The 112,890-nt window shown below is 72.6% G+C and carries 102 protein-coding genes and 2 tRNA genes (2 of these 104 cut by a window edge); 57 read left to right on the forward strand and 47 right to left on the reverse strand.

The features are described 5' to 3' along the window. From C4U44_RS04980 to moeZ, 5 genes are all read left to right on the forward strand, one after another. Window positions 1-740: the final stretch of a DUF3492 domain-containing protein gene (locus C4U44_RS04980; protein WP_103884376.1), read on the forward strand. It extends 913 nt beyond the left edge of the window; only the last 740 of its 1,653 coding nucleotides appear in the window; the start codon falls outside the window, past its left edge; its stop codon occupies window positions 738-740. 8 nt (window positions 741-748) lie between these two features. Continuing rightward, a complete protein-coding gene (locus tag C4U44_RS04985; protein WP_103884377.1) occupies window positions 749-1,930 on the forward strand; it encodes a hypothetical protein in 1,182 nt (393 codons plus the stop codon). 298 nt (window positions 1,931-2,228) lie between these two features. Beyond that, on the forward strand, window positions 2,229-3,131 hold the full coding sequence (locus tag C4U44_RS04990; protein WP_103884378.1) for an NAD-dependent epimerase/dehydratase family protein: 903 nt from the start codon (window positions 2,229-2,231) through the stop codon (window positions 3,129-3,131). Then, window positions 3,119-4,024 (forward strand): spherulation-specific family 4 protein, encoded by a 906-nt coding sequence (locus C4U44_RS04995; RefSeq protein ID WP_235031810.1) that lies wholly within the window; start codon window positions 3,119-3,121, stop codon window positions 4,022-4,024. Before C4U44_RS04990 ends, C4U44_RS04995 begins: the two co-directional genes overlap by 13 nt. A gap of 136 nt (window positions 4,025-4,160) precedes the next feature. After that, a complete protein-coding gene (moeZ, locus tag C4U44_RS05000; protein ID WP_103884379.1) occupies window positions 4,161-5,339 on the forward strand; it encodes an adenylyltransferase/sulfurtransferase MoeZ in 1,179 nt (392 codons plus the stop codon). A 117-nt stretch (window positions 5,340-5,456) separates the two neighbouring features. Here the strand turns inward: moeZ and C4U44_RS05005 are convergent, their stop codons facing one another. Both C4U44_RS05005 and C4U44_RS05010 read right to left on the reverse strand, forming a co-directional pair. Further along, window positions 5,457-6,482 (reverse strand): hypothetical protein, encoded by a 1,026-nt coding sequence (locus C4U44_RS05005; RefSeq protein WP_146088194.1) that lies wholly within the window; start codon window positions 6,480-6,482, stop codon window positions 5,457-5,459. Between the two features lie 47 nt (window positions 6,483-6,529). Then, a complete protein-coding gene (locus tag C4U44_RS05010; protein WP_146088195.1) occupies window positions 6,530-7,195 on the reverse strand; it encodes a hypothetical protein in 666 nt (221 codons plus the stop codon). Between the two features lie 324 nt (window positions 7,196-7,519). Here C4U44_RS05010 and C4U44_RS05015 point away from each other — a divergent pair, with 324 nt between their 5' ends. Beyond that, entirely contained in the window at window positions 7,520-8,095 is a 576-nt protein-coding gene (locus C4U44_RS05015; RefSeq protein ID WP_235031811.1) for a hypothetical protein, read from the forward strand. Between the two features lie 57 nt (window positions 8,096-8,152). Here the strand turns inward: C4U44_RS05015 and C4U44_RS05020 are convergent, their stop codons facing one another. Continuing rightward, on the reverse strand, window positions 8,153-11,167 hold the full coding sequence (locus C4U44_RS05020) for a lysylphosphatidylglycerol synthase domain-containing protein (protein ID WP_407642781.1): 3,015 nt from the start codon (window positions 11,165-11,167) through the stop codon (window positions 8,153-8,155). A gap of 80 nt (window positions 11,168-11,247) precedes the next feature. Between C4U44_RS05020 and C4U44_RS05025 the strand changes: the two genes are divergently transcribed. The 6 genes from C4U44_RS05025 to nudC all read left to right on the forward strand — a co-directional run bounded on the left by C4U44_RS05025 (window position 11,248) and on the right by nudC (window position 22,270). Then, window positions 11,248-11,682, forward strand: coding sequence for an MGMT family protein (locus C4U44_RS05025; RefSeq protein ID WP_235031812.1), 435 nt, complete (start codon window positions 11,248-11,250; stop codon window positions 11,680-11,682). Between the two features lie 226 nt (window positions 11,683-11,908). Next, the gene (locus C4U44_RS05030) at window positions 11,909-15,331 is read left to right on the forward strand and encodes an ATP-dependent helicase (RefSeq protein WP_407642782.1); all 3,423 of its coding nucleotides are present in this window, start codon (window positions 11,909-11,911) and stop codon (window positions 15,329-15,331) included. A 180-nt stretch (window positions 15,332-15,511) separates the two neighbouring features. Further along, window positions 15,512-16,291 carry a hypothetical protein gene (locus tag C4U44_RS05035; RefSeq protein ID WP_103884384.1) on the forward strand — a complete coding sequence of 260 codons (780 nt, stop codon included), beginning with the start codon at window positions 15,512-15,514 and terminating at the stop codon, window positions 16,289-16,291. A 71-nt stretch (window positions 16,292-16,362) separates the two neighbouring features. Beyond that, complete coding sequence (locus C4U44_RS05040; protein WP_103884385.1) at window positions 16,363-19,791, forward strand: ATP-dependent DNA helicase; 3,429 nt, start codon at window positions 16,363-16,365, stop codon at window positions 19,789-19,791. A gap of 5 nt (window positions 19,792-19,796) precedes the next feature. Then, entirely contained in the window at window positions 19,797-21,254 is a 1,458-nt protein-coding gene (locus tag C4U44_RS05045; protein ID WP_103884386.1) for a M20/M25/M40 family metallo-hydrolase, read from the forward strand. Between the two features lie 74 nt (window positions 21,255-21,328). Continuing rightward, a complete protein-coding gene (nudC, locus tag C4U44_RS05050) occupies window positions 21,329-22,270 on the forward strand; it encodes an NAD(+) diphosphatase (RefSeq protein WP_103884387.1) in 942 nt (313 codons plus the stop codon). A 51-nt stretch (window positions 22,271-22,321) separates the two neighbouring features. Here the strand turns inward: nudC and C4U44_RS05055 are convergent, their stop codons facing one another. The 4 genes from C4U44_RS05055 to C4U44_RS05070 form a co-directional block, all read right to left on the reverse strand. Continuing rightward, a complete protein-coding gene (locus C4U44_RS05055; RefSeq protein WP_103884753.1) occupies window positions 22,322-22,960 on the reverse strand; it encodes a GNAT family N-acetyltransferase in 639 nt (212 codons plus the stop codon). An 86-nt stretch (window positions 22,961-23,046) separates the two neighbouring features. Further along, window positions 23,047-23,271 carry a hypothetical protein gene (locus tag C4U44_RS05060; protein ID WP_146088196.1) on the reverse strand — a complete coding sequence of 75 codons (225 nt, stop codon included), beginning with the start codon at window positions 23,269-23,271 and terminating at the stop codon, window positions 23,047-23,049. A gap of 146 nt (window positions 23,272-23,417) precedes the next feature. After that, window positions 23,418-24,047: an RraA family protein gene (locus tag C4U44_RS05065; RefSeq protein ID WP_103884389.1), complete on the reverse strand. Its 630-nt coding sequence runs from the start codon at window positions 24,045-24,047 to the stop codon at window positions 23,418-23,420. Window positions 24,048-24,220: 173 nt separating this feature from the next. Then, window positions 24,221-24,475, reverse strand: coding sequence for a mycoredoxin (locus C4U44_RS05070; RefSeq protein WP_103884390.1), 255 nt, complete (start codon window positions 24,473-24,475; stop codon window positions 24,221-24,223). A 322-nt stretch (window positions 24,476-24,797) separates the two neighbouring features. On the opposite strand from C4U44_RS05070, the gene C4U44_RS05075 reads away from it, so the two are divergent. The 5 genes from C4U44_RS05075 to C4U44_RS41050 all read left to right on the forward strand — a co-directional run bounded on the left by C4U44_RS05075 (window position 24,798) and on the right by C4U44_RS41050 (window position 28,898). Further along, window positions 24,798-27,044: an ATP-dependent DNA helicase UvrD2 gene (locus C4U44_RS05075; RefSeq protein WP_407642783.1), complete on the forward strand. Its 2,247-nt coding sequence runs from the start codon at window positions 24,798-24,800 to the stop codon at window positions 27,042-27,044. Window positions 27,045-27,181: 137 nt separating this feature from the next. After that, window positions 27,182-27,565 (forward strand): hypothetical protein, encoded by a 384-nt coding sequence (locus tag C4U44_RS05080; protein ID WP_103884392.1) that lies wholly within the window; start codon window positions 27,182-27,184, stop codon window positions 27,563-27,565. 201 nt (window positions 27,566-27,766) lie between these two features. Then, window positions 27,767-28,138 carry a WhiB family transcriptional regulator gene (locus C4U44_RS05085; protein WP_407642792.1) on the forward strand — a complete coding sequence of 124 codons (372 nt, stop codon included), beginning with the start codon at window positions 27,767-27,769 and terminating at the stop codon, window positions 28,136-28,138. Next, window positions 28,135-28,476 (forward strand): hypothetical protein, encoded by a 342-nt coding sequence (locus C4U44_RS05090; RefSeq protein ID WP_235031813.1) that lies wholly within the window; start codon window positions 28,135-28,137, stop codon window positions 28,474-28,476. Before C4U44_RS05085 ends, C4U44_RS05090 begins: the two co-directional genes overlap by 4 nt. A gap of 170 nt (window positions 28,477-28,646) precedes the next feature. Next, on the forward strand, window positions 28,647-28,898 hold the full coding sequence (locus C4U44_RS41050; protein WP_146088197.1) for a hypothetical protein: 252 nt from the start codon (window positions 28,647-28,649) through the stop codon (window positions 28,896-28,898). Window position 28,899: 1 nt separating this feature from the next. On the opposite strand, the gene C4U44_RS05095 is transcribed toward C4U44_RS41050, so the two are convergent. Together C4U44_RS05095 and C4U44_RS05100 are read right to left on the reverse strand one after the other, a co-directional pair. Next, on the reverse strand, window positions 28,900-30,249 hold the full coding sequence (locus C4U44_RS05095; RefSeq protein WP_103884395.1) for an ABC1 kinase family protein: 1,350 nt from the start codon (window positions 30,247-30,249) through the stop codon (window positions 28,900-28,902). Window positions 30,250-30,458: 209 nt separating this feature from the next. Then, entirely contained in the window at window positions 30,459-31,802 is a 1,344-nt protein-coding gene (locus C4U44_RS05100; protein WP_103884396.1) for a ThiF family adenylyltransferase, read from the reverse strand. Between the two features lie 350 nt (window positions 31,803-32,152). On the opposite strand from C4U44_RS05100, the gene C4U44_RS05105 reads away from it, so the two are divergent. From C4U44_RS05105 to C4U44_RS05120, 4 genes are all read left to right on the forward strand, one after another. Further along, complete coding sequence (locus C4U44_RS05105; protein ID WP_103884397.1) at window positions 32,153-32,764, forward strand: M48 metallopeptidase family protein; 612 nt, start codon at window positions 32,153-32,155, stop codon at window positions 32,762-32,764. Window positions 32,765-32,970: 206 nt separating this feature from the next. Continuing rightward, entirely contained in the window at window positions 32,971-34,632 is a 1,662-nt protein-coding gene (locus C4U44_RS05110) for a TerD family protein (protein WP_103884398.1), read from the forward strand. A gap of 6 nt (window positions 34,633-34,638) precedes the next feature. Next, window positions 34,639-35,322 carry an AIM24 family protein gene (locus C4U44_RS05115; RefSeq protein WP_103884399.1) on the forward strand — a complete coding sequence of 228 codons (684 nt, stop codon included), beginning with the start codon at window positions 34,639-34,641 and terminating at the stop codon, window positions 35,320-35,322. Window positions 35,323-35,338: 16 nt separating this feature from the next. After that, entirely contained in the window at window positions 35,339-36,100 is a 762-nt protein-coding gene (locus C4U44_RS05120; RefSeq protein WP_103884400.1) for an AIM24 family protein, read from the forward strand. A 115-nt stretch (window positions 36,101-36,215) separates the two neighbouring features. Here C4U44_RS05120 and C4U44_RS05125 read toward each other — a convergent pair whose 3' ends face one another. Continuing rightward, on the reverse strand, window positions 36,216-36,749 hold the full coding sequence (locus C4U44_RS05125) for an NUDIX hydrolase (protein WP_103884401.1): 534 nt from the start codon (window positions 36,747-36,749) through the stop codon (window positions 36,216-36,218). Continuing rightward, complete coding sequence (locus C4U44_RS05130) at window positions 36,746-38,248, reverse strand: zinc-dependent metalloprotease (RefSeq protein WP_103884402.1); 1,503 nt, start codon at window positions 38,246-38,248, stop codon at window positions 36,746-36,748. Before C4U44_RS05130 ends, C4U44_RS05125 begins: the two co-directional genes overlap by 4 nt. A gap of 200 nt (window positions 38,249-38,448) precedes the next feature. Between C4U44_RS05130 and C4U44_RS05135 the strand changes: the two genes are divergently transcribed. The 4 genes from C4U44_RS05135 to C4U44_RS05150 all read left to right on the forward strand — a co-directional run bounded on the left by C4U44_RS05135 (window position 38,449) and on the right by C4U44_RS05150 (window position 41,612). After that, window positions 38,449-39,552 carry an SDR family oxidoreductase gene (locus C4U44_RS05135; protein ID WP_103884403.1) on the forward strand — a complete coding sequence of 368 codons (1,104 nt, stop codon included), beginning with the start codon at window positions 38,449-38,451 and terminating at the stop codon, window positions 39,550-39,552. 87 nt (window positions 39,553-39,639) lie between these two features. Next, complete coding sequence (locus C4U44_RS05140) at window positions 39,640-40,137, forward strand: molybdenum cofactor biosynthesis protein MoaE (RefSeq protein WP_103884754.1); 498 nt, start codon at window positions 39,640-39,642, stop codon at window positions 40,135-40,137. A 130-nt stretch (window positions 40,138-40,267) separates the two neighbouring features. Continuing rightward, window positions 40,268-40,528 (forward strand): hypothetical protein, encoded by a 261-nt coding sequence (locus C4U44_RS05145; RefSeq protein WP_103884404.1) that lies wholly within the window; start codon window positions 40,268-40,270, stop codon window positions 40,526-40,528. A 10-nt stretch (window positions 40,529-40,538) separates the two neighbouring features. Then, entirely contained in the window at window positions 40,539-41,612 is a 1,074-nt protein-coding gene (locus C4U44_RS05150; protein WP_103884405.1) for a YlbL family protein, read from the forward strand. Window positions 41,613-41,639: 27 nt separating this feature from the next. On the opposite strand, the gene C4U44_RS05155 is transcribed toward C4U44_RS05150, so the two are convergent. Beyond that, window positions 41,640-42,200, reverse strand: a complete 561-nt coding sequence (locus C4U44_RS05155) for a PPA1309 family protein (RefSeq protein ID WP_103884406.1) — start codon at window positions 42,198-42,200, stop codon at window positions 41,640-41,642. A 131-nt stretch (window positions 42,201-42,331) separates the two neighbouring features. On the opposite strand from C4U44_RS05155, the gene C4U44_RS05160 reads away from it, so the two are divergent. The 5 genes from C4U44_RS05160 (at window position 42,332) to C4U44_RS05180 (ending at window position 49,268) form a co-directional block, all read left to right on the forward strand. Continuing rightward, window positions 42,332-45,286: a UPF0182 family membrane protein gene (locus C4U44_RS05160; protein ID WP_103884755.1), complete on the forward strand. Its 2,955-nt coding sequence runs from the start codon at window positions 42,332-42,334 to the stop codon at window positions 45,284-45,286. A gap of 42 nt (window positions 45,287-45,328) precedes the next feature. Then, window positions 45,329-45,405, forward strand: a tRNA-Met gene (locus C4U44_RS05165). Between the two features lie 451 nt (window positions 45,406-45,856). After that, window positions 45,857-47,524 (forward strand): tetratricopeptide repeat protein, encoded by a 1,668-nt coding sequence (locus tag C4U44_RS05170; RefSeq protein WP_235031873.1) that lies wholly within the window; start codon window positions 45,857-45,859, stop codon window positions 47,522-47,524. A 190-nt stretch (window positions 47,525-47,714) separates the two neighbouring features. After that, window positions 47,715-47,791 (forward strand) — tRNA-Met (locus tag C4U44_RS05175). A gap of 169 nt (window positions 47,792-47,960) precedes the next feature. Continuing rightward, entirely contained in the window at window positions 47,961-49,268 is a 1,308-nt protein-coding gene (locus tag C4U44_RS05180) for a HEAT repeat domain-containing protein (protein ID WP_235031814.1), read from the forward strand. On the opposite strand, the gene C4U44_RS05185 is transcribed toward C4U44_RS05180, so the two are convergent. From C4U44_RS05185 to hisN, 3 genes are all read right to left on the reverse strand, one after another. After that, a complete protein-coding gene (locus tag C4U44_RS05185) occupies window positions 49,238-49,648 on the reverse strand; it encodes a Fur family transcriptional regulator (protein WP_103884408.1) in 411 nt (136 codons plus the stop codon). The two genes, C4U44_RS05180 and C4U44_RS05185, sit on opposite strands and share 31 nt — an antisense overlap. Before the next feature lie 223 nt (window positions 49,649-49,871). Then, a complete protein-coding gene (locus C4U44_RS05190; RefSeq protein ID WP_103884409.1) occupies window positions 49,872-50,264 on the reverse strand; it encodes a CBS domain-containing protein in 393 nt (130 codons plus the stop codon). Between the two features lie 137 nt (window positions 50,265-50,401). Beyond that, window positions 50,402-51,199, reverse strand: a complete 798-nt coding sequence (gene hisN, locus C4U44_RS05195) for a histidinol-phosphatase (RefSeq protein ID WP_103884410.1) — start codon at window positions 51,197-51,199, stop codon at window positions 50,402-50,404. A 180-nt stretch (window positions 51,200-51,379) separates the two neighbouring features. Here hisN and C4U44_RS05200 point away from each other — a divergent pair, with 180 nt between their 5' ends. Next, a complete protein-coding gene (locus C4U44_RS05200) occupies window positions 51,380-51,934 on the forward strand; it encodes a TetR/AcrR family transcriptional regulator (protein WP_103884411.1) in 555 nt (184 codons plus the stop codon). A gap of 12 nt (window positions 51,935-51,946) precedes the next feature. Here C4U44_RS05200 and C4U44_RS05205 read toward each other — a convergent pair whose 3' ends face one another. The 4 genes from C4U44_RS05205 to C4U44_RS05220 form a co-directional block, all read right to left on the reverse strand. Next, on the reverse strand, window positions 51,947-52,270 hold the full coding sequence (locus tag C4U44_RS05205; protein WP_103884412.1) for a DMT family transporter: 324 nt from the start codon (window positions 52,268-52,270) through the stop codon (window positions 51,947-51,949). 102 nt (window positions 52,271-52,372) lie between these two features. After that, window positions 52,373-53,374, reverse strand: a complete 1,002-nt coding sequence (rsgA, locus tag C4U44_RS05210; protein ID WP_103884413.1) for a ribosome small subunit-dependent GTPase A — start codon at window positions 53,372-53,374, stop codon at window positions 52,373-52,375. 10 nt (window positions 53,375-53,384) lie between these two features. After that, complete coding sequence (gene aroA / locus C4U44_RS05215; RefSeq protein ID WP_103884757.1) at window positions 53,385-54,743, reverse strand: 3-phosphoshikimate 1-carboxyvinyltransferase; 1,359 nt, start codon at window positions 54,741-54,743, stop codon at window positions 53,385-53,387. 207 nt (window positions 54,744-54,950) lie between these two features. Next, complete coding sequence (locus C4U44_RS05220) at window positions 54,951-55,664, reverse strand: M50 family metallopeptidase (RefSeq protein ID WP_103884414.1); 714 nt, start codon at window positions 55,662-55,664, stop codon at window positions 54,951-54,953. Window positions 55,665-55,746: 82 nt separating this feature from the next. On the opposite strand from C4U44_RS05220, the gene C4U44_RS05225 reads away from it, so the two are divergent. From C4U44_RS05225 to def, 7 genes are all read left to right on the forward strand, one after another. After that, complete coding sequence (locus C4U44_RS05225; protein ID WP_103884415.1) at window positions 55,747-56,562, forward strand: SOS response-associated peptidase; 816 nt, start codon at window positions 55,747-55,749, stop codon at window positions 56,560-56,562. Window positions 56,563-56,653: 91 nt separating this feature from the next. Beyond that, window positions 56,654-57,313 carry an alpha/beta hydrolase family protein gene (locus C4U44_RS05230; RefSeq protein ID WP_103884416.1) on the forward strand — a complete coding sequence of 220 codons (660 nt, stop codon included), beginning with the start codon at window positions 56,654-56,656 and terminating at the stop codon, window positions 57,311-57,313. Window positions 57,314-57,669: 356 nt separating this feature from the next. Next, a complete protein-coding gene (locus C4U44_RS05235) occupies window positions 57,670-58,365 on the forward strand; it encodes a sigma-70 family RNA polymerase sigma factor (protein WP_407642793.1) in 696 nt (231 codons plus the stop codon). Further along, entirely contained in the window at window positions 58,362-58,682 is a 321-nt protein-coding gene (gene rsrA, locus C4U44_RS05240; RefSeq protein WP_103884418.1) for a mycothiol system anti-sigma-R factor, read from the forward strand. The genes C4U44_RS05235 and rsrA overlap by 4 nt, the downstream gene beginning before the upstream one ends. Window positions 58,683-58,936: 254 nt before the next feature. Continuing rightward, window positions 58,937-59,737, forward strand: coding sequence for an HD-GYP domain-containing protein (locus C4U44_RS05245; protein ID WP_103884419.1), 801 nt, complete (start codon window positions 58,937-58,939; stop codon window positions 59,735-59,737). 126 nt (window positions 59,738-59,863) lie between these two features. Further along, on the forward strand, window positions 59,864-60,868 hold the full coding sequence (locus tag C4U44_RS05250; RefSeq protein ID WP_103884420.1) for a tetratricopeptide repeat protein: 1,005 nt from the start codon (window positions 59,864-59,866) through the stop codon (window positions 60,866-60,868). 86 nt (window positions 60,869-60,954) lie between these two features. Continuing rightward, the gene (gene def, locus C4U44_RS05255; protein ID WP_103884421.1) at window positions 60,955-61,578 is read left to right on the forward strand and encodes a peptide deformylase; all 624 of its coding nucleotides are present in this window, start codon (window positions 60,955-60,957) and stop codon (window positions 61,576-61,578) included. Between the two features lie 7 nt (window positions 61,579-61,585). Here def and C4U44_RS05260 read toward each other — a convergent pair whose 3' ends face one another. The 8 genes from C4U44_RS05260 to C4U44_RS41430 all read right to left on the reverse strand — a co-directional run bounded on the left by C4U44_RS05260 (window position 61,586) and on the right by C4U44_RS41430 (window position 71,003). Continuing rightward, window positions 61,586-62,251, reverse strand: a complete 666-nt coding sequence (locus C4U44_RS05260) for a hypothetical protein (RefSeq protein ID WP_146088198.1) — start codon at window positions 62,249-62,251, stop codon at window positions 61,586-61,588. A 326-nt stretch (window positions 62,252-62,577) separates the two neighbouring features. Further along, the gene (locus tag C4U44_RS41425) at window positions 62,578-63,228 is read right to left on the reverse strand and encodes a hypothetical protein (protein ID WP_160144976.1); all 651 of its coding nucleotides are present in this window, start codon (window positions 63,226-63,228) and stop codon (window positions 62,578-62,580) included. A gap of 178 nt (window positions 63,229-63,406) precedes the next feature. Next, complete coding sequence (locus C4U44_RS05275) at window positions 63,407-63,718, reverse strand: hypothetical protein (RefSeq protein WP_103884425.1); 312 nt, start codon at window positions 63,716-63,718, stop codon at window positions 63,407-63,409. Between the two features lie 20 nt (window positions 63,719-63,738). Continuing rightward, on the reverse strand, window positions 63,739-64,446 hold the full coding sequence (locus C4U44_RS05280; protein WP_146088199.1) for a hypothetical protein: 708 nt from the start codon (window positions 64,444-64,446) through the stop codon (window positions 63,739-63,741). 17 nt (window positions 64,447-64,463) lie between these two features. After that, a complete protein-coding gene (locus C4U44_RS05285) occupies window positions 64,464-66,584 on the reverse strand; it encodes a hypothetical protein (protein ID WP_103884427.1) in 2,121 nt (706 codons plus the stop codon). A 140-nt stretch (window positions 66,585-66,724) separates the two neighbouring features. Beyond that, entirely contained in the window at window positions 66,725-67,750 is a 1,026-nt protein-coding gene (locus C4U44_RS05290) for a ribonucleotide-diphosphate reductase subunit beta (protein ID WP_103884428.1), read from the reverse strand. Continuing rightward, window positions 67,741-70,260 carry a ribonucleoside-diphosphate reductase subunit alpha gene (locus C4U44_RS05295; RefSeq protein ID WP_235031874.1) on the reverse strand — a complete coding sequence of 840 codons (2,520 nt, stop codon included), beginning with the start codon at window positions 70,258-70,260 and terminating at the stop codon, window positions 67,741-67,743. The genes C4U44_RS05290 and C4U44_RS05295 overlap by 10 nt, the downstream gene beginning before the upstream one ends. A gap of 605 nt (window positions 70,261-70,865) precedes the next feature. Then, complete coding sequence (locus C4U44_RS41430; protein ID WP_160144977.1) at window positions 70,866-71,003, reverse strand: hypothetical protein; 138 nt, start codon at window positions 71,001-71,003, stop codon at window positions 70,866-70,868. Between the two features lie 89 nt (window positions 71,004-71,092). On the opposite strand from C4U44_RS41430, the gene C4U44_RS05300 reads away from it, so the two are divergent. Next, window positions 71,093-72,052: a helix-turn-helix domain-containing protein gene (locus C4U44_RS05300; RefSeq protein WP_103884429.1), complete on the forward strand. Its 960-nt coding sequence runs from the start codon at window positions 71,093-71,095 to the stop codon at window positions 72,050-72,052. A 73-nt stretch (window positions 72,053-72,125) separates the two neighbouring features. Here the strand turns inward: C4U44_RS05300 and mctP are convergent, their stop codons facing one another. The 3 genes from mctP to C4U44_RS05315 all read right to left on the reverse strand — a co-directional run bounded on the left by mctP (window position 72,126) and on the right by C4U44_RS05315 (window position 74,922). After that, on the reverse strand, window positions 72,126-73,760 hold the full coding sequence (gene mctP / locus C4U44_RS05305) for a monocarboxylate uptake permease MctP (RefSeq protein WP_103884430.1): 1,635 nt from the start codon (window positions 73,758-73,760) through the stop codon (window positions 72,126-72,128). Next, entirely contained in the window at window positions 73,757-73,981 is a 225-nt protein-coding gene (locus C4U44_RS05310; RefSeq protein ID WP_235031816.1) for a DUF3311 domain-containing protein, read from the reverse strand. Before C4U44_RS05310 ends, mctP begins: the two co-directional genes overlap by 4 nt. Before the next feature lie 170 nt (window positions 73,982-74,151). After that, window positions 74,152-74,922: a GntR family transcriptional regulator gene (locus C4U44_RS05315; protein ID WP_103884760.1), complete on the reverse strand. Its 771-nt coding sequence runs from the start codon at window positions 74,920-74,922 to the stop codon at window positions 74,152-74,154. 315 nt (window positions 74,923-75,237) lie between these two features. On the opposite strand from C4U44_RS05315, the gene C4U44_RS05320 reads away from it, so the two are divergent. From C4U44_RS05320 to C4U44_RS05335, 4 genes are all read left to right on the forward strand, one after another. After that, complete coding sequence (locus C4U44_RS05320; RefSeq protein ID WP_103884431.1) at window positions 75,238-76,533, forward strand: extracellular solute-binding protein; 1,296 nt, start codon at window positions 75,238-75,240, stop codon at window positions 76,531-76,533. A gap of 95 nt (window positions 76,534-76,628) precedes the next feature. Next, entirely contained in the window at window positions 76,629-77,645 is a 1,017-nt protein-coding gene (locus C4U44_RS05325) for a carbohydrate ABC transporter permease (protein WP_103884432.1), read from the forward strand. Beyond that, on the forward strand, window positions 77,642-78,469 hold the full coding sequence (locus tag C4U44_RS05330) for a carbohydrate ABC transporter permease (protein WP_103884433.1): 828 nt from the start codon (window positions 77,642-77,644) through the stop codon (window positions 78,467-78,469). Before C4U44_RS05325 ends, C4U44_RS05330 begins: the two co-directional genes overlap by 4 nt. After that, on the forward strand, window positions 78,466-80,004 hold the full coding sequence (locus C4U44_RS05335; RefSeq protein ID WP_103884434.1) for a glycoside hydrolase family 3 protein: 1,539 nt from the start codon (window positions 78,466-78,468) through the stop codon (window positions 80,002-80,004). Before C4U44_RS05330 ends, C4U44_RS05335 begins: the two co-directional genes overlap by 4 nt. A 111-nt stretch (window positions 80,005-80,115) precedes the next feature. Here C4U44_RS05335 and nagB read toward each other — a convergent pair whose 3' ends face one another. Continuing rightward, window positions 80,116-80,901 carry a glucosamine-6-phosphate deaminase gene (nagB, locus tag C4U44_RS05340; RefSeq protein ID WP_103884435.1) on the reverse strand — a complete coding sequence of 262 codons (786 nt, stop codon included), beginning with the start codon at window positions 80,899-80,901 and terminating at the stop codon, window positions 80,116-80,118. 131 nt (window positions 80,902-81,032) lie between these two features. On the opposite strand from nagB, the gene C4U44_RS05345 reads away from it, so the two are divergent. Beyond that, on the forward strand, window positions 81,033-82,112 hold the full coding sequence (locus C4U44_RS05345; RefSeq protein WP_103884761.1) for an SIS domain-containing protein: 1,080 nt from the start codon (window positions 81,033-81,035) through the stop codon (window positions 82,110-82,112). A gap of 56 nt (window positions 82,113-82,168) precedes the next feature. Here the strand turns inward: C4U44_RS05345 and C4U44_RS05350 are convergent, their stop codons facing one another. Then, complete coding sequence (locus C4U44_RS05350; RefSeq protein WP_103884436.1) at window positions 82,169-83,020, reverse strand: SDR family oxidoreductase; 852 nt, start codon at window positions 83,018-83,020, stop codon at window positions 82,169-82,171. 87 nt (window positions 83,021-83,107) lie between these two features. On the opposite strand from C4U44_RS05350, the gene C4U44_RS05355 reads away from it, so the two are divergent. Continuing rightward, complete coding sequence (locus C4U44_RS05355) at window positions 83,108-83,773, forward strand: TetR/AcrR family transcriptional regulator (protein ID WP_103884437.1); 666 nt, start codon at window positions 83,108-83,110, stop codon at window positions 83,771-83,773. Between the two features lie 281 nt (window positions 83,774-84,054). Beyond that, window positions 84,055-85,506, forward strand: a complete 1,452-nt coding sequence (locus tag C4U44_RS05360; protein ID WP_103884438.1) for a sensor histidine kinase — start codon at window positions 84,055-84,057, stop codon at window positions 85,504-85,506. Window positions 85,507-85,664: 158 nt separating this feature from the next. Here C4U44_RS05360 and C4U44_RS05365 read toward each other — a convergent pair whose 3' ends face one another. Together C4U44_RS05365 and C4U44_RS05370 are read right to left on the reverse strand one after the other, a co-directional pair. Then, window positions 85,665-85,922 carry a WhiB family transcriptional regulator gene (locus tag C4U44_RS05365; protein WP_037913060.1) on the reverse strand — a complete coding sequence of 86 codons (258 nt, stop codon included), beginning with the start codon at window positions 85,920-85,922 and terminating at the stop codon, window positions 85,665-85,667. A gap of 324 nt (window positions 85,923-86,246) precedes the next feature. Then, window positions 86,247-87,215: a diacylglycerol/lipid kinase family protein gene (locus tag C4U44_RS05370; protein ID WP_103884439.1), complete on the reverse strand. Its 969-nt coding sequence runs from the start codon at window positions 87,213-87,215 to the stop codon at window positions 86,247-86,249. Between the two features lie 48 nt (window positions 87,216-87,263). Between C4U44_RS05370 and C4U44_RS05375 the strand changes: the two genes are divergently transcribed. Continuing rightward, complete coding sequence (locus C4U44_RS05375; protein WP_103884440.1) at window positions 87,264-87,719, forward strand: hypothetical protein; 456 nt, start codon at window positions 87,264-87,266, stop codon at window positions 87,717-87,719. A gap of 355 nt (window positions 87,720-88,074) precedes the next feature. Here the strand turns inward: C4U44_RS05375 and C4U44_RS05380 are convergent, their stop codons facing one another. From C4U44_RS05380 to C4U44_RS05395, 4 genes are all read right to left on the reverse strand, one after another. Then, window positions 88,075-89,013, reverse strand: a complete 939-nt coding sequence (locus tag C4U44_RS05380; protein WP_407642794.1) for an RNA polymerase sigma factor SigF — start codon at window positions 89,011-89,013, stop codon at window positions 88,075-88,077. Window positions 89,014-89,239: 226 nt separating this feature from the next. Further along, window positions 89,240-89,653, reverse strand: coding sequence for an ATP-binding protein (locus C4U44_RS05385; protein ID WP_093740726.1), 414 nt, complete (start codon window positions 89,651-89,653; stop codon window positions 89,240-89,242). Window positions 89,654-89,808: 155 nt separating this feature from the next. Further along, window positions 89,809-90,393: a GNAT family N-acetyltransferase gene (locus C4U44_RS05390; protein ID WP_103884441.1), complete on the reverse strand. Its 585-nt coding sequence runs from the start codon at window positions 90,391-90,393 to the stop codon at window positions 89,809-89,811. 61 nt (window positions 90,394-90,454) lie between these two features. Further along, window positions 90,455-91,360 carry a 1-aminocyclopropane-1-carboxylate deaminase/D-cysteine desulfhydrase gene (locus tag C4U44_RS05395; protein ID WP_103884442.1) on the reverse strand — a complete coding sequence of 302 codons (906 nt, stop codon included), beginning with the start codon at window positions 91,358-91,360 and terminating at the stop codon, window positions 90,455-90,457. Window positions 91,361-91,651: 291 nt separating this feature from the next. Between C4U44_RS05395 and C4U44_RS05400 the strand changes: the two genes are divergently transcribed. Further along, window positions 91,652-92,569, forward strand: a complete 918-nt coding sequence (locus C4U44_RS05400; protein WP_103884443.1) for a MurR/RpiR family transcriptional regulator — start codon at window positions 91,652-91,654, stop codon at window positions 92,567-92,569. Between the two features lie 37 nt (window positions 92,570-92,606). Here the strand turns inward: C4U44_RS05400 and C4U44_RS05405 are convergent, their stop codons facing one another. Further along, complete coding sequence (locus C4U44_RS05405) at window positions 92,607-94,631, reverse strand: N-acetylmuramoyl-L-alanine amidase (RefSeq protein WP_103884444.1); 2,025 nt, start codon at window positions 94,629-94,631, stop codon at window positions 92,607-92,609. A 218-nt stretch (window positions 94,632-94,849) separates the two neighbouring features. Between C4U44_RS05405 and C4U44_RS05410 the strand changes: the two genes are divergently transcribed. Further along, on the forward strand, window positions 94,850-95,269 hold the full coding sequence (locus C4U44_RS05410; RefSeq protein WP_103884445.1) for a MerR family transcriptional regulator: 420 nt from the start codon (window positions 94,850-94,852) through the stop codon (window positions 95,267-95,269). Then, window positions 95,266-95,649, forward strand: coding sequence for a thioredoxin (gene trxA / locus C4U44_RS05415; RefSeq protein ID WP_103884446.1), 384 nt, complete (start codon window positions 95,266-95,268; stop codon window positions 95,647-95,649). Before C4U44_RS05410 ends, trxA begins: the two co-directional genes overlap by 4 nt. A 108-nt stretch (window positions 95,650-95,757) precedes the next feature. On the opposite strand, the gene sodN is transcribed toward trxA, so the two are convergent. Further along, window positions 95,758-96,153: a superoxide dismutase, Ni gene (gene sodN / locus C4U44_RS05420; protein ID WP_103884447.1), complete on the reverse strand. Its 396-nt coding sequence runs from the start codon at window positions 96,151-96,153 to the stop codon at window positions 95,758-95,760. Window positions 96,154-96,287: 134 nt separating this feature from the next. Here sodN and sodX point away from each other — a divergent pair, with 134 nt between their 5' ends. After that, window positions 96,288-96,713, forward strand: a complete 426-nt coding sequence (sodX, locus tag C4U44_RS05425) for a nickel-type superoxide dismutase maturation protease (protein WP_103884448.1) — start codon at window positions 96,288-96,290, stop codon at window positions 96,711-96,713. On the opposite strand, the gene C4U44_RS05430 is transcribed toward sodX, so the two are convergent. Further along, window positions 96,617-97,249 carry a CGNR zinc finger domain-containing protein gene (locus tag C4U44_RS05430; protein ID WP_103884449.1) on the reverse strand — a complete coding sequence of 211 codons (633 nt, stop codon included), beginning with the start codon at window positions 97,247-97,249 and terminating at the stop codon, window positions 96,617-96,619. The genes sodX and C4U44_RS05430 overlap by 97 nt on opposite strands. Window positions 97,250-97,330: 81 nt before the next feature. Between C4U44_RS05430 and C4U44_RS05435 the strand changes: the two genes are divergently transcribed. Then, entirely contained in the window at window positions 97,331-98,116 is a 786-nt protein-coding gene (locus C4U44_RS05435; protein WP_103884450.1) for a class I SAM-dependent methyltransferase, read from the forward strand. A 242-nt stretch (window positions 98,117-98,358) separates the two neighbouring features. Here C4U44_RS05435 and C4U44_RS05440 read toward each other — a convergent pair whose 3' ends face one another. Genes C4U44_RS05440 through C4U44_RS05450 form a run of 3 tightly spaced genes read right to left on the reverse strand, consistent with a single transcriptional unit; the run spans window position 98,359 to window position 101,090 of the window. Beyond that, entirely contained in the window at window positions 98,359-99,111 is a 753-nt protein-coding gene (locus C4U44_RS05440) for an amino acid ABC transporter ATP-binding protein (RefSeq protein ID WP_103884762.1), read from the reverse strand. Between the two features lie 52 nt (window positions 99,112-99,163). Continuing rightward, a complete protein-coding gene (locus C4U44_RS05445) occupies window positions 99,164-100,114 on the reverse strand; it encodes an amino acid ABC transporter permease (protein WP_103884451.1) in 951 nt (316 codons plus the stop codon). Window position 100,115: 1 nt separating this feature from the next. After that, complete coding sequence (locus C4U44_RS05450) at window positions 100,116-101,090, reverse strand: ABC transporter substrate-binding protein (RefSeq protein ID WP_103884452.1); 975 nt, start codon at window positions 101,088-101,090, stop codon at window positions 100,116-100,118. Between the two features lie 419 nt (window positions 101,091-101,509). Between C4U44_RS05450 and C4U44_RS05455 the strand changes: the two genes are divergently transcribed. Together C4U44_RS05455 and C4U44_RS05460 are read left to right on the forward strand one after the other, a co-directional pair. Then, window positions 101,510-102,724 carry an NAD(P)-dependent malic enzyme gene (locus C4U44_RS05455; protein ID WP_103884453.1) on the forward strand — a complete coding sequence of 405 codons (1,215 nt, stop codon included), beginning with the start codon at window positions 101,510-101,512 and terminating at the stop codon, window positions 102,722-102,724. A 220-nt stretch (window positions 102,725-102,944) separates the two neighbouring features. Then, complete coding sequence (locus C4U44_RS05460; RefSeq protein ID WP_103884454.1) at window positions 102,945-103,907, forward strand: zinc-binding dehydrogenase; 963 nt, start codon at window positions 102,945-102,947, stop codon at window positions 103,905-103,907. Here the strand turns inward: C4U44_RS05460 and C4U44_RS05465 are convergent. The 3 genes from C4U44_RS05465 to C4U44_RS05475 all read right to left on the reverse strand — a co-directional run bounded on the left by C4U44_RS05465 (window position 103,897) and on the right by C4U44_RS05475 (window position 106,131). After that, window positions 103,897-104,958 carry a PadR family transcriptional regulator gene (locus C4U44_RS05465; RefSeq protein ID WP_103884455.1) on the reverse strand — a complete coding sequence of 354 codons (1,062 nt, stop codon included), beginning with the start codon at window positions 104,956-104,958 and terminating at the stop codon, window positions 103,897-103,899. The genes C4U44_RS05460 and C4U44_RS05465 overlap by 11 nt on opposite strands. Window position 104,959: 1 nt before the next feature. Then, entirely contained in the window at window positions 104,960-105,844 is an 885-nt protein-coding gene (locus C4U44_RS05470) for a DUF4097 family beta strand repeat-containing protein (RefSeq protein ID WP_160144993.1), read from the reverse strand. 98 nt (window positions 105,845-105,942) lie between these two features. After that, window positions 105,943-106,131, reverse strand: coding sequence for a DUF6104 family protein (locus tag C4U44_RS05475; RefSeq protein ID WP_103884456.1), 189 nt, complete (start codon window positions 106,129-106,131; stop codon window positions 105,943-105,945). Window positions 106,132-106,464: 333 nt separating this feature from the next. Between C4U44_RS05475 and C4U44_RS05480 the strand changes: the two genes are divergently transcribed. From C4U44_RS05480 to C4U44_RS41435, 3 genes are all read left to right on the forward strand, one after another. After that, window positions 106,465-108,543 carry a VMAP-C domain-containing protein gene (locus C4U44_RS05480; protein WP_103884457.1) on the forward strand — a complete coding sequence of 693 codons (2,079 nt, stop codon included), beginning with the start codon at window positions 106,465-106,467 and terminating at the stop codon, window positions 108,541-108,543. 111 nt (window positions 108,544-108,654) lie between these two features. After that, window positions 108,655-109,602 (forward strand): AAA family ATPase, encoded by a 948-nt coding sequence (locus C4U44_RS05485; protein ID WP_103884763.1) that lies wholly within the window; start codon window positions 108,655-108,657, stop codon window positions 109,600-109,602. A gap of 7 nt (window positions 109,603-109,609) precedes the next feature. Next, window positions 109,610-112,890, forward strand: partial view of an SAV_2336 N-terminal domain-related protein gene (locus tag C4U44_RS41435; protein WP_160144978.1) — the 5' portion only. Its footprint extends 172 nt past the window's final position; 3,281 of the gene's 3,453 nt are visible here — the first part of the coding sequence; it begins with the start codon at window positions 109,610-109,612; the stop codon falls past the right edge of the window.

Raw genomic sequence — 112,890 nt, forward strand, 5'->3', positions numbered from 1 at the left:
TCGCCCGGGCCGGGGAGGAGGCGGAGGCGGAGGCGAGGCGGCCCGCCGCGCACACCGACCCCACCGTCGCGTGGGTCGGCCGGGCGGACCCCGCGAAGGACCTCGTCGCGCTGCTGCACGCCTTCCACGCGATACAGGCCGAGGAGCCGCAGGCGCGGCTGAGGATCTTCCACGCGCCCGTCACCGACGAGCGCTGCGCCGGATACCTCGGGCACTGCCGGAGCCTGGCCGCCCAGCTCTTCCCCGACGAGGCCGCCCACCCGCATGCCGTCGGGGAGAGTCCGGTCACCTTCGAGGAGATCGGCTCGCCGGGCGCGCCCGAACCCGCGGACGCCTACGCGGCGGGCGACGTCGTCCTGCTCAGCAGCAGCGCCGAGGGCTTCCCGCTCAACCTGGTCGAGGCGATGTTCTGCGGTCGCCCGACGGTCTCCACGGACGTCGGCGCGGTCCGCGAGGTGATCGGCGGCACCGGGCTGATCGTCCCCCCGCGCAACCCGCGCGCGCTCGCCGACGCCGCGCTCGAACTCCTCCGCGGACCCGAGCGCGCCACCCGCCTCGGCGCGGCCGCCCGGGAGCGCGCGCTCGCCCTGTTCACCGTCACCACCTGCGTGCACGCCTTCCGCGACGCCTACCTCTCGGTCGTCGCCCGCCACCCCGTCCCCCGCGAACCCCTGCACGACGCCACCGGAGCGCCCCGCCCCTTCGTCGCCCCCGCGGAAGCCCTCACCCCCTGCCGCTAGGAGTCCTCATGCCACCTCAGGACGAATCGCTTCTGCAGACCTCGGGCGAATCGATTTACCACCCCACGGCCCTGCTGGACGCGGCCCTCGATCACGCCCCCGACGACGCCCCTGACGGCGCCCCTGACGATGCGGCCGACGGGACCCGGGGAGGCGCGGGGGAGGACGGGGCGCACCCGCGGCCGGACACGCCCCCCGGGCCGGCCGCGGGCGACCCCTCGCCGGGGGACGGCGGGGAGAGCGCCGGGAGCGGACCTGACGGGCGGAACCCGCACCCGCGGGCCCTCCCGCGGCGCCGGGGCCCCGCGGACCCGGTCCGCGGGGTGATGCACCTGCACCACGCGATGGTCGCGGGCGCCGCCGACGTGTGGGAGGTCACCGCGGGTCTGGAGGCCCGCGGTGTCACGGACGTCGACGCGCGGCGCCTGCGCCACCGCGACGTCTTCGGGCTCGCGGAGGAACTCTTCGCCCGCGTCCCCCGCACGCATCCGCGCGGCGCGGCCGCCCCCGAGCCGCGCCCCCCGCTGCGGCCCGGCGCCCGCGACCTCGGGCTGCACCTGCTGCCCGGCCTCGGCTGCATCCTGGCCGCGGCCCTGCACGCGCCCGGTCCGGTCGCGGTCGGAGCACTCGCCGCGACCGCGTGGCCCGCGCTGCGCCGGGGGCCGTTACGCACCCCCGCGCACGCCCCGCGCGGCGTCGTGGCGGCCCTGTGCGCCGTCGCGCTGCTCGCCCTGGCCAGGTGCGGCCCGGACCCGATCGGTACCGGGACCCTCGCCGTCCTCGCCCTGACCCTGCTGCCCGCGGCCGGCCTCGCCCGGTGGTTCGCGGGGAGCGCCCGCGCCCAACTCACGCCCAGCCACGGCCTCGCGGACTTCGCCGACGCGGTCCGGCCCCGGCTGATCGCGGCGCTGGCCGGATACGCCGCGACCCTGCTGGTCCTGCTCGCCGTCCTCGGCTCGTTCCGCGGCTCGGCCGTGGGCGCGCTGCTGTTCGCCGCCCGGCTGCTGGCGGTGCACGGCGCGCCCCGTACCGCCGCCGCGGGCCTCGCCGCCGCCGTCGCCGCGCAGGCCGCGCTGACGGCGCTGCTCCCGGCCGGCCCGGCCGAAGCCGTCGCCTGCGGCGGCGCCGCCCTGGCCCTGGCCGCGCACGCGCTGCACCTCGTGCCGCGGGCCTCGGCCCATCGCACCTGACGTCCGTACCACCAACCAGGAGAACCCTCGTGACCTCGCACCGACCGCCCACCGCGCCCGCCGCTCCCACCTCGGAATCGCCGGAAGCGTCCGGAGCACCCGGAGCACCGGAAACGCTGGAGGCACCCGCAGCCCGGACACCGGGAGCCGGACGTCCGGAGGGCCGCCCGCCGGCCGCGCCACCCTGGGCGACCGTGCCCGTCGGCCCCTTCGCGATCCCCGTCCCGCCCGCCTGGCCGGCACCCGAGCCGGTGGAGGGCCGTACGGCAGCGTCCCCCCGGACTCCGTGGGGTGCGCGATGAGAGTGCTGCTGCTCGGGGCCGACGGCTTCATCGGCCGGCACGTCGCGGAACGCCTGCTGGCCGATCCCGCCTGCCAGTTGACCGCGCTGGGCCGCAGCGACGACGCCGACGTGCGGTTCGACCTCGCCACCGGCGCGCCGGGGGTGCTGTCGCGCTTCCTCGACGCGGTCCACCCGGGGGTGGTGGTCAACTGTGCCGGCTCCACCCGGGGCAACGCTCGCGACCTCACCCGGCAGAACATCGTGGCCGTGGCGACCGTCTGCGAGGCGCTGCGCCGCAGCACAGTGGCGGCCCGGCTGGTGCAGGTCGGCTGCGGATCGGAGTACGGGCCCTCGCCGGTCGGCTCCTCCACCGGCGAGGACGCCTCACCGCGGCCGGGCGGCCCGTACGGCGTGAGCAAGCTCGCCGCGACCGAGCTGGTGCTCGGGTCGGGCCTGGACGCCGTGGTGCTGCGGGTGTTCAGCCCCGTCGGGCCGGGCACCCCGACCGGGGCGCCGCTGGGCCGGCTCGCGGAGGCGCTGCGCCGCTCGATGCAGAACGGCGACGGCGAGTTGAAGCTCGGCGGCCTGAGCGCGCAGCGCGACTTCGTGGACGTGCGCGACGTGGCCCGGGCCGTGCACGCCGCGTCGCTGTCGGCCGCGCAGGGCGTGGTGAACATCGGCAGCGGGCGCGCGGTGCGGATGCGGGACATGGCCGCGGCGCTCGCGCACGTCGCGGGGTACGACGGCAACCTCCGCGAGCTGGAGGACCCGCCGCACGCCGCGCCGTACCCGGACGGCTGCGGCCCCTGGCAGCAGGCCGACGTGCGCACCGCCCGCGACCGGCTCGGCTGGCGGCCCCGGATCGGCCTGGAGGAGTCGCTGGCCGACGTCTGGATGGAGGCGGCATGCCGCGTCTGAACCCGGCCGGCACCCGGAGCGGGCCCACCCCGCGCCCGGCGTCCGATCCGCCGCCCTCCGAGCCGGCCCCATCCGAGCCGGCCTCCTCCGACCGTCCCGGTGCCGACCGGCCCTCGCCCGACCGTCCGGGGCCCGGGCGGGCGGGTGCCGGCCGGTCCGGTGCCGGGTCTCCCGTTCCCGGGGCGCGCACCGGCTTCGGGGTGCCGCTGTTCGCGCACCCGCTGGTCGCGCCGGCGGAGTGGGCCGAGCTGGCCCGGCCGGGAGCGCCGGTGGACTGGGCCGCCTTCGACGTCTCCGCCGGGCCCGGCAGCCGCTCGGACCCGCTCTACGCGGAAGCGCTCGGCCGCGTCCGTGAGAACGGCGTCCCGCTCCTCGGACGCCTGGACGCGGTCTACGGCACCAGGCCGTACGGCGAGCTGGTCACCGATGCCTCCCGCTACCTGGACTGGTACCGGGTGGACGGCTTCTACCTCGACCGGGCGCCGACGCTGCGGGCCGAGACCGCCGAGTGCCGCCGGACCGCCGCGACCCTGCGGGCGCTGCTGCCCGACGGCGGCCGGGTGGTGCTCGCGCCGGGCGCCCACCCCTACCCCGGCTATGCCGAGTTCGCCGACCAGCTGGTGGTCTTCGCCGGGCCGTGGACGCGCTACCGGTGGTCGGAGGTGCCGCAGTGGACGGCGGCCTACCCGCCGGGGCTGTTCGCGCACCTGGTGCACGGGCTGCCCGCGACCCATCTGGACGCCGCGCTGCGGATCGCGCGCTGGCAGGGTGCGGGCACCGTGTACATGACCGACCGTACGGACCGGGACGGCGCGGACCCGTGGGCGGGCCTGGCCGGCTACTGGAGCGAGGCGGTCCGCCGGGTGCGGGAGGAGCCGTCGCCCAGCATGTGACCGGAAGCCGTCTCGGCCCTCGGACCGGGTGTCTTGGAATGAAGGAGGGCGTGGCAGTGTTACAAGGCCAGGATGTGCGGGCGACTGCCCGCACCGATCGTCTGATGACCTACCCAACCGTATTGCTGAGGTCCCTGTGTCGCTGCCACCCCTGGTCGAGCCGGCCACCGAACTCACCGTTGACGAGGTCCGCAGGTACTCGCGTCACCTGATCATCCCGGATGTCGGGATGGACGGGCAGAAGCGGCTGAAGAACGCGAAGGTGCTGTGCGTCGGGGCCGGCGGCCTCGGCTCGCCCGCGCTGATGTACCTGGCGGCGGCGGGCGTCGGCACGCTGGGCATCGTCGAGTTCGACGAGGTCGACGAGTCGAACCTGCAACGCCAGATCATCCACAGCCAGGCCGACATCGGCCGCTCGAAGGCCGAGTCCGCCCGGGACACCGTCAAGGGCATCAACCCGTACGTGAACGTGATCCTGCACGAAGAGCGGCTCGAGGCCGAGAACGTGATGGAGATCTTCGCGCAGTACGACCTGATCGTCGACGGCACGGACAACTTCGCCACCCGCTACCTGGTCAACGACGCCTGCGTGCTGCTCAACAAGCCGTACGTCTGGGGGTCGATCTACCGCTTCGACGGTCAGGCGTCGGTCTTCTGGTCCGAGTACGGCCCCTGCTACCGCTGCCTGTACCCGGAGCCCCCGCCCCCCGGCATGGTGCCCTCCTGCGCCGAGGGCGGCGTCCTCGGCGTGCTGTGCGCCTCGATCGGCTCGATCCAGGTCACCGAGGCGATCAAGGTGCTGGCCGGTGTCGGCGACCCGCTGGTCGGCCGGCTGATGATCTACGACGCCCTGGAGATGACCTACCGCCAGGTCAAGGTCCGCAAGGACCCGAACTGCGCGGTGTGCGGTGAGCACCCGACCGTCACCGAGCTCATCGACTACGAGGCGTTCTGCGGCGTCGTCTCCGAGGAGGCTCAAGAGGCCGCGCTCGGCTCCACGATCACTCCGAAGCAGCTCAAGGAGTGGATCGACGACGGCGAGAACATCGAGATCATCGACGTCCGCGAGCCGAACGAGTACGAGATCGTGTCGATCCCCGGCGCGAAGCTCATCCCGAAGAACGAGTTCCTGATGGGCTCGGCCCTCGAGCACCTCCCGCAGGACAAGCGGATCGTGCTGCACTGCAAGACCGGCGTCCGCAGCGCCGAGGTGCTGGCCGTGCTGAAGTCCGCGGGCTTCTCCGACGCCGTGCATGTCGGCGGCGGCGTCATCGGCTGGGTCAACACGATCGAGCCGGACAAGCCGGTCTACTAGACCGCTCGCATCGTCGGACGCGCACCGCGGTCGACGACGCGCGAGGCGACGGACGCGTAAGGGGCGGCACCCTGAGGTGCCGCCCCTTACGCATGCCTGCATCCACGCCAGCGGGGCTCAGCGGTTCACGGACTGGATCTCCTGCACCGTCACCATGGTGGGCTGCTCCACGCGGCCGTCGGGCAGCGGCTCTCCGCTGCCGCCGGACCCGGTCCAGCTCACCTTCCAGGTGGCGGTGACGTCGAGCTTGTACGGCCCGGTGGCGTCGGTCGAGTGGCGGTAGGTCACGCCGCAGGGCGGATCGGCCTTCGGGTCGCCGTTGTAGTCCGCGCCGACCGTGCCGTTCGCCCCGATCGGGCAGTCGCCGGAGGCCGGGTGGACCGTGGCGTCGGAGGTGCCCGGGTCGATGTGCACGCTCGCCGCGGTCGCCGTGGTCTGCGCCCAGATCTGCGCGCCGCCGCCGATGTCGACCGAGGCCCGGACCGAGACCGGGGTGTAGTTCTCCGTCAGCCGCACCCAGGTGGGCAGGTTGACCGTCTGCACGTTCACCGGGTTCGTCCTGACCGTCACCCCCGGAACCTTCGTGTGGGCGTACGCGATCCTCGACAGCATCTCGGGCGTGATCACGTCGGGCGTCCCGGCGGGCGGCGTCTTCCCGTTGGGGACGTAGAACGGGATGGTGCCGTTGCAGGAGAACTTCGCCAGGCTGTCGGGGGCGTTCGGGTTCTCCACCGGGCCCCAGAACAGCCCCTTCCCCTGCTGGTCGACGTTGAAGTCCTTGTAGCCCTTCCCGCTGCCGCTCCAGGTGTAGTTGCTGTCGAAGTGCCGCTGGTACTGGTCCATCGCCTCCATGGCGTAGTTCGCCTGGCCCGGGACGTCGGTCGCCTTCACACCCGCGAGGACGTCCTTCTTGAAGGTCACCGGGTCGGCGATCGGGCCGATCCAGCAGGGCGGCGGCGTCCAGTTCGCGGCCACCGACGTGATGGTGTGCGAGCCGCCGCCGGGCGAGCCGGAGGGGTAGGTGAGGGTCACGATTCCCGCGCCGGCACCGATGGTGCCCTTGTCGCTGCTGCCCGAGGTCTTCGTGGACGCCGGCTTCTGCGTCGTGTCATGGGCGTATCCGGGCGCGGCTGAAGCGGCCACGATCAGCATCGCGACCGGTACGGCCCGCCCCCATCTCGCGGCTGTCCTCACTGCTGGCATTCCACGGCCTTCTCTGTGTAGGAGACGGATCGCGCCTGCCACAACTCCGCTTTCGCCGGGGCCTTGGCCAGGACGATGTCGTACGACGTGTAACTGTCGTCACCGGCCGGGGTGATATCGACCTTGCCGGTCGCGACGTCCTTGGCGTAGAGCTTCGCGTCGTTCTCGCAGAAGGTGACTTCGGCGACCGTGTTCTTGGCGGCGAGCTTGACGACCGGGCGGTAGAAGTCGTCCGTGCCGGTCAGGGTGCGCTTCGCCGCGACGTGGTTCTGCACGTAGGTCTTCGCGTAGGTGAGCGCGCCGTCGGTGGAGAACCCGGACAGCGGCGCGGCCTTCGGGTTCTGCTCGACGACGCCGAGCACCATCGACTGCATGAAGTTCGCGGTGGCGGTGAGCGCCGCGTTCTGCGTGGGGTCGCTCGGCGCCGGCCAGTCGAAGTCGAGGGTGAGGTCGGCGGGGAGCTTCACACTGGGGTCGACGGTGATCCGGGAGGTGCTCGCCGGCGACTTCGTCGTCGGTGCCGGCGCCGGTGCCGATGTGCTCGTCGGCGCCTGGATCTTGTCGTCGCCGCCCCCCGAGCCGCCGCACGCCGTCAGGGTGAGGACGGCGGCCGTCCCCAGCGCGGCGGCGGTCACTGCGGTGCGGACTCGCATGGTTCGACGCTCCCCGTTATTCGTCGCAAGGGAGCCCGCCGGGTTCGCGCAACGACCCGCGCACCCGAAATCCGGCCCCCGTGTCCGGATCTCCACCGTAGCGACACACGAGGGTGCGAGGCGAGCGCGGTTCTGTGCGCATTCGGTCACGGACATGTCACGCGGTCAGATGGCGTGGTAGGCGGCGGTGTTCGGGCGGCGTTCACCGATTCCCCCCAAATGCAAGACAACCCTTCCAGGACACAAGGGGTCTTACGAGCCGTCAGATCCCTTATCGGATAAGAGTTGTCTATTCGGATACATCTCCTGAAAGGTCGGACATCCATGCAGCGCATCCATATCCGCGACCGCGCGCACGCCCGCCCCGTGCGCCGGTTCGCCCTCACCGCCGTCGCGCTCGGCCTCGCGGTCGCCGCACCCGCGGCCGCCGCCCGGGCGGACACCACGCGCGACACCCGGCCCGCCGCACCCGCCCATTCCGCGGGCGCCGTGCACGGCGACCACACCACCGGCGCCGCCACCCCGCAGGCCGGCACGACCATCCGCTCGGGCGACCCGCAGTCGACCGTCGGCCACGTGGCGGACTTCTACGGCACCTACATCGACGTGGCGTGGGACGCGCGCAACGACGACCTGCGCAACGACCTGCGCCAGCACTTCCTCACCAGCGGGCTGCGCACGAAGCTCGCCTCCTGGGAGGCCGCCCAGCACGCCGACGGTGTGCTGCGCGCGCAGGACACGCCCACGGGCTGGCAGGTCACGGCCGACGGCAGCGGCGCCGGCCACGCCTTCAGCGTCGTCCGGCTGACCTGGGGCAGCGCGGCCCACCCCGACTACACGTACCTGAAGGTCCAGTCGGACCTGGCGACGCAGCAGATCTCGGACATCGAGGAGCAGTGAACGGTCGGTCGTGGCGCCCGTGCGCCACGACCGGCACGGGTGCGGGCCGCCCGGGCGCTACAACTCCCCTTTGCGGGTGAGGTGCGTGAACGCCAGCCAGCCCGGCAGCACCGGCAGCCAGAAGGTCAGCAGCCGGAAGAAGAGCACCGCCGGGGTGGCCACCTCCTTCGGCAGCCCGGCCGCGATCAGACCACCGGTCAGGGCCAGTTCGACCGCGCCGACCCCGCCCGGCGTCGGCGCGGCGGACCCCAGCGCGTTGCCCGCGAGGTAGACCACCGCGACCGTCGCGAAGCTCAGATGCCCGTCGAAGGCCTGCACGCACCCGTCCAGGCAGGCCACGAAGGTCACCGTCACCATCAGGGTGCCGCCGATGCCGGTGACCAGCTTCCCCGGGCGCTGCAGCACGTCCAGCATGCGCGGCACGACACCGGCGAACAGCGCCCGCACCCGGGTCGAGACGAACTTGCGCAGCGCGGGCACCGCGGTGACCACCAGGACGAGCACGCCGGCGGTCAGCAGCCCGGCGATGACGGTCCTGGAGGGGGACAGCGACGGCGTCTTCTCGGTGCCCGTGATGAAACCGAACGCCATCAGCAGCACGATGTGCGAACCGAGCCCGACCAGTTGCGAGGCGCCGACGCTGGCCACCGCGAGGCCCGGCCGGACCCCCGCCTTCTGGAGGTAGCGGGTGTTCAGCGCCACCCCGCCGACCGCGGCGGGTGCCACCAGCTTCACGAACGACCCGGCGACCTGCGCCATCACCGTCCGCATCCACGACAGCCGCTCCGGCACGAAACCGGACAGCGCGCCGGCCGCGGCGACGTAACTGGCCGCGGAGGCGAGCACCGCGACCATCGCCCACTGCCAGTCCGCGTGCACGATGGCGTGGCCGATCGGCACCGACGACAGCTGGGAGAGCAGGAAGTACGCGGCGAAGGCGCCCGCGATGACCGTGATGAGGGTGCGCGGCTTGATCCGCTCCAGCCGCACCGGCTCCACCGGCGCCTGCGGGCGGATCAGCAGCACCTGCTGCCGGATCCGCGACAGCAGGTCCTCCTCGCGGATCTCCTCCAGCGCGTCCTCCATCGCGCGCTTCTCCGCCTTGCTCTCGGCCTTCCGCTCGGCCTTCGACTGCGCCTTGGCCTGCGCCGTGGGCGGGCCGGCCTGCTCGGCCGCCGCCGGGTCGCGCGCGGGGTGCGTCCGGCTGCGTTCCCTGGCCTCCTTGTCCGCGGCCAGCGTGGCGAGCACGGCATCCCGCTCCCGTTGCGCGCGTTCCCGGTTGAGCATCTTCAGCTGGCCGCGGGTGGAACGGCTCAGCGCGATCGGCTGGAGCAGGGGCAGCGACGCGGCCGCCGCGTCCGGGCCGAGCACCGACAGCGCCGCCGCGACCGCCCGCTCGGGCCCGACCCGCAGCGCCATCGTGGTCAGCAACTGCGCGATGTCCATCCGCAGCACGATGTCGCCCGAGGCGATCTCGCCACCGCGCAGGTCGGTGAGGAAGACCCGTCCGTTGCGGTCCACCAGCAGCGACTCGCCGACCAGCCGCCGGTGGGCGATCCGCCGCGACTGCAGGGCGCGCACCTGCGTCCACGCCTCGCGCATCAGGGCGTCGGTGATCTCCTCGTCCTTCAGCGCGTCCAGCTGCCGGCCGCCGATGTGCTCATAGACCAGCATCACGGCGTCCGGGCCCAGTTCGGAGGTGGCGATCAGCTTCGGCGCGTTGGCCCCCGCGGCGATCGCCGCGTACGCGAGCAGCGCCTCCTGCTCCAGCGCCTGGCGCAGGGACAGCAGGCTGCGGCGCTGCGTGATGCCGCCGACCAGCGACAGCCGCCGCCAGGCCCGGTAGAAGAAGCCGTGCGCCTGCTGCTCGCGGTCCACCACCGTCACGTCCAGCGGCGGGCCGTCCTCCAGGGTGACCAGGTAGCCGCGGCCGCGGTCGGAGTCCGCGCTCTCCGGGCCCTCCTCCACCACGCGGCGCGCGGTCAGCGGCGCGAACCCGACCCGGCGCAGGCCCGCCAGCAGGTTCTGGCCGGTGGGGCGGACATTCGGCGAGCCGACCGCGTAGATCGTGCCGTTGGCGACGGTCCACCCGATCAGCAGGGTCAGTGCGATCGAGAAGGGCGTGGTGTACCCGCCGACCAGCACCGCGAACGCGTCCAGCAGCAGCACGACCCACAGGGCGACCCGCCAGCGCGGGCGTCTGGCCATGCCGGAGGCGGTGACGTACGCGATCACCGGGGCGAGGTAGCCCTGCACCGGGTCGGTCATGCCCAGGCCGCTCGGAGCGCCGTGCGAGAGCGCGTCGCGGATCGGGTCGGGGGCGCCGTTGGTGACCCACAGGTCGGTGGCGAGCGCGGCGCCGTGGGCCAGGACCGCCGCGAGCACGCCGTCCGCGATCCGCAGCCCGTCGCGCTTGATCAGCCGCTCCACGGCGAACGCCACGGGCACGATCAGCACCGCCACGCTCGCGGTGGTGCCGGTGAACGACGAGAAGAAGTCGGGGGCGCGCTCGGCGCCCTTGCTGATGTCGGTCTCGACACCGTTGGTGGTGGCGTGCGCGAAGCCCGCGACGGCCAGCACCACGCCGATGCCCAGCAGCCCCATGATGAAGCGCACCAGGTCGGCGGGGCGGTGCACCCGGGCGGCGAGCAGCGGTTCGTCCACGGACACGGCGTGCCGGGTGGCACCGGACGGTTCGGGTGGCGAGTCCTCCCGGTGCCGGCCCCCGCGGGAGCCGCTCCGGGGCGGTTCGGCGGCGGGCGGCACCTGGCCGCCGGGCGCCGGTCTCTCGCCGTCGTCGGGCCGCGACCCGGAGCCGTCCGGCGGCACCGGCTCGCTGCGCAGGAGCGCGTCGGACCCCGATCGGAAGGGTTCTTCCGGCACGCGGTGGGAGCCGTGCGGCCCGGTGGCGGGCGGCTGCTCGGCGCCGTCAGCGGGCTCCGGCCTCCCGGCGGGCGCCGCGGCATCCGGCTCCGGGGCGGACGAGGACAGCCCTCCGGAGGCGCCGGCGGCTCCTGCCGCTCCGTCGGCGCCCTGCTTGTCCCCGGTCGTCTCTTCTTGATCTCGTATCACCAGTCACCGCCCGGACGATGGTGGCATGCGCCGAGTGTGTGCGGAGCCGGAACCCCCCGGTGTCGGAGGTGTGCGGCAGGATGGGCCGGGTGAGCGAGGCAAGTGGTGCGGCCGGGACGGACGAGCTGGGTCCGTACGCCGAGAAGGTGCTGGACGCGGTGGATCTCATCCCGCCCGGCCGGGTCATGACGTACGGCGACGTGGCGGAGTGGGTGGGGGAGGGCGGCCCGCGCCAGGTCGGCCGGGTGATGGCGGAGTACGGCGCGATGGCCCCGTGGTGGCGCGTGGTGCGCTCCGACGGGGTGCTGCTGCCCGGGCACGAGCTGAGCGCCCTCGCCGAGTACCGCGCGGAGGGCACCCCGCTGCGCTCGGCCGGACCGGCCGCGGAGGGGCACGTACCGCGCCTGGACATGCGCCGGGCCCGCTGGGACGGCACGCCGGACCACCCCGGGTCCGCGCCCGGCGGCGGGACCGGGGGCGAGCCCGGGCCGGAGGGCGGCGCGGGCGGCGGATGACGGCCGGAGGGTCATGTCATCCAGCTTCCGCCATACGGGGGCAATGTGTGCCACGACCTGCCCGTACGGAGTACATTCCCTGACCACCACGAAACCGGCGAACCACGTGAACCCCTCTTCCCCTCTCCCTGGCGTTTCCGCCGGCAGCGCCTCCGCCGCCGCCGGGCGCGGCGCCCCGGCCGGCGACGCGCGCGCGACCCGCCCGGGCGTCGGAGGCTACCGGCTGGTGCGGACGCCCGCGGTGTCCGCCGCGCCTCCAGTGCTGGACGCGTCCCAGCGCGCTGTGGTTGAGCACGGGCAAGGACCACTTCTGGTGCTGGCCGGCCCCGGCACCGGGAAGACCACCACCCTGGTCGAGGCGGTGCTCGCGCGGGTACGGGCCGGCACCCCCGCCGACCGCGTGCTCGTGCTGACCTACGGCCGCGCCGCCGCCGTCGAGCTGCGCGACCGGATGGCGGCCCGCGCGCAGGAGGCCACCGGCAGCGCCACCGCCGCGCCGTCCGCCACCACCTTCCATTCCTTCTGCTACGCGCTGCTGCGCGCGCACCAGGACCCCGACACGTTCGCCGAACCCGTGCGGCTGATGTCCGGGCCCGAGCAGGACCTGATGGTCCGCGAGCTGCTCGCCGGGCAGGCCCGGCTCGCCCGCGAGGGCCGCGCCAAGGTGCGCTGGCCCGACGACCTGCGGGCCGCGCTCACCACCCGCGGCTTCGCCGACGAGGTGCGCGCCGTCCTCGCCCGCACCCGCGAACTCGGCCTCGCCCCGCGGGCGCTCGCCGACTTCGCCCGGCGCATCGGACGCCCCGACTGGCTCGCCGCCGCCGCCTTCCTCCAGGAGTACCTCGACGTCGCGGACCTCCAGGGCGTCATCGACTACACCGAGCTCGTGCACCGCGCGGTCCGCCTGGTGCACCGGCCCGAGGTGCACACCGAACTGGCCGGGCGGTACGACGCGGTCTTCGTCGACGAGTACCAGGACACCGACGCCGCGCAGGTCCGGCTGCTGCGCGCGATCGCCGGGCAGGGCCGCACCCTCGTCGCCTTCGGTGACCCCGACCAGTCGATCTACGCCTTCCGGGGCGCCGACGTGAACGGCATCCTCGACTTCTCCACGGCCTTCCCCGACCGGGCCGGCCGCCCGGCCCCGGTCCGCGTGCTCACCGGGAACCGCCGGGCCGGCGCCGCGCTGCTCACCGCCGCCGGGCAGCTCGCCGGGCGGATGGCGCTGCCCCGCCTGCCCGCCGCCGCGGCCCGCGCGCACCGCGCGCCCGCCGCGCAGCGCCCCGGCGGCGCCCTCGCGGTGCGCACCCATCCGACCCCGGGCGCCGAACTGGACGCCGTCGCCGACGCGTTGCGCCGCGCCCACCTGGAGGACGGCGTCCCCTGGTCCGACATGGCGGTGCTCACCCGCACCACCTCCGCGCTGCCGGGCCTGCGCCGCGCTCTCACCTCCGCCGGCGTGCCGGTCGACCTCGCCCCGTCCGCGACCCCCCTGCACGCCGACCCGGCGGTGGCACCGCTGCTGCTCGCGTTGCGCGTCGCGGCGGAGGCGGAGACGGCGGTACCCGCGGGGGCGCGGGAGGAGGCGCGGGAGGCCCCGGCGGGTTCGGGCGAGGGGAGCGGCGGCGTCAGCACCGGCGAGGATCCCGCGGAGGAGCAGGCCGTGGAGGAGCCGGCCGCACCGGGCGCGAAGGGCTCCTCGGGCGAGCCGGGCCCCTCGGCTGAGGAGGAGCCCCCGGGCGAGCAGGACCCGCCCCACGAGGATGACGGCCCGACCGCGCTCGCCCTCACCGTCGAGGACGCGCTGACGCTGCTCACCTCGCCGCTGGGCGGCATGGACTCGGCGGACCTGCGCAAGTTGGGGCGGGCGCTGCGCGAGGAGGAACGCACGGCCGGCCAGGCGGTGCCGCGCCCCTCGGACGCACTGATCGCGGACGCGGTCGCGCGGCCGGAGCGGCTGGCGGCGCACGACCCGGCGTACGCCCGGGGCGCCCAGCGGGTGGGCGCGCTGCTCGCCGCCGCCCGGGCCGGGCTGGCGGCCGGTGGCACCGTCGAGGACGCGCTGTGGGCGCTGTGGAACGGCTCGCCCTGGCCGGGACGGCTGGAGCGGGCCGCGCTGCGCGGCGGTCCGGCCGGGCGCAACGCCGATCGCGACCTGGACGCGGTGTGCGCGCTGTTCGAGACGGTCGCCCGGGCGGAGGAGCGTACCGGCGGCCGCGGGGCGCTGAACCTGATCGACGAACTGTCGTCGTTCGACATCGTGGCCGACACGCTCGGCGGGCGCGGCATAGCGCCCGACGCCGTACGCCTGATGACCGCGCACCGGGCGAAGGGCCTGGAGTGGCCGCTCGTCGTCGTCCCCGGGGTGCAGGAGGGCGTGTGGCCGGACCTGCGCCGCCGGGGCTCGCTGCTGGAGGCGGACCGGATCGGCCGCGACGGGCTCGCGCCGCCGCTGACCCCGGGCGCGCTGCTCGCTGAGGAGCGCCGGCTGTTCTACGTCGCGGTGACCCGTGCCCGGGACCGGCTGCTGGTGACCGCGGTGCGGTCCGCGGCGGACGACGGCGACCAGCCCTCCCGCTTCCTCGCCGAGCTCGGGGTGGAGCCCGTGCACGCCGGCCACCGCACCCGCCGCCCGCTCGCGGTCGCCGCCCTCGTCGCGGAACTGCGGGCGACCACCGTGGACCCCGCCGCGTCCCCCGCACTGCGGGACGCCGCCGCCCACCGGCTGGCCCGGATGGCCGCGCTCACCGACGAGGGCCACGCGCTGGTCCCCACCGCGCACCCCGACCGCTGGTGGGGCCTGTACGAGCCGACCCGCTCGGCCGCGCCGGTCCGCGACCGGGACCAGCCGGTCGTGCTGTCCGGCAGCGCCCTCGACCAGCTCGCCAACACCTGCGCGCTGCAGTGGTTCCTGGGCCGAGAGGTCAAGGCCGACCCCCCGTCGACGGCCGCGCAGGGCTTCGGCAACGTGGTGCACGTCCTCGCCGACGAGGTGGCCTCGGGCCGCGCCCCCGCCGACCTCGACGTGCTGATGGCCCGGCTGGACTCGGTGTGGGACGCGCTGGCCTTCGACGCGCCCTGGAAGTCCCGCCAGGAGAAGGAGAATGCCCGCGCCGCCCTGGAGCGCTTCCTGCACTGGCACGTCATGGAGCGCGGCCGCAAGCCGGTCGCGGGGGAGCACGCCTTCGACGTGACTTTGGAGGCCGGCGACGCGCAGGTGCGCATCCGCGGCAGCATGGACCGGGTGGAGACCGACGCCGAAGGACAGGCGTACGTCGTGGACTTCAAGACCGGCCGGGCCAAGCCCACCGCGAAGGAGGTGGCCCGGCACCCCCAACTCGCGGTCTACCAGCTCGCCGTCCGCGAGGGCGCGGTCGACCCGCTCTTCGGCGGGGTCCGTCCCGCTCCCGGTGGCGCCGAACTCGTCCAGCTCCGGCTCGGCGCCACCCGCAAGGAGGGCGGCGACGCGTTCCCGGCGATCCAGCGGCAGGAGCCGGTGGAGGGGGAGTGGGCGCAGGACCTGCTCGCGGAAGCGGCCGGACGGGTGCTGGACGAGCGCTTCACGCCGGCGGCCGGCCACCACTGCGCGCACTGCGCCTTCCGCTCCGCGTGCACCGCCCGGCCGGAGGGGCGGCAGGTCGTCGAGTGAGCGCGGCGGTCGTGGAGCGGGCGCGGCGGTCCGGGGGAGGCGGCCGGGATCCGCGTGACGGCCTGTGGATAACCGAAAGCAGACGGTCGCAGCCCGGCGCTATGGTGTGTACAGACCAAGGGGAGACTGGGTTCGTGTCGCTGGCAGCGTGCGCCCCCGGGGGGATTCGAGGGGGCGGCCATGGCGGCCACACGCAGGATTTCGGCGGCGCTGATCGCGGTCGCGGCGGCCGCGGCCGTGCTCACCGGGTGCGGCGGGGACGACGACTCGGCCGGCGACCCGATCGTGGCGCCGGCCGGCACGCTCGAGCAGACCGGGCCGTTCGCGGGGGAGAGCGCCGACCAGATCCTGTCGGACGCGGAAGCGGCGACGAACACCGCTTCCTCCCTGACGGTCGACATCCGCGGCACCGACGACGGCGGCGGCAAGGCGCACCTCACCGCCGCGATCACCGCCAGCGGCAAGTGCGCGGCCTCCGTCGAGACCGACGGCGAGAGCCCGACGCAGGTCATCGGTGTCGACGAGAAGTACTACTTCAAGGGCGACGCCGCGTACTGGGAGGACGTCGGCGGCAGCCACGGCGACGAACTTGCCCAGGCCTTCGGCGGCAAGTGGGTCGAGGTGCCCGCCGACGAGTCCGACCAGTTCGACCAGTTCTGCAATCTGCACGACCTGCTCGCCTCGGACGACGACTCGCCGATCACCAAGGGTGCCCCGACCACGCACTACGGTCAGCCGGTGGTCCCGCTCAGGGAGCAGGACGACGACGAGGGCGACGGCCCGAGCGTGCTCTACGTCGCTGCCGAGGGCACCCCGTACATCCTCGGAGTGGAGAGCGAAAACCTGGGCACCATCCGCTTCACCGACTTCGACAAGGCGCCCGAGATATCCGCGCCCCCGGCCCGCGACACCGTCGACCCGCGTTCGGTCGGCGGGGACCTGCCGAGCTTGTCGGTCTGACCCCACCGCCGGTGTCGTCCCCGACCCGCGGCCCGGTGATGCGTGTCGGCCCGGCCGGATAGCCTCACCTGGTGGCAAACCGTGTCAACCGTCCCGAGCAGCTCAAGGAGCTGCTGGGTATCCCCTTCACCGCCGAGCAGATGGCCTGCATCACCGCGCCGCCGGCTCCCGCGGTGATCGTGGCCGGGGCGGGCTCGGGGAAGACCACGGTGATGGCCGCACGCGTGGTGTGGCTGGTCGGCACCGGGCAGGTGGCGCCGGACCAGGTGCTGGGCCTGACCTTCACCAACAAGGCCGCCGCGGAGCTGTCCGAGCGGGTACGGAGGGCGCTGGCCCGCGCGGGCATCACCCCGGGCGAGGCGGACGGCCCCCCGCACCCCGGCCAGGACCCGGACCGGATGCCGGGCGACCCGCAGATCTCGACGTACCACGCGTTCGCCGGGCAGTTGCTGAAGGACCACGGCATGCGGATCGGCCTGGAGCCGAGCGCGCGGCTGCTGGCCGACGCGACCCGGTTCCAGCTGGCGGCGAAGGTGCTGCGGGCCGCGCCCGGCCCGTACCCGGCGCTGACCAAGGGGCTGCCCACGCTCGTCGGCGACCTGCTCGCGCTGTCCGGGGAGCTCTCGGAGCACCTGGTGGCCGCCGAGCGGCTGCGGGCCCACGACGGCCGGCTCGCCGCCCGGCTCGCGGAGCTCGATCCCGGCAAGCGCGGCTACGCCTGGGTGAAGGACGTGGCGCAGACCACCGCCGCCCGCCGCGACCTCGCCGAACTCGCCGCTGCCTACCGGCAGGAGAAGGCGGGCCGCGACCTGCTGGACTTCGGCGACCAGATCGCCCTGTCCGCCGAGCTGGCGCAGGGCCGCCCGGAGGTCGGCGCGATCCTGCGCGACCAGTACCGGGTGGTGCTGCTGGACGAGTACCAGGACACTTCGGTGGCGCAACGGCTGCTGCTGGCCGGGCTGTTCGGCGGCGGCTCCGGGCACGCGGTGACCGCGGTCGGCGACCCCTGTCAGGCGATCTACGGCTGGCGCGGCGCCTCGGTGGCGAACCTCGACGACTTCCCGCGGCACTTCCCGCACGCCGACGGGCGGCCTGCCGACCGCTACTCGCTGAGCGAGAACCGCCGTTCGGGCGGGCGGCTGCTCGACCTCGCCAACACCCTCGCGGTCGAGCTGCGCGCCCGGCACGAAGGGGTCGAGGCGCTGCGTCCGGCCCCCGGCGCCGAGCGCGACGGCGTCGTGCGCTGCGCGCTGCTGCCCACCCAGCAGGAGGAGACCGACTGGCTCGCCGACTCCGTCGCCCACCTGGTGCGCACCGGCACCCCGCCCGGCGAGATCGCGGTGCTGTGCCGCACCGCGACCCACTTCGCGGGCATCCACGCGGCACTGGTGGCCCGGGACGTGCCGGTCGAGGTGGTCGGGCTGTCCGGGCTGCTGCACCTGCCCGAGGTCGCCGACCTCGTCGCCACCTGCGAGGTGCTGCACGACCCGACCGCGAACGCGGCCCTGGTACGGCTGCTGACCGGCCCGCGCTGGCGGATCGGCCCGCGTGACCTGGCACTGCTCGGCCGGCGCGCTCGGCAGCTGGTGCGGCACGGCCCCGGGGCGGGCGGCGAGGACAGCGAGGACACGGACCGGCTCGCGGCGGCCGTGGAGGGCGTCGACCCGGCCGAAGTGCTGTCGCTGACCGACGCCCTCGAGACGTTCCTGGACGCGGAGCCGGGCGACGAACTGCCGTTCTCCGCCGAGGCGCGGGTGCGGTTCGCGCGGATGGCCGCCGAGATACGGGAGCTGCGCCGGTCGCTGGCCGACCCGCTGATGGACGTGCTGCACCGGGTGCTCGCCGTCACCGGCCTCGAAGTCGAACTGGCCGCGTCCCCGCACGCCCTGGCCGCCCGCCGCCAGGAGACGCTGCACGCCTTCCTCGACGTGGCGGCGTCCTTCGCCGCGCTGGACGGGGAGGCGACCCTGCTGGCGTTCCTCGGGTTCCTGCACACCGCGGCGGAGTACGAGAAGGGGCTGGACAGTTCGCTGCCCGGCGGCGAGGACACGGTGAAGGTGCTCACCGCGCACAAGGCCAAGGGTCTGGAGTGGGACGTCGTCGTGGTGCCCGGGCTGGTCGCCAAGGGCTTCCCCAGCGAGCGCGGCCGCGAGCTGTGGCCGCTCAACGCCAAGGTGCTGCCGCACGGCCTGCGCGGTGACGCCGAGACCCTCCCGGAGGTGGAGACGTGGACCCGCGCCGGGCTCGACGGCTTCCGCGACGCGATGAAGGAGCACCAGCGCATCGAGGAGCTGCGGCTCGGCTACGTCACCTTCACCCGGCCGCGCTCCCTCCTGCTCGGGTCCGGGCACTGGTGGGGGCCGACGCAGTCCCGGCCGTTCGGGCCGTCGGCGTTCCTCGACGCCCTGCGCGCGCACTGCGAGGCGGGCCACGGCGAGATCGAGGTCTGGGCCGAACCCCCGGCCGAGGACGCCGACAACCCGTCCCTCGCCTCCGCCACCGAACCCCCCTGGCCGCTGCCCCTCGACCCGACCGCCCTGCGCCGGCGCCGGCACGCCGCGACGACGGTCCTCGCGCAGATCGACGCCGCCCGCGCGGACGCCTCCGAGGCCCCCCTCCTCCCGCACCCGACCCGCCCGCCTTCCCCCCGGCCCGCCCTGCCCCCGCAATCCACCCGGGAGCAGGACGCGCCCGATCCGGCCGAGCCCGGGAAGGCGGAGCCCGACGGGCCCGAGGGTCCCGGCCCCGCCGATCCCCGCCTCGACCCCGACGACTCCCGCCTCGTCGCCGCCTGGGACCGCGACCTCACCGCCCTCACCGGCGAACTGCGCCGCGCTCGCGCCACGCTCCACGACGTGCCCCTCCCGCGTACTCTCACGGCCACCCAGCTCATCCGGCTGGCGGCCGACCCCGACGGCCTCGCCCGCGACCTGGCCCGCCCGCTGCCGCGACCGCCGGCCCCCGCCGCCCGCCGCGGCACCCGCTTCCACGCCTGGGTGGAGTCCCGCTTCGACGCCCGCCCGCTCTTCGCGCCCGAGGACCTTCCGGGCATCGAGCCCGGCGACGACATCGCCGACGAGCAGGACCTCGCCGCCCTCAAGGACGCCTTCCTGCGCAGCCCGTACGCCGACCGCGTCCCCTACCGCGTCGAGGCGCCCTTCACGCTCACCCTCGCCGGGCGGCTGATCCGCGGCCGGATAGACGCCGTGTACCGGGAGCAGCGGCCGCCCGCCGACCCCGCCGGCACCCAGGCCGCCGACCCGGACGCGTACGAGATCGTGGACTGGAAGACGGGTCACCGGCCGGACGCCGCCGACCCGCTCCAGCTCGCGATCTACCGGCTGGCCTGGGCCGAGCAGCAGGGCGTCCCCGTCGAACGGGTGCGAGCGGCCTTCCTGCACATCCGGAGCGGCACGCTGGTGCGGCCCGCGGACCTGCCGGACCGGGAGGCGCTGGAACGGCTGCTCAGCTCCGACCCGCCGGCGCGGCCGGTACGCTGAAAGCCATGCGCACGACCCCGGACAACGCCGTCCACCCGCAGCCCGTCCGCCCGCAGTCCGCCGACCCCGGCCCGTACATCGCCGAGCACGCGGACGGCTTCCTCGCCGCGCTCAAGGACTGGCTCCGCATCCCGTCCGTCTCCGCCGACCCGGACCATGCCCCCGACGTCCGCCGCAGCGCCGAGTGGCTCGCGGCGGCGCTGACCGACACCGGCTTCCCGGTGGCGGAGGTCTGGGAGACCGAGGGCGGCCCCGCGGTGTTCGCGGAGTGGCCGAGCGGGGAGGCGGACGCCCCGACGGTGCTGGTCTACGGGCACCACGACGTGCAGCCCGCCGCCCGGGAGGACGGCTGGGCGACCGACCCGTTCGAGCCGGTGGAGCAGGAGGGGCGGCTGCGGGCGCGCGGCGCCGCCGACGACAAGGGCCAGGTCTTCCTGCACACCCTGGGGCTGCGCGCGCACCTGTCGGCGACCGGCCGCACCGCCCCCGCCGTGAACGTGAAGCTCCTGGTCGAGGGCGAGGAGGAGTCCGGTTCGCCGCACTTCCTGGCCCTGATCAGGAAGCACGCCGACCGGCTCGGCTGCGACACCGTGATCGTCTCCGACACCGGCATGTGGGCCGAGGACACCCCGACCGTGTGCACCGGCATGCGCGGGCTGGTCGACGGCCAGATCGACCTGTTCGGGCCGGACCAGGACATCCACTCGGGATCGTTCGGCGGCGCGGTGCCGAACCCGGCCACCGAGGCCGCCCGGCTGGTCGCCGCGCTCCACGACGAGGACCGCCGGGTGGCGATACCCGGGTTCTACGACGGCGTGGTGGAACTGACCGAGCGGGAGCGCGCACTGCTGGCGGAGCTGCCGTTCGACGAGGCGGGATGGCTGCGCACCGCACGGTCGCACGCCGCGCTCGGCGAGCGCGGCCACAGCACGCTGGAGCGGATCTGGGCCCGGCCGACCGCCGAGATCAACGGCATCCACGCCGGCTACGGCGGGCCGGGCGGCAAGACCATCGTGCCGTCCAGCGCGCAGATCAAGTTCTCCTTCCGGCTGGTGGCGGGCCAGGACACCGCCCGGGTGCGGCAGCTCGTCACCGACTGGGTGGCCGCCCGGCTGCCCGACGGCATCCGGCACGAGATCCGCTTCTGGGGCGACGGCACCCGCCCGTGCCTGACGCCGCTGGACCACCCGGCGCTGCGCTCGCTGGTCCGCGCGATGGGCCGGGCCTTCGACCAGGAGATCAGGTACACCCGGGAAGGCGGCTCGGGACCGGCCGCCGACCTCCAGGACGTCCTGGGCGTTCCCGTCCTGTTCCTGGGAATTTCCGTGCCGTCCGACGGTTGGCATTCGGTGGACGAGAAAGTGGATCTCGATCTGCTCCTCAAGGGTGTCGAGACCGCGGCGCACCTGTGGACGGAACTCGCCGCCGACTGGGCGGCCGAACCCTGGCCGAGCCGACGGTGAGCACCGCAGACCCTCGGCGTACGGCTCATGCCGCCCGCACCACACGCACCGCAAAGGGGAGTTGGGAAGACGCCTTGACCGAACTCGACGCGACATCGAAGCCGCTGAGCCTGACCTATGCCGGAGTGGACCGCGCGGCCCACCACCGCCTGGACGAGGCGTGGCTCGCGGCTGCCTGGAGCCACCCCACCACCCGCGTCTTCGTCGTCTCCGGGGGCCAGGTGCTGGTCGAGGACACCCCGGACGGGGTCGAACTCGTCATGACCCCGGCCTTCGACGCCCCCGAGACCGAGCAGCACCGCTACTTCCTGGGGATCGACGACGAGGGCGTGCGCTACTTCGCGCTCCAGAAGGACTCCCTGCCCGGCCGGATGGACGAACCGGCCCGCCCGGCCGGACTGCGCGAGGTCGGCGGGCTGCTCTCGCCGCTCGAGGCCGGGCTGATGGTGCACGCCGTCGCGCTGGAGAACTGGCAGCGCATGCACCGCTTCTGCTCCCGCTGCGGCGAACGCACCGTCATCGCCGCCGCGGGCCATATCCGCCGCTGCCCCGCCTGCGGGGCCGAGCACTACCCGCGCACCGACCCGGCCGTGATCATGCTGGTCACCGACGACGAGGACCGCGCCCTGCTCGGCCGCCAGGTGCACTGGCCCGAGGGCCGCTTCTCCACCCTCGCGGGCTTCGTCGAGCCGGGCGAGTCCATCGAGCAGTCGGTGCGCCGCGAGGTGTTCGAGGAGGCCGGGGTCACCGTCGGCGCAGTCTCCTACGTGGCCAGCCAGCCCTGGCCGTTCCCCTCCAGCCTCATGCTCGGCTTCATGGCCCAGGCCACCTCGGCCGACATCCACGTCGACGGCGAGGAGATCCACGAGGCCCGCTGGTTCTCCCGCGACGACCTGCGCGCCGCCTTCGAGTCCGGCGAGGTGCTGCCGCCCTACGGCATCTCGATCGCGGCCCGGCTGATCGAGCTGTGGTACGGCAAGCCGCTGCCGCGGCAGGGGGGCACGCCGGCGACGTAGCGGCGGAAGCCGGTCGCGCGGCGGAGCCGGTGGTTCCGCCGCGCAGCCGGCTCAGGGCAGTTGGGTCGGCGGCGTGGGCGGGACCGGGGTCAGGTTCGGCGTGCGGGGGGCTTCGGGCGACGGGGTCGGCGCGGAGTCCCGGCCGGAGGTCGGCAGGACGGCCACCGGACCGGCGTCGATCTCGTCGCGCAGCACGCCGTAGACCACCCCGTCGCGCCAGCGCCCGTCGCGGAACACCACGCTGCGCAGCACTCCCTCGCGGGTGAATCCCGCCTTCTCCAGGGCGCGCTGCTCGGCGGCGTTCTCCAGGTCGGTGTCCGCCTCGATCCTGACGGCCGGGGTGTGCGCGAACAGGTAGCGCACGAGCAGTTCCTGGGCCCGGGTGCCGACTCCTCGCCCGCGCGCCTGCGGCAGCAGCTGGATACCGATGTTCCAGTAGGACGAGTGGGGCATCACCACCACCCTCCGCCACGAGACGAAACCGAGCGCTGTCTCCCCGGAGACCACCATCAACTGGCCCCCGTCCTCGCCGAGGAGCCCGTTCTCCGCGAACCGGCGGCGCCACTTGGCGGGATCCTGCCATCCGAACCACTGGAACGGCCCGGTGCTCTCGGGGCTCTGCGTGCACTGCTCGAGTACGGGCAGGTCCTCCTCGCGGGCGGCGCGCAGTTCCACGGAATTCTCGGTCACCCGGACCACCCTAGGGCCTGACCCCCGGCTCGTCCCCGCTCATCCCCTCGTCGCTCATCCCCTCGTCCCGGCCCCCGGCGCGGTGCTCAGCCCAGCGAGCGGGCGTTCGCCGCCGCCATCCGCGCGGCCAGCTCCTCGCGGGGCGTGATCCGCCGCACCGCGGGCAGCGGCGCCTCCCACACCCGTCCGGTCGCCAGCGCCCTCAACCGCACCCGCCCGCACGCGACGCCCAGCACCAGACCGAGACGCTGCACCTGGGTGTCACGCGCCACCTGTCCGACTTCCGGGGGAAATGCGCTTGGCTCGTCCATGAGGGGGCTCCGCGGCGGGTGATGCACTCCGACTGTGTCCGCCATGGACGGTAGTGAGCAACGCCACTGCCGCGAGGGGGAGTTGAGGGAGATTTGAGGCTGACGGGCCAGCCGGGCCGGAAGGCGCGGGCGGACTTCCGATGCTCCTACTGCGGGTCCTGGTACCCCTGCGCGTGGAGGATCCGGTCGATACGGGCGCGGTGGGCCGCCTCCCACGCGTCGAGAGTCTCGGCGGACTCCTTCGCGAGCTTCGCGCGGGCGTCGAGGAGCAGCTGGGGGCCGCGGGCGCGGGGCGCGACCACGATGCCCTCCTCGTCGGCCACGACGATGTCACCGGCGTCCACCTGGACGCCGCCGCAGGTCACGCGGGCGTTGAGCGGCTCGACGACCGACTTGCCGCCGGGGATGGGGATCACTCCGCGCGCGAAGACGGGGAAGCGGGAGGCGCGGATCTCGGCGAGGTCGCGGATCACGCCGTCGATCACGAAGGCGGCGATCCCGTTGCGCTGGGCGACCGCGCAGACGTTGCCGCCGGCGACCGCGTAGTCCACGTCGCCCGCCTCGACGACGATCACGGAGCCGGCCGGGGCGCGGTGGATGGCCGCGTGCAGCATCAGGTTGTCGCCGGCGGGGCAGCGCACGGTGAAGGCCGGACCGGCGACCTGGGGCATGTCCGGCCACAGCGGCCGGATGCCGATGTCCATGACCTGCGCGCGTCCGAGGAAGTCGGCGAGGGTGGTCGGCGGTATGTCCCGGAAGCCGGCGGCGTCATCCATGCCCAGGACCGTAGCACCGGGTCAGGCAGCGCCTCGGGAGCCCTCGGCGGTGCCTGCGGGGCGCCGCCGAGGAGCGTGGCTCGACGTCGCTCGGATCGCGACGCCGCCGGGATCGCGGCGTCCCCGGTGCCGAATGCGGCCCGGGGACGTACGCGAACGGTGGCGGCGGCAGGTCAGGCGCTGAGCGCCTGGGAGACCTGGGCGAGGCTGGGGTTGGTCATCGTGGACTGCTTGCCGCTGGGCGCCACCACGAGCACGGTCGGCACCGTCTGGTTGCCGCCGTTGGCCTGCTCCACGAACTTCGCGGACTCCGGGTCCTGCTCGATGTTGATCTCGGTGTACGCGATGCCCTCCCGGTCGAGCTGGCTCTTGAGCCGGCGGCAGTAGCCGCACCAGGTGGTGCTGTACATCGTCACGGTGCCCGACATGTCGTGATCCGCTCCTCGTCCAAGAGTGCTCGGCTTCCTGCGTCCGGGAACACCGGACGAGGCGACTTCATTCCGTGGAACGCCCCGGTGGCCCGCGCACATTCCACTCGTGCCCCGGCCGTGGTGCCGCCCAGCCGGGACACGAGCGTACGGGCCCGCTCCGGCGCGAACGGACCCGGAGGGACGGGAGGGCGCCAGGGACCGACGGACGCAGGGGGACGGGGAGGAGCGGGGGCCCGAGGGACGCGGACGGACGGTGAAGCCCGGTGAAGCCTGTGGACAACCCCGCCGGGGTGTCGCCGGAACCTGGCACAGTGGCGGGGTGACTGCGACAACCCACGACTCGCTCTTCCCCGCGATGCCCGACTCCGCGGACGCGGTGCTCGACGGACTCGACCCCGAGCAGCGCGCCGTCGCCACGGCGCTGCACGGTCCGGTGTGCGTGCTGGCCGGCGCCGGCACCGGCAAGACCCGGGCGATCACCCACCGGATCGCGTACGGCGTGCGGGCGGGCGTCCTGCAGCCCTCGACCGTGCTCGCCGTGACGTTCACCGCTCGGGCCGCGGGGGAGATGCGCGGGCGGCTGCGGCAGCTCGGCGCGGGCGGGGTGCAGGCACGGACGTTCCACGCCGCCGCGCTGCGGCAGTTGCAGTACTTCTGGCCACGCGCCATCGGCGGCGAGATGCCGCGCATCCTTGAGCGCAAGGTCCAGCTCGTCGCGGAGGCGGGCGCACGCTCCCGGATCCGGCTGGACCGCAGCGAGCTGCGCGACGTGACCGGCGAGATCGAGTGGTGCAAGGTCACCCAGACGGTGCCGGAGGACTACCCCGCCGTGGCCGCCAAGACCTCGCGCGACGTGCCGCGCGACCCGGCCGAGGTGGCGCGGATCTACGCGACGTACGAGCAGCTCAAGCGCGACCGCGGACTGATCGACTTCGAGGACGTGCTGCTGCTGACCGTCGGCGTCCTCCAGGACCGCCCGGACGTGGCGGACACCGTCCGCTCGCAGTACCAGCACTTCGTGGTGGACGAGTACCAGGACGTCAGCCCGCTCCAGCAGCGCCTGCTGGAGCTGTGGCTCGGCGGCCGGGGGAACCTGTGCGTGGTCGGCGACGCCTCGCAGACGATCTACTCGTTCACCGGCGCGACCCCGGACTTCCTGCTCGGCTTCCGCACCCGCCACCCGGACGCCACCGTGGTCAAGCTGGTGCGCGACTACCGCTCCACCCCCCAGGTCGTCGGCCTGGCCAACGGCCTGCTCAGCCAGGCCCGCGGACACGCCGCCGCCCACCGGCTGGAGCTGGTCTCGCAGCGCGAGTCCGGCCCCGACCCCGCCTACACCGAGTACCCGGACGAGCCCGCCGAGGCCGAGGGAGCCGCCCGCCGGATCAGGGACCTGATCGACTCCGGGGTGCGCCCCAGCGAGATCGCGGTGCTCTACCGGATCAACGCCCAGTCGGAGGTGTACGAACAGGCGCTCGCCGACGCCGGGGTGCCCTACCAGCTGCGCGGCGCCGAGCGGTTCTTCGAGCGGCCCGAGGTGCGCGAGGCGGGCATGCTGCTGCGCGGGGCGGCCCGCGCAGCCGCCGACCCGGGGGAGGAGCGGGAGACGATCCCGCAGCAGGTGCGCGCGGTGCTCAGCTCGCGCGGCTGGGCGTCGGAGCCGCCCGCGGGATCGGGCGCGGTACGCGACCGCTGGGAGTCGCTGGCGGCGCTGGTGCGGCTGTCGGAGGACTTCACCGCGGCCCGGCCCGGCGCGGAGCTGTCCGACTTCGTCACCGAGCTCGACGAGCGGGCCAACGCGCAGCACGCCCCGACGGTGGAGGGCGTCACCCTCGCCTCGCTGCATGCCGCGAAGGGGCTGGAGTGGGATGCGGTGTTCCTGGTCGGCCTGACCGAGGGCACCCTGCCGATCACCCACGCCAAGACCGACGAGCAGGTCGAGGAGGAGCGCCGGCTGCTGTATGTCGGGGTCACCCGGGCCCGGCTGCACCTGTCGCTGTCGTGGGCGCTGTCGCGCTCGCCGGGCGGCCGCGGCGGGCGGCGCCCGTCCCGCTTCATGGACGGGCTGCGGCCGGGTTCGGCGCCGCGCGGTGCCCGGCGCGGAGCGGGCGGCCAGGGCGGCGTCGAGCGCGGCTCGGGCGGGCGCAGCAAGCGGCGCGGCCCGGTGCTCTGCCGGGTGTGCGGCCGGACCCTGTCGGAGGCCGGCGAGATCAAGCTGATGCGGTGCGAGGACTGCCCCTCCGACCTCGACGAGGCGCTATACGACCGGCTGCGCGGCTGGCGGATGGAGCAGGCCAAGGCCCTCGGCCAGCCCGCGTACTGCGTCTTCACCGACAAGACGCTGCTGGCCATCGCCGAGGTCCGGCCGTCGGACGAACAGGGGCTCGCCGCCATCCCCGGCGTGGGCGCCCGCAAGCTCGACAAGTTCGGCGCCGACGTGCTGGCACTGTGTTCCGGGGTGGAGCCCGGGGAGGAATACGACGCTCCGGATGAAGGAGTGGAAGAGGCCGTTCCGGGTGGCCCGGAGGAGGCCGCGGAATCTTCTTCGGAAGAAGCCGAAAAATAGTTTGCGCATCCCGCGGGAATCCTCATAGCCTGCGGGAGCACGGTCGAGAGCGGGTCTTCCAAGAGCCGCCAAGACTGTGATGTACTAGGCAAGTCCGGTCCACTGCCCTTACGAGACGCCGAGAGGAGGCGAGCACAGTGAGCAGCAACATCACCATCACCAAAGTGACCGATCGTCCGGTCGCGGCCGCCGCCTGCTCGCTCGACGTCTCCCTTGTCTCGCTGCGTGGCGCCGGCCTGTCCCTCGCCTCTGCTCTGCTGCCGGTTCTCCCGGTGCGCGAGCGGAGTGAGCGACCGACCGGGGCGCCTGCGGTAGCGGCGGCGAAGGCACAGGCGACTGCCTATGCCTTTACCTCTGCGGCTGCCGGCGCCGGCGCCAAGGGCGCGACGACTGCCGAAGGCGGCGCCCATGGCATCAATGGCGCCAAGGCCTCCGGACTGGGGATCGGACAGCAGCAGAAGAAGACGCAGCACGGTATGTGGGCCTACCGCGGGCCTGAACCCTGGAGCGATCCAACCTGACAGCGAGTCAGGTCGGCACCTTCAGGGCCGCGGAATCCCACACCGGGAACCGCGGCCCTTCTGTTTTCTCCCACCGGAGATCGCTGTCTTCCCGACAGACATGACAGACACAACCGAAGACCGGCCCACCGGCCGGACCGACAGACGAGGAACGACACCGTGCATTCCGCCCCGCACGCCACGTCCGGACTTCACCCCGACCTGACCGGGACGCCCACCGGCGACCTCACTGACCACCCTCCCCTCGGCCCCGCCGGGGGAGCTCCCAGCGCAGACCCTCCGGAGAACACCTTGCTGCCCCTCACCGAGCTCGACGACGAGATCGAGCGACTCGGCGTGCCCGTCCCGTGCCGGACCTACGACCCCGAGGTCTTCTTCGCGGAGTCCCCGGCCGACGTCGAGTACGCCAAGTCCCTCTGCCAGACCTGTCCGGTCCGCGAGGCCTGCCTCGCCGGTGCCAAGGACCGCCGCGAGCCCTGGGGTGTCTGGGGCGGCGAGCTGTTCATCCAGGGCGTGGTCGTGCCCCGCAAGCGGCCGCGTGGCCGTCCGCGCAAGAACGCTGTCGCGGCATGAGCACCCGCGGCATGCTCCGCAACCGGCCCGGCACCATCGACCGACCGCTGACGCACGACCCGAAGCACCACGACTCCAAGAATCAGGCCCCGATGACCACTTTCCGCACCGATCAGCCCGCACGTACTTCCGACGCGTTCGCGTCGAACCAGAACAGGAACCTCGAAATGCAACTCATGCCAGAAGCTCTGGCTCGTGCCCATATGCAACAGCGACTGCGCGAGGCCGAACACGAACGAAGGTCGCAACGTCTGCTCGCCGCCCGCCGGCTCCAGCGCCGTGCCGAGCGCGCCTCGCTGCGCGCCCGCCGTGCACTGGCCATGGCGGTCATGCAGTAGCCGACGCGCACGCGACCGCACTCGCGCGGTAGCCGTGATGCAGTAATCGCGTCCAGGCAATCGCGAAGCGACGCTGACCACGTACGATCCCGCGGGACCGGTCCCACCAGGACCGGTCCCGCGGTGCGTTGGCGCGACGGGACCGGCGGGCGCGGAGGTATCGTCGCCCGGTGGATCAGAACCCCCCTCAGACCACGACGACGGGTACGCCGTCCCGCACGACGACCACGCCGCCCGCGACGACCGCCATGCCGTCCCCGCTCTCCCGCGCGGCGTGCGGTCGCTGCGGCGCGACGGCCGAGGGCCTGCCGCTGACCTGGATCTGCTCGGTCGAGAACGGTCGCCGTGTGCACTTCTGCGACGCCTGCGCCCGCAAGCACCTGCGCAGCATCGAGGGCCGCCTCGACTCCGCCTGGTGGTAGCTCACGCCGACGCCTCGGTCCCCTCCGGATCGAATCCCGGCAGCCATTCCCGCAACTCCGCGCGCAGCCGCACTCGGGCGCCGAGCTGGCACAGCACCCCGACCGTGCTCAACGTCACCCGGTGGATCAGCAGGTACGACGGGGGCAGGTTCAACTGCTTGCCCAACTGGTGCGCGGGCGAACGCGGATCGGCGATCCTGGCCGCCTGCGCCCGCATCCACGCCCGGTCGAACCCGAACTCCTCGCGCCCGGCCGGCTCGATGATCGGCCGCAGGTAGTCGAGGACGGCTTCCGCGTCCAGGTTGATCGTCGGCTTGACGAAGCCCTCCGCCCGCAGCATCCGGTAGACCTCGTCCGCCTCGTCGGCCAGTGCCAGGCGCAGCGCGGTGCCGATCGGCAGCGGCAGCCCCTCCGGCAACCGGTCGACGGTGCCGAAGTCCAGCACGCCCAGCCGCCAGCCCTCGGCCGGGCCGTCGTCGGTGAGCAGCCGGAAGTTGCCCGGGTGCGGGTCGGCGTGCAGCAGCCCGGTCCTGGCCGGTCCGGCGAACAGGAAGTGCGCCAGCAACTGCCCGGCCCGGTCCCGCATCTCCTGGCTTCCGCCCGAGATCACCTCGGAGAGCGGCACCCCGTCCATCCACTCGGTGACCAGCACCTGGTCCGCCTGGTGGACGACATCCGGCACCTCGACGTCGGGGTCGCCGGCGAACTCCACCGCGTGCGCGTGCTGGGACCGGGCCTCCAGCGCGTAGTCCAGCTCCTCCGCCACCCTGGCTCGCAATTCCGCCAGCAGCGGCTTCACGTCCATCCCCGGCACCAGCGGGCCGAACAGCCGTGCCACCCGGCCGAGTTGCGACAGGTCGGACAGCAGCGCGTCCCCGGCCCCCGGGTACTGGACCTTCACCGCGACCTGGCGGCCGTCGCTCCACACCGCCCGGTGCACCTGCCCGATCGACGCGGCCGCGGCCGGGGTGTCCTCGAACGTGTCGAACATCGCGCGCCAGTCCTTGCCGAGCTGCTCGGCCAGCACCCGGTGCACGGTGCGGGCCGGCATCGGCGGGGCGGCCTCCTGGAGCTTGGTGAGCGCCGCCCGGTACGGCCCGGCGATGTCCTCCGGCAGCGCCGATTCGAAGACCGAGAGGGCCTGCCCGAACTTCATCGCGCCGCCCTTCAGCTCGCCGAGCACCTTGAAGAGCTGTTCGGCGGTGCGCTCCTGCAACTCGCTCGCGACCTCGTCAGCCGGTCGGCCGCCCAACCTCTTGCCCAGCCCGAGCGTCGCCCGCCCGGCGAAGCCCAGAGGAAGCGCGGCCAGCTTCGCGGTGCGAGTCACCGCCTTGCGCGGAAGATCAGACATGCGCCCCCTCATTTCCCGTCGGTCACATGGCCATTGTGCCCCGCCGGGCCGCCGCCCGACCGAGCCGATCAGGACCTACTGCCTGCGACGGGCGGTCCGGGGAAGCCCTCGCGCCGCCTCCGGACCCTCCTTTCGGGCCCGCCCGCACGGCGCCGCCCCGGGCCTGTCCGCCCGCCCGGCCCGCCGCGAGCCGGCGCCCACTGCGGCCCTTACCCCCCGATGTGTGCGAGACGAGGCCTGACGCCCGACCCCGTCCACACTCCTCTCGGTGTCCCGGCGGCGGTACTCACGGTGGCCCCCGCGCCAAACCCGGCGGCGGGTGCGGGCACCGTGGCTGCGGTGCCCGCACCGACCGTCGAGCCCGCAGCGCCGGTCGAGCTCGCCGCGTCGGCTCCGGCTGCCCCGGTCACGGTGCCCTCACCCGCCGCGGGCGCCTCGCTCCGCCCGGGCGCTTCCTCGCTCCGTGCCCGCGCCGCCGCACCGCACCCGCAGCGCCCGTCCGCCGGCAGTGCCCGGACCCGGGTGGACAACCGGCCGAGGGACAGCTCCACCCGGGCGCCGGCGCTGGGCGGGACCCGCCCGTCGAGGTGGGCCAGCACATGCGCCGCCGCCAGCCCCGCCACCGCCGTGGCCAGGGCGATGTCGCAGGCCGGCACCGCGACGGGGTGACCCGAGCGCAGCTGCGCCAGCATCCGCGGCCAGGCCGGATCGCGGTCGGCCAGTGCCAGCCCCTGGCACTCCCCGCAGCCGGTCCGCCCGGGCAGCACCAGCGGTCCGATGATGCCGCTGCCCTCCAGTACTCCTGTGTAGAGGTGGGGCACGCCCGAAGCGACCAGCCGGCGCGACTGCGCGACATCCGGCGCGTAGGCCAGCAGACCGTCCCGGGGCGCGACCACCGTGACCGTCCGGCCGGGCGCGTCGGCGGCACCGGCTGGGGCCGCCGGTCCGGCCCGTCCGTGCCGCGCCGCCCCGGGTGCGGCCCGGCGGACCGCACCCCGCCCCGCGGCATCCCGCCGCTCGCCCACCTGCTCGGCCGGGAAGCCCGCCGGGCCGACGTCCCACGGCTCGACCCGTCCCACGTCGACCACGTCCACCGCCCCCACTCCGGCCGCCGACAGCAGGGACGCCACCGCCGCGCCCACCCGGCCCGCCCCCAGCACCCGCACCCGCGACCTGCGCCGGTGCCGTATCCGCAGCGCGCCCTCGCCCGGTCCCGGGTGCAGCACCGACAATGCCGCGAGGTCGGGACGCAACCGGTCCAGCATGTCCGTGCGGTGCCGCAGGGCGCCGGACAGATCCGCGTGCGCGCTCGCGTCGTCGAGCACGCCGCCTTCCGCGAGCAGCACCAGCAGCCGCCGGACCCGGTCGGGCTCCAGCCCCAGCGCGCCCGCCTCGCGGGTCAGCGCGTCGGCGCTCCGCGTGCCGTCCAGCAGGGACAGGAACCCGGCCGACGGGCCGTCCACCGGCTCCAGTACCACCGCCCGCTCCGGGTCCACCCCGAACTGCACGCACTCCCGGTCCCGCCAGCTCTGCCGCAGCGCGCTCTTCAGCATCAACCGCACGACTCCGCCCTCCTCCGCGAGGCGCACCCGGGCCCGCCATCGCGCCCGCTCCACAGCCCGCCCGCACATGTCGCCCACTCCCGGCCGAGTGCCGCGGCGGATCCTGGTCCCGGGCCGCGCCGAAGGCTCCCCTCGGGGGACGCTCCGTGCTCACCTCAACCAGTCCGTCCGGACACTCTCCGTGACCGACATCTCCACCATGCCCGAAAAAATCACCAGCGCCGAAGTTATCCACAGGTTGTGAGGGATAGTCGTTCAATATGCGTATGAACCGAGGTGATTCCTGCGGCAACCGGCCTGGGGGCGGGACTTCCCCCGCGGACAACGGGTAACGTCGAGACGTGTCCGCCGATCCTGCCCATGACATCGCAGACCAGCCCGCCCGCGGCATCGGGGCGGGCGAGCCGAGCAGGCCAGGCGGGCCGATCGTGAAAGGCTCCGTCGAGGTGCGTCGCAGCGCCCGGCGGCGCCGTACGGTGTCCGCCTATCGAGACGGCGATCGCACGATCGTTCTGCTGCCGGCCCGGATGTCCGCCGCGGAGGAACAGCGCTGGGTGACGGTGATGCTGGAGAAGCTCGCCGCCCAGGAGAGCCGCCGGATGCCCGGCGACGACGAGCTGGCCGCCCGTGCCGAGCGCCTCTCCGAGCAGTACCTGCACGCGCGGGCCGTGCCCGACACCGTGCGCTGGGTGACGAACCAGAACTCCCGATGGGGGTCGTGCACCCCCGCCGAAAGCAGCATCCGCCTCTCCCACCGCCTCCAGGGCATGCCCGAGTACGTCATCGACTACGTGCTGCTGCACGAGCTCGCGCACCTGCTGGTGCCGGGCCACGGTCCGCAGTTCTGGAAGCTCCTGGAGAGCTACCCGCGCACCGAGCGGGCCCGCGGCTTCCTGGAGGGCGTGGTCGCCGCGGACCGCCTGCCCAACGCGCCTGCCCCGCGCGAGGACTGACCGCGCGGCCGCGCGCCGTCCCCGCAACTCCCCGCCGTGGCCGCACCGGTGGCACAGCCCTGCTACATGCCCGGTACGGAGCCGTGATGGCCGGTTCCGATGCGAGCGGTTAGCCTGACGCAACGCACGAGAACGACACGCGCGGACGACGCGAACCAAGCGCCGTGGCGGAGCGGGACGACAAGCGGATGGGGGACGGTCGCGCAATGGCCAGGGAGTTCCAACGTGGCCACAAGGCCAAGATCAGTGATCTGACCGCCGGGACGGATCTCTATGTCGGCGTGCAGATCAGCGCTCCCGGCCTCACGTTCGACATCAGCTGCTTCGGCCTCGACGCCCAGGAACAGCTGTCGGACGACCGGTACTTCGTGTTCTTCAACCAGCCGAAGTCCCCCGAGGAGTCGATCCAGCTGCTCGGCGCGCAGGCCGGCGACACCGAGTCCTTCCGCGTCACGCTGGACCGGATCCCGGCCGCCGTGCACAGGCTGTCCTTCACCGCCACCATCGACGGCAACGGGCAGATGTCGCAGGTGTCGCCCGGCTACATCCGGCTGGTCGCGGGCGGCGAGGAGGTCGCGCGGTACGCCTTCACCGGCGCGGAGTTCAGCACCGAACGCGCCGTGATGCTCGCCGACATCTACCTCAAGGACGTGTGGCGGTTCGCGGCGGTCGGGCAGGGCTTCGACGGCGGACTGGACGCGCTGCTGCGCAACTTCGGCGGCGAGGTCGCCGAGGAGGAGCCCGCCGCTCAAGCGCCGCAGGCCGCCCCGGGGTTCGCACCGCCCGCCGGGCCCGCCGCTGCCGCACCCGGCTTCGCGCCGCCGCCGGGGCCCGCCGCGGGTACCCCGCCGCCGCTGCCGGCGCCGACTCCCGCCCCCGCGCCCGCCCCCGTGCCGCCCCCGGCGCCGGCCCCCGCGTTCGGGGCGCCGCCGTCCGCCCCCACCCCGCCGCCGCTGCCGGGCGCCGCCGACGACTCGATCCACCAGGCGCCCACCATCGTCGGGCCGTTGGCGACGCCGCCGGCGCAGGCCCCTCCCTTCGGGCAGGTCCCGCCGCCCGGGCCGCCGCCCCCGTTCCCGGGGCAGGCCACCCCGCCGCCCTTCCCGCAGCAGCCGGGGCAGCCGGGCCAGTTCGGCCAGCCCGGGCCGCCCGGTCCTCCGATGGGTCAGGGCGGGTACGCCGTCCCGCAGACCCCCACTCTGGCCGCGGGCATCAGCGTCTCCATGCAGAAGTACCGCGAGCAGCCCACCGGTCAGCGCTGGACCCAGCAGAACGCCAAGATGATGCGCGCCGACCTCGGCCAGGGCGGCGGCCAGCCCGTGCTCGCCCGGCAGGGCGCCATGGTGCTCTATCAGGGCAAGGTCGAGTTCGCCTACAAGGGCGCGGGCTTCCGCGGCCGGGTGGTCGGCAACATGACCGGCCAGGAGATGCAGTTGATGCGCTGCACGGGCGGCGGCCAGGTCTTCTTCGCAGAGAACGCCTCCTACCTGCACCCCGTCGAGTTGCAGGGCGACGCCATCTGCGTCTCGGCGGAGAACGTGCTCGCCTTCGACGAGGGGCTCCAGCACGAGGTCCGCCGGATCGAGGGCCATGGCATCCCCGGCGGCGCCCTGTTCACCATGCAGTTCCAGGGCACCGGCACGGTGATCGTCAAGACGCACGGCACCCCGGTGGTCCTCCCGGTGACGCCCACCACCTACGCCGACAGCAACGCGATCGTCGCCTGGTCGGCGAGTTCCCAGGTGATCGTCTCCAGCCAGGTGCGACTGCGCAGGAGCGCCTACCCCGGCCACAGCGGCGAGACCGTGAACCTCCAGTTCCGCGGCGCGCCCGGCAACTTCATCGTCGTCCAGCCCTACGAGGTGTGACCCGCCATGGACCAGCAGATGATCGCGGGGTACGCGCCCAAGCCGGTCGCCGCCCGGATGGAGAACCACGGTTCGTCCATGCTCAAGGTCGCGATGGCCACCGGCCAGGACCTGTATGCGCGGACCGGTTCGATGGTCGCCTACGAGGGCTTCATCCAGTACGAGCCGAACCCGCCCGCCGTACGGCAGATGGCCTCGTCGTGGCTGACCGGTGAGAGCACCCCGGTGATGAAGTGCAGCGGCGACGGCCTGCTCTATCTGGCCGACTACGGCGCCGACGTGGTCTGCCTCAACCTCTCCGACGAGTCCGTGTCGGTCAACGGCACCAACCTGCTCGCCTTCGACGCGCACCTGCGGTGGGGCGTCGAGCGGGTCAAGGGACTCGCCAAGTTCGCCGGGCAGGGCCTGTTCAACGTGGGGGTGTCCGGCACCGGTTGGGTGGCGGTGACCTCCCGCGGCACCCCGATCGTGGTGGACTGCGGCTCGGGCGCCGACGAGACGTACGTCGACCCGGACGCCCTGGTGGCCTGGTCGTCGGGGCTCAAGATGAAGGCCAAGCGCAGCTTCAAGGCGTCGTCCCTGATCGGGCGGGGCAGCGGGGAGGCGTTCCAGATCGCGTTCTCCGGGCAGGGCTTCGTGGTCGTACAGCCGAGCGAGGACAGCACCGACCGGCTCCGGGCCCGGGGCTGAGGGGGAACGACACATCATGCAGAGCCCGCTTTTCGCCTTCACCGAGGTCCAGAACCAGGACCACTACAGTCTCCAGAACTCCTACCTGCTGCGCGTCCGGCTGGACGGCAACACCGGCCCCGACTGCCTTGCCCGCAAGGGCTCGATGGTCGCGTACCAGGGCATGGTCGAGTTCGACGGCGAGTACCAGTCGCCGTACCAGCGCAGCGCCGCCCGCCACACCGGCGAGGCGCTGGACCTGATGCGCTGCTCCGGCCAGGGCACCGTCTACCTCGCGAACCTCGCCCAGCAGATCCACATCCTGGACGTCGACCACGACGGGCTGACGGTCGACAGCGCCTACGTCCTCGCCCTCGACTCGGGGCTGCACTGGGACGTCATCGCGGTCGACAGCCAGTACGGCCTGTCGGGCACCGGGCAGTACAACGTCGCGATCGCCGGGCAGGGCAAGGTCGCCCTCATGACGTCGGGCAAGCCGCTGATGATGCCGGTCACCCCCGACAAGTACGTCTCCTGCGACGCGGACGCGGTGGTCGCGTGGTCGACGTCGCTGCGGGTCCAGATGCAGGCGCAGACCAGCAGTTCCTCGGTGTTCCGGCGACGCGGCAACACCGGCGAGGGCTGGGAGCTGAACTTCGTCGGCCAGGGCTACGTCCTGGTGCAGCCCAGCGAGATGATGCCGCCGCAGAACGTCGAGTTCCACGGGCTGCGGGCGCAGTACGGCGTCGGGTCGCAAGGGGTGCAGGGTATGAACCAGGGGAATGTCTGGGGTCGCTGACGGGACCCGTCCCAGGCCCTGCCCGAGCCGTCGGCGGAGCAGGACCTCTTCCGAGGTGAGCCGCCTTCCGGCCCGGGCCCCCGCACCTTCCGCGGGGGCCGGGCCCGGGGATTCCTCAGAGCAGTGCCCGGGTGCCCTCCAGGAGGACGCGCACGGAGTGGTCGGGCAACTCGGCGACCTCGTCGAAGCTGAACCAGCGCAGGGCCAGGGACTCGTCGCTGATGGACTCGACCGAGCCCGGGGGAGCCACCGCGGCGTACTGGACGTCGAGATGCCAGGCGCAGGGCACCAGGTGGCGGTCGAGCCGGACGGGTCGCGGAACCAGGAGTTCGAGCCCCTGGATGCCGGATTCCTCGGTGCCCTCGCGCAGGGCGGCACCCGACAGCGAGGTGTCGTCCGCCTCGCAGTGGCCACCGGTCTGCAGCCACTGCTTGAGCTTGGCGTGCAGGGTGAGCAGGACGTGGCGCTGCTCGGCGTCGAGGATGAGCACGCTGCCGGTGAGGTGGCCGGCCTTGCAGGGCTTGCCCATGCCGTCGGGGTGGGCTGCCAGGTGGGCCAGGTAGTCCTGGCGCAGCTTCTCCTGATCGGCGTCGGGGGCGTCCCAGGTCTCCAGGACGCCCACCGCGTCCTTGTGCAGTGCGGCGCTCACTTCCCGGTGTCGCCGTCCTCGTCGTCCGTGCGTCGGGGCCCGGTATCCCCGTCGGAGCCGCTGCCGGCGCCCTTCTCCGGCTGCTCGGGGGCGGAGCCGGCGTCCTTGTCCAGGCTCGTCCGGGGGCCGGTGTCCTCCGTCGTGCCGCCGCTCGCGGCCTCGCCGAGCAGCTTGTCCAGCTCGGAGAAGTCGATGACGTCGCGGTGCACGAAGCCGTCCGGGTCGTCGAGGTCGGCGGCCGTCGGCAGCATGTCGGGGTGCGCCCACAGGCCGTCACGGCCCTCGACGCCGCGGGCGTCGGTGAGCGAGGCCCACAGCCGGGAGGCGTCCCGCAGCCGGCGCGGCCGCAGTTCGAGGCCGATCAGGGTGGCGAAGGTCTGCTCGGCCGGGCCACCGGTCGCGCGGCGGCGGCGCAGCGTCTCGCGCAGCGCCCCCGCGGACGGGAGGTGGGGCGCGGCGGCCGCGTGCACGACCGCGTCCACCCAGCCCTCGACCAGGGCGAGCGCCGTCTCCAGCCGGGCCAGCGCGGCCTTCTGCTCCGGGGTGTCCTCCGGCTGGAACATGCCCTGCTGGAGGGCTTCCTGAAGCTGTTCGGGCTGCGTGGGGTCGAGCTGGCCCACGGCCTCCTCGAGGCGGGCGGTGTCGACCTTGATGCCGCGCGCGTATCCCTCGACGGCGCCGAACAGGTGCGCCCGCAGCCACGGCACGTGGGCGAACAGCCGCTGGTGCGCCGCCTCGCGCAGCGCGAGGTAGAGCCGCACCTCCTCCTGGGGGATGCCCAGGCCGTCGCCGAACGCCGCCACGTTGACAGGCAGCAGGGCGGCCTTGCCGGACGGGCCGAGCGGCAGGCCGACGTCGGTGGAGCCGACCACCTCGCCGGCCAGGGTGCCGAGCGCCTGCCCGATCTGGGAGCCGAACATCGCGCCGCCCATCGACCGCATCATGCCGAGCAGCGGGCCGGTCATCGCCTGCATCTCCTCGGGCAGCACATCGCCCATGGCGCCGGCCACCCGCTCGGCGACCGGGTCGACCAGGTCCTTCCACACCGGGAGGGTCGCCTCGACCCACTCCGCGCGGCTCCAGGCCACGGCGGTGTTGGCGCCCGAGGGCAGCGAGGTCGCGCCGTCGAGCCACAGGTCGGCCAGGCGGACCGCCTCCTGGACCCAGTCGCGGTCGGCCCGGCCGACGGACGTGTCCTTCACGCCGTCCGGGGTGCCCTGGGCGACCGTCTGGCGGGCGATGTCCTTGGCCATGTCCCAGTTCACCGGACCGCCCTCGTAGGAGAGCATCTGGCCGAGCTGCTGGAAGGCGGCGCCCAGATCACCGGGGTTCAGGGAACCGAACATCGCCGCGAGCGGGTTGTCGCCGCCGCCCGGGCCGAAGGGGTTGTCGCCGCCGAAGCCGAAGGGGTTCGGCTGTCCGCCCTTGGGCTTCTTGCCCTCGTCCCCGTCCTCGGGCTCCTCGGGAGGGACGCCGAATCCGAATGGGATGTCACTCACGGGATTCCTCGGATCTGTGTCGTGATGGGCTGTGTCGGGGGGCCGGATCGTGGTGGGGTGGGACGCTGGACGCCCGTCTTGCGGCGGGTGTCAGGAGGTCCTGCGAGCCCGGCCCGGTGTGATGGGCTCTCCCTCCAGCGTAGACACCCGTCCGGCAGGATGGCGCTGTACGTATCTGTGACAACCGTGGGAGACACCCGGTGAGTTCCCCAGAAGCACACGTTCGCCCAGAGCGGAGCCCAGCTCGGGCCGGGTCGGGGCCGGTGGTGGCGATCACCGGCGCGGCTTCAGGGGTGGGACACGCGCTGGCCGTGCGGCTCAGCGAGTCCGACCAGGTCAGGAAGGTCGTGGCGATCGACGAGCGGCGCGGAGACGTGCCCGGGGCGACCTGGCAGGTGCTGGATGTGCGGGACCCGGCGATCGCGGAGAAACTCCGCGGCGCGTCGGTCGTGGTGCACCTGGCGCTCGACCTCGATCTGGAGTCCGACCCGAAGGCCCGCTCGGCCTTCAACGTGCGCGGCACCCAGACCGTCCTGACCGCGGCCGCCGCCGCCGGGGTGCACCGGGTCGTGCTGTGCACCTCGGCGATGGTCTACGGCGCGCAGGCCGACAACGACGTGCCGCTGGCCGAGGACGCCCCGCTGCGGGCCACCTCCGAGGCGAGCTTCGTGGACGACCTGCTGGAGATCGAACGGCTCGGCCGCCGCGCCCCGCGCGCCCACCCCGGCCTCAATGTGACGATCCTGCGGCCCGCAGTGCTGGTCGGTGACACCGACACCGCGCTGACCCGGTACTTCGAGTCGCCGCGGCTGCTGGTCGTGGCGGGCAGCCGGCCGTGCTGGCAGTTCTGCCATGTCGACGACCTGGTCTCGGCGCTGGAGTTCGCGGTGCTGGAGAAGGTCGACGGGGAGATCGCGGTCGGCTGCGACGGCTGGCTGGAGCAGGAGGAGGTCGAGGAGCTGTCCGGAATCCGCCGGATGGAACTGCCGGCCGCGGTCGCGTTCGGCGCTGCGTCCCGGCTGCACCGGCTCGGCCTGACCCCCTCGCCGGCCGGCGACCTCGCGTACACCATGCATCCCTGGGTGGTCAGCGGCAGCAAGCTGTACGAGGCCGGCTGGCGTCCCCGGTGGTCCAACGAGGAGGTGCTCGCCGAACTCCTCGCCGAGGTCGAGGGCCGCAACTCCGTCGCCGGACGACGCCTCGGCCGCAAGGACGCCACCACCCTGGGTGCCGCGGGCGCGACCGTCGCCCTGGTGGGCGCGGCGGCCGTGGTGCGCAGGGCCCGCAAGCGCCGCGGGCTGTGACGCCGGCGGGTACGACACTGGATGCCAATAATGGAATAGCATTTCCGCATCGCGGTACCGGCTGGGGAATGAGGCAGCATGGAAGACATGGCATCCGAACTCGGCGCACCCGGCAGGTCCGCCGCCCTTGACGGCGCGGCCGTCGACGCTCCCGTCATCCGGCTCCTGGCGATCCGCGACGAGCCCCTGTCGGTGGACGAGGTCTTCCGTGCGGTCGGCGACGACGCGGCCGGCGGGACCGTGCTGTTCGTCGGCGCGGTTCGCGACCACGACGGCCGCCCCGACACCCTGGTGACCGGCTTGTCGTACTCCGCGCACCCCACGGCGGAGGCCGAGCTGCGCCGGGTCGCCGAGAAGGTCGTCGCGGACTTCCCCGTGCGGGCGCTCGCCGCCGTGCACCGGGTCGGCGACCTGCGGGTGGGCGACCTCGCGGTGGTCGTCGCGGTCGCCTGTCCGCACCGTGGGGAGGCATTCGCCGCCAGTCGCCGCCTGATCGACGACCTCAAGCACGAGGTGCCGATCTGGAAGCACCAGACCTTCGCGGACGGCACCGAGGAGTGGGTGGGAGCGGGCGAGGGGTGCTGAACACCCTCCGTTAGTGGGACTTCCGGTTGCGTAACCCCGCGCCCCGGCCGAACGTTGACTCACCGAGTGGTTAATCTGCTCATAGGTCTGTTTTATCTCGTTTGGCTCATACGGGATCGGGGATTTCGCAGTGGCTGCACTCACTTGGTTGCTCATTCCGGTGGCCGCCGCGGTCGCCGCCGCGATCTGGGGGCGCTGGGCCGCGCGCCGGCGTACCACCGGCGACGGTGCCTCGCTCGCCGGGTACGAGCGGTTCCGGCAGGCCATGCAGACGTCCTCAGTGAGCCCTGCGGCAGCCGGCGCGCCCTCGGTGCCCCGGGCCGATCGGGAGGTCCCGCCGGACGACGAGGAGGACTCACCCCGCGGGCCGGTTGCCGGGCCTGTCCCGTAGGGTTCGGGGCATGTCACGCCGCACCGCGACGCTCCTCGCCTCGACCCTGACGCTCATAGCGCTGCTGTGCGTGGCGCTGGTGACGCCGACGCCCTACGCCGAGATGTCACCCGGGCCGACCGTGAACACGCTCGGCAGCTACGGCGGCGCGAAGGTCATCGACATCTCCGGCCGCACGACGTACCCGACCACCGGCAACCTGAACATGACGACGGTGCGGGTCACGGGTGCCGACTACCGGATGAACCTGGTCGAGGCGGTGCTCGGGTGGGCCCGGCACGACGACAAGGTCGTCGAGCACGACACCCTGTACCCCAGCGGGCAGACCGCCGAGCAGGCCGACCAGGAGAACGCCGAGGAGTTCAGCCAGTCCCAGGACAGCGCGAAGGTCGCCGCCCTGGACGAGCTGAAGATCCCCGTGCAGTCCCGGGTGATCGTCGCGGCCGTGGTCAAGGGCGGCGCCGCCGAAGGCTCGCTGCACGCGGGCGACGTGATCAAGGCGGTGGACGACCACACCGTCAGCGCGGCCGACCAGGTCGCCACCTTCGTCACCAAGCACTCGCCCGGTGAGAAGACCGTGTTCACCGTGGTCAGGGCGGCGGACGTCAAGAAGAAGACGCCGCCGACCCAGCAGGTCACGATCACCACCCGCGCCTCGGACGACACCGGCCCCAAGCGCGCGGTCGTCGGCATCCAGGCGGGCGTCGAGCACCTGTTCCCGTTCACCATCAACATCCGGCTCGCGGACGTCGGCGGCCCCAGCGCGGGCATGATGTTCGCGCTGGGCATCATCGACAAGCTCACCCCGGGCAGCCTGACCGGCGGCGCGTTCGTGGCCGGCACCGGCACCATCGCCGACAACGGCGACGTCGGCCCGATCGGCGGGATCAGCCTCAAGACGATCGGTGCGCGCGACAAGGGCGCGAAGTACTTCCTCACCCCAGCCGACAACTGCGAGGAGGCCGCCAAGGACATCCCCGGCGGCCTCACCCTGGTCAAGGTCAAGACCCTGGACGACGCCATGACCGCGCTGAAGGACATCCGCAGCGGCAACACCTCGGCCCTGCCCAGCTGCAAGAGCTGAACCGGGAGTACCCCGGCAGCTCGTGCGTCAGTCCTCGAACGTGGCGGTCAGGGCGTCCGCCAGCCCCGGGACCAGATCCTTTCCGGTCAGCACCTCCGTGTCCGAGTCCTTCGCGCGGAGGCGGACCGCGGACTCGCGGGTACCGTCGCGCAGCACGCCGACCGTCATCCGTACCTCCTGGCGCTCGGGGTGGGCGGCGACCCAGGCGGTCAGGGCCTTGTCGTCCAGGTCCTCGGGAATGGCCGCCTCCGCGGACGGGGGCAGCATCAGCCGCTCCACGGTGAGCGCGCAGCCGGCGATCACGTCCGGCCAGGCGATGGTGGCGAGGAACTCGTCGAGGGCCTGCCCGGCGGGCAGCTCGTCCTGCTCGATGGGGGTCAGGCCGGCGGGTGCCGCGTCGTCGCCGTCCAGGCCGAGCTGGTCGGCGAGCGCGGGCTCGCTGGCGCGCAGCTTCGCGGTGTCGACAAGGGCGAACAGCCGGGCGGGGCGGTCCCAGCCGAGGCCCGACGCATAGCTGTCGATCTCCAGGACGGCGCGGGTCAGGGGGTTCGCCGCGAGCGGCGTACCTTCGGTCGCAGTGTTGGACATGTCAGTATCCTCCCCCTTCCCGGGCCGGAATCGGGAACCGGCCAATGCGTCGATAAGTTGCACCAGTGGGAGTCCGACTCGGGGCACCCCGAGATCACGACCAGTTCGAGGTGCGCACCTTGGTATTCGAGATGCCGGACCGCAGCGGAGGGCGGCCCGCACCGCGCTTCGCCTTCGGCCGCCCGTCCCGCGGCACCCGCACGCTGCTCATCACCGTGGTCGTGCTGGCCGTCCTGATGGTCGCGCTCGTGATGCTCGCGGGGCTCTGGACCGACCTGCTGTGGTATCGGTCGGTGCACTACTCCTCGGTGTTCGGCACCGTGCTGGGGACGAAGGTCGCCCTGTTCTGCGTCTTCGGCCTGCTGATGGCGCTCGCGGTCGGCGCGAACCTGTACCTGGCGCACCGGTTGCGCCCGCCGCTGAGCGCGATGTCGCCCGAGCAGCAGAACCTCGACCGCTACCGGATGGGCATCGCGCCCTACAAGAAGTGGGTCCTGATCGCGGTCAGCACGGTGGTCGGGCTGATCGCCGGCGGGTCGGCCACCGCCCAGTGGCGGCTGTGGCTGCTGTACGTGAACGCGACGCCGTTCCACACCAAGGACCCGCAGTTCCACAAGGACGTGTCGTTCTACACCTTCGACCTGCCCTGGTACCGCTTCCTGCTGGCGTTCGGCTTCGCCGCCGTGCTGCTGTCCCTGGTCGCCGCGGTCCTGGCGCACTACCTGTACGGGGGGCTGCGGATCACGTCCCCCGGAGCCCGGGCCACGGCGGCCGCGACCGGGCACCTGTCGGTCCTGCTGGGCCTGTTCGTCTCCCTGAAGGCGGTCGCCTACTGGCTGGACCGCTACGCGCTGGTGGTGAAGTCCAGCGGCCTGAAGGCCACCGACCACTGGACCGGCATGCGGTACGTGGACGCCAACGCCTACCTGCCGGCCAAGACCATCCTGTTCTCGATCGCGGTGATCTGCGCGCTGCTGTTCTTCGCCACCCTGTGGCGGCGCACCTGGACGCTGCCGACCATCGGCTTCGGCCTGATGGTGCTGTCGGCGGTGCTGATCGGCGGCCTGTACCCGGCGATCGTGCAGAAGTTCCAGGTCCAGCCGAACGAAGCGGCCAAGGAGGCGCCGTACATCCAGCGGAACATCGACGCGACCCGCGCCGCGTACGGCATCGACCACACCGTGGAGTCCGACTACAAGGGCACCAGCAAGACCCCCGCCGCCAAGCTGCGCGCCGATGCCGGCAGCGCGGCCTCCATCCGGGTGCTCGACCCCAACGTCGTCTCGCCGACCTTCCAGCAGAACCAGCAGTCCGGCAGCTACTACTCCTTCCCGTCCACCCTGGACGTCGACCGCTACACCGTCGACGGCAAGGAGCAGGACACCGTGGTCGGCGTCCGGGAGCTCAACGAGAAGGGCATCCCGGAGAACAACTGGATCAACGACCACTTCAAGTACACCCACGGCTACGGCATAGTCACGGCCAAGGGCACCACCGTGACCGGGAACGACCCCGATACGGCCACCGGTTCCGGCACCGGCTCCGGCGCATCGGGGGACTCCGACCGCAGCGGCCAGCCGGTGTACACCGAGCAGGGCCTGCCCACCACCGGTGCCCTCGGCCCGTACACGCAGGAGATCTACTTCGGCGAGCAGACCAAGCAGTACGCGATCGTCGACGGCCCCACCAAGGAGCTCGACTACGCCGAGAAGGACCACGAGGTGTCGACCTCGTACCGCGGCAAGGGAGGCGTCAGCCTCGACAGCCCGATCACCCGGGCCGCGTACGCGGTGACGTTCGGCGAGCCGAAGATCCTCTACTCGGGGGCGATCGGGCACGGTTCGCAGATCCTGTACAACCGCACCCCCAAGCAGCGCGTCGAGGCGGTCGCGCCCTGGCTGACGATCGACGGCGACCCGTATCCGGCGGTCGTCGGCACGCACGTGGAGTGGATAGTCGACGCCTACACCACGACCGACAACTACCCGTACTCCTCGCGCACCACGATGGGCGACACCACCACCGACTCGCTCACCGACAGCCAGGGATCGGTGGTGGCCCGGCAGAACCGGGTCAACTACATCCGCAACTCGGTGAAGGCCACCGTGGACGCCTACACAGGCGCCGTGACGCTCTACCAGTGGGACACCAAGGATCCGGTGCTCAAGACCTGGATGAAGGCCTTCCCGCACACGGTGAAGCCCAAGAGCGCCATCCCGTCGGCCCTGATGGCGCATCTGCGCTACCCGCAGGACCTGTTCAAGGTGCAGCGGCAACTGCTCACCCAGTACCACGTCACCACCGCCACGCAGTTCTACAGCGGCAGCCAGGTCTGGCAGGTGCCCGACGACCCCGCGTCCAAGTCCGGCAAGGCGGTGCCGCCGTACTACCTGAGCCTCAAGATGCCGGGCCAGAGCTCCCAGGAGTTCTCGCTCACCTCCACCTTCGCCCCCAACAAGCGCGGCAACCTGGCCGCCTTCGTCGCGGTGGACTCCGACGCCACCAGTCCGGACTACGGGAAGATGCGCTTGCTGGACATGCCGACCGACGATCCCGTGGACGGGCCGCGGCTGGTGCAGAGCAAGTTCAACTCCGACTCCGCCTACGCCCAGCAGATCTCGCGGCTGCGCGGCAAGGACTCCACCATCGAGTACGGCAACCTGCTCACCCTGCCGCTGGACGGCGGACTCCTCTACGTGGAGCCGGTCTACCTGCGCGGGGCGAACGTCGACTACCCGCTGCTGAAGAAGGTGTTCGTCAGCTTCAACGGTCGCAGCGCCTTCGACGACACCCTCGACGAGGCGCTGGACGACGTCTTCGGCCGCCAGGGCAGCCCGCCGCCGGCCTCGACCGGCTCCACCGCGCAACCGCCCCCGGCCGCCGGCTCGGCCGACCCCGCGGTCGAAGCGGCCCTGACACAGGCCCAGAAGGCGTACGACGACGCGCAGGCGGCCATGAAGAAAGGCGACTGGAAGGCGTACGGCGACGCCCAGAAGCGGCTCGGTACGGCGCTGCAGCAGGCGGAGGAGGCCGAGAAGAAAGCGGCGAGGGCGGGCAAGGGCGCCACGGCCTCGAAGGCGGGCTGATCAGGTGGCCTCCCGCGCCGTGGTACGGTTGGCACACAACGGCGCGGGGTGGAGCAGCTCGGTAGCTCGCTGGGCTCATAACCCAGAGGTCGCAGGTTCAAATCCTGTCCCCGCTACCAATACGGCCTGGGGTCTCAACAGACCCCGGGCCGTTTCTTCGTGTGCGCCGGGGGGTGGCCGCGGCCTCCGGCAAGCGCGAACCAGCGCTGGGGTCAAGGGAGTTCGGGCCACTTCACTTCTTCGTGTGACATCACGTTTACAACGTTTGGCGTGACGGCATGTCGGGAAGTCGACAAAACGCTGAAGTGACCGAGCGGCTTGCGGTATACCAGGTGTACGCCGCTGACAGGTGGTGCGACCATGGGGCTTATGGGGGACGGTGGGGGACTGCTGAACACTCGTCAGAGGGGTGAGGAGCCCGGGCCGGCGGGCCAGGAAGCCATGATTGTCGCCGAGTTGCTGCCCGCACCCCGCAGCGGCGGGTCCGCGACCCCCGACGCGGTCGCCGCCGACGGCGTGGCCACCACGCAGGCGCTGCTCAGCGAACTCCCCGACGAGGACACCCTCGCGATGCGCGAGGAGGCCGAGATCGAGGCCCGGCACCGGGCGGCCGCCGATGCCGGCGACCCCGGCGCGATGAGCGCGCTCGGCACCCTTCTGCTGCGCCGCGGCGACCTCGAAGGCGCGGAGCCCTACCTGCGCGGCGCCGTCCGCGACGGCGACCGCGCCGCCGCCAACAACCTCGCCCTGCTGCTGCACCAGCGCGGCCGCGCCGACGAGGCGGCCGGCTGGTGGCGGATCGCCGCCGTCGCCGGTTCCGCGCCCGCCGCACACGCCCTCGGCCGCCACCTGCGCGAGCGCGGCGACGAGCCCGGCGCCGAGTACTGGCTGCGTCAGGCGGCCGAGGCGGGCCACGCGCTGGGCGCCTACGCGCTCGCGGACCTGCTCGACCACCAGCGGGACACGGGCGCCGAGCGCTGGTTCCGCACCGCCGCCGAGCAAGGGCACCGCGAGGCCGCGTACCGGCTGGCCCGGATCTGCTCGGTCCGCGGCCAGGACGCCGAGGCGGAGCAGTGGTTCCGTCAGGCCGCGGCCAAGCGGCACCGCCGTGCCGCGCTCCGGCTGGGCACCCTGCTCGAGGAGCGCGGGGAGACCCAGGAGGCCGAGCGCTGGTACCTCACCGCCGCCCGCGACGGCGAGGCCCGCGCCGCCTGCGCGCTGGGCTTCCTGCTGCGCGACGCCGGGGACATCGACATGGCCGCGACCTGGTGGCGGCGCGCGGCGCAGGCCGGCGACGGCAACGCGGCGAACGCGCTGGGCGCGCTGCACGCCCAGGAAGGCGAGACGCAGACCGCCGAGCGCTGGTACCGCACCGCCATGGAGGCCGGTGACGTCAACGGGGCATACAACCTCGGTCTGCTCTGCGCGGGCAACGGGCGGGCCGTGCAGGCCGAGCAGTGGTACCGCAAGGCCGCGTACGCCGGGCACCGCGAGGCGGCCAACGCGGTCGCGGTCCTGCTGCTCCAGCGCGGGGACGCGGCCGGGGCCGAGCCGTGGTTCTCCAAGGCCGCGGAGGCCGGCAGCATCGACGCGGCCTTCAACCTCGGCATCCTGCACGCCTCCCGCGGCGAGGACGCCGCCGCCCGCCGGTGGTACGAGCACGCCGCCGCGGCCGGCCACGCCGAGGCCGCGCTCCAGGTCGCGATATTCCTCCAGCGCGAGGGCGACCACCACGGCGCGGAGCGGCACCTGCGCTGCGCGGCCGGCGGCGGCAGCCCCGAGGCGGCCTTCCGCCTCGGCGCGCTCCTCGACGGCCGCGAGGAGGGGCCCGCGGAGGCCGGCGAGGAGGCCGGGGAGTGGTACGAGCGGGCGGCGCGCCAGGGGCACCGGCGGGCCCAGGTGCGGCTCGGCATGGGCGCGGCCAAGCGCGGTGACGTGGTCGAGGCCGCGCACTGGTACCGGCTGGCGGCGGAAGCGGGGTCGCGCAACGGGGCGTTCAACCTCGGGCTGCTGCTCGCGAAGGAAGGGACCGAGGCCGAGGCCGCGCTCTGGTGGACCCGTGCGGCCGAGGCGGGACACGGGCGGGCGGCGCTGCGGATGGCGCTGCTGTCCGCTCGCCGCGGGGATCTTCCGGCCGCGCAGTCCTGGTGCGCCCGCGCGATCGACTGCGGGCCGCCGGAGGTGGCGGAGCGGGCGGCGCGGCTCATGGCGGCGGTTTCCCACGAGCTGACTGCGTAGGGGCTGGGCGGGTCCGCCCGGGTTGCCTGGCTGGGCCCGGTTTCCGGACCACCTTCCGGTGGGGGGTTCTCGCGCCGTTCCCCGCGCGCCTTCGGGGGCACGTCCCCTTGGTGCGGGCGGGCTCCTGCGGGGGTGCGGGGAAATGGATTTGGTGGGGTCGGGGGTGGGGGGTAAGGTAAAGGCACAACGACGCGGGGTGGAGCAGCTCGGTAGCTCGCTGGGCTCATAACCCAGAGGTCGCAGGTTCAAATCCTGTCCCCGCTACCACGTAGGACGTAAGCCCGAAAGCATCTGCTTTCGGGCTTACGTGTTGTTCGTGCAAAGTCCGGGTGAAGCTGCTTGGTGCGCGGCGGGCGGGGCGGGACGATGGAGGCGGAGAGGGAGCGCAAGGCCGGGAGGCGGGTTGCTGCGCAGGCGTGGTCGGGCAGCGGCAAGGGTGGACGCGTCCGCGGAGCGGATCGCGGAGGCGGCGCGGTGGGCCGCGTGGTGCGGCCGGGTGGTCGAGGAACGGCGCCCGGAGGACGTGAGGTTGCTGCTGGCGCGGCTGCGCGGGGTGGCCGCGGACGGCCCGCCGCAGGTGAGAGCCGTGGTGTCGGAGACGCTGGCGCAGGCCCCGGCCGTCCTGCTGCCGCTGCTGGACCGGTACGCGCGCGAGGGCCGTGGGGCGGGTGGTCCTGTCGCCGTGTCACCCGATCTGCTGGGCAGGCTCGTTGCCTCGCTGGCGCCCGACGGGAGGGTGCGGCAGGCGGCCGTGGAGGCGCTGGCGGCGTACGGCGGCCCGTTGCCCGCGGCGGCGCTCGCGGTGCGTGCGGCGGACTGGGTGCCGGAGGTCAGTGCGGGGGCGTGGGCCGCGCTGACGTCCCGAAGCGCCCCGGACGAGGCGCCCGCGGTGGTCGGGGTGCTGCTGGGGCTCCAGGCGCGCCGGCGCGCCCAGGGCCTGCTGGGGGAGTACCGGTCCGTACTGGCCGAGCCGGCGCAGCGGCGCGCGGTGCGGGCACTGGCCGCCCACGCCGACCCGCCGGTGCGCCGCTTCGGCGTCGAACTGGCCCTGGACCTGGGCGAGTACGTCCGCGGCGACCTGCTGCGTGCCGCGCTGTACGACACCGATCAGGTGTGCCGGCGGCTGTGCGCGCAGCGGCTGCTGGAGTTGGACCCGGAGCAGGCGGGGCGGCTGCTGTGGGCGCGGGGCGCGGGGGTGCGCGAACTGGCGGTCTCGGCGCTGCCCGCCGACGTGCCCGCCACGCGGCTGGTGGCGCCGCTGACCGACCGGGCCAGGATGGTGCGGGCGCAGGCCCGGTGGAAGCTCTACCAGCGCGGTGAGCCGCCCGCGGACGTCTACCGCAAGCAGTTGCGCAGGGCGGGGGCGAAGGCGGACGCGTCGCCGCGGCTGCTGGCCGGGCTCACCGCGGGTCTGGGGGAGTGCGGCGACCCGGTCGACGTGGGGCTGCTCGCCCGGCTGCTGCCCGATCCGCGGGCGGCGGTGCGCAGGGCGGCGGTCCGCGCGGTGGGGCGGTTGGCCAAGCCGTGCGAACTGGTGCCGCTGCTGGCCCCGTTGGCCAACGACCCGGACCCGGGCGTGGCCCGGCACGTGTTCGAGGCGCTGGCGCGGGTGCCGGAGGAGGTGCCGCCGGAGACGCTGTGGATCGGCCGGACCCGGACCGAGCCGGCGGTACGGCGGCTCGCGGAGCGGATCGGGGTGCGCGGTGCGAAGGGCTACACGCAGTCCGGGCAGAGCCCGCGGTAGGTGACCTCGGCCGCGGAGACGGTGAAGCCGAAGCGCTCGTCGGCCGGCAGGGCGGCGAGCGGGTCGCCGGTGGGGCGGACGTCGCGGACGGTGCCGCAGCGGGAGCAGACCAGGTGCTGGTGCGGGTGGTGGGCGTTCGGGTCGTACCGCTTCGCGCGGCCGTCGGTGGCCACCTCGATGACCTCGCCGATGGTCACCATCTCGCCGAGCGTGTTGTAGACGGTCGCCCGGGAGATCTCGGGCAGCCGGGCGGTCGCGCGGGCGTGGACCTCGTCAGCGGTGAGGTGCACGTGGTCGCCGTCGAGGACCTCGGCCACGACGCGCCGCTGGGCGGTGATCCGCCAGCCGCGTTCGCGCAGTCGTTCCAGCAGGTCGCTCATGTGTACCAGCCTAACAGTCGGGGTCCTGAAGACGAACGTGTCGATGGCTGGGTGCACTCTTGACTTAGACAATGTCCAGTGTAGGATCACCTCTGGTAAGTGATCGGACGTCGCGGTTCCAGGCCCTCCGCGGGCGGGCCGTCGCTTGACCGTAAGGCCGGAGGGGGCCGGACGCCGCTGGGCTCCGGCCCCCTTCGCCATGTCGCCGCTGTTCTCGTCGCCGTTACGCGGGCACGCCGGAGCGCACCGGCGCCCACAGCCGGATGATGTCGCGGACGGACACCACGCCCACCGGCTCGCGGCCGTCCAGCACGATCAGGTGCCTGAACTTGCCGTGCACCATGGCGGATGCGGCCTCCTCCAGGGTCCATTGAGGGGCGGCGAAGACGACGTCGGTCGTGGTGTGGGCGTGGGCGGGCTCGCCGTCGGGGTCGAGGTCGGCGCCGATCGCGTCGAGGATGTCGCGCTCGGTGAGGATCCCGAGCCCGCAGGTGTCGGGGTCGAGGACGATGGCCGCGCCGACCCGGCGGGCGGACATCAGCCGGGCGGCCTGGCGGAGGGTGTGGGTGGGGCCGATGGTCAGGACCACCGTGCTCATTGCGTCGCGGACCAGCATGTGGGGGCACCTCCAGGAGGGGTGAATCCGTCCGTGAGAGCCTTCCGGGGGCCCGGTAGGGCCTTCCGTGAATACTTTCACAAATTCACAAGCGGGGGTATTCTCATGGTCACATGCTGTTGCGGGTGAGGCAAGAGTCAGGAACGCCCCAGATATCCCAGCAACTCCTCATGCAAAAGCCCGTTCGATGCCGCCGCGTTGCCGCCGAACGGCCCCGACTCCCCTTCCAGCGAGGTGAATCGGCCGCCCGCTTCCCGCACGATCACGTCGTTGGCCGCCATGTCCCAGACGCTCAACTCCGGTTCCGCACAGATGTCCACGGATCCCTCGGCGACCATCATGTACGGCCAGAAGTCGCCGTATCCGCGGGTCCGCCAGCAGTTGCGGGTCAGGTGCAGGAAGCCCTCCATCCGGCCCGCCTCCTCCCAGCCGTGCAGCGAGGAGTACGCGAACGACGCGTCCTCCAGCCGGCCGACCCGGGAGACGTGCAGCCGGGTCGCCGACGACAGGCTGCGCCCGCTGTAGGCGCCGCTGCCCTTCGCCGCCCACCAGCGCCGGCCCAGCGCGGGCGCCGACACCACGCCGACCACCACCTCGTCGCCGCCCTCGCCGCGCACCGCCAGCGAGATCAGGGTCGCCCACACCGGCACGCCGCGCACGTAGTTCTTCGTGCCGTCGATCGGGTCGACGATCCACCGCCGCGTGCCGCTGCCCTCGCTGCCGTACTCCTCGCCGAGCACCGCGTCCCGCGGCCTGGCCCGGCCCAACTGGCTGCGGATCAGCTCCTCCGCGGCCTTGTCCGCCTCGGTCACCGGGGTCAGGTCGGGCTTGGTCTCCACCTTGAGGTCGATCGCCTTGAACCGCTCCATCGTCGCGGCGTCGGCGGCGTCGGCGAGCACGTGGGCCAGCCGCAGGTCGTCGTTGTAATCGGGCATGAGCCGAACAGTATCGATCCGGCCAGGGCCGCGACCATCAGGCCACAGGCCGCCCTTCGGCCGTGACGGAACCGGAACACGGACCGCCGAGGAGCCTTGACAGAGCGTCGGACCGCGTCAATTCTTTCGGCACGCCCGCTGTCCGCGACCCACGACGCCTGCGGTGTTGGGGAGGCAACGATGCCTACCGTGCGCGACTCGCTCCTCGAAGCGGCGTTCACCGCGCTCGCGGACCGGTCGTGGAACGAGATCCGCATGGTCGAGGTGGCCGCCGCCGCGGGCGTCTCCCGGCAGACCCTCTACAACGAGTTCCGCAGCAAGGACGGGCTGGCCCGCGCGCTGGTACGGCGTGAGACCGACCTCTACCTCGGCGGAGTCGACGAGGCGCTCGCCCGCGCCGGGCACGACGGCGGCGACGCGGGCGAGCGCTTCGCCGCCGCGGCCGGCTGGACGCTGCGCCGCGCCCGCGGCAGCCCGCTGGTGCGTGCCGCCCTCACCGGCGCCCGCCCGGCCCGCCTCCCGCTGCCCGACCTCGCCGACGCGCTGCGCACCCGCACCACCGCGTCGCTGATCCGCGCCTTCCCCCGGCTGCCGCCCGACGACGTCGCCTGGGCGTGCGACGCCGCGATCCGCCTCACCGTGTCGTACGTCCTCGCGCCCGCCCCCAGCGACGAGGACGCGTGCATCCGGGTCGCCCAGCTCGTCCGGAGCCTGCTGGTCCGGCCGCGCCGCTGACGCCGGATCAGCTCAGTGCGAGGAGCCGGAGATCTGGAGCCCGATGACGCCCAGGATCACCAGCGAGATCGAGACCAGCTTCAGCATGGAGACCAGGTCGCCGAGGAACGCCATGCCGTAGATGGCGGTGCCTGCCGCGCCGATGCCGGTCCACACCGCGTACGCCGGGCCGACGTCGAGTTTCTTCAGGGAGAGTGTCAGCAGGCCGAACGAGCCGAGGGCGAACAGGCAGAAGGCCACTGTCGGCCACAGCCTGCTGAAGCCGTGCGACAGCTTGAGGCACACCGCGAACCCCGTCTCGAAGAGCCCCGCGACCACCACGAGAAGCCAGGGCATCGGGTGCCTCCGTATCCGTATCCGTCGTTCCACCGTGCGTCGCACGCATGCGTCCGCAGCCGATCATCACACAGCCGGGCCGGGGAACCGATGGGGGTACCGTCAGTCGCCCTCGCGCCGCTCACGTGTCGCCAGCAGTCGCCGCAGCGAGTCGAGTCGGGCCGGCTCCGCGTGTCCCGCGGCCACCCAGGCGTCCAGCGCGCAGTCCGGCTCGTCGTGAGAGCAGCCGCGCGGGCACTCCTCGGTGCCCGGCAGCAGGTCCGGGAACGCCTGCACGACCCGGGACGGGTCGATGTGCGCCAGGCCGAAGGACCGCACCCCGGGAGTGTCGATCACCCACCCGGAGTCGCCCGGCAGCGGCAGCGCGAGCGCCGAGGTGGTGGTGTGGCGGCCGCGGCCGGTGACCGCGTTGACCACGCCGGTGGTCCGCTGCCGCTCCACCAGGGCGTTGACCAGCGTGGTCTTGCCGACCCCGCTGTGCCCGACGAGCGCGGTGACATGGCCGGCGAGCCGCTCGCGGATCTGGTCGACGCCGCCGGTCAGGAAGTCCTCCCGGTTGGTGACCACGTACGGCAGGTCCAGCGCGCCGTACGTCTCCAGCAGCGGCTCGGCCGGCGCCAGGTCGGACTTGGTGAGCACCAGCAGCGGGGTGAGCCCCGCGTCGTAGGCGGCGACCAGGCAGCGGTCGATCATCCGGGGGCGCGGCTCGGGGTCGGCGAGCGCGGTGACGATGGCGAGCTGGTCGGCGTTGGCGACCACCACCCGCTCGTAGGGGTCGGTGTCGTCGGCGGTGCGGCGCAGTACCGACGAGCGGCTCTCGACCCGGACTATCCGGGCCAGCGTGTCCTTGACGCCGGACAGGTCGCCGACCACCGCCACCCGGTCGCCGACCACCGCGGACTTGCGGCCCAGCTCGCGGGCCTTCATCGCGGTGACCTCGCGGTCCTCGACCAGGACGGTGAGCCGGCCGCGGTCGACGGTGAGCACCATGCCCTCGGCGGCGTCCTCGTGCTTGGGGCGGATCGAGGTGCGGGGGCGGGTGCCCCTGCTGTTGGGGCGGACCCGGATGTCGTCCTCGTCGGGGTTCTTTCCGTAGCGGCGCATGGCGGGCCCGTCAGCTCCGTCCCGCGCCGGCGACGGCCGTCCCGGGCGTCGCCCCGGGCCGGGCCAGCATCGCCGTCCACAGGTCGGCGAAGTCCGGCAGCGTCTTCGCGGTCGTCGCGATGTTCTCCACCTCGATGCCGGGGACGGCCAGACCCAGCACCGCGGCCGCGGTGGCCAGCCGGTGGTCGTCGTAGGTGCGGAACACCCCGCCGTGCAGCGGGCGGGGGCGGATGCGCAGGCCGTCCTCGGTCTCGGTGACGTCGCCGCCCAGCGCGTTCAACTCCGCGGCCAGCGCGGCCAGCCGGTCCGTCTCGTGCAGCCGCAGGTGGGCGATGCCGGACAGCTCCGAGTCGCCGTCGGCGAGCGCGGCCACCGCCGCGATCACCGGGGTCAGCTCGCCGACGTCCCCGAGGTCGGCGACGAGCGGGCGCAGCCGCCCGCTGCCGGCGAAGGTCAGGCCGTGGTCGGTGAGTTCGCAGGAGCCGCCCATCCGCGTGAAGAGGTCGCGCAGCGCGTCGCCCGGCTGCGAGGTGATGCGCGGCCAGCCCGGAATCGTGACCCGGCCGCCGGTGACCAGGGCGGCGGCCAGGAACGGCGCCGCGTTGGACAGGTCGGGCTCCACGGTCAGGTCGCGGCCCAGCAGCGCGCCCGCGGCGACCCGCCACACGTTGGCGGTCCCGCCGTACTGCGGGGCGTCGACCTTCGCGCCGGCCTTGCGCAGCATGTCGACGGTCATCCGGATGTGCGGCAGCGACGGCAGGGTGCGGCCGGTGTGCCGCAGCTCCAGGCCCTTGTTGAACCGCGGTCCCGACAGCAACAGGGCGCTGACGAACTGCGACGACGAGGACGCGTCGACGTCCACCGCCCCGCCGGCCAGCGATCCGGCGCCGTGCACGGTCATCGGCAGCGAGCCGCGGCCCTCGTCGTCGATCCGGGCGCCCAGCGCCCGCAGGGCGTCGATCACGCCGTGCAGCGGGCGCTCGTACGCCCGCGCGTCGCCCTGGAAGCGGACCGCGCCGTCGGCGAGCGCGGCCACCGGCGGCAGGAAGCGCATCACGGTGCCCGCGTTGCCGACGTCGACGGTGGCGGGGCCGTGCAGCCCGGCCGGGATGATCCGCCACGCCTCGCCGCCGTCGGGGTTCACCATCTCGTCGATCTGCACGCCCATGGCCCGCAGCGCGTCCGCCATCAACACGGTGTCCCGGCTGCGCAGCGGCCGGCGCAGCCATCCGGGCTCGGTGGACAGCGCGGCGAGCACCAGGGCGCGGTTGGTCACCGACTTCGAACCCGGCACCTGGACGGTCGCGTCCACGGCTGCGGGCGCGGTCGGGGCCGGCCACAGGTCGGTCTGCGCGGTGCTGTCGGTCATGGTCAGCAAGCGTAGTGGCTCGGGTACGGGGAGATAAGCCGGCGAATGCGGCGAAACCTACTGGAAACAGGGTGCTGTCAACCTCACGGACGCCCTGGCCTCGGCCGGGGCCGGGCGGCACCCCGCCCGGGGGCGCTGCGCCATCCCGCTGCCCCGGGCGCCGCGGCCCGGGCGGGGGACGCATCCGCGCCCCTGGAGCCGCCGGGACTACCGGACCAGCAGCCACCGGCCGCCCGCGAACAGCGAGCACAGCGCCACCACGTAGAACAGCAGCAGCCACAGCGCCGCCGGCGTGTGCGTCAGCCGGGCGAGCTGGTCCGCGTCCGAGGAACCGCTGCGGTCCCTGCGGCGCGAACTCTGGAGTTCGGCGACCGGCCGGGCGCCGCCCAGCAGCAGGAACCACACCACCAGGTACGCGAACGCGGCCTGCACCTGCGCCTTGGTCAGCCATGACACCAGCAGGAACAGCGCACCGGTGATGACGACGGTCAGCGCACCGTAGGCGTTGCGGATCATCACCAGCATCAGCAGGAGCAGCGCGGTCGCCCCCCACAGCAGGGCGGTGATGTGCCCGGCGGTCAGCAGGCCCGCCCCGGCCAGGCCGAGCAGCGGCGGCGCGGTGTAGCCGGCGGCAGCGGTCAGCACCATGCCGGGACCGTGCGGCCTGCCCTTGGAGACGGTCAGGCCCGAGGTGTCGGAGTGCAGGCGTATGCCCTGGAGCCGGCGGCCGGTCAGCAGCGCGAGCAGGCCGTGGCCGCCCTCGTGGGCGATGGTCACCGCGTTGCGGGTGACATGCCAGAGACCGCGTACCGTCACGGCGGCGAGGGCGATCAGCGCCGTCGCGCCCACCAGCCAGTGCGAGGGGGCGGTCTGCGTCCCGGTCAACCGGTCCCACATCTCGGTGATGCTCGCGACGTTCATGCAGCGCTCATTTCTCGTGCGTCTCCTGCGGTCCTCGGGAAGGGCTGTCAGTCGGGCCCACGGTCGTGGCAGTGTGGCAGCCATGTGCGGTCGATATGCGGCGAGCCGGAAACCCGACGATCTCGCCGACCTCTTCGAGGTCCGGAAATGGGACCCCACCGAGACCCTCGCGCCCGACTGGAACGTCGCCCCGACCAAGGACGTCTACGTCATACTCGACCGACCTGTGCGGGACTCCGGTTCCCCGGATCCGGTCCGCCAGTTGCGGGCGCTGCGCTGGGGCCTGGTGCCGTCCTGGGCCAAGACCCCCGAAGTCGGCGTGAAGCTGATCAACGCCCGGTCCGAGACCGCCGCCGAGAAGCCGTCCTTCCGCCGCGCGCTCGCCGCCCGCCGCTGCCTCCTGCCGGCCGACGGGTACTTCGAGTGGGTCACCGGCGTCCAGGAGCGCCGGCTGGAGGAGGAGGGCCGCAAGAAGCGCCCCCGCAAGCAGCCCTGGTTCGTCACCCCCGCCGACGGCTCGGTCTTCGCGATGGCCGGGCTGTACGAGTTCTGGCGCGACCGCAACCTGCCCGACGACCACCCACGCGCCTGGTGGGCCACCTGCACCGTGCTCACCACCGAGGCCGAGAGCACCGACCTGGCCGGCTACGACGGCAGCGGCCCGCGCGCGCTCGCCGACATCCACCCGCGGATGCCGCTGATGATGACCCCCGACCGCTGGGACGCCTGGCTGGACCCGGCCACCACCGACCCCGACGCGCTGGCCGGGCTGCTGTCCGCCCCACCCGCCGGCCTGCTGCGGGCCCACCCGGTCGGCACCGCGGTCAGCAACGTGCGCAACAACGGGCCGGAACTGGTGACGGAGCTGCCGGCGCCGGAGGAGGAGACGCTGTTCTGAGGGCGGCGGGGCCACCCGCGCCCCCGCCTCCTCCGGCCGCGACGCGTGTCCGCGCGTCCTCGGGCGGCGCAGGCTCTGGCAGGCTGGTGCGGTGCGCGAACCCCTCACGGAAACCGTCGAGACCCCGGCCGGCCCGGCCCGGATCACCTGGCACCGGCCCGCCGGCCGGGCGCGCTGCGTGCTGGCCCTCGGGCACGGCGCCGGCGGCGGCATCCAGGCCCACGACCTCGCGGCGCTGGCCGCCGCGCTGCCCGACCGGGGCGTGAGCGTCGCCCTGGTCGAGCAGCCCTGGCGGGTCGCCGGGAAGAAGATCGCACCGGCCCCCAAGACCCTCGACACCGGATGGACCGCGGCGTGGCCGCGGCTGGCCGGCCCCGGGCTGCCCGTGGTGGCCGGCGGGCGCAGCGCCGGGGCCCGGGTGGCGTGCCGGACCGCGCAGGCGCTGGGGGCGGCCGCGGTGCTCGCGCTGGCCTACCCGCTGCACCCGCCGGGCAGGCCGGAGAAGTCCCGCCTCGACGAGCTGGCCGGCGCCGCCGCGGTCCTGCCCGTGCTCGGCGTCCAGGGCGGGGCCGACGCCTTCGGGCGGCCCGAGGAGTTCCCCGAGGAGCACCGGCCGGTCGAGGTGCCCTACGGCGACCACGGATTCGCGGTGCCCAAGCGGGCGCCGGTCACCCAGGAGGCGGCACTCGCCCTGCTGACCGAAACCGTCGGGGACTGGCTCGCGGGGCTGGGGCACGCCGACCCCGCCTGAGCCGCCTCCACCCGCCGTGGTAGGCCGTACGGGCGTACTTCTCGTTCCCGGGAATGACGACAGCACCGGCGATGTTGTGCGAGTCGACAGGAGCCGCGACAGCGGCGTCCAAACAGGGTGAGAGAGGCAGCCGCATGGTTTCAGCCGCATGCCGGTCACGCGAGGAGGCCGTCGCACAGGTGGGCGCGCAGGTCGCGCCGCTCAGCGCCGGACAGGCCGCAGCAGCACCGTATCTGGACTGGACCCAGTGGCCTGCGAAGGACCGTGGCAAGGGCGCGACCGGCACGTCCTCCACCCGTGCAATATCCTCCCAAGCGGGCGGGTCCACTTCTGGGCACGCCGGCGTCATGGAGGAGGTGGGTGCGGTCACCGGCACCGACGACAGCACGGCGAACAACGCGGGTGCGTCCGGTTCGGAAGTGCCACCCGGGTCGAAGGCGACGGGTGAGGCACAGGAGAGCGAAGCGCAGCGCAGCGAGCGCTTCGAGCGGGATGCCCTGAACTTCCTCGACCAGATGTACTCGGCCGCGCTGCGGATGACCCGCAACCCGGCCGACGCGGAGGACCTGGTCCAGGAGACGTACGCCAAGGCGTACGCGTCCTTCCACCAGTTCCGCGAAGGCACGAACCTCAAGGCGTGGCTGTACCGCATCCTCACCAACAGCTTCATCAACTCGTACCGCAAGAAGCAGCGCGAACCGCTGCGCAGCGGTTCCGAGGAGATCGAGGACTGGCAGCTGGCACGGGCCGAGTCGCACATGTCGACCGGGCTGCGCTCCGCGGAGTCCCAGGCGCTGGACCACCTGCCGGACTCCGACGTGAAGACGGCGCTCCAGACGATCCCCGAGGAGTTCCGCATCGCGGTGTACCTCGCGGACGTCGAGGGCTTTGCCTACAAGGAGATCGCGGACATCATGGGTACTCCCATCGGCACCGTGATGTCGCGGCTGCACCGCGGGCGTCGCCAGCTTCGCGAACTGCTGGAGGACTACGCCCGGGACCGCGGGCTCGTCCCGGCGGGCGTGGCAGATGAGAAGGGCGCGGATTCATGAGCTGCGGCAACGCACATGAGACGGACTGCTCCGAGGTGCTCAATCACCTCTACGAGTACCTGGACGACGAGATGTCCGCCGATGCCTGCACCAAGTTCAAGGAGCACTTCGACGAGTGCCACCCCTGCTTGGAGAAGTACGGCCTCGAAGTCGCGGTCAAGAAGCTCGTGAAGCGCTGCTGCGGCTCCGACGACGTGCCCAGCGACCTGCGTTCCAAGGTGATGATGCGGATCGAGCTGGTCCGCCGCGGCGAGGCCGTGCCCGAGCAGGACGCGCTCAGCGCGGAACTCCCCACGACCGAGGCGCCCTCGGCGTGATCGCCCGACCTGTCGGAGTGTCCGACAGGTCGGCCCGAACCGGCGCTCAGCACCTGGCACCTCGTGCTCTGATGCCTGGCACATGACCGCCTGGTGGCCGTCAAGCCGCTCGACCGTAGATCACCCCTACGGGTGAGCGGCAGTGCCCCCTTCCGGCGTAATGGCCGCAAAGTCCTCATTGACGCCCGCTACGGCCCTATCCTCCTGAGTCTCGTACACCGACGTATCAGACGTACGGACAGGAGGCCGTCGCCGTGTCACCCGCGCACCGCCGCTCGCAGCCCCCCGCGGTCTGCTGGGGCCCCGCCTGCGCCCGCCGGGTCCGGCAGGAGGCGCAGCAGGCGACCGTGCAGGCGCTGCTGCAGGCCCTGGAGCTCAAGGACCCCTACACCAGGGGCCACAGCGAGCGGGTCGGCGACCTGGCCGCGCTCATCGCCGTCGAACTCGGCGCGCCCGCGGCCCGGGTGGAGGCGGTACGGCTCGGCGGCACCCTGCACGACATCGGCAAGCTCGCCGTCCCCACCGGCCTGCTGCGCAAGAACGGTCCGCTCACCGACGAGGAGCGCCGAGTGATCCAACTCCACCCGGGCGACGGCGATGGAGTGCTGCGCGGCATCGCGGTGCTCGGGGAGGCGCGCGCCGCGGTGCTGCACCACCACGAGCGGGTCGACGGCGCCGGGTACCCGTACGGGCTGAGCGGCGGCCGCATTCCGGAAGCGGCCAGGATCGTGGCTGTCGCCGACGCGTTCGACGCGATGACGTCCACCCGTTCGTACCGTTCGGCCCGGCCGGACGCGCCCGCGCTGGCCGAGTTGCGGCGGTGCGCCGGCACGCAGTTCGACCCGATGATGGTCGAGGCACTGGCCCGCGCGCTGGCGGCGCGACCGCCCGCCCCGGGGTTCTCCGGGCCTGCCGCACCGGCCACGCCCGAGCCGCTGCCGACGCTGTGCGGGGCCACCGCCGCGGTCGAGGGCCCCCTCCTGGCCAGGGTGGCCGCGCACCCTCCGACCTGGGCATGGTTGGATGCCGGTGCGAAGGGCAAGGGAGTTCGGTGAGGCCCCGCGTTCCGCATGCGGCGGGCTCGGGCTGAGACAACGGCCAGAATGTGCAAGGTTGGTGTCGTACAGGGTGGTACGGGCCGCATCGGGCAGACCGGCTGAGCGGGCAGGCGGGATACGACGTTGAAGATCTTCGGAAGAGTGCGGCACCGGCCGTCGCCCACGTGGCGCCAGGCCACCGACCGGGCGTTCACGCTGATCGACGACGGTCGCTACGAGGACGCCGGCGCGCTGCTCACCCGCGCCGCCGACCTGGAGCCCTGGCTGTCCGAGTCCTGGTACAACCTCGCGCTGCTGCACAAGTTCCGGCACGACTGGTCGCAGGCCCGCATCGCCGGGCTGCGCGCGGTCGCCCTGCTGGACCGCCCGGTCGGCGCCCCGGACTGGTGGAACCTCGGCATCGCCGCCACCGCGCTGCAGGACTGGCCGCTGGCCCGCCGCGCCTGGCAGGCGTACGGGCTGCGGATGCCGGCCGGCACCGCCGAGCGCATCGGCGAGGAGTCGGTGCGGCTCCCGCTGGGCAGCGCCGCGGTGCGGCTGTCCCCGGAGGGCGAGGCCGAGGTGGTCTGGGGCCGGCGGCTCGACCCGGCCCGCATCGAGGTGCTGTCCATCCCGCTGCCGTCCTCCGGCCGCCGCTGGGGCGAGGTGGTGCTCCACGACGGCGTGCCGCACGGCGAGCGCGCCACCGAGCGCGGTTCCGGTTCCTCGGTCTACCCGGTCTTCGACGAGATCGAGCTGTGGGCGCCGTCACCCGTCCCGACCTGGCTGGTGCTGCTCGAAGCCGGCACCCAGGCCGACCGCGACGCCCTGGAGCGGCTGGCCGCCGAGGCCGGATACGCCGCCGAGGACTGGTCCTCCTCGGTCCGGCTGCTGTGCCGCACCTGCTCCGAGAGCCGGATGCCCACCGACGACGGCTCCTCCGCCACCCGCGACCCGCACGACCACGGCGAACCCGGCCACCCCGGCCACCTCAGCCACCTCAGCCCCGCCGGGGAGGAACTCGGCTGGACCCCCGAGCGGGAGTGCGGCATCGCCGCCCCGGCCGGGCTGGTCCGCGGCCTGCTGGACGGATGGGTCGCCGACAGCCCGGACACCCGTGACTGGCGGGACCTCGAAGAGGTGTGCTGAGCGCCGCGAGAGCGGCATGGCGCCCTTGCGCGGTCCCGTACCCTGGGAAGGATCACCCACAGGTTCCGGGAAGGCGTACGGCGGAGATGGCCCAGCAGCACACCGAGCAGCAACTCGACTTCGTCGACGACGTGACCGACGCGGAGGCCCGCGAGGCGGCCCACCGCGAGCGCGGTACCGCCCGCCCGATCACCGTGGTCGGCAACCCCGTGCTGCACCGCGAGTGCAAGGACGTCACCGCGTTCGACGACAGCCTGGTCGCCCTGGTCGACGACATGTTCGCCTCGCAGCGCGCCGCCGAGGGGGTCGGCCTCGCCGCCAACCAGATCGGCGTCGACCTCAAGGTCTTCGTGTACGACTGCGCCGATGACGACGACGTCCGCCACGTCGGCGCCCTCTGCAACCCGGTCCCGGTCGAGCTCCCCGCCGACCGGCGGCGCCTCGACGACTCCAACGAGGGCTGCCTGTCCGTCCCCGGCGCCTACATGGAACTCGCCCGCCCCGACTACGCGATCGTCCGCGGCCAGGACCTCCAGGGCAACCCGATCGTCGTCCAGGGCACCGGTTACTTCGCGCGCTGCCTCCAGCACGAGACGGACCACCTGTACGGGCGGCTCTACATCGACCGCCTCAGCAAGCGCGACCGCAAGGACGTCCTGCGCCAGATGGCCGAGGCGACCCCGAAGTTCGAGACGGTCCCGAACGACTGACGCACGCTCAGCGGTTGACCGTCTGGTCCTCGCGCACCGTGACCTGGAACTGCTTGCTGGACTGGCCGTTCGGCAGCCCCGGGGCGCTGGGCGGCCCGTCGGGGTCGGCGGACGGGGTCCAGGTGACCTTCCAGACGACGCTCGCCTTCAGCGGGTACCCGCCGTTCGGTGACGCCTTGTCGTAGGTCACGTTGCACGCGGCGTCCTTGGTGTTCACGCTGTACTTCCCGCCGGATGCCTTCAGGTCGTACGTGCAGCTCTGCGGGTCCGCGTAGTCCGTGCCGGCGTCCACGGTCAGCTGCACGGGAACGGCCGTGGTCGTCGCCGCCACGTGCACCCCGAAGTCCGCGTTGTCCAGGCTCGCGGTCACCCACACCTTCGGCAGCGCCTTGTCGAAGGCGATTTCCGTGTCCAGGTTCACGAGTTGGTTCTGGGCGAGGGGGCGCAGCGTAATGTCCGGCTTCGGCAGGACCGTCTGGTTGAACGCGAGCCCGGCGAGGGTTTTGGGGTCGACCTTGGGGATGTCGGGGGTCGAGGGCTGGTCGGGGGGGATCCATTTCCAGGGGTCGAGGGCTGTGCACGCGCCGGCCTGAGACGTGTCAGGGATGATCAACTGATACCAAGCACCTTTGTCGCCCTTGTGGAAGTCGTCGGCGCCGTATTGCTGTCCCATTGTCTCCCAAGCCGACCCCGTCACGTAGTGACCGTTGATGAAGTCGGAGAATTGGGTCGGTGTGAACTCGGGCTCGTACCAGCACGGGGGAGGGGACCAGTTGGACGTCGCTGGAGCGGTCATCTGGACGCCCGGCCCGTGGTAGCTCTTGTTGTAGTTGACCTTCGACTGGATCGTCTCCGGAGAAGGGGACTTGGGCGGAGATTGCGGAGGCTTTTTGGTTCCCCCGGGACTCTCTCCCGCAATGGCGCTGCTCGGGCCTGTGGATGCGAGCAGCGCGCAACCCGTGGCCAGAAGGCAGGTCACGAGACGAGGAAGGCTGTGCTTCATCGCACGCATTCGGCGGCTCCCTGCTTGGATGTATAGGTTGCTGCCTTCCATGTGCCGTCTTTGTCCTTGCGCATGAACGACGTGTGCAGGATGAAGTCATCAGAACTGAGCGTGGTCTTCAAGACTTTTCCGGTCTTGATGTCCTTGTCGTAGAAGTAGCGCTGGTCCTCGCAGAAGGTCACACCGGCGTTGGCTCCGTTGAGGACGACCTTTCGGTTGTATTCGTGCAGCGTGCCGCTCACGGAGTGGCCGTTCTTCTTGAACGCGTCGATCGACTCGTCCCATGTCTCAAGGGCGCTCTCGGACATGTAAGACGTGAGGAGCGGGAAATTCTTGTCCTGCTTGGTCACGGCGAGGAAAGCGGCTTCAACGCCGTACCCCTGGTCGCGCAGAATCGCGTCCTTCGTCGCGTCGCCCGTGGTGTCCGGGTCGATCGTGATCTTGACGTCGCTCGGGAGGTCGAACTTGGGCGCCCCGGAGCTCGCCGCAGGCGTGGTCGGGGGAGGCGTCGTCGTCGCGGTGGTCGCACTCGGGGTCGGGCTCGACGCGATCTTGTCGTCGTGGCCGCCGCCCCCGCACGCGCTCAGGAGCAGCGCCGCCGCGGTCAACGTGCCCGCCGCGGCGGTGATCTTGGTTCGTGGTGCCATGGTGTTGCCAGTCTCCCGTGGTCAGAGTGCGCAGGTGTGACGGGAGTGACGGGCGAAGCCGCGCCGAGGAGTTGGTGTGTGCAGAGCCCCCCCGGGCCGGCCGTCCTTCACCGTGGCCACATTCTGCAACGTTCGGTGCCCTACGTTAGCTGTCGTCACACGGCGCAGTCCACGACACTCAGCTCGGCATGGCGAGTTGGCGCCGTTCCGCGTCGGCCTCGGCCGGGGTGACCTCCTTGGGATGGCCGTCGCGTTCCTTCTTCAGATACGCGGCGAAGGCACGCGTCTTCGTGCTGGTGGCACGGGCGTTGCCGGACAGGTCGGTGGCCCAGGTGACGGCGGCGGAACCGACCCACACGTCTCCCTTGCCGCCGGCCATCTGCTGGTCAGCGGCGTGCAGGGCGTTCGCCACGGAGTCGACGTCGCGTTCCACGACCGTGCAGAGGTTGTCGAGGGCCTGCCATATGGGGCTGGGGACCTTGTCGCTCATGGGATTCCGTCCGCTCTCGGTCACTTCTTCTTCATCGGAAGGGGCTTCAATGTGCCCAGCGTGGGCGGAAGATCGCTGCCCTGGCATCCCAGCGCCGCGGCGACCTTCACCGCGGGGGAGTACAGCAGACGGACGGCGGCTTCGCGTTTTTCGGTGCGGCCGACGGCGTCGAGGCCGGTGGTGCTGGCGTGGGCGTCGATGTACCACTTCCGGGATTTCGCTGCCAGCGCGCCTGGAAGAGGGCAGGTGAAACCCAGATAGGTGCCGTTGTCGAACGACAGCGCGCCGTAGGCGAGATCGAAGACGGTGACGTCCGCCGCGCTCTCCAGGTCGTGATCGCCTGGCTTCTGCTGTGACCACTGGAACTGGATGTCCAGCCCCGACGGCACCAGTCCGCCGACCTTGCTGAGGGAGCAGAGGAAATGCTCCTGCTGCGCTGTGTCACCGCTCAGATCGTCGGAGAGTGCTGTCGCGACCTGCTTGACCGTCTGCTGGTCGGCACGGAGGGCGATTTCCAGTCGACTCTCCCCTCTGATCAACCGCAGCGCAGCAACACCCTTTGCGTCGAGGGAGTGGTCGCAGATGTTCTGGATGCTGACCGCTGTTTCATGGGGACCGGGTTGCGGGGATTTCTTGGCGCCGCACCCGGTCACCAGCGATGCGCCGAGCGCGACGAGTGCCGCGGCAAGAGCGATGCCACTCCGGCGCGGCGCACACGTTTCTTTCACTGCCGGCTCCCGTCTCATCAGTCCGTCACCGGCAGGTTGCCACCCTGTTCCTGGGCGAGGCTTCCCTTGCTGTAACCGATCGACTGCGCCTGGGTCAGCGATTCCGCCAGACGCTTCTTCTGCTCGATGTTCCAGCCATTGAGGGCGTCACCATTGAGCAACTGATGACCGGGTGTCCAGGACGCCTGGTTGCCGGCGTTGTAGACGGCGCTGGCCTTGCCCTGCCGCACATCGGCGAGGTTGCGGTGCTGGGTGTCCGAGTAGTCGCCGATGTTCTTGCTGATCTGGTCGTCGATCTGGTCGTGGACGTCGTCGGTGACGAGCGGGACGATCGTGGCGCCGATGCCGGACTCGGGTTCGGGCGCGAAGGCGAAGACACCGCCGGTGATGAGGCCCGCGATCATCTGCTGCCGTTCGGAGCGCTTGTCGACGCTCTCGTTGAAGTCGGCGTCCGCCTTGTCGCCCTTGGCCTTGTACTCGTCGGCCCATCCGCGGTCCATGATGCCCTGGAGTTGGGCGCCGATCCGGATCGCGTTCTCGCTGTCGGTACTGTTCACCTCACCGTTCTTGTCGATGGTGGGCGGGTGGGCGTTCAGCATCGAGGTGGTGTATGCCTGCTGCGCATTGGTCACCGAGGTGTAGGCGCTGTCGTCGTGGGCGATGGTCCCCAGGAAGCGATCGAGGTTTCCGGGGTCGAACCGGGCCCGGTCGCCGGGGGCGCGGCCGCTCTTCGTTCCGCTGTAGACCGAATACTTGTCGTCCCCGTCCACCCCCCAGTCCACATCGTCGATGTACGCCGCGGTCATACGGCCCAGGCTCGGGCCGATGCCGGACTGGCGGGCGAGGAGGTCGGCGCCGCTGTCACGCGTCTTGACCTTGTCCGTGCCGGCCGCGGACTGGCCGTAGCGGTCGACGACCTCGGTCATGACCTTGGCGGTGTCCTTGGTGCGGTGGAGTTGGGGTGGATCGGCGTCGTAGGCGGAACCCATGGTCGCCGACTCCAGTGCGTGGCCGAGGGACTTGTAACCGGCGATGGTCTTCGCCGAGTGATTGGTCGTGGAGTCACCGGGCCAGTCGCGGGTCTCGGTGAGGTAGTCGAAGTTCTTGCTGTTCCCGAAGAAGGTGGTGGAGGCCGCGGGGTTGTGGCCGAGCGCTTCCATGAACCCGGTCATGGGGTCGGTGCCGCCGTCGTTGGCGGCGCCGTAGTGCATCCGGTCGTAGATCATGTCGGGCTGGTCCCACGGAAGGACGTCCTTCTCGAGGACCTGCCGTTGCAGGCCGCCCACGACGTCGCTGGTGTTCGCCTTCTCGAAGGCGATCAGGGACGTTCCGTAGCTGTCGAGGAACGTCGTGTCGTAGGTGCCGTTGCGCATCAGGTCGCTCATCACCTGGAAGCCGTAGACGTGCTGGTCCGGACCGTCGCCGACGTCCGTGCCACCGAGGGAGATCATGGTCTTCTTCCACTGCCGCATGGCCGGGTCGTCGTTGCGGGTCGCGGTGGCCAGGGTGATGCCCAACGACTTCTCCAGGTCGCCCAGGAGCTTTTCCCGCTCCTTCTGGTCGGCGGACAGGCCGGCGGTGCTGCGCGGGCTGGTCTCGAACTGCCGCGGGTCGGTGACAGCCGCGTAGAACTTCAGCGTGCCGGCCGGGCCGAGGCCGGTCGCGAGCTGTTCGGCGAAGTCGGGATTGTTCTCGTGCAGTGCCAGGAGCGCGTTGAGTTGCTCCATCTGCGCGTTGCTGAGTTTGCTCGGATCGTCCGTGGCGAGCTTGGCCAGCTTGACGGCCTGCGCGGAGTCCCGGCGCACCTCGGCGGGAGAGGAGATGTCCACCATGCCGTCGTCGATCTCGACCATGTGCTTCGAATCGAGATACGGCTGCTCCGTCTGCTGGGCGAGGAAGAGCCGCTGGCGCAGCATGGGGAGTTGGTCCTGCGCCCATGACAGGTGCCCGGTCACCGCGGTGAGGGTGGACGTGTCCAGCCCGAGGTAGGTGGCTCGGCTCACCCAGTCGCGGACGACGGGTTGGGCACTTGCGGGGCCGTCGTGACTGGTGTGGCCGTTGATCGTGTTGATGAAGGTGTGCAGTTGCTTCGGGTCGATTCCGCTGAACGTGCTGCCGTCTTCTGCGCGCCGTGACATGGCGGTCCCCCCCGGGTTGCCATTTCTGGTGTACGCAGAAGGTTAGAACATGGATACGCAGGGTGTCCAAGATGCCTGATGGGGCGGGAATAGGGTGACGGCCCCGCCCGGGCTGGGCGGGGCCGCCGGGGAGCGGGGGGTCAGAAGTCCTCGTCCAGGCTGACGGTGCCCTCGACCGCCAACTGGTAGGCGGAGGGCCGGCGTTCGAAGAAGTTGGTGAGTTCCTGGACGCCCTGGAGCTCCATGAAGGAGAAGGGGTTCTCGGAGCCGTAGACCGGGGGGAAGCCGAGGCGGGTGAGCCGCTGGTCGGCGACGCACTGGAGGTACTCGCGCATGGAGGAGGTGTTCATGCCGGGCAGCCCCTCGCCGCACAGGTCGTGCGCGAAGCGCAGTTCCGCCTCGACCGCCTCCCGCATCATCTCGGTGACCTCGTCGCGCAGTTGGGGGTCGAAGAGCTCGGGCTCCTCCTTGCGTACGGTGTCGACGACGTCGAACGCGAAGGACATGTGCATCGTCTCGTCGCGGAACACCCAGTTGGTGCCGGTGGCCAGGCCGTGCAGCAGGCCGCGGGAGCGGAACCAGTAGACGTAGGCGAAGGCACCGTAGAAGAAGAGGCCCTCGATGCACGCGGCGAAGCAGATCAGGTTGAGCAGGAAACGGCGGCGGTCGTCGCGGTCGTCGAGGCGGTCGACGGTGTCCACCGAGTCCATCCAGCGGAAGCAGAACTGGGCCTTCTCGCGGATGGAGGGGATGTTCTCCACTGCGGCGAACGCGGCGGTCCGGTCCTCGGGGTCGGGCAGGTAGGTGTCCAGCAGGGTCAGGTAGAACTGGACGTGGACGGCCTCCTCGAACAGCTGGCGGGACAGGTACAGCCGCGCCTCGGGGGAGTTGATGTGCTTGTAGAGGGTGAGCACGAGGTTGTTGGAGACGATGGAGTCCCCGGTGGCGAAGAACGCCACGAGCCGCCCGATCAGGTGCTGTTCGGCGGGGGAGAGCTTGGCGAGGTCGGCGACGTCGGAGTGGAGGTCGACCTCCTCCACGGTCCAGGTGTTCTTGATGGCGTCGCGATAGCGCTCGTAGAAGTCGGGGTAGCGCATCGGGCGCAGGGTGAGTTCGAAGCCCGGGTCGAGCAGGTTCTTCACGGTGGGGTCGGTCATCACTGGCATGCCTCGCAGGACTCGGGGTTCTCAAGGGAGCAGGCGAGCGCGTCGGCGTCGGCGATCAACGGGACGGCGGCGGGGGCGGGTTCGGCGGGCCCGGGGACGGCCGGGCCCATTCCCGCTTCCGCCCCCGCCGCGGCGGAGGCCGCGCGGGCGATCCGGGTGGCCGGCCGCGAGCGCAGGTAGTACGTGGTCTTCAGCCCCTGCTTCCAGGCGTACGCGTACATCGAGCTGAGCTTCCCGATGGTCGGCGTCTCCAGGAACAGGTTCAGCGACTGGCTCTGGTCGAGGTACGGCGTGCGGTCGGCGGCCAGGTCGATCAGCGCGCGCTGCGGCAGTTCCCAGGCGGTGCGGTACAACTCCCGTACCCGGGCCGGGATCCACTCCAGGCCCTGGACGGAGCCGCCGGACTCCCGCAGCGCCTCCCGGGTCCGGGCGTCCCACATCCCCAGCCGCTTCAGGTCGGCCACCAGGTACGGGTTGACCTGGAGGAACTCGCCCGACAGCGTCTCGCGCTTGAAGAGGTTGGACACCTGCGGCTCGATGCACTCGTAGACCCCGGCGATGGACGCGATGGTCGCGGTGGGGGCGATCGCGAGCAGCAGCGAGTTGCGCAGGCCGACGGCGGCGACGCGGGTGCGCAGGGCGGCCCAGCGGTCCGGCCAGACGGGGGTGGTGGCGAAGTGGTCGGGGTGCAGCACGCCGTCGGAGGTGCGGGTCTGGTCCCAGGCGGGCAGCGGGCCGTTGCGCTCGGCGAGGTCGCAGGACGCCTCGTACGCGGCGAGCATGATCCGCTCGGCGATCTTCGTGGACAGCGCGCGGGCCGCCGCGGAGTCGAAGGGCAGCCGGAGTCGGAAGAAGACGTCCTGGAGGCCCATGACGCCCAGACCCACCGGCCGCCAACGAGAGTTGGACCGGCCCGCCTGCTCGGTCGGGTAGTAGTTGATGTCGACCACCCGGTCCAGGAAGGTGACCGCGGTGTGCACGGTCCGGTCCAGCCGCTCCCAGTCGATGGCGTCGTCCGTGTCGAGGTCCGTGCCGCCGTCCGCGCCGTCCGTGTCGAGGTCCGCACCCGTGCCGACGACGAACGCCGCCAGGTTCAGCGACCCCAGATTGCACACGGCCGTCTCGGCGTCCTCGGAGACCTCGAGGATCTCGGTGCACAGGTTGGAGGAGTGCACGGTGCGGCCGGGGCGGGCGGTCTGGTTGGCCGTGCGGTTGGCGGCGTCCTTGAAGGTCATCCAGCCGTTTCCGGTCTGCGCGAGGGTGCGCATCATCCGCCCGTACAGCTCGCGGGCCGGGAGGGTGCGGCGGGCCAGGCCGGCCGCCTCGGCGCGGCGGTAGGCGGCGTCGAAGTCGGCGCCCCACAGGTCGACGAGCTCGGGGACGTCGGCGGGGGAGAAGAGCGACCAGGACGCGTCGGCATCGACCCGCCGCATGAACTCGTCGGGGACCCAGTGCGCGAGGTTGAGGTTGTGGGTGCGGCGGGCGTCCTCGCCGGTGTTGTCGCGCAGTTCGAGGAACTCCTCGACGTCTGCGTGCCAGGTCTCCAGGTAGACCGCGGCGGCGCCCTTGCGCCGGCCGCCCTGGTTCACCGCGGCCACCGAGGCGTCGAGGGTCTTCAGGAACGGCACGATGCCGTTGGAGTGGCCGTTGGTGCCGCGGATCAGCGAACCGCGGGCGCGCACCCGGGAGAAGGGGATGCCGATGCCGCCGGCGTGCTTGGAGAGGCGGGCCACCTGGTGGTAGCGGTCGTAGATGGAGTCGAGCTCGTCGCGCGGTGAGTCCAGCAGGTAGCAGGCGGACATCTGGGCGTGGCGGGTACCGGAGTTGAACAGGGTGGGGGAGCTGGGCAGGTAGTCCAGGGCGCTCATCAGCCGGTACAGCGCGGCGACTTCGTCGACCGCGCGGGTGGCGGCCCCGTCCGGGCCCGCGGTCCCGGACGGGGTGTCGTCGTCGGCGAGGCCCGCGGCGACTCGCAGCATGAAGTGCTGCGGGGTCTCGATCACCTTGCGGGTGAGGGGATGGCGCAGCAGGTAGCGGCTGTGCAGGGTGCGCAGGCCGAAGTAGCCGAAGCGGTCGTCCGCGCGGTCGGCGAGCGCCTGGTCGACCAGGGCGTCCAGTCGTGCCGCGTGGGTGGCGACGAAGTGGGCGGTGCGGTCGGCGACGAGGCCCTCGCGCCGGCCGATTTCGATGGAGGTGGTGAAGGACACCGCGCCCTGCCCGGCCGCCTCTTCGGTGATCGCCGCGCTCAGCAGGCGGGCGGCGAGCCGCGAGTACACCGGGTCGTCGGAGATCAGGCCGGCAGCGGCTTCGGCGGCGAGGCCGCGCAGTTCGGCCCGGTCGGCGCCCGCGCTGCGCCCGCGCAGGGCGGCGGCGGTGACCCGGCCCGGGTCGGCGCCGGGGAGGTCGGCGGTCAACTCGACCAGCATCCGCGCGAGTTCGGCACCGGCGCCGTCCGCGGGCTCCGGCACCCGGGGGCCGCCGGGTGGGGCGGTGGCGGGGGCCGCGGTGATGGGGCCGGCCGAGCCGCCGGTGGTGGCGGCGGCGGGCGCGGTGGCGGTGGGCGCGGTGGTCACGATGATGCTCTCCCTCGGACGCGGCGGCGGCCGGGTGGAGGGCGGCGGGAGGCAGGGCGGGGCCGTTTTCCGGCACGCCGCCGTGCGCCCGAAGACCCAGTCCACGAGGCCCGGACGGTAGGCCCGCGCAAGGCGTGCGCGAGCGATGTCGGCCGGCAGGCGATCGGGCTGTACGGCGTGCTCGGGGCATGGCCGTTCACCGTTGCGGGGCAGCGCCGGATTCGCACCGGCTTCCCCTGCGGCAACGAGATTGAGCATACATGTTGTGGTGGCTTTCCCATGCACCCCTAGATGTTGTGTCGCGCCGTCACGCGGCGGCCTGCCTGGGCGCGTTGCCGCGGCCGGGAACGGCGACGGCCCCGCCGTGGAGGCGGGGCCGCGGGAGGGGCCGGGGAGGGGCGGGAAGGGGGCCTGGGGGAGGCCGGAAGGAGGCGGGGAGAAGTCGGAAGAGAGGTCGGGGAGGCGGCATGGCGGGGAGCGCTGCGGGGGCGGCGTGGAGCGGAGGTCGTCCCCTTCGGGGAAGGCGTCGCGGGCGGCACGGCTCAGAGCCGGGCGCGCTCCTTGTCCGCCTCGCGCAGCTCGCGGGTGATCTTGGCCTCGTGGCGCAGGCCGAGGACGGGGACGAAGGTGAGGGCCAGCAGGAGGCCGAGGATGGCGGCGATGTCGAGGAGTGCGGTCATGGGTCAATCGTGCGCGCACTGCTTACCGGGTGACAGTGGCAGGACTGTCGTACTACCGCAACATGCTGCCACGTGGCACCCTCGTGGGTATGTTGCGCAATGTGGCGGCCGTGGTGCTGGACGGGGTGCACCCCTTCGAACTCGGCGTGGTGTGCGAGGTCTTCGGGCTGGACCGGAGCGACGAGGGGCTGCCGGTCTACGACTTCGCGGTGGTCTCCGCGGAGGGGCGGCAGCTGGAGACGCACGCGGGGTTCGGGCTGGTGGTGCGCGCGGAGCTCGATCGGCTGGAGGAGGCCGACCTGATCGCGGTCCCGGCCGGCGACGCGTACAACGAGCGGGACTTCCCGCAGCCGATGCTGGACGCGCTGAACCGCGCGGTCGAGCGCGGCGCGACCGTGCTGAGCGTGTGCTCGGGGGTGTTCGTGCTCGGTGCGGCCGGGCTGCTGGACGGGCGCCGGTGCGCGGCGCACTGGCGGCACGCCGAACGGCTGGCGCGCCGCCATCCGCGGGCGGACGTCGAGTCCGACGTGCTCTACGTCGACGACTCCGGGGTGGTCACCTCGGCCGGGACCGCGGCGGGCATCGACGCGTGCCTGCACCTGGTCCGCAAGGAGCAGGGCACCGCGGTGGCCAACGGCATCGCCCGGCGCATGGTGGTCCCCCCGCACCGCGAGGGCGGGCAGGCCCAGTTCGTGGCCCGGCCGCTGCCGCGGGCGCAGAGCGACACCGTCACCGGGGTGCTCTCCTGGATGGAGCGCCACCTGGACCGCGAGGTGACCGTGGAGGAGCTGGCGCTGCGCGCGCACATGTCCCCGCGTACCTTCGCGCGGCGCTTCCAGCAGGAGACCGGCACCACGCCGTATCGCTGGCTGCTGGGCCAACGTGTGCTGCTGGCAAGGGAGTTGCTGGAGGGCACGGACGTGACGGTCGACTCCGTGGCGATCCGGGCGGGGTTCGGGAACGCGGCGACGATGCGGCACCACTTCGTGCGGTGGACCGGCACCACCCCGCAGGCGTACCGCCGCACCTTCCGCGCGCCCGTGCCCTAGTACGCCGCCGGCGGCGGGCCCGGCCCGGGAAGAACCGGGCCAGAACCCACCGCCGGCGGCGATGGTGCGGGGGCTACACGGACGGAGCGGGCTCCGGCGCCAGGGGCGGCACCTCGGTCTCGCCGGTCTCCGCGGTGTAGTCCGCGCGGGACGTCTCGTCGGTGCCCTCCGGTGCCTTGACCGCGCGCAGCACCAGGGTGAGCACGACCGCGAGCACCACGTTGAGGACGAACGCGGTGAGCCCGATGTACCCGATCCTGCCGATCCACGGGATGGTGTCGGAGTTCCCGCCGAAGTGCGACTGGGTCGCGCTGGACTGCTCGTACGCCTTCCAGGTGCCGTAGGCCATGCCCGCGGCCCAGCCGACCAGCAGCGCCCAGCGGTGGAACCAGCGGGTGAACAGCCCGCCGACGATCGCGGGAACCGTCTGGAGGATCCAGATTCCGCCCAGCAGCTGGAAGTTGATCGCCACCGTCTTGTCCATGGACAGCACGAAGACGAGCGCGCCGACCTTCACCACGAGCGAGGCGAGCTTGGAGACGCGGGTCTCCTCCTCGGGTGTGGCGTTCGGGCGGATCAGGTCCTTGTAGATGTTGCGGGTGAAGAGGTTCGCGGCGGCGATCGACATGATCGCGGCGGGCACCAGCGCGCCGATCGCGATCGCCGCGAACGCGACGCCGGCGAACCAGCTCGGGAAGACGTTCTCGAAGAGCTGCGGGATGGCCAGTTGGCCGTTGTAGCCCTTGATGTTCTTGCCGACGCCGTCCGCGACCGCCATGAAGCCGAGCATCGCCAGCAGCCCGAGCATCAGCGAGTACAGCGGCAGGATCGCGGTGTTGCGCTGGATGACGGTGCGGCTCTTGCCGGAGAGCACCGCGGTCACCGAGTGCGGGTAGAGGAACAGCGCCATCGCGGAACCCAACGCGAGGGTGGCGTAGGCCCACTGGGCCTGCGGTGCGACGGTCAGCGAGCCCCTCGGCTTGCCGGTGGCGGGGTTCTTCACGGCGTACGCCGCGCTCGCCTTGTGGAAGATGTCGTCGAACCCGCCCAGCTTGTACGGGATGTAGATGATCGCCACCGCGATCACGATGTAGATCAGCGCGTCCTTGACGAAGGCGATCAGCGCCGGCGCCCGCAGCCCCGAGGAGTACGTGTACGCGGCGAGCACGCCGAAGGCGATCAGCAGCGGCAGGTCCTTGACGAACCAGTTGGTGGAGTCGCTGCCGCCGATCCCGACCACGTCCAGCACCGCCTGGATGCCGACGAGTTGGAGCGCGATGTACGGCATCGTGGCCAGGATGCCGGTGAGCGCGACGGCCACCGACAGGCTCTTGGAGCCGAACCGGCCCCGGATGAAGTCCGAGGAGGTCACGTAGCCGTGCTTGCGGGAGACCGACCACAGCCGCGGCAGGAAGAGGAAGACCAGCGGGTAGGCGATGATCGTGTAGGGCACCGCGAAGAAGCCGGCCGCGCCCGCGCCGTAGATCGCCGCCGGTACGGCGACGAAGGTGTACGCGGTGTACAGGTCGCCGCCGAGCAGGAACCAGGTCACCCAGGTACCGAAGCTGCGCCCGCCCAGGCCCCACTCCTCCAGGTGCAGCGCGTTGTCCGCGCGGCGCCAGCGGGCGGCCAGGAAACCGATCACCGTGACGGCGAGGAAGAAGAAGATGAGGACGCCGAGCGCGACCCCGTTGACGTCGTTCTTCACTTGGCCGCACCCCCGTTCCGGCCGCGCGCGTCCCGGCGGACCAGCACGTAGGCGGTGTAGGTGAGTGCCGCGGAGACCGGCACCCAGGCGAGCTGGTACCAGTAGAAGAACGGCATGCCGATGAAGGTCGGTGTCAGCCGTGAGTACGAGTTGACCCACAGCATGCTGACCAGCGGGATGATCAGGCAGATCCCGGCGGCGACCCGAGCGGCGGTGACCACCGGACGCGGTTGGTCCGACGGCTGGCGCGGTGGGGGTACTTGTGTCGGCGCAGTCGGCACAGTTGGTGCTCCCGTCCCCTAGGCGATCAATGCGGTGCGCAGGAATCTAGGGGAGGGAGGCAACACGCGTCACTACCTGTGCGGATATCCACCGTACGAGGGACCGCCGATCAGTCGGTCGGGCGGTTGAGCCGGGCGACGAACTTGTACCGGTCGCCGCGGTAGACCGACCGCACCCACTCCACCGGTTCGCCGGTGGTGTCGACGGAGTGCCGGGAGAGCATCAGCATCGGCAGGCCGACGTCGGTGCTCAGCAGCCCGGCCTCGCGCGGGGTGGCCAGCGAGGTCTCGATGGTCTCCTCGGCCTCGGCCAGCCGCACGTCGTAGACCTCGGCGAGCGCGGTGTACAGCGAGGTGTACTTCGCCAGGCTGCGGCGCAGCGCGGGGAAGCGCTTGGCGGACAGGTGGGTGGTCTCGATGGCCATCGGCTCGCTGTTGGCCAGTCGCAGCCGCTCGATCCGCAGCACCCGGCCGCCGGCCTTCATGTCCAGCAGCCCGGCCAGCCGGTCGTCGGCGGTGATGTACCCGATGTCCAGCAGCTGGGAGGTGGGCTCCAGGCCCTGGGCGCGCATGTCCTCGGTGTAGGAGGTGAGTTGCAGCGCCTGGGAGACCTTCGGCTTCGCCACGAAGGTGCCCTTGCCCTGGATGCGCTCCAGCCGGCCCTCGACCACGAGCTCCTGCAGGGCCTGGCGCACGGTGGTGCGGGAGGTGTCGAACTCGGTGGCCAGGGTGCGCTCGGGCGGCACCGGGGTCCCGGGCGGCATGGTCTGGGTGATGTCCAGCAGGTGGCGCTTGAGCCGGTAGTACTTCGGCACGCGGGCGGTGCGGCCCGCGGTGCCGTTCCCCGTGGGCTCGCCGCTGCTGCCCGTGTCGCTGTCCATGCCGTGCACTCCCGACTGCTGTCGTACTGCCGTCACCGGCTCCTCCGTTGATCGCGGTCACATGGTGGCACGGGCTGCCCTGCCGGAGGGAGGCGGTGGGTGGCTGATGCCTCAGGTGTCGGTCCGATAACAGGTCCGACGGGTGCTCTTATACACCCTTGACACCCCTAAAGGTCTAGGCCAAGCTCCGGGGTACTGGTCTAAACCATTAACGACCAATCCCAGACCCACGAGCAGGACGCGGCTGCAACGTACGTGCGGCAGCCGACATTTCGGGCGGTGGGGGGAGTTTCGGGCATCCTTGAGGAGGGTGGCATGAGGCGCAAGCTCATCGCTGCGATCGGTGTCGCGGCAGTGCTGACCGGGGTCGCGGCCTGCGGGGGCAGTGACAACAAGTCCGACTCGGGCAAGAGCAGTTCCGCCGGACCGGCCGATTTCAAGGGCAAGACGCTCAACGTGTGGCTGATGAGCGGCTCCAACCCGCCCGGCTGGACCAAGGACATCACCGCCGCGTTCGAGAAGCAGTACCCCGGCGCGAAGCTCAAGATCACCGTCCAGCAGTGGGACGGCATCCAGCAGAAGCTCACCACCGCCCTGTCGGAGAGCACCCCGCCGGACGTCATCGAGGTCGGCAACACCCAGACGCCCTACTACGCGGCCACCGGTGGTCTGAAGGACCTCACCAGCGTCAAGGCCGACATCGGCGGCAACGACTGGGCGCCGTCGCTCAACGGCTCCGCGGTCTACAACGGCAAGCAGTTCGCCGCCCCGTGGTACTTCGCCAGCCGGGTCGTCGTCTACAACAAGAAGATCTGGACCGCGGCCGGCATCACCACGCCGCCGAAGACCCAGGACGAACTCTTCAGCGACCTGGACAAGATCAAGGCCAAGGGCACCAAGGACGCCTTCTACCTGCCCGGTCAGGACTGGTACGGCTTCGACGGCTTCCTCCTCGACGCCGGCGCCGACCTGGTCAAGAAGGACGGCGACAAGTACACGGGCAACCTGGACACCCCGCAGGCCGCCTCGGCGATCAGCCTCTACAAGAAGCTGAACGGCTACGGCACCGCGCCCAAGGACAAGGACGAGGCCACCCCGCAGCAGTCCGACGTATTCGCCAAGGGCGACGTCGGCGCGTTCCTCGGCCTCGGCTGGGAGGCGGCCGGCGCCATCACCAAGAACCCGGCGCTGAAGGACCAGGTCGGCTTCTTCGCCTTCCCGGGCAAGACGGCAGCCAAGACCGCCAGCGTCTTCGTCGGCGGCTCCAACCTGGCCATCACCCAGGGCAGCAAGAACCCCGAACTGGCCCAGGACTTCCTGAAGATGGCCATGTCCGACCAGTTCGAGGGCGAGCTGGCCAAGGAGGGCGGCGTCGTCCCGAACAAGGCGAGCCTCGACTCCAACCTCTCTGGCAACGAGTTCGGCACCGTCTCCGCGGCCGCCGCCGCCAACGGCGGTACCACGCCGCTGATCCCGGCCTGGGGAAGCGTGGAGAACGTGCCCAACCCGATCACCACGCTCTTCATGACCGGCGTGCTCCAGGGCCAGTCCCCGAGCGCGGCAGCCAAGAAGGCCGACGCCGAGATCGACAAGCGGCTCAGCCAGCAGTAGTCATCCCGACCGGGCCCGGCCGCCTGCCGCCCTGAGCGACCGGCGGCCGGGCCCGGCGCAGCGTTTCGCAGCGGACGGCACGAGAAGAGGGAAGCATGGCCGCGCAGTACAAAGGGACGCAGGTACGGGCCCCCGACGAGGGGGCGGCCGAACCCGGACCACTCCGCCCCGCCGGTGGGAAGCCCCCGGCCGGCGCCCGGACGGCGCGCACCGCGGGCACCGCGGCGCTCTCCCGTGCCACGCCGTACCTGCTGATCCTGCCCGCGCTGGTCGCGACCGCGCTTCTGCTCGGCTACCCGCTGATCCAGAACGTCATCATCTCGTTCCAGACCCTCGACGCCTTCCAGCTGATCCAGCACACCACCCAGTGGACCGGCTTCGGCAACTACAAGGCCCAGCTCACCAGTGCCGAGTTCTGGCACACCACCGAGCGCTCGGTCTTCTTCACCCTCGCCAACGTCGCGCTGATCATGGTCTCCGGCGCCCTGGTCGGGCTGCTGCTGTACCGGCTGGGCAAGCGGATGCGGCTGCTGCTGTCGATCGGCCTGGTGCTCGCCTGGGCGATGCCCACCGTGGCCGGCACCACCGTCTACCAGTGGCTCTTCGACACCCGCTACGGCGTCGTCAACTGGTTCCTGGACAAGCTCGGCTGGCACTCGATGGCCGGCTACAACTGGTTCGGCGGCCAGTTCTCCACCTTCGCGGTCATCACGCTGATGATCGTCTGGCAGTCCATCCCGTTCGTCGCCCTCAACCTCTACGCGGCGCTCACCACCATCTCCGGTGAGATCTTCGAGGCGGCACGGATGGACGGCGCCGGGGCGTGGCGCACCTTCTCCTCGGTGCTCTTCCCGATGCTCCGGCCGTTCTTCCTGAGCACCGCGTTCCTGGAGGTCATCTGGGTGTTCAAGGCGTTCACCCAGGTCTACGCGCTGAACGCCGGCGGTCCGGAGGGCCTGACCGAGACGCTGCCGGTCTATGCGTTCGTCGAGGGCGTCGGCAACCAGCACTACGGCACCGGCGCGGCGATCTCCGTGCTCACCATCCTCATCCTGCTGGCGCTGATGTCCTACTACTTCCGAATCATCCTGAAGCAGGAGGACGACCTGTGAGGCGCTCCCTGTTCGGACGGCTGTGGCCCAACCTGGTCGCGGGCATCCTCTTCGTCTTCTTCGTCTTCCCCGTCTACTGGATGCTGACGACGGCGTTCAAGCCCGACCTCGACATCATCTCCACCACCCCGGTCTTCGTGCCCTTCCACGGCACCACGTCGCACTTCGACAAGGCCGTGCACGCGGCGGGCTTCTGGACGCTGGTGCGCAACAGCCTCACCGTGACCATCGGCGCGGTGCTGCTGTCGCTGCTGCTGGCGACGGCCGCGGCGTTCGCGGTGGCGCGGATGCGCTTCCGCGGCCGCAAGGCGTTCGTGCTGATCGTGATGGTGGCGCAGATGGCGCCGTGGGAGGTCATGACGATCTCCGTCTACATGATCGTCCGCGACCAGGACATGCTCAACAAGCTGCTCCCGCTGACCCTCTTCTACATGATGATGGTGATGCCGTTCACCATCTGGACGCTGCGCGGGTTCATCGCCGCGGTGCCCAAGGAACTGGAGGAGTCCGCCCTGATGGACGGCTGCACCCGGTTCCAGGCGTTCATGAGGGTGGTGCTGCCGCTGCTGGCACCGGGGTTGATGTCCACCTCGCTGTTCGGCTTCATCACGGCGTGGAACGAGTTCCCGCTGGTGCTGATCCTCAACAAGGAGAGCGGCCAGACCCTGCCGCTGTGGCTGACCCAGTTCCAGACCAACTTCGGTGACGACTGGGGCGCCACGATGGCCGCCTCCAGCCTCTTCACGCTGCCCGTGGTGGTCGTCTTCCTGGTCCTCCAGCGCAGGGCCGTCGCCGGACTGACCGCCGGGGCGGTGAAGGGATGAGCCCCATCACCCGTACGAGCGACGTCGCCGGCGCCGACGGCCCGCCCACCGCGGACGCCCTGGCCGCCGACGCGCTGGCCGTCCTCCAGCCCGGCTTCGCCGGAACCACCGCGCCCCCGTGGGTGCTGAGACTGCTGGGTGAGGGGCTCGGCTCGGTCGGCGTGTTCTCCCGCAACATCGAGTCGCCGGAGCAACTCGCCGCGCTCACCGCGCAGTTGCGCGCGGTGCGGCCGGACGTGCTGGTCGCCGCCGACGAGGAGGGCGGTGACGTCACCCGGCTGGAGTCCCGCGGCGGCTCGTCGTTCCCCGGCAACCTGGCACTCGGCGCCGTCGACGACCCGAAGCTGACCCGCGCGGTCGCCGCCGAACTCGGCCGCAGGCTCGCCGCCTGCGGGGTGAACTTCGACTGGGCTCCGTCCGCCGACGTCAACTCCGACCCGGGCAACCCGGTCATCGGGGTGCGGTCCTTCGGCGCCGACCCCGACCTGGTGGCCCGTCACACCGCCGCCTACGTGGAAGGGCTCCAGTCCGCCGGCGTCGCCGCCAGCGTCAAGCACTTCCCCGGCCACGGCGACACCGCCATCGACTCGCACCACGCGCTGCCGCGGATCGACGTGGACGCCGCCACCCTGCGGGCCCGCGAACTCGTGCCGTTCCGGGCGGCGGTCGCGGCCGGCGCCAAGGTCGTGATGAGCGCGCACATCCTGGTGCCCGCGCTCGACCCGGACCTGCCCGCCACGCTCAGCCCGGCGATCCTGACCGGCCTGCTGCGCGCTCCCGAGGAGGAGGGCGGCCTCGGGTACGACGGGCTGGTGGTCACCGACGGCATCGAGATGCAGGCCATCGCGGCCGCGTACGGGATCGAGCGCGGCACCGTCATGGCGCTGGCCGCCGGCGCCGACGCGATCTGCGTCGGCGGCGGACTGTGCGACGAGCGGACCGCGCTGAACCTGCGCGACGCGATCGTCGCGGCGGTACGGGACGGCTCGCTGCCGGCCGAACGGCTGGCCGACGCGGCCCGCCGGGTTCGGGAACTGGCGGCGTGGGCGGCGCGGCAGCCGGGTGCGGCGGAGGGGAGCGCACCCGGCTCCGACGTCGGCCTGGAGGCGGCTCGCCGGGCGCTGCGGATCACCCGCGGCGAGGGCTTCACCCCGCTGGACGGCCCGCCCTACGTGGCGGCGTTCACCCCGGTGGCGAACATCGCGGTGGGCGACGTGACCCCGTGGGGGGTGGCCGCCGAACTCGACCGGATGCTGCCCGGCACCCTCACCGGCAGCTACCGCTCCGCCGACATCACCGAGCTGCTCGCCGCGGCCGGGGAGCGCCGGGTGGTGGCGGTGGTCCGCGACGCGCACCGGCACGCGTGGATGGCGGAGGCGCTGGCCGCGCTCCTGGCCGTCCGCCCCGACACGATCGTGGTGGAGATGGGGGTGCCCCAGGCCCCGCCGGTCGGCTCCCTGCACATCGCCACCCACGGCGCCGCCCGCGTCTGCGGCGAGGCGGCGGCCGAGGCGATCGTCGGCCGCGAGGCGTAGCGGGCGACGGGCACCGCCGCTCCGGCGGCGGGAACGGAGGACGCCGCGGGCTCCGGAAGGAGCGCGCGGCGTCTCGCGTGTGCGGCCGGTCCGGGCCGCGGGCCGGGCCGCTTACAGGCCCTGCCAGTCCGGCTTGGCCGCGTAGGTGGCACGGAAGTACGGCGCCAGCTTCAGCTTGGACGCGGCCGCCTCGTCGACCACGACGGTGGCGTGCGGGTGGAGTTGCAGCGCGGAGGCGGGCACCACAGCGGCGACCGGGCCCTCCACGGTCTGCGCGACGGCCTCCGCCTTGCCCTCGCCGGTGGCCAGCAGGACCAGGTGCCGCGCCTCCAGGATGGTGCCGATGCCCTGGGTGATCACGTGGCGCGGCACCTGCTCGATGTCGCCGTCGAAGAAGCGGGCGTTGTCCACCCGGGTCTGCTCGGTGAGGGTCTTGATCCGGGTCCGGGAGGCCAGCGACGAGCAGGGCTCGTTGAACCCTATGTGGCCGTCCGTGCCGATGCCGAGCAGCTGGAGGTCGACCCCGCCGGCCGCCGCGAGCGCGGCGTCGTAGGCCGCGCAGGCCGCCTGCACGTCGGCGGCGGCGCCGTCCGGGCCCATGAAGGCCTTCGGGGACAGGCCGAGCGGGTCGACCACCTCGCGCAGCACCACCGAGCGGTACGACTCCGGGTGCCCGGCGGGCAGGCCCACGTACTCGTCGAGCTGGCACACCCGCGCCCGCGACGCGTCCACCGCGCCGGCCCGCACCCGGGCGGCGAGCGCCTGGTAGACCGGCAGCGGGGTGGAGCCGGTCGCCACGCCGAGCAGGGCGTCCGGCGTGCGCCGCAGCAGGGCGGCCATGGCCTCCGCGATGAGTTCGCCGCCCGCGGCGGCGTCCGGCACGATGACAACTTCCACGCTGGGCCTGCCGTTCTGAAGAAGACGTGTGGTATAGACCAATCTATCAGATACGGCCGTTCTGGTGGTGCGGCGGGCGAAGTCCTGTGGTCGACTGGTGAGGGTCGGCGGGCGGGATGGAGGCGGTGGAGATGTCGGTTTCCGCGTCGTCCCCGGCTCCGCGCAGGGGCGAGCCGGGCTGGATCATGTTCGGCGAGATGGCCGAGCAGCCGGAGGTGCTGCGGCGGGTGCTGGCCGAGGCGGCGCCGCAGGTGCGGCAGACCGCGCGGCGGATCGCGGCCCGGCGGCCCCGGTTCGTGCTGCTCGGCGCGCGGGGCAGCTCGGACCACGCGGCGCTCTACGCGAAGTACCTGATCGAGGTCGAACTGGGGCTGCCCTGCGGGCTGGCCTCCATGTCGACCACTACCGCCTACGGTGCCACGCCGCACCTGGAGGACGTGCTGCTGATCACGGTCAGCCAGTCCGGCGGCTCGCCCGACCTGGCCTCGTCCACGCAGGCCGCCCGCGACGCCGGCGCGATCACCCTCGCGGTCACCAACAACCCCGACTCTCCGCTGGCGGAGGTCTCGGAGTACCACATCGACATGCTCGCCGGGCCGGAGAAGGCGCTGCCCGCGACCAAGACCTACACCGCGGAACTGCTGGTGCTCTACCTGTTCGTCAAGGGCATGCGCGACGACGACGGCGGGGCCGCCGCGGCGCTGCTGCCCGACCTCGCCGAGGAGGTGCTCGACCGCACCGCCGAGGTCCGGGCGCTGGCAGGGCGCTACCGCTTCGCCGAGCGGATGGTGATCACCTCGCGCGGATACGGCTACCCCACGGCGAAGGAGGCGGCGCTCAAACTGATGGAGACCAGCTACATCCCCGCGCTCGCCTACTCCGGCGCCGACCTGCTGCACGGGCCGCTGGCGATGGTCGACAACATCTCCCCGGTCATCGCGATCGTCACCGAGGGCCAGGGCGGACAGGCCCTCCAGCCGGTGCTCGACCGGCTGCGCGGGCGCGGGGCCGACCTGGTCGTGGTCGGCCCCAAGCGCCAGGTCGAGGCGGCCTCGGGCGGCTTCGTGCTGTCCACCGGGCGCCTGCCGGAGGCGCTCCAACCCGTCCTGGAGATCCTGCCGTTGCAGCGGCTCGCGTTCGAGGTCTCGGTGGCGCGCGGCCAGGACCCGGACTCCCCGCGCGGCCTGGCGAAGGTCACCGAGACGCGGTAGCGGGCCTTCCCACGCCGGCCTGCGAGGTCCGCCGGGCCGGACGATCGCGCCGCCGGTCAGACGATCGAGCCGCCGGACGCGTCGAGCCAGTGGCCGGTGATCCACCGGGCGTCGTCCGAGGCGAGGAACGCGACGACGTCGGCGATGTCCGCGGGGGTGCCCACTCGGCCGAGAGCGGAGTACGCGGCGGCCTGCTCCCAGGCGGCCGGGGTGGCGCGGATGATGGGGGCGGTGTTGTCGGTGTCCACGATCCCGGGGGCGACCGCGTTGACGGTGATGCCGCGCGGCCCGAGCGTCTTGGACAGGTCGCGGGTGAAGAGGTCGAGCGCGGCCTTGGACATGGAGTAGGCGATCAGGTCGTGCAGGACGGCGGTCCTGGTCAGGCCGGTGGAGATGTTGACGATGCGGCCGCCGTCCCGCATCCGGGGGAGGGCGGCGCGGGTGAGGAAGAAAGGGGCGCGGGTGTTGACCGCGAGGAGCCGGTCGAACTCGGCCCGGCCGATCGCGGCGAAGGGGCTCGCCGATCCGATGCCGGCGTTGTTGACGAGGATGTCCAGCCCGTCCGCGGCCCGGTCGAAGGCCGCCCACAGCGCCTCCGGGGCGTCCGGGTCCGCCAGGTCGGCGCCGAGCGCGAAGGCGGTGCCGCCGGCCGCCTCGATCGCGGCGACGGTCTCGTGGGCCGCGTCCGCGTTGCTGCCGTAGTGCACGCCGACCCTGGCGCCGTCACGGGCCAGCCGCAGGGCTGTCCCGCGGCCGATGCCGCGGCTGCCGCCCGTGACGAGCGCGGTCCTGCCGGTGAGCCGCCCACCGCTCGTGGCCGTCTCCGGATCGGCGGTCGGGGCGGTCCCCGCACCCGTCGCCGTCCCTGCTGCCGTACGTGTACCCGCCCTCGTGACGGTGGTCGTCATCGCCCGCTCTCTTTCTGTATCGCACGCTACAAAATGGCCTGCGGGGGAACGTACCACATTCTCTAGCGGGCGTTATAGAATCACCGCATGGTTCCTCCCCGCCCGCGTGGCCGCCCGCGCGCTTTCGACCGCGAAGCCGCTCTCGACCAGGCGGTGCGTGCTTTCTGGGAGCAGGGCTACGAGGCCACGTCCGTCGCGGACCTCACCCGGGCGATGGGCATCGGGGCGCCGAGCCTCTACGCGGCCTTCGGTGACAAGCGGGCCCTGTTCGCGGAGGTGGTCGAGGCCTACGGCGCCCGCTACGGGGCCTACGGCGAACGCGCGCTCGCCGAGGAGCCGTCCGCCCGCGCCGCGGTGGCCCGCATGCTGCGGGAGGCGGCGTACGCGTTCACGGGCGAGGCCCGGCCGCGCGGCTGCCTCGTGATCAGCGCGGCCGTGAACTGCACGACCCCCGAGGTGAGCGCCGGGCTGCTGGCCCGGCGCGAGGCCAACGTCGCCGCGATCCGCGACCGGATCCGGGATTCCGTCGACGCGGGCGAACTCCCCGCGGACACCGATCCCGGCGCGCTCGCCCGCTACACGGGCGCTGTCATCCAGGGCATGTCGCAGCAGGCCCGCGACGGTGCCACCAGGGAGGAGCTGAGCGCGATGGCCGAACTGGCCCTGCGGGCCTGGCCGTCGGAGCCGCACACACTTCGGGCCGCGGTGCCGGGAGAGGACCCTCAACCTCTCCAGCACCGCAGCCCGGAGTAGCCGTCGGCGCCGTGGTCGGACGGGTGTGCGGTGCCCTCCGACCCGATAGGGCCGACCAGTGAGGCGTCCGGCGTAGTCAGGGCAGAGAACGCCTTGGCCTCGATCCGTCCTCCTGTGCGGGGAGAACGGAGGTCTTTCCGATCCGTATTGTGGACTAGACCAGTGGGCCTTGTCCATGGGTGTGCCACGGATTCGGTCCGTGAATTCCCCGTGCGCCGTGCCGCGAAACGCTCAGGACCGCACAGCTTCCGCCGGAAGGTACGCTCGCAGGCGTGCCCTCCATGAACGATCTCGTCCGCGAGCACACCGGCCTCGACGCCTCCGACCTCGAATGGCTGCACCTGCTCGTCTCGGAGTGGCAGCTGCTCTCCGACCTGTCCTTCGCCGATCTCGTGCTGTGGGTGCCCACCCGCGACGGCACCCGGTACGTCTCGGTCGCCCAGATGCGGCCCAACACCGGCCCCACCTCGTACCAGGACGACATGGTCGGCCACCTGGTGCCGCGCGGCCGCCGCCCGCTGCTGGACGCGGCCCTGGACGAGGGGCGGATCGTCCGCGAGGGCGATCCGGAGTGGCGGGAGGAGGTGCCGGTGCGGGTGGAGTCCATCCCGGTCCGGCGCGACGGCCGGGTGCTCGGGGTGATCGCCCGCAACACCAACCTGCTGACCGTGCGCACCCCCAGCCGGCTGGAGCTGACCTACCTGCAGAGCGCCTCCGACCTGGCGCAGATGATCGCCGCGGGGTCCTTCCCGTTCCCGGCCGAGCAGGTCGACATGGACGCGTCGCCCCGGGCCGGCGACGGCCTGATCCGGCTGGACGCCGACGGCATCGTGCAGTACGCCAGCCCCAACGCGCTGTCCGCCTACCACCGGCTGGGCCTGGCCGCCGACCTGGTCGGCCACCACCTGGGCCAGGCCACCGCCGAACTCGCCCCGGAGCGCGGCCCGGTGGAGGAGGCGCTGGTGAAGCTCGCCAGCGGCTGGGCGCCCCGGGAGTTCGAGGTCGAGGCGGGCGACGGGGTCATCCAGTTGCGGGCGATCCCGCTCAAACCCAAGGGCGTGCACACCGGTTCGCTGGTGCTGCTGCGCGACGTCACCGAACTGCGCCGCCGCGAGCGGGAGCTGATCACCAAGGACGCCACCATCCGGGAGATCCACCACCGGGTGAAGAACAACCTCCAGACGGTCGCGGCACTCCTGCGGCTGCAGGCCCGCCGGATGGACTCCGAGCGGGCCCGTGAGGCGCTGGACGAGGCGGTACGGCGGGTCGGGTCGATCGCGATCGTGCACGAGACGCTGTCGCAGAACCTGGACGAGAAGGTGGAGTTCGACGAGATCGCCGACCGGGTGCTGGCGATGGTCGCGGAGATCTCACCCGGACGGGTCGCGACCCGGCGCGGCGGCAGGTTCGGCATCCTCACCGCGGAGACGGCCACGCCGCTGTCCATGGTGCTGACCGAACTTCTCCAGAACGCCCTCGAACACGGCTTCGGGCCGGGGGAGTCGGGCACCGTCGAGGTCCACGCGACCCGCGGCCGGGATCGGATCGCGGTCACCGTCCAGGACGACGGGCGCGGCCTGCCGGACGGCTTCGACGCGCAGAAGGCGGGCAACCTGGGCCTCCAGATCGTCCGCACCCTGGTCGTCGGCGAGTTGGGCGGCACCTTCGACATGCTCCCGGCCCCGGCCGGCCCTGGCACCCGGGTCGTCCTCGAACTCCCCCTGGACGCCTGACAGACGGCGCCCGGCACCGGCCACCCGAACCGGGCCCGGACACGACGAGAGCCCCGTACCCATCCGGTACGGGGCTCTTCGTGATGCTGTGTGCTGCGCGTGTTGACAGGTGCTGCGCGCTGCGGCTCGGGGGTAAGGCTTGTCGGTCGTCCGGTGTCTCAGGCGCTGGCGTTACGGGCCCGGTTGCGGGCGGCGCGGCGCTTCATCGCACGACGCTCGTCCTCGCTGAGGCCACCCCAGACACCGGCGTCCTGGCCGCTCTCCAGCGCCCACTGGAGGCACTGGTCCATGACGGGGCAGCGGCGACAGACGGCCTTGGCTTCCTCGATCTGCAGCAGCGCAGGACCGGTGTTGCCGATGGGGAAGAAGAGCTCGGGGTCTTCCTCGCGGCAAACGGCGCGGTGACGCCAGTCCATGGCTGCTCCAACTCCTTGTGTGACAAGCAGGTTGCTTGTGAATGTGAACGCTTTCACGAATCCCCCCACAGGGAACGGGACGCCACCCAGCCTTCGCTGGCTGGTGCGGTCCCGCTGGTGTGAGGTAGGAGATTCGGGCTCTCATGGGGGCCGGTTGTTCGGCCGTCCCGATCGCCAGTAAGAGACTCGCAAACCTCGGCTGGAGATACAACCCCTTCAGGAAAGTTTTTTTGGATTCCTCGGTGTCGCCTCGGTCACAGCCGTACTTCCATGGGGTGCGGGGCAGTCTAAACGTTCGAGTAAAAGGACTTTAGGCTCTTCGACTTACACAATCACACGCAGTGCACGGCGTACGCCTGTGAAGGTCGCGTTCGTACGCAGCCCCAGGTGGTCACCGTCGACCTGGAAGGGCAGCGGCGCCTGCGAATGCAAGGTGAAGTCCGTCAGATCGTGCAGGGCCACCGCGTACTTGCCCCGGGGGCCCCGCTCCGGGGTGGAACGGAGCAACTGCGCGGCGTAACGCGCCCCCGCCACCGTGGACATCTTGGTGACACCCAGCACGTCGAGCGCGGTGTCGAAGGACGCCCCGGGGGACGCGTACACCGGCTTGTTGCCGAGGTAGGTCCAGGGGGCGGTGTTGCAGATTATCGCCGTGGACAGGCCGTCGACCGGGTCGTGGTCCGGCCGATCGAGCGTGATCGTGCCGTGCCGGCGGTGCGGGTCGCTCATGAACTGGCGGGCCACCTGGCGCAGGTACAGGGAGTGCGTGGAGCGCTTGCCGGACTCCCGCTGCGCCTCGACCCGGCCGACCACCCCCGCGTCGAACCCCAGGCCCGCGCAGAAGGTGAACCAGCGCGGCGGCACGCCCTCGTCCTCGGTGCCCGGGGTGCCGCTCACCAGGCCCAGGCCCACGGTCCGCGAGGTGCCCGCACGCAGCGCGTCCAGCAGGGCGCCGGTCGCCTCCACGGCGTCGTTGGGCAGGCCCAGCGCGCGGGCGAAGACGTTGGTCGAACCGCCCGGGACGACGGCCAGCTGCGGCAGCGCCTCCGGGTCCGGGCCGTGGTGCAGCAGGCCGTTGACGACCTCGTTGACGGTGCCGTCACCGCCGAGGGCCACGACGAGTTCGACCTCGCCCCCCTCGGCCGCCTTCCGGCCCAGGTCGCGCGCGTGCCCGCGGTACTCGGTGGTGGCGACCTCCAGTTTCAGGTCGCTCGCGAGCGCCGTACTGATGACGTCGCGGACCCGTGCGCTGGTGGTGGTGGCGGCGGGATTGACCACGAGGAGGGCACGCATGCTCGACAGCGTACCTACGGATTTTCGCGCCCGGCTACGCTGGCAGCTGTGAGCCAGAAGAAGACGAAGCCCCAGCAGTCCGGCGCGGGCGGCCCGGCCGCCGGGGCGGACCCGCAGGCGCCGCCCACCGGACCGCTCCCGCTGCGGCTGACCGCCGCCGCCGCGGTGGCCGGGGTGGAAGGGCTCGCCATCGCCGCCTGGGGGGTGACGATGTTCTTCACGGGTGACGGCAAGGACGTCCTGCCCGGGTTCCTCGTGCTCGCCCTCGCGGCGCTGCCGCTGCTCGCCGCGTACGGGCTGCGCCGGGCCCGGCGGTGGAGCCGCGGGCCCGCGCTCATCATCCAGCTGATCTCGCTGCCGATCGCGTGGACCATGCTGCACAGTGACGGCGCGGGGATCGTCGCGGGGGGAGCGGTTCTCGCCGTCCTCGCCCTCGCCGGGCTGGTGCTTCTGGTGCACCCGGCGACCACCGATGCGCTGGGTATCAACAGGACCGCCGCATAACCCCTTGCCGTGCGTGCCCGGACCTTGCGGTCCGCTGTGGCTTGTCGCGCAGTTCCCCGCGCCCCTGGGGGGTGCCCCTTGGGGTGCGTTCTCGCCTTGCGGTGGGTGGTGGGTTGCTCGCGCAGTTCCCCGCGCTCCTGGGGGGTGCCCCTTGGGGTGCGTGGTCGCCTTGCGGTGGGTGGTGGGTTGCTCGCGCAGTTCCCCGCGCCCCTGGTTTTGTGCGGGTCCTCCGCGAGAAGAGGGCGACCACCAAGGGGCGCGGGGAACTGCGCGACAAGCCCACCACCGGCAGGTGGTCCCTCGACCGGGCAGGACGGGGCAGCCTGGAGGGTCCGCCCGGCCCGCTCGGCACGAGCTACTCGTCGATCAGGAGCTTGTCGCGGAGCTGGGCGAGGGTGCGGGCGAGGAGGCGGCTGACGTGCATCTGGGAGATGCCGACCTCCTGCGCGATCTGCGACTGCGTCATGTTGCCGAAGAACCGCAGCAGCAGGATCGTCTTTTCACGCGGCGGGAGTTGCTCCAGGAGCGGCTTGAGGGATTCGCGGTACTCGACCCCCTCCAGGGCCTCGTCCTCGGAGCCGAGCGTGTCCGCGACGGCCGGCGACTCGTCGTCGGTGTCGGGGACGTCGAGCGAGAGGGTGCTGTACGCGTTGGCGGACTCCAGCCCCTCCAGCACCTCCTCCTCGGAGATCTTGAGGTGCTCGGCCAGTTCGTGGACGGTGGGCGCCCGGCCGTGCCGCTGGGAGAGCTCGCCGGTGGCAGTGGTCAGGGCGAGCCGCAACTCCTGGAGCCGGCGCGGGACGCGGACCGCCCACCCCTTGTCCCTGAAGTGACGTTTGATCTCGCCGACCACCGTGGGGGTGGCGTAGGTGGAGAACTCGACCCCGCGGTCGACGTCGAACCGGTCCACGGACTTGATCAGCCCGATCGTGGCGACCTGGGTGAGGTCGTCGAGCGGCTCGCCGCGGTTGCGGAAGCGGCGGGCGAGGTGCTCGACCAGCGGCAGGTGCATGCGGACCAGCTGGTTGCGCAGCTCGGCCCGCTCCGGTGAGCCCTCGGGCAGCTTGCCCAGCTCGACGAAGAGCGCGCGGGCCCCCGAGCGGTCGTGCGGGTCGTGCTGCTCGGCGGACTCCTGCTCGGCGGACTCCGGCGCGGCCGGTTCGTGCTCCGGCCCCTGCCCGGACGGCTCCGGCCCCTGCCCGGACGGCTCGGGCCGCTCCGGCTGCTCCGCCGGTGTCGCGCGCTCGTGCTGATCCATCCGGTCCGCCTGCTCCGCCTGCTCCGACGCGTCCATCACTTCCCTACGGTCCATCCGGCTTCGGGCCGGGCCGGGATCGGGCTCCGCCGCCCCGGGTTCGGGGTGCGGTCTTGCCGACGGCTGTGGCGGCCCACCCGCCCGCGCGCTCCCGGGATCCGGCTGCTGGGCCGGTACGGAGGCGCGCCCGCGCGCCGCGGGCACGTCGTGCTCCGCGGGTGTGCCGGGGGTGTCTGGTGGGCTCACGACGGCCGCCTCACAGCCCTCACGACAGCCCGGGTACGGCGCCGCGCTTCTTGTGCAGACTGATGCTGACCGTCCGGTCCTCCGCGACGGTGGAGTCCACCTCGCCGGCCAGTGCCGACAGCACCGTCCAGGCGAAGGTGTCCCGCTCCGGGGCCCGGCCGTCGGTGGTCGGCGCCGACACGGTGACCCACAGCGAGTCCCCGACCAGCCGGAACACGCAGCTCAGCACCGAACCGGGCACGGCCTGCTGCAAGAGGATCGCGCACGCCTCGTCGACGGCGATCCGCAGATCCTCGATCTCGTCGAGGGTGAAGTCCAGCCGGGCCGCGAGTCCGGCCGTGGCCGTCCGCAGTACCGACAGATACGCTCCCGCCGCGGGCAGCCGGACCTCGACGAAGTCCTTCGACCCGGGCTCGCCTGCGATCTGGGACACCCACACCTCCAAGGTGGCACACAGTGATTGCTCTGGTTCGCAGCGACGCTACCGCGATCCGCACCCGGCTGTCGCCCGGACGGAGCACGGCACCTTCCCATTCTGTCACCCATCGTAAGCGTACGGGTACGGAACGTGGGTCGCGTGCTGCCGACTCAATGTGCATGAGTCGGCGCCTGGTTGGACGATCGGATCGTCGCACCGGTTGCAGTCGAGACTGATCCGTCGCCCACCGCTCCGGCCCGGGCCGCCAGCGCGTGCAGCGCGGGACCCGAAAGCCGCTGTACCGTCCACTGGTCCTGCGGCAGCGCACCGACGGACCGGTAGACGCCGAGCGCCTTCTCGTTCCAGTCAAGCACGGTCCACTCGAACCGCTCGAAGCCGCGCTCCACGCAGATCGCCGCGAGTGCGGCCAGCAGCGCCTTGCCGTGGCCCTCGCCGCGGACGTCCGGACGGACGTACAGGTCCTCCAGGTACATCCCGGGCTTCCCGATCCAGGTGGAGAAGTTCCGGAACCACAGCGCGAATCCGGCCGGTTCGGGGCTCACCGCCCCCTCCTGACCACCGGCGCCGTCCGGCACCGCTATCAGCGCGGACGCCACCGCGTCGGGACCGAACAGGGCCTCCCGCAGTTGCTCCTCGGTCGCCCTCGCCTCCTGCGGGGCCCGCTCGTACGCGGCCAGTTCGCGGACCATCGCGTGGATGGCGGGGACGTCTTCGGGCGTGGCGTGGCGGATCATGCCACCAGGTTACGGGGATGCGCTGTGACCGGGCCAAGGGCCCGATGAGTTCGTCCGCGGGTCACGATCCGGTGATCACGGCCGCGACCCGGGTGCCGGGCGGGAAAGCGCCTTCCTCGGCGAGGCGGAAGACCGCGTGCAGCGTCTTGGCGACGTAGACGGGCTCGACGGCCGCGCCGTCCAGGGCCGCGCGGTGGCGGGCGGCGAAGTCGGCGGTGAAGGCGGCCAGCTCCGGGCCGGTCCGGGCGAAGCCGCCGCAGTGGAAGCGGTCGTCCACCCGCCAGTCGCCGCGCCGCCCGCCGAAGGCGTCCTGCTGGAGGCGCAGCACCTCGTCGGCGAGGAAGCCGCCGCGCAGCACCGCCACCCCGATCGCGCGGGTGCCCGGTGCGAGTCCGGCGCCCAGCCCGGCCAGGGTGCCGCCGGTGCCGCAGGCGACCGCCACCACGTCGGCGGCGGCGCCGATCTCCCGGCCCAGTTCCGTACAGCCGTGGACCGCGAGGGAGTTGGAGCCGCCCTCCGGGAGCACGCAGGCGGGGCCGTACCGCTCCAGCAGCGGCGCCAGGACCTCGGGGTCGGTCTTGCGGCGGTAGGCGGCGCGGTCCAGGAAGTGCAGCCGCATGCCGTCGGCGGCGGCGGCGGCCAGCGAGTCGTTGAGCGGGCGCCGGGCCAGCTCGTCGCCGCGGACGACTCCGACGGTGCGCAGGCCGAGCAGCCGGCCCGCGGCGGCGGTGGCCCTCAGGTGGTTGGAGTAGGCGCCGCCGAAGGTCAGCAGGGTGTCGTGGCCGGCCTCGAGCGCCGCGGCGAGGTTCGGGCGGAGCTTGCGGAATTTGTTGCCCGGGAGGAGGGGGTGGGCGAGGTCGTCGCGCTTCAGCAGGAGGTGCACTCCGTGCCGGGTCAGCCGCTCGTCGGGGGCGGCCACCAGCGGGGTGGGCAGGCGCCCTGCGGGCAGCTGAACGGAGGAGGTCACCCCGCCATTCTCCCCGGGCGCTCGGGACCCTCTTTTCGCGGAGGGAGCCGCACATACCCAGGGGCGCGTGGGGGCACCACCCAGCCGCCAGGCTGGGGGAGAACTGCGCGAGCAACCGGCCACCGGCAGGTGGTCCCTCAACCGGCGGACAGGGGCACCCCGCGGGGTCAGGCGCACCCGGGTGTCACCCGAGGAGGTGACAACGGAGGGACGCGGAACCTCGGGCGCCGCGGGAGGATTTCTTCGCGGACCGGCTCCCACAGGCGGGATTCTCGGTGCATTCTTACTCCCGTGCACGAAGAGGTCCCGGGGCCCGCGCGGTCCGTACCGGACGGAGCCACTGCGGCCAGTGACGCGGGAGACGCGCTCACCGCGACCGTGCGCGGGCTGCTGCCCTCCCTCACCCCGGCCGCCGCACGGATCGCGACGCTCATCGTGCGCGACCCGGCGCAGGTCGCCCGCAGCACCATCTCCGAGTTGAGCGCGCTGGCCGGCACCAGCGAGTCCTCGATCGTGCGCACCGCCCGCGCGCTCGGCTTCGCCGGATATCCCGAACTGCGCCTCGCGCTGGCCGCGTCGGCGGCGCGGCAGGGTCCGCGCTCCACGCTCTCCGCGGGCATCACCCCGGACGACTCGACCCGTGAGGTCATCGCCAAGCTGGTGCACACCGAGTCCCAGGCGGTGCTGGAGACCGCGACCCAGCTCGACCCCGAGCAGCTGACCGGTGCGGTCGAAGCGGTGTGCGGGGGCGGGCAGTTGCACATCGCCGGGGTCGGCGCTTCCGGCCTCGTCGCGCAGGACCTCCAGCAGAAGCTGGCCCGGATCGGCCGGCCCTGCCACGCGCACGGCGACTCGCAGTCCGCGCTCACCAACGCGGTGCTGCTCGGCGAGGGGGACGTGTTCCTGGCGGTCTCGCACTCGGGGGAGAGCCGCGACGTGCTCGAACCGCTGCGCCGCGCTTCCTCGTTGGGCGCCACCACGGTGGTGATCACCAATCACCCGATGTCCTCGGCGGCGCGGCTCGCCCGTTTCGTGCTGGTCTCGGCGGGGCGGGAGACCACCTTCCGGCCGGGCGCGATGGCCAGTCGGATCAGCCAACTCGTGGTGGTGGACTGCCTGTTCGTGTGCGTCGCGCAGCACACCTTCGACCTCTCCAGCCGGGCGCTGCGGATCACCCACCAGGCACTGGAGAGCGACCGGGCGCGCTGATCGTCCGCGCGCCCGGCCGCTCCTGGTCCCGCGGGTGTCAGCTCGCCGGCACCACGTCGACGTCGTCCGCGCTCACGAACGCCATCCGGTGGTTGTAGACGATCTCGTAGACCTTCGTCTTGCCGATGAAGTCGTGCTGGTCGTACGGCGCGGAGCCGTCGTAGTAGATCGCGAAGTACGAGTCCGTGTTCTCCGCCGGACCCGACGCGACATAGGACTGGTCGGCCGCGATCGCGTACTTCTTCGCCGGGGTCTGCGGGCGCGGCGCGGTGCCGCCCTCGAAGGCCACGAAGTCCGCCGGGTAGACCGACGACTCGGGGTAGGCCGTGGTGTAGACCGGGATCGTGGTCCGGCCGGCCTTGGGCACGATCCGCTCGGCCTTCACCGGCACGGTCGTCGGGTGCTGCGCGGAGTCCTGCAGCCAGGCCTCCTGCCCGCCGTACCAGATCGCGGTCCAGCCGGGCTTGCGGTCCGCCACGACGTACTGCTCACCGCTCGGCGCCTTGTCGCCCCAGTCGTTCATCGCGTTGGTACCGGCGGTCCCGGTGGGGTGCAGGTACGGGTCGGAGAGCAGGGGCGAGCCGGTGCTCGGCTGGGTGTACAGCGGCACGAAGCTGGACGGCGCGTCGGTGGAGGTCACCGGGCAGTCGAAGCTGCGGTACGGGCCGGGGAACTGCTTGTAGCCCTGCACGTCGTCGCAGTACGTGGTGGTCTGCTTGTTGTTCTGGTAGCCGGGCTTGATCGCGACGATGTCGCTGCCCTTCTTCGCGGTGGCCTGGATCGGCGCGCCGAGCAGGTCGAAGAAGTGCTCCCAGTCCCAGCCCGGTCCCGGGTCCCAGTGCTGGGTGGCGATCCCGCTCTCGGAGCTGCCGGGGATGTTGTCGTGGCCGAGGATGTGCGCGCGGTCCAGCGGGATGTCGTACTTCGCCGCGAGGTACTTCACCAGCGAGGCGGTCGAGCGGTACAGGTCCTCGCTGAACCAGGCGGCGCCGTGGGTGGCCCACGCCTCCTGCTCGATGCCGATGGAGTGCTGGTAGAAGGAGCGGTTGGCGCTGTCCCAGGCGATGTCCTTGTCCGGCGTCATCTGGGTGATCAGGCCGTCGGAGGAGCGCACCACGTAGTTCGCGCCGGCCGCGTAGGTCGGGTCGCGGAACAGGTCCAGGGTGCCGTCATAGGTCTCGTCGGTGGTGTGCAGCGTGATGTAGCGGATGTCCAGGCCGCCGTTGGGCCGGTCGGCCAGGTCGTGGCTGCCGTAGTCGGCGAGGTCGTTCGGGTCGAGCAGCGTGTACGCGCCCGGAATGTAGTTGCACTTCGCGGACTTGGGGCACTCGGGCTTCTGGTCGCTCTCCGGCGGAGTGACGTCCTTCAGGCCCAGCTTGCGCACGTCGTTCCGGTTCGGGTGCAGGCCCGGCACCGGGGCCAGCGTGACCTGCTGGCCGTCGTCGGTGGTGCGGGTCTCGCCGGTGCGCATCGCGCTCCACACGCCGTCGGCGAAGGCCTGCGCGACCTTGTCCTCGGTGGACTGCCCGTAGCGCGCCGCCGCGGCGTACCAACCGTCCACGGTCCCGGGCAGTTTGCCGTGGCCGTAGCTCTTGGCGTACGACGCGAGCAGCGCGGCGCCGCCGCGGATGTTCTGCGCCTCGTCGCTCTGCACGGTCGCGGTGTCGGTACCGAGCAGGGCGGCCGCCGCGGCCGCGGTGTGCTCGGCCGGCGCCGTCAACAGGTCGGCGTAGCGCGGGGACTGCGTGGTCAGGCCGTCCGCGTCGAGTTCCTTGGTGGTGAGGTCGGTGAGGTTCATCGGGCCGTAGCCCGCCTCGGCGTTCTCCTGCCCGGCGTGGTCCTCCCACCGGGTCTCGTAGTACGACACGGCTTCGAGCACGGGCGCGGGAACGCCGAACTCGGCCGCGGCCGCGGTGAATTCGGCCTGCCGCGCGGACTGCGGGTCGTCCGCCTGGGCGGCGGTGGTGGTGACCGCGGTCACCGACAGGCCGGCCAGCAGCGAGAGCGCCGCGACCAGCGTGGCCGCTCTGCGCCGTCGGGGGTGGCTGAGGGGGTGGTGCATCCAGGCTCCTCGCGTTCCGGATGGGGGTCCATGGAGAGAACTGCTGGGCCGCAGCCTGGCGAGGTCGGCTGGCAGTAAGCAACCTCCCCGACGTAAATCTTGAAAGTTTTCTTCAGAGAGCGCGGGACGGGTCGGTGCGAGTCGGGTGATTCGGGGCCGATCGACCCCCCGTCGCGGGGCTGGCGTTGACGCGTACGTCAACGTCTACGGTCGAACGCATGCGCATCGGTGAACTCGCGGACCGGGCGGGCACCACGACCCGTGCCCTCCGCTACTACGAATCCCTCGGGCTGCTGCCGCCGGCGGGGCGGACCGCCAACGGCTACCGCTCCTACGGCGACGAGCACGTACGGCTGCTGGAACAGATCCGTACCCTCCAGGACTTCGGGTTCGGCCTGGAGGAGACCCGGCCCTTCGTCGAGTGCCTGCGGGCCGGTCACAGCGCCGGGGACACCTGTGCGGACTCGCTCGCGGTCTACCGGCGCAAGCTCGCCGAGCTGGACGCGTGCGTGGACCGGCTGCGGTCCGTGCGCGAGCAGGTCGCCGCGCAGCTCGCCCGGGCGGAGCTGGCCGCGGCGGCCGCCGGGGAACCGATGTGCGAGCTGGCCCCACCGACCGAGAGGACCACCACGCCATGACCACCACCACGCACCACACCGCCGGCGGCGCCGGCACCGGAACCACCGCGCACCCGCATCCGGGCGTGCCGGTCGTCACCGACGCCACCTTCGCGGCCGACGTGCTCGCCGGCGACCTGCCGGTCCTGGTCGACTTCACCGCGTCCTGGTGCCCGCCGTGCCGGATGATCGCGCCGGTGCTCGCGGAGATCGCCGCCGAGGAGGCGGGCCGGCTGCGGGTCGTCCAGCTCGACGTGGACGCCAACCCGGCCACCCAGGCCGCCTACGGGGTGCTGTCCATGCCCACGCTGCTGCTCTTCCGGGCCGGTGAACCGGTGAAGGTGCTGGTCGGCGCCCGGCCGAAGCGGCGGCTGATGCAGGAGCTCGCCGACGTGCTCTGAGGGCACCGAGAACGACGACGGTCCCGTCTGCGGAACGCCCTCACGGTGATGTGAGGAACGTCACACGGACGGGACCGTCAGTCGTCGACCGGCGATACGGCAGGAGGGTCAGGCCTGCTTGGTCTCCCAGAAGATCTTGTCGATCTGGGCGATCAGGTCGAGCGCCTTCTGGCCGGTCGCGGGGTCGTTGGACGCCTTGGCGGCGCTGAGCGCCTTCAGGGTGTCGTTGACGAGCTGGTGAAGCTGCGGGTACTTCTCGAAGTGCGGGGCCTTGAAGTAGTCGCTCCACAGCACCGAGACGTGGTGCTTGGCGAGCTCCGCGCGCTGCTCCTTGATCAGGACCGCGCGGGTGCGGAAGTCCGCGTCCTCATTGGCCTGGTACTTCTCCTGCACTGCCTTCACCGACTCGGCCTCGATGCGAGCCTGGGCCGGGTCGTACACGCCACAGGGCAGGTCGCAGTGGGCGCTTACCTTCACCTTGGGCGCGAACAGGCGAGTGAACATGGCCGTCCTTCCTCGTGATCGTCTTTCAGGTGCGACATTACTCCCTGGAGTAGTCGTTTTCCCGGCTGCCCCAGGTGGCTTAGGGCAAAAGTCTGGTGCCACCCTGGGAGGAGAAACGAACCAGGAGGCGGAGGATGCGGGAGCAGGGGGCCAGGCTGTCATGGCAGCTGGTCGAGGTCACCGGTCCGTCGATGGCACCGACACTGCTGCACGGCGACTGGCTGCTGATCCAGAAGGTCAGCAGCGGCGCCGAGCAGGTACGTGAGGGGGACGTGGTGGTGCTGCGGCATCCACTGCAACAGGACCTGCTGATCGTCAAGAGAGCGGTCGAACGCCGGGAGAGCGGCTGGTGGGTGATGGGGGACAACGCCTTCGTCGCCAACGACAGCCGGGAGTTCGGCACCGTGCCGCACGAGCTGGTGCTGGCCCGGGCCAGGGGCCGGTTCCGGCCGCCGGGTGAGCTTCAGCGCTCGGTGGCCGGCGTCGCGTCCTGGGCCGCGTCCTGCGTGCGCCCGCTGCGGGCGGACCGGTCGTTCTCCAGGCGCTTGCGGGCGCGGTAGGCCGCCACGTTCGCGCGGGTGGCACAGCGGTCGGAACAGTAACGGCGCGAACGGTTTGTCGATGTATCCACATATGCGTTGCGGCACGGGGCCGCTTCGCAGATGCCCAGGCGGTCCACGCCCAGTGAGGTGGCCTGGACCGCCAGACCCATGCACGCGCTCGCGGAGAACGCGGCCGCCGCGTTCACCGCGTGGTCGGCCAGGTGCATGTGCCAGTCGGGCCGCCCGGTCTCCTCGTTGACCACGGTGTGCCCGGAGATCTGCGGGCTGACCGGGAACTCCAGCATCAGCTGGTTGAGCAGGTCGACCGCGCGGACCTCGTCCTGCTCGTCGGCCGCCTCGAAGATCCCGCGCAGCCGGACGCGGACGGCGCGCAGTCGTGGCACGTCGGCGTCGACCACGCGCGCGGCGAGCTGCGTGCTGCCGCCGAACAACTCCCGTACGGCGTCCGCCGAGGTCAGCGTGTCGGTGCCGCGCGCCGGCTCCTCGGTGTTGACCAGGCGCACGGCGTAGTCCGAGTAATAAGCCAGTTCCACTTGTGGTCCTTACTGCTCGCGGTCTACTATCGGTAATAGCCGAAGTGGCTACCAGGGTATTACATCGAGGAGTGGTTCGGAGTGTCCGTCACATCGGGTGACACGCGGAGCGGCCGGTTCGGCACGGACTGGGCCGCCTGGCAGCGCAGCTGGGATCGCCAGCAGGAGTGGTACCTGCCCGACCGGGAGGAACGCTTTCGGGTGATGCTGGACATGGTCGAGGCGACGGTCGGAGACGCGCCCAGGGTGCTGGACCTCGCCTGCGGTACCGGAAGTATCACGGACCGGCTGCTGCGGAGGTTCCCGCAGGCGCGCAGCACCGGGGTCGACCTGGACCCGGCACTGCTCACCATCGCGCGGGGGTCCTTCGCGCAGGAGGACCGGACGTCCTTCGTCACCGCCGACCTCAAGGACCCGCACTGGCCCGACCACCTCCCGTACGACGCGTACGACGCCGTGCTCACCGCGACCGCGCTGCACTGGCTGCACAGCGACGAACTCGCCGTCCTCTACGGACAGCTGGCCGGGCTGCTCCGCGCCGGCGGGGTCTTCCTCAACGCCGACCGCATGCCCGACCCCGGGACGCCGCTCATCGACGCGGCGGAGTCGGCGCAGCGGCACGCCCGCATGGATCGCGCCAAGGCCGAGGGCGGCGCCCTCGACTGGCGCGAGTGGTGGGACGTCGCCGCCGCGGACCCGGTGCTGGCCGAGCCCACGGCGGAGCGGTTCCGCATCTACGGGGAGCACGCGGACGGGGACACCCCGTCCGCCGCCTGGCACGCCGAGACGCTGCGGGCGGCGGGCTTCCGCGAGGCCCGCACGGTGTGGGCGTCGCCGTCCGACGCGATGGTCCTCGCGTTGCGTTGAGGGCCCCCCGGGGTGGGCGGTTCTGTGGGTTTCGGGACCACCTGCCGTGGGTGGCCTGTCGCGCAGTTCTCCCCCGGCCTGGCGGCTGGGTGGTGCCCCCACGCGCCCCTGGGTATGTGCGGCTCCCTCCGCGAATAGAGGGCAACCACCAAGGGGCGCGGGGAACTGCGCGGCGAGCCCCCACCGGCAGGTGGTCCCTCAACCGGCGGAGAGGGGCACCCTGGAGGGTCAGGGCACCCCTCTCACAGCACCTTGGAGAGGAACGCCTTCGTACGTTCGTGCTGCGGGCGCGAGAGGACGTCGCGGGGGTGGCCTGACTCGACCACCTGGCCGTCGTCCATGAAGACCAGCGCATCGCCGACCTCGCGGGCGAACCCCATCTCGTGGGTGACCACGATCATCGTCATGCCGTCCTCGGCGAGACTCCGCATCACGTCGAGGACGTCGCCGACGAGTTCGGGGTCGAGTGCCGAGGTCGGCTCGTCGAAGAGCATCAACTTGGGCTCCATGGCCAGCGCGCGGGCGATCGCCACCCGCTGCTGCTGCCCGCCGGACAGCTGCGACGGGAAGCTGGCCGCCTTGTCGGCGAGCCCGACCCGGTCCAGCAGGCGCTGGGCCCGCTCCCGGGCCACCGCCTTGCTCTCCCGGCGGACCTGCACCGGGCCCTCCATGACGTTCTCGATCGCGGTGAGGTGCGGGAAGAGGTTGAAGCGCTGGAAGACCATCCCGATGTCGCGCCGCTTGGCGGCCACCTCGCGGGGGCGCAGCTCGTGGAGCCTGCCGCCGTGCTCCCGGTAGCCGATCAACTCGCCGTCGACCCACAGCCGTCCGGCGCTGATCTGCTCCAGGTGGTTGACGCACCGCAGGAAGGTGGACTTGCCGGAGCCGGACGGCCCGATCAGGCAGAACACCTCGCGGGGCGCCACCTCCAGGTCGATGCCCTTGAGGATGTGCGCGGCCCCGAAGGACTTGTGCACCGCCTCGGCCCGCACCATCGGCTCGGCGCCGGACTTCACCAGCTTGGCGCCGTTGCTGCTCGTGCTCATCTCAGGCCACCTTCGGTCGGCGCACGGTGGACAGGTTGTCCCGGACGCGCTGCCAGGGGGTCTTGGGCAGCGAGCGCTGCGAACCGCGCGCGTACCGGCGTTCCATGTAGAACTGGCCGACGCTGAAGACGCTGGTCAGCACCAGGTACCAGACCGAGGCGACGAAGTAGAGCTCCATGACCGCGGTGGTGTCGTTGCCGATGTTCGAGGTCGCCCGCAGCAGTTCGGTGTACTGCACCACCGAGACCAGCGACGAGGTCTTGAGCATGTTGATGAACTCGTTGCCGGTCGGCGGGATGATCACGCGCATCGCCTGCGGCAGCACGATCCGGCGCATGGTCTGTGCGCCGGTCATGCCCAGTGCCTGCGACGCCTCGGACTGGCCCTCGTCGACCGACTGGATGCCGGCCCGGACGATCTCGGCCATGTACGCGCCCTCGTTGAGGCCGAGGCCCAGCAGGGCGGCCACGAACGGGGTCATCACGGCGGTCGTGTCGTTCTTGTACAGCGGCATCAGGTTGATCGTGTGGAAGATCAACGCGAGGTTGAACCACATCAGCAGCTGCACGTACACCGGGGTGCCGCGGAAGAACCAGATGTACAGCCACGCCACCGCCCCGGTGACCGGGTTCTTCGACAGCCGCATGACCGCGAAGAGCACGCCCAGCACCAGGCCCATGGCCATCGAGCAGACCGAGATGAGGATGGTGTGCCACACGCCCTGCAGCACCGTGTGGTCGAACAGCCGGTCGCCGACCGTGCCCCACAGGATGTCGCCCTGCGAGAAGGCGTAGGCGAGCCAGCCGAGCAGGGCGAGCACGACCACCGCGGCCACCCAGCGCCCGTAGTGGCGCACTGGGATGGCACGGATGGCCTCGTAGGGGAGGACCTGCTGCGGGCTGTCGGACGAAGGGGTGTCGGCCGGCTCCCGGCCGGCCTCGACGCATGTCATGTCAGGAGCCGCCGTTGATCGCGGCCGTCTTGATGGCGCCGCTGGCGGCGTTCCACTTCGCGAGCACCTGGGCGTAGGTGCCGTCCGCGATGATCGCGTTCATCGCCTGCTGGATGACGTCCCGCAGCTGGCTGTTGCTCTTGTCCAGCGCGATGCCGAAGGGACCGGCGTCGGCCGGGGAGCCGGCCACCTCGAAGTCGTTGCCGTTGCCGGACTTCTGTGCGATGTACGCGGCCACCGGGGTGTCGTTGAGGTCCGCGACCGCGCCGCCGGCCTTGACCCGGGTCTGCGCCTCGGCGTCGGTGTCGAACGACTGGATCGTCAGGCCCTTGGAACCGCAGGCGGTCTTCTGCTTCTTGAAGGCGTCCTCGTAGATGGTGCCGCGCTGCACGGCGACGCTCTTGCCGCACAGATCGGCCAACGAGGTGACCTTCTTCGGGTTGCCCTTCTGCACCAGCAGCGAGGATCCGGACATGTAGTAGTCGACGAAGTCGACGCCCTTGCCGGTCTTCTTGCCCTTGTCGTCCAGTCCCTGCTGGCGGTCCTTGGTGTCGCTCATAGCGGACATCACGATGTCGTCGCGGCCGGTGTAGAGCGAGGTGATCAGGCCGTCGAACTGGCCGTTGGAGAACTCCAGCTTCACGCCGAGCTGCTTGGACAGGGCCGCGCCGAGGTCCGGGTCTATGCCGATGATCTTGCCGTTGGAGGTCTGCTCCATCGGGGCGTACGACGCGTCGGTGCCGACCTTGATCACGCCGGCGTCCTGGAACTTCTTCGGCAGCTTGGCGAAGAGCGGGGCCGCGGAGGTGCTGGTCGACGGGCTGCTGCCGGACGAACTGGCCGAGGAACCGCCGGAGTCGTCCTTCTTGGTCTGGTCGCCGCACCCGGTGAGCACCAGGGCGCCGGCGACCGCGAGGGCGGCGACCGCGGTGAGGCGAGTGAGGGGGGTCGAACACCGGGGGGTGCCTGCGGTCATCGCTGTGTCCTCCAACGAAACGAGGGGGGTGCCAGTAGCCGGTCCAGGGAGGTCGGGGGCACACATCTTCGAGTACCGCCACCCTGTGTGATCTGTGCATCTTGCCATCCGGACAGGGCCAGTCAGGGTCCCCGTTGTGTCAAAATCGGATAACGGGCGATCCCCGGGCTGCCATCGGGCCGGCACACCAAGGCCGGACCGCGATGGAGCCGTGCCGATCGATCGGTGCTCGTCATCGGAAACCGACTTCCGGTAGAACGGGACCTTCACCCCTCATCCGGGGCCAACGGCGTGCGTGCGGCGCGCCTGGCGCCGCCGTGCCACCCGGCTCACTCGTATCCGGTGGCCTCGGCGCCGAGCCCACCTCTCCCCGCATCGGGGCGAGTACCCACCCTCACCTTCTCGACCTAGGGGTCACAGTGGCAGCGGAGATCGTCAATTCCCCCAACCTCGCGGATGCGGACGCATCGGACGAGGAGTTCCCGATCGACCCGGTGTTCGCCCTGCACCGCGGCGGCAAGATGGCGATCGTCGGAACCGTTCCGGTGCGTGACGCCGACGACCTGTCGCTCGCGTACACGCCCGGCGTCGCCGAGGTCTGCACCGCGATCGCCGAACAGCCGGAACTGGTGCACGACTACACCTGGAAGTCCCAGGTGGTCGCGGTGGTCACCGACGGCACCGCGGTGCTCGGGCTCGGCGACATCGGGCCGGAGGCGTCGCTGCCGGTGATGGAGGGCAAGGCGATCCTCTTCAAGCAGTTCGGCGGGGTGGACGCGGTGCCGATCGCGCTGGCCTGCACCGGAGTCGACGAGATCGTGGAGACCGTGGTGCGGCTCGCGCCGTCCTTCGGCGGGATCAACCTGGAGGACATCTCCGCGCCGCGCTGCTTCGAGATCGAGCGGCGGCTCAAGGACGCGCTGGACATCCCCGTCTTCCACGACGACCAGCACGGCACCGCGGTCGTCACTCTCGCGGCGCTGCGCAACGCGGCCACCCTCACCGGCCGTTCGCTCGGCGAGTTGCGGGCGGTGATCTCCGGCGCCGGCGCGGCCGGGGTGGCCATCGCGAAGATCCTGCTGGAGGCGGGGATCGGCGATGTCGCGGTCACCGACCGCAAGGGCGTGGTGCACGCCGGCCGGGACGACCTCAACCCCGTGAAGCGCGACCTGGCTTCGTATACGAACAAGGCGGGGCTGACCGGCACGCTGGACGAGGCGCTGGCGGGCGCGGACGTCTTCATCGGCGTCTCGGGGGGCACCGTCGCGGAGGACGCGGTCGCGAGCATGGCCGAGGGCTGCTTCGTCTTCGCCATGGCCAACCCCACGCCCGAGGTGCACCCGGACGTGGCGCGGAAGTACGCGGCGGTGGTCGCCACCGGGCGCAGCGACTTCCCCAACCAGATCAACAACGTGCTCGCCTTCCCCGGCATCTTCTCGGGCGCCCTCCAGGTGCGCGCGACGGCGATCACCGAGGCGATGAAGCTCGCGGCGGCCGAGGCGCTGGCCGCGGTGGTCGCGGACGAGCTCTCCGCGGAGTGCGTGATCCCGTCCCCCTTCGACCCCCGGGTGGCCCCGGCGGTCAGCGCCGCGGTCGCGGCGGCGGCCCGCGCGGAGGGCGTCGCGAAGCGCTGACGGCCGCGAGCCGAGCCCGGCGGGAGAGCCGAGCCGCGTCCTGGTCCGGCGGGAGAGCCGCGCCCCGGTCCGTCCGGCGGGAGCCGGGAGCCCCGCGGTGCTCCCCTCCCGCCCGGGCCGTGGCGAGCGACTGGCCCGGGCGGGCCGGATGCGGTGCGCGGTCCGTGTCACACCGGCGGGTGGTTCCGTACCGGCGGGTAGGGGGCCTAGGGTCGGGGCCATGTTTGCCGTGTATGCCGGGCGTATTGATGCGGAGCAGCCGCTGCGGGGGCTGGAGTCGGGGGAGCGGCCGGAGCCGGAGGTGCGGCCCGGGTGGAGCAGGGTGACGGTGCGGGCGGCCTCGCTCAACCACCATGACCTGTGGTCGCTGCGGGGCGTCGGCCTGGGCGAGGAGAGCCTGCCGATGATCCTCGGCTGCGACGCCGCCGGAGTGGACGAGGACGGCAACGAGGTCGTCCTGCACTCGGTGATCGGCCAGAGCGGCCACGGCGTCGGCCCGCGGGAGCGCCGCTCGATCCTCACCGAGAAGTACCAGGGCACCTTCGCCGAGCAGGTCACCGTGCCGACCTGGAACGTCCTGCCGAAGCCTCCGGAGCTGTCCTTCGAGGAGGCGGCCTGCCTGCCCACCGCATGGCTGACCGCCTACCGGATGCTCTTCACCAACGCGGGGGTCCGGCCGGGTGACGCCGTGCTCGTGCAGGGCGCCGGCGGAGGCGTCGCCACCGCGGCGATCGTGCTGGCGAAGGCGGCGGGCCTGCGGGTCTACGCCACCAGCCGCAGCGCCGCCAAGCGCAGCAGGGCCGAGCAGTTGGGCGCCCACGGGGTGTACGAACCCGGTGCGCGGCTGCCGGAGCGGGTGGACGCCGTGATCGAGACCGTCGGCGCGGCCACCTGGTCGCACTCGGTGAAGTCGCTGCGCCCCGGGGGCACCCTGGTGATCTCCGGCGCCACCAGCGGCCCCAACCCGTCCTCGGCGGAGCTCAACCGGATCTTCTTCCTGGAGTTGAGGGTCGTCGGGTCGACGATGGGCACCAAGGACGAGCTGGAGGATCTGCTCGGCTTCTGCGCCGTGACCGGGGTGCGGCCGGTGATCGATTCGGTGCTGCCGCTGGACCGGGCCCGGGAGGGCTTCGAACGCCTCGCGGAGGGTGAGGCGTTCGGCAAGGTGGTGCTCACGACGTAGGCCCGTGTCCGTGCAGCGCGGCGGAGATCCGGGCCGCCGCGGCGGACAGGTGGCGCCGTACCTCGCGCAGCTGGCGATCGCTGACACCGCGGTCCCTGGCGGTGTCGCGGATGTCGTCGCGGAAGCGGTCGAGCAGCCGTTCGAGGTCGCGCAACGGGTCGGCGGAGGGCGGCAGGTCGTCGTCCGGCGCCGGGTCGTGCTGCTCGGCCTTGTCCCACGGCGACGGGGCAGCGGGCGGGGTGGGCGGGGTGGGTGCCGTCGGCGGTGTGGGCGGGGTCGGAGCGGTCGGCGGGGTCGGAGGGGTGGACGCGCTCGGCGGAGCCGGGGGGCTCGGCGGGGCGGGGGGAGCCGGGAACTGGCCGAACTGGCCCAGCTCGCGAGTGAGTTCGGCCAGGCCCTCGCGGAACCCGCTCTGCCAGTCGCCGCCCTTGGTGTGCGACTGGACCTGCTCCTGGACCTGCCGGGCGATCCGCTGCATCTCGTCCCGCGCGGTGTCCATCGCGTCGCGTGCCGCGTCGCGGGCGGCCTTGGCCTGGCGGCGGGCGTCGCGCGCCTCCTCCTTGGCCCGGCGGCTCTCCTCCTTCGCCTGCTTGGTCTGCTCCTTCCACTCCCGCTGCGCCTCGCCCCAGCCGTGGGAGCCGTTCCCGGTACGGCCGGGCTTGGTACGGGCCTGCTGGGCCGCGGCGCGCACCTCGCGGCGCAGATCGCCGGCGGCGCCCCGGACGTCCTCGCGGATCTCGGCGGCCAGCGAGGAGACCGACTCGCGGATCTCGGCCTCCAGGCCGGCGATCTCGTCGGCCCGGGCAGCGAGTTCGGCCCGTCCGGCGTCGGTGAGGGCGTAGATCTTGCGGCCGCCCTCGGTGGAGTGGGTGACCAGGCCCTCCTGCTCCAGCTTGGCGAGCCGGGGGTAGACGGTGCCGGCCGAGGGCGCGTACAGCCCCTGGAAGCGCTCCTCCAGCATCCGGATCACGTCGTAGCCGTGGCGCGGGGACTCGTCGAGCAGCTTGAGCAGGTACAGGCGCAGCCGGCCGTGGGCGAAGACGGGTGCCATGTCAGATGTCCTTCCGCAGCGAGGTGGCGTCGCCGCTCGTGCCGTCCGGCCCGCCGGGGTCGGGTGCGTCCGTCCGGTCGTCCAGCGGTGGCCGGCGCAGCAGCGTCAGCGACCCGGAGACGCTGGTGGCCCGGAGGCGGGCGGTGCCGCTGCCGATGGTCCCGGTGATCCGCTTGGCGCCCCAGATGCCGGAGACCCGCAGCTCGTCGAAGGCGCAGAAGACCTTGCCGCTGGCGGTGTTGGCGTCGACCTCGGCGTCCCCGGGTTCGGGCAGCCGCAGCGCGATCTCGCCGGAGACGGTGGACAGCCGGACCTCGCCGCCGCTCGACGGGTTCAGGTCGAGCACCATGCCGCCGCTCACCGAGTCCGCCTTGATCGCTGAGCCGCTGCCGTCGACCACGGTGAGGTTGCCGGAGACCGTGCTGAACGCCAGGTCCCCGCTCAGCGACTGGGCCTCGACGCTGCCGCCGACCGTTCGCGCCTTCACCGGGCCGCGCAGGCCGACCAGGGTGGTGTCGCCGTTCACCCCCAGGACGGAGGTGGTGCCGCTGATGCCGGAGACCACCGCGGTGGCGCCGACCACGCCGACCTCGACGTCGGTCTGCTGGGGCACCGCGAGCGAGACGACCGCGCGCCGGTCCCAGCCCTTGCGGTCGAGCCACTTCATGAAGCCGTTCCACTCCATGTCGTCGTAGCCGACGCTGAGGGTGCCGCCGTCGAGCCGCACCTTCAGCGGCGGGCCGCTCAGCTCGCTGACCTCCACCCGGGCGGGGCCGCCGTCGGTGCCGACCACGTTGATCGCGCCGCTGACGATCCTGACGTTCAGGGTGTCGATCCGCTCGTCGAAGACGAACGTCTCCGGTTCCGTGACGAGCCGTTCCGACATGCCGCTCATGGTGCCCCTCCTCCGCCGCCGACCAACGCAACATATCGCGTCTTCTGAAAGACACGATATATCGCGTGCCGCTCACGTCAAGGGGTGCCCTACGCGTCGTCCTCGTCGTCCTCGTCGTCCAGCCGCGCCAGCCAGGTCGCGAGCCGCTCGACCGGCACCTCGAACTCGGGGTTGAGGTCGACGAACTCCCGCAGCCGGTCGGCCAGCCAGTCGAAGCTCACCTCCTCCTCGCCGCGCCGGTCGGCCAGCTCCTCGATACCGCGGTCGGTGAAGTACAAGATCTGCTCCGGAACAGGGGTGGGACAGGTGGTGGACGGGCAGGAAAACCGCAGGAAGGACCGGGACGGTGTGCCACCGGGGGGTGGGCTGCCGGGTTCCGCGGCCCGCGGGGCCCGCTCACCGTCAAGGATAGGCAGTGTCGGGGAAGGCACTCACGCAGGTGGGAGCGGGCGATAACCTTCCCTGACGACCCGGCCCAGTGGGGGGAATGAGCACGTGCGGACGTCGGCGACCGGCCAGCGGCCCGCGGCGGGAAGCGCCGCGGCGGCCGCAGCGCGTCCTCGTGGACGCACCCCCGCCCCCCGCGCCGCCATTCCCGCAAGGGGCGCACGGTGACGTCCGGGGGCGCATCGGAGCAGCTCGCCCAGGCGGCCGAGATCCTGGTCCCGCTCGCCGAGGAGGCCACCGTGCGCATTCACGGCGCGGAGGCAGGGAATCCTCTTCTGGGCAGCGGCTTCTTCGTCGCACCCAACTGGGTGCTCACCTGCGCCCACGTGGCGAGGGCCGAAGGGGAGGTGACACTCGTGGGCGCGCCGCGCAAGGAAGTGCGGGTCGGCTTCCGCGACGAGCTCCTCGCGGGCGTCGTCGAGTGGGCCCAGCCCTCCGGCCCCGCGGCCGCCGGCATCCCCGGCCAGGGCCAGGGCCGCGGCGCCGGCCCCGGCGGATACGGCGCCTGGCCCGGTGAGGACCGCGGCCCCGGCGCCTGGGCGGCCCCCGACCTGGCCCTGATCCGGCTGGTCGACCCGCTGGAGCACCCCTGCGTGTGGCTCACCGAGCGCACCGCGAAGGGCTACACCACCAACCCGGTCGCCTACTTCGGCTGGCTGCCGCTCGGCGGCGTCCCGATGGCGTACAACGGCCGGTGCGTGATCAGCGGCCAACTCGGCGTCGGCGGCGGCGGGTTGCTGCGACTGAGCAACGACGACGAGATGCCGCAGGGGCTGTCCGGCGGCCCGGTCGTCGACCTCGTGCGGGGCGAGGTGATCGGCGTGCTCCAGGCCCGCCGCGCCGAGCGGGACGGCGGACTCGCCGTCAGCATCCAGCAGTTACGCCAGCTGCCGGCCGGTGAGAACGCCGCGGACGACCTGTACCACCGGGTGATGACCGCCCACGACCTCTACCACGCCGACCACCACCGGTTCCTGCTCGACCGGGACTTCTACGGCTGGACCGAGGCGCACAGCGAGATCGGCGCCGCCGCCGGCCGCGCCCTGACCCCCGGTCGGCGCACCGCGCTGCTCGGCCTGCTCGCCCAACTCCCGCCGCCCGCCGGGGCCCGCGCCCTCGGCGATCTGGTCACCGAGGTGCGCGGCGGCGCCGGGCAGGGCTTCGCGGTCGCCCCCCGCGCCTGGCGCGACGGCCTCGGCCTGCTGTACGACCTGCGGCGCGGGTCCGAACTGGAGGCGGTACTGCGCTACGCGGTGCTCGCCGCCAGCGCCGAACGTGTCCAGCCCGCCCAGGAGTCCGACGAGCGGGCGGTCTGGGAGTGGGCCCAGGCCACCGCGGCCGACCAGGGCCTGAGCATGCTCTTCCGCAACTCGCTGATAGGAGAGCGGATGGCGCGGCTGCGGGCGCGCGGCGCCGACGCGCAGTCGCCCGGGCCCGGCCCGCGCACGCGCGGCGAGGCGCAGTTGGAGATCATCCCGCGCGGCTGGGAGCCGGACCGTTTCGACTGGCGGGTCACCGTCTCCCCGGAGAGCGGCGAGGTCGACTGCGTGCACGAGGACTTCCGCGGCACGTCCGTCGCCGACCTGCCCGCGCTGCTGGCCGCCCCGCTCGCCGAGGCGTTCCGCCGCTGCGACGAGCCCGGCTACGTCGCGGCCCTGCAACTGGCCGTGCCCGGCTCGCTGATGGCCTTCGCCGCCGACACCTGGCGGCTGGACCCCGACGGCAGCCGGCTCGGCGCGATCCGGCCGGTGGTGGTCCGCCGCACCGACCCGCCCCAGGACGCGGACCCGGGTGTCGCCGAGGAGCGGCTCAGCCGCTGGCACACCCTGCACCGGCGGCCCCCGTCCGCGGAGGTGCTGGACTGCGGCGACTCGCAGGAGGAGCCGCTCCCGGAGGACGCCGAACTGCGCGCCCGCCCCCGGGAGATGCTGCCGGTGCTGTGCCGCAGCGGTGCCGCCGCCCCGGAGGCGCTGCACCGGCTGCTGCGCTGCGGCTACTCGGTGGCGCTGTGGCGGCGCGAGCCGATCGAGCCCGAGCGGGTCTGCTCCGACCTGCACCGCGGCGTGCCGCGTCTGGTGCACGGCGCCCGCACCGCCGCCGGACTGCCCGCCGGTCTGGCCGCCCTCCGCGCCGCCGTGGCCGACGGCGTGCCCGAGGCGTTCTGGTCCGGCGGACTCGCCCTGCTCTACGACGACCCGACCCGGCCCCTTCCCGGAACCGACGAGCTGTTGGAGACTCCATGACGAACACCGACACCCGGGATCGACGGGGGTATCGAGGTGAGTGACGTGACCGAACCCGGTGCGGCCGGCGAGTGGCTCATCTACCGCGGCACCGGCGAACCCCACAACGGCATGGACAGCCTGCCGGAGCCCCCGCCCTGGCGGGACTTCGACGGCGGCCCGCTGGTCGGGCGCGCCCCGGGCGCGGACAGCTCCTCGGCCCGGCGGCTGGGCGCGTACCGGCACATGGCCGAGATGCACCGCCCCAGCCCCGAGGAACTGGAGATGGTCAACGCCGCGCTCTATCTGCGCCGCCCGCTGCTGGTGACCGGCAGCCCCGGCGCCGGCAAGAGCACGCTCGCGCACGCGGTCGCGTACGAACTCGGCCTCGGCCGGGTGCTGCACTGGCCGATCGTCAGCCGCAGCACCCTCCAGGACGGCCTGTACCGGTACGACGCGATCGCCCGCCTCCAGGACACCCAGATCGCCGCGAACTCCGGCACCGTGCCGCCCGGCGGCATCGGCAGCTACATCCGGCTCGGCCCGCTGGGCACCGCGCTGCTGCCCACCGCGCAGCCGCGCGTGCTGCTCGTGGACGAACTCGACAAGAGCGACATCGACCTGCCGAACGACCTGCTGAACGTCATGGAGGAGGGCGAGTTCGGCATCCCCGAGCTGGAGCGGCTGGCCGAGCGCGAGCCGCAGGTCGAGGTGCTGACCGACGACGGCACCCGCGTCACGCTGCGCGAGGGCCGGGTGCGCTGCCGGGCCTTCCCGTTCGTGATCCTCACCAGCAATGGTGAACGGGACTTCCCGCCCCCGCTGCTGCGCCGCTGTATCCACCTGGAGCTGGGCCGCCCCGACCACGAGCGGCTGTCCACCGTGGTGCGCGCGCACCTCGGCGACGAGGCCGCGACCGTCGGCGACGACCTCGTCCAGCGTTTCCTGGAGCGCTCGCGCAGCGAGCTGCTCGCCACCGACCAGTTGCTGAACGCGATCTACCTCACCCACCACGCGGCCCCGCCGTCCCGCACCAGGCTGGCGGAGATGCTCATCCAGCGGCTCGACCGGCCAAGGTGAGGCGGCCATGGCCGAGATGGGCTCCGGACGGCCCCCCGCCGGCGACGGCGCGGACCGTGCCGACCGCGCGGACCGCGCCGGCGAGCGGCTGACGTCGGGGCGCCCGCCCGGCGGCGGTGCCGGCACGCCCGGCGGGAGCGCGACCGGCGGCGAGACGCCCGGCGGGCGGGAGACCCCGCGTGCCCCGGACCCGCTGGCCCGGGTGGTCGGCGCGCTCAGCCAGGCCGGACTCGACCCGGACGCCTCCGAACTCGCCGACGCCCTCTGGCTGGCCCGCTGGTCGCGCCCGACCACCCGCCCCGGCCCGGAGACCTCCGTCGGCCCGCACAGCCGCCGCGATGCCGGCTCCGCCGCGGACTACCCGCGCGCGCACCGGCCCGACGGCACCGACGGTGCCGGCACCCGGCTGGTCCCGCCGGCCCAGACGCCCCCCGACGACCGGGTGATCAGCCTCTACCCCGGCGAGGGGGCTCCCGGGCAGGTCGGACCCGCGCCCGGCGGCGCCGCGCTCGGCGTGGGCGTCCCGGAGGCGGGCGCGCTGCCCCGGCTGCTCGAACTCCAGGCCGCCCTGCGCCCGTTGCAGCGCTACCGCAGCCCGGCCCGCCCGCTGCGCGAGGAGCTGGACGAATCCGCCACCGCCGAACGCGCCGCCCGCGCGGGCGGGTTGCTGCTGCCGGTCTTCCGCCCGAGACCGCAGGGCGACGCCGCGATGCAGCTGCTCATGGACACCTCCTCCTCGATGTTCGTGTGGGAGCGGATGCTGCGCGAGCTGAGCGGCGTCTTCGAGCGGCTCGGCGCCTTCCACGAGGTCCACGTCCGCTACCTGCACGCCACTCCGGACGGCGACGTCGGCATCAGCGGCCGCTTCGAGCCCGAATCGGCCGGCCTGCGCTCCGCCGACCAGCTCAGCGACCCCACCGGCCGCCGGATCACCCTCATGGTCAGCGACTGCGCCGGGCCGCTGTGGCGCTCCGGGCAGGCCCACCGGCTGCTGCACCGGCTGAGCCGGCACGGCCCGGTCGGCGTGCTCCAGCCGCTGCCCGCCCGGCTGTGGAGCCGCACCCTGATGCCCGTCTCGTACGGGGTGCTGCACCGTGCGGAGGGCATGCTGCTCGCCTCGCCGCTGCGCTTCTCGCCCGGGGCGACCGGGGCGCCGGCCGAGCTCGACGCGGCGCCGGTGCCCGTACTGCCGCCCACCGCCACGGCGTTGGGCGCCTGGGCGCGGCTGCTGGCCGGCATGGGCGCGGGCGAGGTGCCCGCCGCCGTCGGCTGGGTACGCGCCGACCAGCCCGCCGTGCGGGTCCAGCCGCGGCGTACCACGGTGCCGGTGCCCGCGCTGGTCGGCCGGTTCCGCGCCGCCGCGTCGCCCGCCGCCGCCCAACTCGCCGTCTACCTCGCCGCGGCCCCGCTGTTCCTGCCCGTGATGCAGCTCGTCCAGCGCACCATGCTGCCCGACTCCGGCCCGGCCGAGCTTGCCGAGGTGCTGCTCAGCGGCCTGGTGGTGCGCAAGAGCGGTGACGACCACCGCTGGTACCACTTCGCGCCGGGCGTCCGCGACGCGCTGCTCGGCCCGCTCGGCGTGGACGAGGCGCGGCTGGTGCTCAAGCACTGCTCGGAGTACGTCGAGCAGCGGTTCGGCAAGTCCGGCCCCAACTTCCCCGCCCTGGCCATCACCCAGCTCGCCGAAGGCCCCGGCGACCCGACCGCGGACGCCGCGGTGCGCTCCGCCGTGCGGCAGGCCGCGGGCCTCGTGCCCGACGGCACCGGGACGGGCGCGGGCCGGGGCGGTGAGGACGGCACCGTGGCGGAGTCGCGGCAGCCGTTCGCGGAGGTCGCCGCGCGGGTGCTGGAGCGGTTCATGCCGCTGCCGGACGAGGGCGCCGTCCACGTTCCGGACGAGCCCTCCGCGGTGCGGTCGTCCAGCGTGGTGCAGCGGGCCCGGGACCTCGCCGACCGGTTCACCAGCGAGGGCATGGTGCAGAACCTGCTGGACGCCGTCGCGCTGCTGCGCCGGGCCGCCGCCGAGGAGCGGGTGCGCGGCCTCGACCCCGAACTGTGGACCGAACTGGCCCAGCAGCTCCTGCGGTTGTGGCGGCTGCGTGGTGGCGCCGACCTGCTGCGCGAGGCCCGCGAGGCCGCCGAGACCGCCGCCGCCCACCATTCCTCCGTGCCGGCCCGCGCGGTGCGCGCCCGGGTACTCCAGGCCACCGCCCAGGAGTTGGCCGCCGCCGGGGACAACCGCGGTGCGCTCGAACTGCTGCAGCGGGCCGACCGCGAGTTCACCGCCGTGTGCGCGGCGCCGGGCCTGGACTCCGCGCGATTGCTGGACGCCACGCTGGAACGGGTCGCGGTCCTGGAGGAGCAGTGGCTGATCAGCGGCGACGCCGTGCTGCTCCAGGAGACCGTGGGTTCGCTGGAGGCGTTCGCCGACTCCTGGCCGCCGCAGCGGCAGCGCCCGAGCGAGCTGTCCCTCGCGCACGGCCGCGCGCTGCTGCGGCTGGCCGACGCGGCCCGCGGGCGTGAGCGCCGGGAGACCTACGCCCAGCAGGCCGCCCGCTCGTACACCGGCGCGGTGACCGCGCTGCGGCGCGAGCAGGCGGCGCCGGAGGCGGTCACCGCCGCGGTGCTCGCCCTGATCGACGCCCAACTCCTCGCTGGGGGGCGACTCACCGAGGCGCAGCAGCTCGTCGACCGCGCCCTCGGCGAGACCCGCGACCGGCTCCAGCGGGCCGCGATCCTGACCCGCGCGGGGCGGATCAGGGTGGCCCGGCACACCGAGGGCGGGCCACCGGGCGAACTGGAGGCGGCGGCGGGCCGGTTCGAGGAGGCATGCCGGCTCACGCCGCGCGACCGGACCGAGTACCGCGACCTGATGGCCGAGTGGGGCGCGGCACTGCTGAGCAGGTCGGCGCTGCCGGGTGGCGAGACGTTCGTCAACCGGGCGGTGCTGGTGCTGCGCGACTGCCGGATGGAGACACCCGAGTCCGACCCGATGCAGCCGGAGCGGCTGCTGATGCTGGGCCGCGCGTTGATACTGCGCTACCGGGCCGAGGGCGAGCAGGTGGACCTGCGCGAGGCCGAGCAGGTGCTGGGCCTGGCCGCGCAGGGCGCCGACGGGGCGGACCTGGCCGCGCGGATATGGTTCGAACTGGGCGAGTCGCACCGCCTGGTGCCGGGCCACGTGCGGCGCCCCGAACGCCTCGACCAGGCGGCCGACGCCTACCGCAAGGCGGCCTCGGCTGCCGCGGACGCGGCGCGCGCGTCCGCCGAGCCCGAGCCCATGGTGCG

The sequence above is a fragment of the Actinacidiphila yanglinensis genome (genome assembly GCF_900107965.1).
Lineage (GTDB): Bacteria > Actinomycetota > Actinomycetes > Streptomycetales > Streptomycetaceae > Actinacidiphila > Actinacidiphila yanglinensis.

What these genes read in the sequence shown, in the direction of transcription:
- C4U44_RS05190 (WP_103884409.1), bottom strand. Translation starts at nt 50,264, where the DNA reads ATGCTGGTCCGCGACGCAATGAGCACGGTGGTCCTGACCATCGGCCCC.
- C4U44_RS05115 (WP_103884399.1), top strand. Translation starts at nt 34,639, where the DNA reads ATGGACCAGCAGATGATCGCGGGGTACGCGCCCAAGCCGGTCGCCGCC.
- C4U44_RS05360 (WP_103884438.1), top strand. Translation starts at nt 84,055, where the DNA reads ATGAACGATCTCGTCCGCGAGCACACCGGCCTCGACGCCTCCGACCTC.
- C4U44_RS05300 (WP_103884429.1), top strand. Translation starts at nt 71,093, where the DNA reads ATGTTGCGCAATGTGGCGGCCGTGGTGCTGGACGGGGTGCACCCCTTC.
- C4U44_RS05365 (WP_037913060.1), bottom strand. Translation starts at nt 85,922, where the DNA reads ATGGACTGGCGTCACCGCGCCGTTTGCCGCGAGGAAGACCCCGAGCTC.
- C4U44_RS04995 (WP_235031810.1), top strand. Translation starts at nt 3,119, where the DNA reads ATGCCGCGTCTGAACCCGGCCGGCACCCGGAGCGGGCCCACCCCGCGC.
- C4U44_RS05150 (WP_103884405.1), top strand. Translation starts at nt 40,539, where the DNA reads ATGTCACGCCGCACCGCGACGCTCCTCGCCTCGACCCTGACGCTCATA.
- C4U44_RS05380 (WP_407642794.1), bottom strand. Translation starts at nt 89,013, where the DNA reads ATGGACGCGTCGGAGCAGGCGGAGCAGGCGGACCGGATGGATCAGCAC.
- C4U44_RS05220 (WP_103884414.1), bottom strand. Translation starts at nt 55,664, where the DNA reads ATGAACGTCGCGAGCATCACCGAGATGTGGGACCGGTTGACCGGGACG.
- C4U44_RS05160 (WP_103884755.1), top strand. Translation starts at nt 42,332, where the DNA reads ATGCCGGACCGCAGCGGAGGGCGGCCCGCACCGCGCTTCGCCTTCGGC.
- C4U44_RS05185 (WP_103884408.1), bottom strand. Translation starts at nt 49,648, where the DNA reads ATGAGCGACCTGCTGGAACGACTGCGCGAACGCGGCTGGCGGATCACC.
- C4U44_RS04990 (WP_103884378.1), top strand. Translation starts at nt 2,229, where the DNA reads ATGAGAGTGCTGCTGCTCGGGGCCGACGGCTTCATCGGCCGGCACGTC.
- C4U44_RS05095 (WP_103884395.1), bottom strand. Translation starts at nt 30,249, where the DNA reads ATGTCTGATCTTCCGCGCAAGGCGGTGACTCGCACCGCGAAGCTGGCC.
- C4U44_RS05450 (WP_103884452.1), bottom strand. Translation starts at nt 101,090, where the DNA reads ATGACCGCAGGCACCCCCCGGTGTTCGACCCCCCTCACTCGCCTCACC.
- C4U44_RS05355 (WP_103884437.1), top strand. Translation starts at nt 83,108, where the DNA reads ATGGTTCCTCCCCGCCCGCGTGGCCGCCCGCGCGCTTTCGACCGCGAA.
- C4U44_RS05200 (WP_103884411.1), top strand. Translation starts at nt 51,380, where the DNA reads ATGCCTACCGTGCGCGACTCGCTCCTCGAAGCGGCGTTCACCGCGCTC.
- C4U44_RS05010 (WP_146088195.1), bottom strand. Translation starts at nt 7,195, where the DNA reads ATGCGAGTCCGCACCGCAGTGACCGCCGCCGCGCTGGGGACGGCCGCC.
- C4U44_RS05275 (WP_103884425.1), bottom strand. Translation starts at nt 63,718, where the DNA reads ATGAGCGACAAGGTCCCCAGCCCCATATGGCAGGCCCTCGACAACCTC.
- C4U44_RS05205 (WP_103884412.1), bottom strand. Translation starts at nt 52,270, where the DNA reads ATGCCCTGGCTTCTCGTGGTGGTCGCGGGGCTCTTCGAGACGGGGTTC.
- C4U44_RS05285 (WP_103884427.1), bottom strand. Translation starts at nt 66,584, where the DNA reads ATGTCACGGCGCGCAGAAGACGGCAGCACGTTCAGCGGAATCGACCCG.
- C4U44_RS05065 (WP_103884389.1), bottom strand. Translation starts at nt 24,047, where the DNA reads ATGGATGACGCCGCCGGCTTCCGGGACATACCGCCGACCACCCTCGCC.
- trxA (WP_103884446.1), top strand. Translation starts at nt 95,266, where the DNA reads ATGACCACCACCACGCACCACACCGCCGGCGGCGCCGGCACCGGAACC.
- sodN (WP_103884447.1), bottom strand. Translation starts at nt 96,153, where the DNA reads ATGTTCACTCGCCTGTTCGCGCCCAAGGTGAAGGTAAGCGCCCACTGC.
- C4U44_RS05090 (WP_235031813.1), top strand. Translation starts at nt 28,135, where the DNA reads ATGAGCACCCGCGGCATGCTCCGCAACCGGCCCGGCACCATCGACCGA.
- C4U44_RS05350 (WP_103884436.1), bottom strand. Translation starts at nt 83,020, where the DNA reads ATGACGACCACCGTCACGAGGGCGGGTACACGTACGGCAGCAGGGACG.
- C4U44_RS05410 (WP_103884445.1), top strand. Translation starts at nt 94,850, where the DNA reads ATGCGCATCGGTGAACTCGCGGACCGGGCGGGCACCACGACCCGTGCC.
- C4U44_RS05460 (WP_103884454.1), top strand. Translation starts at nt 102,945, where the DNA reads ATGTTTGCCGTGTATGCCGGGCGTATTGATGCGGAGCAGCCGCTGCGG.
- C4U44_RS05440 (WP_103884762.1), bottom strand. Translation starts at nt 99,111, where the DNA reads ATGGTGCGGGCCGAGGCGGTGCACAAGTCCTTCGGGGCCGCGCACATC.
- C4U44_RS05470 (WP_160144993.1), bottom strand. Translation starts at nt 105,844, where the DNA reads ATGTCGGAACGGCTCGTCACGGAACCGGAGACGTTCGTCTTCGACGAG.
- C4U44_RS05320 (WP_103884431.1), top strand. Translation starts at nt 75,238, where the DNA reads ATGAGGCGCAAGCTCATCGCTGCGATCGGTGTCGCGGCAGTGCTGACC.
- hisN (WP_103884410.1), bottom strand. Translation starts at nt 51,199, where the DNA reads ATGCCCGATTACAACGACGACCTGCGGCTGGCCCACGTGCTCGCCGAC.
- aroA (WP_103884757.1), bottom strand. Translation starts at nt 54,743, where the DNA reads ATGACCGACAGCACCGCGCAGACCGACCTGTGGCCGGCCCCGACCGCG.
- C4U44_RS41430 (WP_160144977.1), bottom strand. Translation starts at nt 71,003, where the DNA reads ATGACCGCACTCCTCGACATCGCCGCCATCCTCGGCCTCCTGCTGGCC.
- C4U44_RS05335 (WP_103884434.1), top strand. Translation starts at nt 78,466, where the DNA reads ATGAGCCCCATCACCCGTACGAGCGACGTCGCCGGCGCCGACGGCCCG.
- C4U44_RS05070 (WP_103884390.1), bottom strand. Translation starts at nt 24,475, where the DNA reads ATGTCGGGCACCGTGACGATGTACAGCACCACCTGGTGCGGCTACTGC.
- C4U44_RS05390 (WP_103884441.1), bottom strand. Translation starts at nt 90,393, where the DNA reads ATGATCCGCCACGCCACGCCCGAAGACGTCCCCGCCATCCACGCGATG.
- C4U44_RS05465 (WP_103884455.1), bottom strand. Translation starts at nt 104,958, where the DNA reads ATGGCACCCGTCTTCGCCCACGGCCGGCTGCGCCTGTACCTGCTCAAG.
- C4U44_RS05155 (WP_103884406.1), bottom strand. Translation starts at nt 42,200, where the DNA reads ATGTCCAACACTGCGACCGAAGGTACGCCGCTCGCGGCGAACCCCCTG.
- def (WP_103884421.1), top strand. Translation starts at nt 60,955, where the DNA reads ATGGCCCAGCAGCACACCGAGCAGCAACTCGACTTCGTCGACGACGTG.
- C4U44_RS05445 (WP_103884451.1), bottom strand. Translation starts at nt 100,114, where the DNA reads ATGACATGCGTCGAGGCCGGCCGGGAGCCGGCCGACACCCCTTCGTCC.
- C4U44_RS05140 (WP_103884754.1), top strand. Translation starts at nt 39,640, where the DNA reads ATGGCATCCGAACTCGGCGCACCCGGCAGGTCCGCCGCCCTTGACGGC.
- C4U44_RS05035 (WP_103884384.1), top strand. Translation starts at nt 15,512, where the DNA reads ATGGCGGCCACACGCAGGATTTCGGCGGCGCTGATCGCGGTCGCGGCG.
- C4U44_RS05225 (WP_103884415.1), top strand. Translation starts at nt 55,747, where the DNA reads ATGTGCGGTCGATATGCGGCGAGCCGGAAACCCGACGATCTCGCCGAC.
- rsrA (WP_103884418.1), top strand. Translation starts at nt 58,362, where the DNA reads ATGAGCTGCGGCAACGCACATGAGACGGACTGCTCCGAGGTGCTCAAT.
- C4U44_RS05485 (WP_103884763.1), top strand. Translation starts at nt 108,655, where the DNA reads ATGGACAGCCTGCCGGAGCCCCCGCCCTGGCGGGACTTCGACGGCGGC.
- sodX (WP_103884448.1), top strand. Translation starts at nt 96,288, where the DNA reads ATGCGGGAGCAGGGGGCCAGGCTGTCATGGCAGCTGGTCGAGGTCACC.
- C4U44_RS05405 (WP_103884444.1), bottom strand. Translation starts at nt 94,631, where the DNA reads ATGCACCACCCCCTCAGCCACCCCCGACGGCGCAGAGCGGCCACGCTG.
- C4U44_RS05370 (WP_103884439.1), bottom strand. Translation starts at nt 87,215, where the DNA reads ATGCGTGCCCTCCTCGTGGTCAATCCCGCCGCCACCACCACCAGCGCA.
- C4U44_RS05060 (WP_146088196.1), bottom strand. Translation starts at nt 23,271, where the DNA reads ATGGACGAGCCAAGCGCATTTCCCCCGGAAGTCGGACAGGTGGCGCGT.
- rsgA (WP_103884413.1), bottom strand. Translation starts at nt 53,374, where the DNA reads ATGCGCCGCTACGGAAAGAACCCCGACGAGGACGACATCCGGGTCCGC.
- C4U44_RS05100 (WP_103884396.1), bottom strand. Translation starts at nt 31,802, where the DNA reads ATGCTGAAGAGCGCGCTGCGGCAGAGCTGGCGGGACCGGGAGTGCGTG.
- C4U44_RS05325 (WP_103884432.1), top strand. Translation starts at nt 76,629, where the DNA reads ATGGCCGCGCAGTACAAAGGGACGCAGGTACGGGCCCCCGACGAGGGG.
- C4U44_RS05170 (WP_235031873.1), top strand. Translation starts at nt 45,857, where the DNA reads ATGCGCGAGGAGGCCGAGATCGAGGCCCGGCACCGGGCGGCCGCCGAT.
- C4U44_RS04985 (WP_103884377.1), top strand. Translation starts at nt 749, where the DNA reads ATGCCACCTCAGGACGAATCGCTTCTGCAGACCTCGGGCGAATCGATT.
- C4U44_RS05045 (WP_103884386.1), top strand. Translation starts at nt 19,797, where the DNA reads ATGCGCACGACCCCGGACAACGCCGTCCACCCGCAGCCCGTCCGCCCG.
- C4U44_RS05110 (WP_103884398.1), top strand. Translation starts at nt 32,971, where the DNA reads ATGGCCAGGGAGTTCCAACGTGGCCACAAGGCCAAGATCAGTGATCTG.
- C4U44_RS05260 (WP_146088198.1), bottom strand. Translation starts at nt 62,251, where the DNA reads ATGGGACAGCAATACGGCGCCGACGACTTCCACAAGGGCGACAAAGGT.
- C4U44_RS05025 (WP_235031812.1), top strand. Translation starts at nt 11,248, where the DNA reads ATGGGCCGGGTGAGCGAGGCAAGTGGTGCGGCCGGGACGGACGAGCTG.
- C4U44_RS05345 (WP_103884761.1), top strand. Translation starts at nt 81,033, where the DNA reads ATGTCGGTTTCCGCGTCGTCCCCGGCTCCGCGCAGGGGCGAGCCGGGC.
- C4U44_RS41425 (WP_160144976.1), bottom strand. Translation starts at nt 63,228, where the DNA reads ATGGCACCACGAACCAAGATCACCGCCGCGGCGGGCACGTTGACCGCG.
- C4U44_RS05015 (WP_235031811.1), top strand. Translation starts at nt 7,520, where the DNA reads ATGCAGCGCATCCATATCCGCGACCGCGCGCACGCCCGCCCCGTGCGC.
- C4U44_RS05315 (WP_103884760.1), bottom strand. Translation starts at nt 74,922, where the DNA reads ATGGACAGCGACACGGGCAGCAGCGGCGAGCCCACGGGGAACGGCACC.
- C4U44_RS05120 (WP_103884400.1), top strand. Translation starts at nt 35,339, where the DNA reads ATGCAGAGCCCGCTTTTCGCCTTCACCGAGGTCCAGAACCAGGACCAC.
- C4U44_RS05290 (WP_103884428.1), bottom strand. Translation starts at nt 67,750, where the DNA reads ATGCCAGTGATGACCGACCCCACCGTGAAGAACCTGCTCGACCCGGGC.